Here is a 115,343-nt window from a genome sequence, read left to right on the forward strand (position 1 = left end):
TAACAGGTGACTTTACTATGGTTGCTAACAACGTACTTTCCCGGCATGCAACAAATGCATACAACGGAAATGGTAGTAACCATGATTTTTCGGATAACGTATTTGTAGATATAGATAGTGATCCTACTACATTTAATTCTAGTAGCGCCAATTTATCAAACCCCTCTCCCGGCAGTTCTTGCTTGACCATAGAACGTGTTTTTCTGTATTGGGCAGCAGCCGATAAAGAATATGAAGTAGATGGTTCCGGAACACCAATTGCGGGCAATGGAGGCGTTGAGCCCTCTTGGAATTTTGATGATATTAAATTAATGCTGCCAGGGTCTAGTAACTATGAGGCCACCCTAACCGCAGACGAAGTTATTTACCGCGGTAGGGACGACCATTTTGTTAACGACCCCTATATCTGCGTTAAAGACATTACGAGTTACGTGCAAGGGTTGAGCGACCCTTTTGGCACCTACCAAGTAGCCAATGTTAAGGCCACTGAAGGGCAATTACTATCTCATGGTGGCGGAAGAACAGGTACTTCCGGTGGATGGCAAATAGTCTTTGTTTGGCAGAGTCCGCTTATGCCACAGAAACACATTACCCTTTTTGATGGGTATGCCCATATTACAAGCACACAGAATAATTTTGATGTTACTTTTGATGGTTTCCAAACTGTACCTAACGGCGAGGTAAAAGCAAATATGGTCATTGGTTCTTTTGAAGGAGATAGAGGAATTTCTCGCGATCAGTTATTGATATTGGATACCTCTAACTCATGGGAACCTTTGTCCACTCCAATGAGACCGGCCAATAATTTCTTCAATAGTTCCATTACCACAAATGGCAGTGACTTTTTGGACAGAATGCCCGCAAGTTCAAATACATTAGGGTATGATGCCAGCTTATTTCATTTGGAAAATACGGGCAACTCCCTAATTACCAACAATCAAACATCGGCTACGGTTCGTATGACTTCAGACCAAGAGGTTTATGGACTTTATCTTTTAGGTATGGCCGTAGAAGTTTATGAACCATCGCTAAACTCACTAGACCTTTACGCCACCGCTTCGGATGAAAACCCACGAACTGGAGAAACCATTCAGATATATTTGGATGTGGCCAATACGGGGAACGACAATATTAGAAATTTATCTTTCTCTACTACCATACCCGAAGAAATGGACTTTATAAGTGTGGAACCGTTGCCAAGTGAGATTACCTATAATTTTGACCCGGTTACAAGAGAACTTACTTTTAATGTAGCGGATGGTTATACGGATGTTACCAGTGCGCCCTATACTATTCAATATGCGGTACGTATTAAAGATGATGCTTACTTTTCAAGTATTCCCGCTTGTACGTTTAATTCGGATTCTCAAACCGTGGCTTTGTACACCGGCGAAATCAACACAACCCAACAAACCTCTAACAGTTCGTTTACGTTTGATGAATGTGGCGTTGGAAACGGAGACCCCACTACTATTATCATTAGCATTACCGATGTAGAAGCACCGGTCTTTGCTGAAAATCTTCCTGGAGATATTACGGTACCTTGTAACGGAGTACCGGATGCGGCCATCCTAACTGCTATAGATTATTGCGACCCGGACCCTACCGTAACTTTTACGGAGACCGCAACCAATGACCGAAATTGTGAAACCGGTTACGAGATAACCCGAACTTGGACAGCAACGGATAATGCCAACAATACCTTCACCCATACACAAATTATCACTGTAATATCCGATGAATGTATGATGGACGAGGAAGCACCAACATTTGTGGAAGAACTTCCGCAAGACCTTATTGTAGATTGTGATTCTATTCCCGAGGCAGATGTGCTAACGGCTATAGATAATTGCGATACGGACCCCGTAGTAACTTTCACGGAAACCGCAACAAATAACGAAGACTGTACTACAGGTTACGAAATTACAAGAACATGGATTGCCGTAGATAACAACGGTAACGAAACTACACATACCCAGCTTATTATAGTTGAAGCGGATATGCCTTGTGATATTGAAAATCTAGTAGTTTCTAAAACCCTGACCGCCAATGGCGATGGCATAAATGATGTGTTTGAAATTTCAGGATTAGAAGGTTGTGATTACACCTATCATCTAAAAGTTTTTAACAGATGGGGCAATATTGTCTATGAAAATAGCGATTACACTAATGATTGGAGCGGCTATGCACCTAAAAGTTCATTGGGCAACTCAGCTATGCTTTCATCAGGAACATATTACTATATCATTGGCTTTGGAAACAATGAAATAAAACCTGTTAACGGATATATCTATATCGGTTCTAACTAAAAAAGGCAGTCATGACTACGTTAAAAAAATATCTAGCTGTTCTAGCTATAAGCTGTGCCTTTTTCTCAAATGCGCAACAACTACCGCAATTTACACAATACGTATACAACACCATGTCAATAAACCCGGCATACGCCGGAAGCAGGCAAACGTTAAATGCTACTGCCTTGCACAGAAACCAATGGGCAGGTATAGAAGGTAATCCTACCACAAGCACCCTATCGGTTCATACGCCTATACGGTTCAGTAATGTAGGTGTTGGGTTATCCTATATAAACGACCAATTGGGATATGAAAAAACCAATTACATTTATGCGGATATCTCATATACCGTTCCCTTAAGTAGCACCGTTAATATGGCCTTAGGGTTAAAAGGTGGTGTTACCAACTACAAATTAGATACTCCGGACGAAACGGACCCATTCTTCTTTGATGGTTTTTCTAAATGGAACCCCAACATGGGAGCCGGAATTTATGTAAGCTCCAATAAATGGTATCTGGGTGTTTCAACTCCTCGTATTCTTAATACCGATTTAAACAATGGTGAATTCGTGGCTCTTGAACGTAATAGTTATTACGCCATTGGTGGATATGTTTTTGATATAGGCGAAACCACAAAATTCAAGCCCACGGCAATACTTAAATACACCAACGGGGCACCTGCATCATACGATGTAACGGCCAATTTTCTTTTCTATGAGAAATTTTGGATCGGTGCTTCCTATCGTTTTAATGACTCGGACAGTTTTGGGGTACTAATGGATTATGCTATTTCCGATTCTTTTAGAATTGGGTATGCTTATGATTTACCTACCTCAACTTTTAGACCCTATTCCGGAGGCACACATGAGGTCATTCTTATCTATGAACTTTTTGACCGAGGTATAAAAGCCATGAAATCTCCTCGTTATTTCTAAATAGATTTTCATTTTTATAAAAGTACCTCGTCATCCATTTTACTTTACAGTCTTTGCTTTAAACAAAAGCGGTTATCTTTGGGGAAAATTCTAGTTATGACAAAGTACTTTTCCGCCTGCATACTTTTGACCTTTTTAGTTATAGGTTGTAAAGAGACCAAAAAGTCTGAAGCACCACAACCTGAAAAAGAACTATCCATTCTAGAAAAAATAGCCTATGCCAATGGTTACAAAAATTGGAACAAGGTAGAAGAGCTTAAATTCACTTTTAATGTAGACCGTGATACTTCTCACTTTGAACGTACATGGATTTGGAAACCAAAAACTAACCAAGTTACTGCCATATCTACCAAAGACACTTTAGTCTACAACCGAAAAGACATGGATAGCACCGCCTATAAAACCAATGGTGGATTCATAAATGATAAATATTGGCTCATAGCGCCTATAAACATTTTATGGGACAAAGATGGAAGCACCAATGAGCTTACGCCAAATGTAGAGGCACCTATCAGCAAAAAGCCCATGCAAAAACTAACGGTAGTTTACAAGCAAGAAGGTGGCTATACCCCTGGAGACGCTTATGATTTCTATTTTGGCGATGATTATCTAGTTAAAGAATGGGTGTTTAGAAAAGGTAACCAAGAAGAAGCTTCTATGACCACCACTTGGGAAGATTACACCGAAGCAGGTGGACTCAAAATTGCCAAAATGCATCAAAACGAGGATGGTAGTTTTAAACTCTATTTTACCAACATTGAAGTAAAAACAAACTAAGTATTACGTTTTTTTTCGATTTCTATTCAATTTAAAAGTAGCGGCCAATACCAAAAGAGCGCAAGCGAACAATACCAGAAAACAGGTCTTGAGCGAGGAGCTATCGGCAATAAACCCTAAAATTGGCGGAGCTACCAAAAATCCGGTATAGCCCGTGCCAGCAATAAAAGAAACACCTTGCGCGGAATCCACACCTTTTACTTTGCCTCCAATACGAAAAACTTCGGGTACCATAACGGAAAAACCGAGTCCGCTTAAAGCAAACCCTGCAATGGCCAAATAGGTTTCGGTACTTAAAACCATTAGGTATCCTACCAACACCAAAATAGTAGCAAAAGTTACCATTTTTACTGAGCCCATTTTTTCGCTTATACCATCACCTAAAAATCTCCCCAAGGTCATGGTAACCTGAAAACCTAAAAATCCGGCGCCCCAGAGCAACTCGGGTGCCAGGCTTATTTCCTTTAAATAAAGTCCGCTCCAGTCTACAATGGCGCCTTCACTCCCCATCGCTACAAATGAGATCAACCCAAGAAACAGCATCGGCTTAAATAATTTTAAACTGAATGCTTCCTTTTCTTCAACCGCTGCCACTACATTTTTATATTTTCCGTGGAAAATAAAATTCACGACTAAAACCAGTATCACCGCTAATAACATATGTAAAGGTGGATTATCCAGAGGACCGATAAGAAAACTACCAAGGCCGGCCAAAACCCCTCCCAAACTGAAAAAACCATGAGAAGCACTCATAAAATTTTTCTTATCCTCCTTTTCCAGCTCCGTTACCAAGGTATTCATAGAAATATCCGTAAACCCATTGGAAGCCCCTAATAGAAAAAGTGCTGCCATAAGGGTATAATAACTAGGTGCCAACAAAGGCAAAAGGGCCGCTATACTGCTCAACACTACCCCGTACCATGTTGCTTTTCCTACCCCTATTTTATTAATGATAGATGAAGCCATAGGAAACACCGTAAATACCCCTAGAGAAAGAAAAAATATAGCCAAACCCAATTGGGACTTGTCTATTTGAAGCTGCTCCTTTACAGTTGGTATATAAATTGCCCAAGTACCAAAAAGAATATTTATACTGGCAAATACCCAGGCCGCCCCAAAATAACGGGAATTGGTAAATATAAGGCGTAATGATTTCATGAAACGAATTTAACATCTAAGGTACTTTAAAAACGCCAACCTATAAATCAAAAAAAGACCATCTTCTATAGATGGTCTTTGAGTTCGTTTCTGGCCCATATTTGGTTTTAGCTACATCGTTTAATATAATTCCAGCGTGTATAGTCCCGTTGGTACAAACGACCGTAATAAAGCACATAATCCCCTACCCTATAGCTTTTACTTGAGGCGTAATCAGCAGTAGTATCGCATAGGTCTTCCTCCGGTTGCGGATTACCGCCACCACCGCCCGAAGAAGGGTAAGCAGCATTGGTTCCTTGAATATCCAAAGTAGACAAACGTGCTTGTCTTTGTGGCAGCGTATTTCCGTTCAGGTCCGTTATAGTAGGCTGTCCATTTTTACTGAATGTGTAGCTACCGTACATCATTATTGAGTTTACATCAAAAGAACCGGTAAGGAAGGTTGCGGAAGTACTTTTGTAGAACTGGTCCTGAGCATTGGATTGAATATTTTCCGTACGGATTATAATATGGTCATCCCTATCTGCCCTGTTCTGTTCATGAATATAACCCAAGGTATGCCCCAGTTCATGTATGATGACAACGGCCGTTGCACGAGTCCCTAATCTAATATAACCACGAGAATTGTACATTCCTAAAGTTGCCACCCCTGAATTACTATTGGAACCTGAAGAGGATATGGTAACGTAATTAGATTGATTGGTACGTTCTTTAAACCTAACGTTGGTTTTATTGGACCATTCGTCAAACGACTTTTGCAACTCACTGCGCACGCTAGAACTTAAACCGTTAATTACATAATACACCGTATTCTCCGGCCATTTTCTAATGCCGCCTGCCAACGCCAATCCGGACAATTCTTCTCCAGGAACGGGATTAGGGTTATAGCTGTCAGGCGAATCTGCCAGTTGCTCCTCGAACAAGCGTGTGTCCGTACCTGCCAAGCTATAGGTGCCATCCTCTTCTAGTTGTACCTGTACGGCATCGCCCATAAAGTATTTTGTAATAAATTCAGCATCTTGATCAACCGGAACTTCTGCTTTGGGAGCAACAGAAGTTTCGGCATCAAGCTCAGTGGTATCATCGGAACAGGAGGCTATTACCAATGTACTTACTGCCAATAAAAGCATAAGACGAGTAGGAAACGTTTTGTTTTTCATATTTTTCAATTTAGTGTTCATTTTAAATTTTGGGGCCAAAACTTACTTTATACGTACGAGATGAACCACCATAATAGCCGATGAATGGTCAATATTATCGATGAAATACACTAATTAAAAAGTTTGAAATACCCAAAAATCGCCCCTATCCCATTAATAATGGGATAAAACGCCTATTGAAAGAATATGGAAATTATAACGTCTTGATGCCTTCTTTTAAAATCTGACCAAAGCGGTACATATCTTCATACGAACAGTAAAAAGGAGCTGGTGCCAAGCGAATAACATTAGGCTCCCGCCAATCCGTAATGACTCCGTTATCCATTAAATAATCAAAAAGTGGTTTGCCCTGTCCGTGAAGAAAAACGGATAATTGGGTACCTCTATCCTCTGGAGTTATAATCTCAAAAGTGGTTCCGTCTATTTCGGCATCTATTTCATGAAGAACAAACTCCAAATAGGCCACAATGCAATCTCTTTTCTCTAGTAAGGCATCCATGCCCACTTCCTCGAACATCTCCAAAGAAGCCAAATATGGTGCTACGGATAGTACCGGAGGATTGCTCAACTGCCAAGCATCGGCATTAGCCATGGGTTCAAATTCCGGTTTCATTAAAAATCGGGTTTCCTTTTTGGTTCCCCACCATCCCTCAAACCTGGGTATGTCCTTTTTATTCAAATAACGCTCATGGATAAATACACCGGAAGCATTTCCGGGTCCGCTATTCATATATTTATAGCTACACCACGCGGCAAAATCCGCATCCCAATCATGTAGTTTTAATTCTATATTTCCAGCACCATGGGCCAAATCCCAACCTACATTGGCACCTACGGCCTTACCGGCCTTGGTAATGGTTTCCATATCAAAAACCTGACCGTTGTAATAATTTACGCCCCCAATAAGAACCAATGCCAACTCATCTCCCAACTCTTCTATCTTTTGAAGAACATCTTCGGTACGCCAGAAATGCTCACCATCCCTTTTCTTTACCTCTACCAAAGCATCATTGGGGTCTAACCCATGATTTCTAACCTGACTTTGCAGCATATACTGATCTGACGGAAATGCTTTTTCCTCACAAAGAATCTTATAACGTTTGCTCGTAGGTCTATAGAAAGTAACCATCAAAAGATGAAGGTTTACCGTTAGGGTGTTCATTACGGATACTTCCTCTGTTTTTGCCCCCACTACCTTGGCCAGTGGTGCCGATAACTGCTCGTGATAATCCCACCATGGTTTATCTGAGTGAAAGTGACCTTCTACGGCAAGCTCTTTCCAGTCGGTCATGACCTCATCTACAAACTTTTGGGTACGCTTAGGCTGTAATCCAAGGGAGTTTCCCGTAAAATAGATAACCTGTTTTCCATTTACTTTAGGAAAATAAAATTCATCGCGATAGCTTCGTAATTTATCTTCAGAATCCAACTTTTGGGCAAACGCTAAGGTGTTCTCGAATGTCATAAAGGTCTTTTTTTCAAAAATACAATTTCAGAAGGGATATTAAAGCTATTGCAGGGCTACTTTAAATCAACAATTCGCATCTCAATAATATGCTTTTTAAAACCTGCTTTTTCATAGGCTTTAATAGCTGCATCATTTTCATCATAAACGGTAAGGCGTATTTCTGTAATACCTTTTGAAATGGACCAATCCCGCAAGGCTTTCACCACCTTTTTATTGAGCCCTTTTCCCCTAAAATCCGGATGCGTGTACATAAACCCCAAATAACTATAGATTTCATGATTAAGGTACGGTTTGGCCGGTCTGATTTTAGCATAGCCAGATGCTACCAAACGCCCGTTGAATTCAATAACTACCACCCGGGCTTCATTACTTTTTATCAATTCCCCCAAATCATAATAACTGATCGGGTCCTTCTTTAAGGTTGGGTCATACGGTCTTTCAAAAGCAATGATTCCTTGCTCAAATTCAAGCAATGTTTCCAAATCTTCCAATGAGGCACTTCGTGTTATAAATTCACTCATAGTATTTACGGTTATAGGCTACGGTTATGAAGTTCTAAAATACTATATATTTGCAGAAATTTCAGGCATGCATTTCTTATCTGCGGATTTAGAGAATTATATTCAAAACCATTCAGAAAACGAACCTCAATTACTTCAAGAGCTCACCAGGGAGACACATCTTAAAGTAGTTCGCCCACGTATGCTTACCGGACATTTTCAAGGTAGGGTTCTAAGCGTATTATCCAAAATAATCTACCCAAAAAACATTCTAGAAATTGGCACCTATACGGGATATTCTGCGTTATGTCTGGCGGAGGGCATGCAGAAAGATGGCCATTTACACACCATAGATATTAACGAGGAGCTACAGGAGATACAAGAGCGTTATTTTTCACGGAGTGCCTACAAAGACCAAATTATACAACATATTGGGGATGCCAAAAACATTATACCGCAATTAGATACTACCTTTGACCTTGTTTTTATTGATGCCGAAAAAAAGGATTATCCCGATTATTTTGAGCTGGTCATGAAAAAGACCCGACCCGGCAGCGTTATCCTATCCGACAATGTATTATGGTCCGGAAAAGTAGTTGAAGCTGTGGACAAAAAAGATAAGGTAACCCCTATTCTGTTGGACTTCAACAAAAAGTTAAAAGAAGACCCTCGCATAGAAACCGTTCTACTTCCTATTAGGGATGGCTTAACCCTAAGTAGGGTGCTATAAACCTAACATATAGATTATAAAAGAACAGTGCGGAAAGAACACCAACGGTAGAACCCACTATAATATCCGTAGGAAAGTGTACGCCTACAAAAATACGGCTGAATACAAATAATAACGGCCAAATATAAAACAGCCAACACCATTTAAAGCGGTTCCTTAGAAACAGCACCACGATAGTGGTAGCCGAAAAAGAACTAGACGAATGTCCGGAAAAGAAACTATAACTGGAGGAAGGTTTAAGAATACGGATCAATGTATTCATAGTTTCGTCATTATTAGGCCGTAATCTGGCTACTACTTCTTTGGTTAAATCAGTAAGGGTGGTCACAAAAAAAATCATTGCAACTATAGTGAGCACCACATAAATTGCTTCCTTTTTTGGATATTTTATAAAAATAAGAATGAAGAATAAAGCAAATAAAGGAATCCAAGTACTAAACTGGGTTACAATAAGCCAAAATTGATCGTACTCTTCAATGCCTAAATTGTTCAGGTAGATAAAAGTTTCCCTGTCCCATTCTAGAATACGATCCAGCAAATCTAACTTCTTTTGATAGTTCCCGTAACATCATCAACGCTCTTCTTAACGTCGCTTACTCCTTTTTTGATGTCGGTACCGATTCCTGAAGTAATATTATCCTTAACCTCATCAATATCCTTTTTGATGTCGGTTATAAAACTGGTGTCTATCCCCTGTTTATCGGCGCTTTTCTGAATTTCTTGTTTAATATCTTCCGTAGCGTCCTTTAATTGACGCATGCCCTTGCCCAGCCCTTTGGCTATGCCAGGAATCTTATCGGCGCCAAAAACCATGACAACGATGAACATGATAAAGAATATTTCGCCTCCGCTAATGAATAAAAAGTGCAATGAATACATATCACAAATATAATGAAGTTTACATAGAAAGACCTGCTAGGTTACGAAAACCTAGCAGGTCTTTTTGTGATATTAACAAAAATTTATTTGCCTTTAACAGCGTTTTCCTTCATCTTATCAAAATCAGATTTCTCTTCTCTCTTAGGCCATGCATTGTTAGAGGTATCTATATCTGCCGTTTCTGCCTTTGGATCAACAACAACACCGGTAAGTTCTGACTGCGAAGATATCACTACGCTCACCTCTTTATCGTTCTTGCGCCAGATTTCCGGTGGGTAGGTAATATTCTTAGTAGTTCCGTCCGCATACGTATACTCAACAATTAAAGGCATAGGTATTCCGCCCGGTTTATCATAAGTAACTTCATAAAAATACTTAGGCTCTTTAACAGCCGCTCTTTCTTCGGCAGTTAAATTATCCATCATAAACTCCTTAAGCGATTTTGAGTTTTCCGATGGCATTTTTCCTTTTATGTTAGGGTCAATTTCTTCACTACCTTCCTCTGCCATGTAAACCAAAGGTGGTAAATCTGCCTCAGAGATACCCCTTGCCGCCATGTACTCTTGCATTTTTTTGGTAGGCTTATCCGTAACATAGTACTTCTTAATGCCCTTTACCCCAATATCTACAAAATCAGTTGTATAGAACCATCCTCTCCAGTACCAATCCAAATCTACGGCAGAAGCGTCTTCCATAGTTCTGAAAAAGTCCTCCGGAGTTGGGTGCTTGAACATCCAACGGTGGGAATATGTCTTGAAAGCATGATCAAAAAGCTCTCTGCCCATTACGGTCTCGCGAAGAATATTTAAAGCGGTAGCTGGTTTTCCATAGGCATTTGGACCTAACTGATACACATTTTCCGGGTTGGACATGATAGGTGCAATGGTACTCTGATCACCTGCCATGTACGGAACAATTTTAGAAGGATCTCCCCTTCTTGACGGGTACTTGTCATTAGGCGCTATGGCTTCAGGGTATTTTTCCCCAAATTCTTGCTCGGCCATAAACTGCATGAACGTATCTAGACCTTCATCCATCCAACCCCATTGGCGTTCATCAGAATTTACGATCATAGGAAAAAAGTTGTGTCCCACCTCATGAATAATTACACTGATCATCCCGTACTTCACACGGTCCGAATATGTACCATCTTCATTGGGACGCCCATAGTTCCAGCAAATCATAGGGTATTCCATACCTTGTTGCTTGGCATGTACCGAAATTGCTTTTGGATAAGGGTAATCAAACGTATGTGATGAGTACGATTTTAAGGTATGCGCCACTGCTTTGGTAGAATACTCTTCCCACAATGGATTACCTTCTTTTGGATATAACGAAACCGCCATAACATCTTTGTTGCCCACCTTTACGGCCTGCATGTCCCAAATAAACTTTCTAGAGGTGGCAAAACCATAATCCCTTACGTTCTCCGCTCTAAACTTCCAGGTCTTTTTCTTTTCCGAAAACCCTTTTTCTGCTTCCTCTGCTTCTTCTTGGGTTACGATAAGTACCGGTTTATCATACGATTTTTTGGCCTTTTCAAAACGCCTCATCATTTCCTTTGAAAAAACTTCCTTTCTATTCTGAAGTGTTCCCGTAGCATCCAAAACGTGATCGGCAGGTACTGTAATGTTCACATCATAATCGCCAAAGGTAAGGGCAAACTCGCCACTACCCCAGAACTGATGGTTCTGCCATCCTTCTACATCACTATATACGGCCATTCTAGGAAAGAATTGAGCTATAACATAAGCTCGGTTTCCGTCCTTCTCAAAATATTCGTAACCAGAACGAGCACGGTTTATAGTATGGTTTGGAATATTGTAATCCCATTTGATAGAGAATGAAATTTGTTCTTTACTTTTTAAAGGTTGTGGAATATCTATACGCATCATGGTCTGGTTGATGGTATATTTTAACGGTTTTCCGTTAGCGTCCTTTACATACTCTATGTTAAACCCACCGTCAAAAGTTTCTGTCATATATTTTTGTGCAAAAGCACTGGTTTGTTCGGCTATAGGTACACCTTCACCATTCCGTAAGGGCGACTTTGACGTTTTTGCCCGTACGTTTTGATCCAACTGTAACCAAAGGTATTCTAGATGGTCTGGAGAATTATTGGTGTAGGTGATGGTTTCCGTACCGTAGATTTTGGCATTTTTATCATCTAGCTCAATATCCATTTTGTAATCGGCTTGTTGCTGATAATAATCCGGGCCCGGAGCTCCCGAAGCGGAACGATAGTTGTTGGGAGTCGCAAACTCCTCGTACAACTGTTTAAACTTATTCTGATTGTAATGACCGGGTTCTTTGTCTGCATTAACCCCTTTCTGTGCCATTAAAATGTTGGCAAATACAAAAAGTAACGTAGCTAGACCGTACTTTAATCTATTCATTTGTGTCTGTGGTTTTAAGCGTGGGAAAATATAATATTTTAAGGAATAGTTACCTAAATGTTATAATTTTAACATTCCTTTAGTACGAGATTTGACTAAAACAAAGCTTTTCTTATCTCCATCTATTTTTAAATGAACAACATTCTGCTGTTCTTCGAACAAATCTGTCAAAACTTCATTTTCTATTTGAACGGATTTTAAGGTGGCTAAATCCACATTGGGGACTTCCAGATAAAATATGACCACGTCCGCATCATATTTTTTTCCAATATATGTGTAAGAAGCATGGCTACCATTAACCTGCACCACAAATTTGGACCTCAAATATTTTTCTAAATATTCATCAGCCAGGGCAGACTCTTCATCGGTTGCCAATTGGGCCTTAAAGTCATATCGTTCTAACAACAACTTCTCTAAATCATCAATAAAAACACGGGACGTAATCTGTAGTGCCTTGTCCTTTTCCGAATAATTTACATTGGTTACGCTAACGTAAAACTTATGGGCAGCAGTAAAGGCCAATAGAGGTAGCACCAATACCACTAATAGTTGTTTAAAAGAATTCATAATCTCATTTTCTACTACAAAAATAGGCAAATGTTATGCCAAAACAGTACTAGTCTAGATTGTTGTTTTTTCTATACAATTGGCCTTTGGTTTCTAACAACTCATACAGAGCGGCCATCTCATTTGCGTTTGCCAATTCCTTAAAATCCACATCAACCATACAATAGTTCAAAAAGTCAGGTATTTGGTGTTCCGGAATTTTAAGGGTCTCTATAAAAACGAAGTCCGTAAAAAACAATCGTATCTCTTCTAACTGCTTATTCTCATTTTCCAGAGTTGCGTACCTCTTTAACTCCTTGGTTCTACCAGATATATCTTCCGATAGTCTAACAATTTTTAAATCTAGCCGAAACTTTGGCTTTAAAGTGACGGTATCATAGCCCGTAACTAAATCTAAGTATTTATTTATTCGAAGTTTTTCACCAACACCTTTTGGTCTTAGTCTTCCTTTCTTGTTTTCCAAACCCAACGATTGAGATGTTATGACCGAACCAACAGGAATTCTATTTAAATCCCTACTCATATCTCCCGTTAAATTATAAGGCATTACCACCACCTCCTCTAGTTGATTCAACACCTGTTGCAACGGTACAACCAGCAACTTGCTCTCTAAAATAGATTTGGTTACCACCACTTCTTTTCGTTTGAATTGGATTGCCGAAAAAACCAAAGTGTCATTAAGTTGAACATCTATGTCAAAAAAACCATCGGCGTCTGTAATGGTAGCCTTATTTGAAGACGTATTTAACACATGGGTGGCCATAACTTCTTCGTTCTCGCTAAAAACGCGTCCGTTTAAGGATATAGTTTCTTGGGCACATGATGTGTTTGCCACCACAGTTATGACACTCACAAAAACTAATTTTTGCAATGGTTTCATAGGATATGCTTTTAGCAATCTTCCACACTGAAAATTGCTTTTTATTACCTACATCACTTATTCCTGACCCTCATAATTCTCACGGTACACAACACTTTTCCTTTTCATGAAAGCCCAAATACTCAGCCGGTCATGTGAGTCTACAATTTGCTGAAAAGAAGAGTCTATCTCACAGAAATACATAAATTCATCAATCTTCTCCAGAGGGATTTTCAATTCTGTTGTATAGAGTGAATCTGCATAAAACCCCCTGACTCTTTGCGTTCTCTCATATTTCGCATTTCGTTTAACGCGGGCTTTCAACATTTTTTTTCGGCCTGTAACCATATTGATCAGCGGGTCCAAACTCATATACGGGTTTGCCGTTGCGGCCTGAAATTCACGTTCGGCCTTGCTTATGGGCTTTACATAGGCATTTGGCAATCCTAAAGTTGAAGCCGTAACTACAGGCTCTGTTTTTAAAGTATTTAGATCACTGGCTATATTTCCCGAAAGACTATATGGCATAACTATAACCTCATCCAGCTCCGTTAGAGCTTCTTCTAAAGGAATCATAAGAAGTTTACTCTCCAAGAGACTTATAGTTACCACAATTTCCTTGCGTTTGTACTGTACCGCAGAGAATACAAGCGTATCGTTAAGCTTTGCGGCAATATTAAAAAACCCGTCAATATCCGTAATGGTAGCCTTTTTTGTAGTGAAGTTTAAAACGTGGGTGGCAGCTACATCCCCATCTTTACTATAAACACGACCTTGAATTTCATCAGAAAATAAATCTTGAGCACATAAACGTGTCAAGAGTAAAAAAGAAATTAGAAAAAGAAATTTACTTCTCTTCATTCAATTGTTTTCGATAAGCCTTGCTTTTGTTCACCAGAAAATCGATTAATCCAAACTCGTTCTTCTTTAGCAACAATTGGTATTCTGGCTCATGCGTGTCTACATATTGCAAAAAATCATCAATAGCATCTTGAGACAGTTTAAGATCGGTCACAAAAAACTCATCATCATACACTTGACGAAGCACTTGGCTCATTTTCATACGCGGGCGCACCTCTGCATCCTCTTTTTTGCCGGCTTTGGCCAGGGCTTTAAAAATGTTTACAAAATTGGCACCATCCTTCATACCCCTTTCAGACTGACTTAAAGCTATATTTTCTACTTCTGAAGAACGATCAATATCATACTCTACCTTCTTAAATTCTTCATTTTGCAATTGTATAAACTTCTCCTCGTTCTCAGGGCTTACCACAACCTCATCCAATTCGGTAACCTTTTCGTTTACTTCAACCACCAAACGACCGTTTTCTATAATTTCATCCGTAATTTTAACCACTTCCAGTTGGTAGTTTACTGCCGTAAACGCCAATTCATCGCCCGCTTTTACCCGTATGGCAAACTGTCCCTTTTCATTGGAAATTACCGCACTTTCCGTAGTAATATTTATAATGTTCTCGTTAGGTACACTTATATTCCGGTACAACACCGTACCGCGCAGCAAGGAACGGTCATCATCTTGCGCATTCACTGCTATAAAAGAAAAAAGTACACATATTAGAGTAGGGATAATCTTCATTTGGTTGTTTTATAAATGTCCTCGTTAGGGATATGGTTTTTTATTAAATCAATTTCAGGGCAACTTTATAAGGAGTACTTTCGTACTATACTAGAGTTACCCGTAAGATAAATTATGTGGATAAAGAAAGTACATGTTTTGGTCTTAAAAAAACCATGGCGGCTAAACTTTTGTTAATTCGTATGTACAGAAATTTTCACATCATAACTATCAGGTAACCAGTACGTGCAATCCTTTTAGCCAGATGAACCTGTAGTTTGTCTTGTTAAATTAGTTAAGTACCAAGATAATTTTATTTTTGTTCACCCTAATACCTTAAATTTTAAACTTTATGCAAAAGCGCATCTCGATACCGTTATTTTTTGTCGGTTTTTTCCTCATCAGTTTTGCACAAGCACAAGTAAAAATAGGTGATAACCCTCAAACAATTGATCCCGCTTCCATTCTGGAACTAGAAAGTTCGGACAAGGTTTTGGTCATTACAAGAGTAGACTCTTTGCAAATGACAACTATTGTTCCCAATCGTGGGGCTTTGGTCTACAATACTACTGCAGATTGTGTGTATTATTATGATGGTGCGGCATGGATCAGTATGTGCGAAGGCGCAGATGGTGGTGCCCTCACGGCAACGCCTATTGTAAATTCAGAAAGTACTATTGTTATTACCCAAACAGCGGGTGGCAACAATTTTGAAATAGCTCCAAATAGTATTACCAGCGATCAAATATTGAACGGGGGAATTAACGGGGTAGATATACAAAACGGATCTATTGGACGGGGAAAATTAGCGCCAAATGCCGTAGATAAAGCTAGAATTGCACAAAATGCGGTTGGTCCGTACGCCATAGACCGCGATAGCCTTCCGTTAAGCTTTTTCAATAACGATGCCGGTTTTATTACGGGTGCCAATGTGGTAAGTGGTGATGCGGACAATTCCATTAGTGTAGGTAGTGATAGTGGCGCTTTCTTCGATGCAACCACTTTAGAAGATAATATTGCCGCAAATACGGCTGCTATTGCTGCAGATGGTGATAAAAGCAATACTAACGAAATACAGACCCTTTCCATTTCTGGAAATCTATTGTCCATAACCAACGGCAATGCGGTTACTATTCCTACTGCAGATGGATCGGACACCAATATAAACCAAGGTAATAACATAACTATAACCGGTAACGGTACGGCAGCAACACCTTATGTTATAAATGCTGCAAACGAAGTTGATGGCAGCATAACCAATGAATTGATAACAGGTGCTGTTTTAAATGCCGCTAATGAATTGGTTATTACAGAAGCAGGAACAAACACCACCGTAGACTTAAGTTCTTTGGCCGGTGGAGGTGGCACAGCAGATGGGGTTATCTCAAATGTGGTATATACCCCAGCGGATAACAATCTTACATTTACAGGTACTGGCGGAGGTTTTAACGGCGTAATCAATCTAGACGATTTAGATGGTGGTGGAACCGGTACTACTCAAAATGCCGCACAGGTGCCAGTTGCAGCCATTCCAGTAAACTATACGGCAGCTACAGCAGATGTAGAAGCTCATTTGGCCGGAATAGATGCTGCTTTAACCGGAGGAAGTACGGACGACCAAAATGCGGGCGAAGTACCAGTAGCACTTACAGCTACTAACTATACTGCGGCTACACAAGATGTTGAGGCTCATTTAGCCGGGATTAATACAGCCTTGGGTACAGCAGGAACTGCTCAAAATTTGAGTCAAGTTTTAACAACGGGTGCTAGCGCTGGAAATCTTAAAATTGCAGACCTTTCTGACCCAACTTTAGATCAGGATGCGGCTACAAAAAAATATGTGGATGATGTAGTAGCTGCCGGTGGTAGCCTAGCCGATGGCACTATTCTTATCGGTGATGCCACTGATACTCCGGTAGCGCAAACGATCAGCGGTGATGCTACTATAGATAATTCAGGGGTTTTAATCATAGAAAATGATTCAATTACTTCTCTAAAAATTCAGGATGGCACCATTGCTCTTGAAGATTTGAGCAATATGGGAGCAGATGCAGATGGTCAGATAATGAGATGGAGCGAAACTAATAGTGAATGGGAAATTGCTTCAGCTGCTAGCCATTCCGGTCAGTCAAAATCCATATTTTTCGCCAATGAAGATGGTGATCCAGCTCAAGCGTTTCACCCCACAAATGGGAATCCTAGTTTAATTTGGGATTATGAAAGTCGAGTGGTAGCTGGAAGACCATATGGAGCTTTAGGAATTGGTTTGGACGGCAAGAATATTAACAATAATGTAAAAGTTCATATTATTGATAATGTGGATGGAGATGTTTCCTACCCCTTAGAAATTCATAACGGCCTAGAATCAGCTGGATCGAGCGTTGGTGTTTTGTTCTCCGTTGATCGATTTGAAGACGGAAAGGGCGCTCTTATTTTTGAACGAACAGGAGATTATGGTATAGGGGATTTTCATTTTACTCTTAATCAGAATGATGCCGCAAGAGAAGCACCTCAAAGATTAACAGACAAAGCCTTCACCATAAAAAATAACAAAGACATCGTCCTTTATAATGGTATCGAAATTGCTGGAGACCGTGGAGATGCAAATCAGGTATTGACTTCTAATGGGGCTGGAGCCGTTTCTTGGGAAGATGCAGGTGAACTTTCCATTACTGATGCTGATGCAAATGATGCCTTAGTAGTTCAGACTGATGGTAAGGGTTATAATATTGGTGTTGATGATACTACGATAGAAATAATTTCGGATGCATTGCAAGTTAAAGATGCCAGTATCAACTCGTCAAAAATTACAAATGGCACCATCGCATTAGAAGATTTAAGCAACATGGGTGCAACAACCAACGGAGAGGTGTTAAAGTGGGACCAAGATAATCTAGTATGGAAAATAGGAACGGATGATGCCGCTTCTACAACCTATACTGGTGGAGCTGGTATAACGCTTACAGGAACAACTTTTGCTGTGGACAATTTAGCTGGAGAAGTAACCGGACCAACTACGGCTACAGTTATTGCCAATGATGTAATTGGAACCGATGAGTTAGCTGTCAACGCTGTCTTTGAAGAAAATATTAATGCTAATGCTGTTACATCGGCTAAAATTGCAAATGCAACTATTGCTATAGAAGATTTAAGTCCTATGGGCGCAACGGCCAACGGACAAGTTCTAAAATGGGATAATGATAATACAACATGGACTATTGGAACAGACAATGGCGGATCTACAGCCTATACCGCGGGTACTGGACTTACTTTAAGCGGAACTAATGAATTTAGTGTAAACGCTTTAGCAGGTGATGTTACTGGCTCAACTACGGCAACGGTTATAGCAACTGATGCTATTACTTCTTTAAAAATACTAAATGGTGAAGTAAAAACTGCAGATATTGCAGCAGGAGCTGTGGTTACAAATAGTATTGCCAACGACAATGTTACTCCTGATAAAATTTCACAAGGAACGGACGGTCAAATATTAACAACAAGCGGTACTGATGTTGTTTGGGCCGATGCCAAAAATATTGCAGAATCCAACTTAACTCAAACCACAGGAGAAGACAGAACATATAATTTAAATGGTCAGAAATTAAACTTTACCGGTTCGGGCAGTGTTGGTATCGGAATTTTCGGTGGCACAGAACCTGTTCAGTCTACAGATAAATTAGATGTAAATGGTCAAACGAGATCTAGAGGTGGCTTCGCAGCTAGTCCTGGCTCTGCAAATCAACCTAGCTACGGTTTTTACACAGCTGGCGATACAAATACAGGTATGTTCAGGGCAAGTCCTGATCAAATAGGCTTTTCTACTGGCGGTACAGAAGCACTAAGAATTGATGATGTACAAAACGTAGGTATTGGAACTGATACTCCCGCAGAAAGACTTCATGTGGCCGGAAATATTCTTGCTGATGGAAATTTAATAACCTCGGGAGATGTTATTTATGACGGAGATATCACTGACAATGTACCAGATTACGTTTTCCAAAAATACTTCTTAGGTAACTCAGAATTAAAAGGCACCTACAACTTTACAAATCTTGAAGAAGTGGAAGCTTTCATCAAAGAGAACCATCACCTACCAGGTGTTACCTCTGCTGTAGAAGCTAAGGAAAAAGGACAATGGAACTTGAGTGCTTCTAACTTGCAAAACCTTGAAAAAATAGAGGAACTTTTCCTTCACACCATAGAACAGGAAAAGGAAATCAAAAAACTTAAAGCGGAAAAAGAAGCCATGGCCAAAGAATTAAAGTCCATGAAAAATGATATAGAAGAAATTAAAGCACTTCTAAACAAATAAAACCGGGTCAATAAAGCGCAATCTGCATTGAACATGAAGAAACATCTTTACATAGCGGCACTTATTCTGGCAACGGGCGTACAGGCACAATCGGCTTTGTACAATACCGGCAACCTTCGTATTCACGATGGCGGCGTCATGGGTTTACACACCAACCTGGTCAATGACGGTAGTTTTGACGAGAATTTGGGTTTGGTAGGTTTTTATGGAGACAACCTCCGTACCATTAGCGGAAGCCTGCCCGCAACCTTGTACGATGTTGAGTTCGTAACTGGCGGTGGTACCGTAGTGCAGACCTCCTTAAATGTATTGAACAATGCCAATTTCATTACCGGAGATATTATTACCGATCGCGTACAACCTTCCATAACCCTTAACTTTTTGGCAGATGCCTTTCCCAACGGCCAGAGCGATATTAGTAAGGTAGACGGCTATGTAAGTGTAAATAACCAGCAGAACTTTATTTTTCCCGTTGGTGATTTTCAACAGTTGCGTCCGCTTATCTTAAATTCAGAAGGTATTAATAACGTGGCACGTTGTGCCTACTATATAGAAGACCCTAATAGCCCAAGTGTACTGCCACGCGCATTCAACACGAACAATAAAGCCGTAGAAATAGGTGATATTAGTACGGTTGAATTTTGGCATCTGGAAGGCTCCGTAGCTTCTTCCATTCAACTATCTTGGAACGAACGCAGCAACATGGGCCTTTTGACCAATGACGTGAACGAAATTGTAATTGTAGGTTACAGCAAATCTGCCAACCAATGGGTAAGTCTTGGCGGTCCCGCACCTGCCGGAAACCTAAATGAAGGTGTGGTAGCTTCCGGTTCATTTATTCCGGACGAGTATGAAGTACTTACTTTTGCCGCAATGGGTGAACCAAGAGATTATCTAGACTTGGAAAACTATTTTGTTTCACCCAACGGAGATGGCATTAACGATTTCTTGGAAATTCCGGAATTGGCCCTCTCCCCTAACAACTTTATGCAGATTTTTAACCGTGAGGGACTCAAAGTATTTGAAAAAGCAAACTACACCAATGAGTTTAACGGACTTTCCACACAAAATAATTTTGTGGTAACAAGAGATAAAGGCCTTCCTTCAGGTGTCTATTTTTACATTGTTACCCTAGAAGATTTGGACCTTGAGTTTCAAGGATTTTTATATTTGGCGAACGACTAATTACAAAAAGAGACCTAAAATGGTCTCTTTTTTTTACCGTTCATCGATCTTTTATACTACCCAGTTAGGGTGACAGAATATACCTACAACTTATTCTTCTTTCTTCACTACACTTTCCCTTGGCTTCACAACAAATTCTGTGCAGTTCGTCGATCAGAGTATAATTTTACATAAAAATTGAAATTTCCCTGCCTATAAGAGAAAACGGTTTCATGAATTGGTCTTACCAAATACAAGCCAGATTCCATAGTGCATTCTTTTTTTAATAAAATGATTAAACCCTTATTACCTCTAACATTTAGTTAATACCTAAATAAAGAAATTCCCTTTACAACCTACCAACGGGTTTGATCATAATTGATTTTAGAATTGAATAATTAAAATATATAATATTAACCGCCCAGCATTTTATTCAAAAAAATAAAATGTTAAACAAATCTTAAATAAAGATGAAAAACGTTCCCCTAGTCGTTCTCCTCTTTTTAACGCAGTTAGCCTACTCACAAGTCAAGATTGGAGACAACATCAATCAAATTGATGCCGCCTCTCTTATGGAGCTGGAAAGTGCCTCGCGCGTCCTGGTCGTTACCCGGGTAACGAATTCCCAAATGAGTGCGATTACACCTTTAAACGGTGCACTGGTTTTCAATACGGACGAAAACTGCCTTTTTCAGTATAAAAATAATACGTGGACCAGCCTGTGCGTTAATGTGGCTGCAGGAGAAACGGTCACCGCTTTACTGGACAATAATGATGGCACAGTAACCTACACCAACGAAGCCGGAACGCCCGTTACATTTTCAAAAGCCAATTTAACGGACAATCTAGATGGTAGTTTCACCTTTACCAATGGTAGCGGTGCACTAAACTTTGTAGGTACGGACAATCAAAACCTTGAGAGTGCCACACTAGACCAAACTTCCTCCTCTTTATTAATTGAGATTGAAAGTGGAAGTAGTACCAGTGCCGATCTTTCCGCTTTAGAGGAATCTGCTGATATTGCCGCCGTACAAAATGACGTGGACCAGAACGAAGCGGACGCTGATGCAGCGATACTTGTTGTACAAAACGATGTAAATCAAAATGAAGCGGATGCAGACGCGGCTATTCTTGCCGTTCAAAATGATGTGGACCAGAACGAAGCAGATGCAGATGCGGCCATACTTGCCGTACAAAACGATGTCGACCAGAACGAAGCGGACGCAGATGCAGCCATACTTGCCGTACAAAATGACGTGGACCAAAACGAGGCAGATGCTGACAATGCAATACTCGCAGTTCAAAACGACGTTGACCAAAACGAAACGGACGCCGATGCAGCTATTCTAGCCGTTCAAAACGACGTAGACCAAAACGAAGCCGATGCAGATGCTGCCATCGCCTTGAAAGAGGATACCGCGAACAAATCGGATGACGTAACCTTGGCCGATGCCACCAATACCAAGTTCCCTACGGAACTTGCCGTAAAGACCTATGTGGACGGACAAATAGCCGCAACCGCAGATGACGACATAACAGGAGCTTCGATTGATGCTTCCAGTGTCTTGAAAATCGACGAAGGGACGTCTTCCGTAACCGTAGACCTTTCCGCTTTAGAAGAATCTGCCGATATAACAGCAGTACAGAACGATGTTGACCAAAACGAGGCAGACGCCGATGCGGCTATTCTTGCCGTACAAAACGATGTAGACCAAAACGAAGCCGATGCTGATGCAGCTATTCTTGCTGTACAAAATGACGTTGACCAAAACGAAGCTGATGCTGATGCGGCAATCGCATTAAAAGAAGATTCCGCGAATAAATCCGATGACGTAACACTCGCCGATGACACAAACACCAAGTTCCCTACGGAACTCGCCGTGAAGACCTATGTGGATGGGCAAATCGCAGCCACCGCAGATGACGATATTACAGGAGCTTCGATTGATGCTTCCAGTGTCTTGAAAATCGACGAAGGGACTTCTTCCGTAACCGTAGACCTTTCAGCTTTGGAAGAATCCGCAGATATCACTGCAGTACAAAACGATGTTGACCAAAACGAGGCAGACGCTGATGCGGCCATACTTGCAGTACAAAATGACGTGCACCAGAACGAAGCTGATGCTGACGCTGCAATACTTGCCGTGCAAAACGATGTCAATCAAAATGAAGCAGATGCCGATGCGGCAATCGCCTTAAAGGAAGATTCCGCGAACAAATCGGATGACGTTACCTTGGCCGATGCCACAAACACCAAGTTCCCAACGGAACTCGCCGTAAAGACCTATGTGGACGGACAGATCGCCGCTACCGCAGATGACGATATAACAGGGGCTTCAATCGATGCTTCCAGTGTCTTGAAAATCGACGAAGGGACTTCTTCCGTAACCGTAGACCTTTCAGCTTTGGAAGAATCCGCAGATATCACAGCAGTACAGAACGATGTTGACCAAAACGAAGCGGACGCAGATGCAGCAATACTCGCAGTTCAAAACGATGTAAACCAAAATGAATCGGATGCCGATGCAGCTATTCTTGCCGTGCAAAACGACGTGGACCAGAACGAAACTGACGCAGATGCGGCGATTCTTGCCGTGCAAAACGATGTGGACCAGAACGAAGCGGACGCAGATGCGGCGATTCTTGCCGTGCAAAACGATGTGGACCAGAACGAAGCGGACGCAGATGCAGCAATCGCCCTAAAAGAAGATTCCGCGAACAAATCCGATGACGTTACCCTTGCCGATGCCACAAACACCAAGTTCCCTACAGAACTCGCCGTAAAGACCTATGTGGACGGACAAATTGCCGCTACCGCAGATGACGATATTACAGGAGCTTCGATTGATGCTTCCAGCATACTAAAAATCGATGAAGGCGCTTCTTCCGTAACAGTGGACCTTTCAGCTTTGGAAGAATCCGCAGATATCACCGCAGTGCAGAACGATGTTGACCAAAACGAGGCAGACGCTGATGCTGCCATCGCCTTGAAAGAGGATACCGCGAACAAATCCGATGACGTTACCCTTGCCGATGCCACAAACACCAAGTTCCCTACGGAACTTGCCGTAAAGACCTATGTGGACGGACAAATCGCCGCTACCGCAGATGACGATATTACAGGCGCTTCGATTGATGCTTCCAGTGTCTTGAAAATCGATGAAGGGACTTCTTCCGTAACAGTGGACCTTTCCGCTTTGGAAGAATCCGCAGATATCACTGAAGTACAAAACGATGTTGACCAAAACGAAGCGGATGCCGATGCAGCGATACTCGCAGTACAAAACGATGTCGACCAGAACGAAGCGGACGCAGATGCAGCCATACTTGCCGTACAAAATGACGTGGACCAAAACGAGGCAGATGCTGACAATGCAATACTCGCAGTTCAAAACGACGTTGACCAAAACGAAACGGACGCCGATGCAGCTATTCTAGCCGTTCAAAACGACGTAGACCAAAACGAAGCCGATGCAGATGCTGCCATCGCCTTGAAAGAGGATACCGCGAACAAATCGGATGACGTAACCTTGGCCGATGCCACCAATACCAAGTTCCCTACGGAACTTGCCGTAAAGACCTATGTGGACGGACAAATAGCCGCAACCGCAGATGACGACATAACAGGAGCTTCGATTGATGCTTCCAGTGTCTTGAAAATCGACGAAGGGACGTCTTCCGTAACCGTAGACCTTTCCGCTTTAGAAGAATCTGCCGATATAACAGCAGTACAGAACGATGTTGACCAAAACGAGGCAGACGCCGATGCGGCTATTCTTGCCGTACAAAACGATGTAGACCAAAACGAAGCCGATGCTGATGCAGCTATTCTTGCTGTACAAAATGACGTTGACCAAAACGAAGCTGATGCTGATGCGGCAATCGCATTAAAAGAAGATTCCGCGAATAAATCCGATGACGTAACACTCGCCGATGACACAAACACCAAGTTCCCTACGGAACTCGCCGTGAAGACCTATGTGGATGGGCAAATCGCAGCCACCGCAGATGACGATATTACAGGAGCTTCGATTGATGCTTCCAGTGTCTTGAAAATCGACGAAGGGACTTCTTCCGTAACCGTAGACCTTTCAGCTTTGGAAGAATCCGCAGATATCACTGCAGTACAAAACGATGTTGACCAAAACGAGGCAGACGCTGATGCGGCCATACTTGCAGTACAAAATGACGTGCACCAGAACGAAGCTGATGCTGACGCTGCAATACTTGCCGTGCAAAACGATGTCAATCAAAATGAAGCAGATGCCGATGCGGCAATCGCCTTAAAGGAAGATTCCGCGAACAAATCGGATGACGTTACCTTGGCCGATGCCACAAATACAAAGTTCCCAACGGAACTCGCCGTAAAGACCTATGTGGACGGACAGATCGCCGCTACCGCAGATGACGATATAACAGGGGCTTCAATCGATGCTTCCAGTGTCTTGAAAATCGACGAAGGCACTTCTTCCGTAACCGTAGACCTTTCAGCTTTAGAGGAATCTGCCGATATAACAGCAGTACAGAACGATGTCGACCAAAACGAGGCAGACGCAGACGCAGCAATACTCGCAGTTCAAAACGATGTAAATCAAAATGAGGCAGATGCAGATACCGCAATAGCTGCGAATGCCGCTGCCATAACTGCTCACAATTCTGCCGATAACGATTTGAGCGAAACGAACGAAATTCAAACTTTATCCATTTCAGGAAATGATTTAAATATATCTGGAACAGGCGGAAATACCGTAACCCTACCCTCTATTTCCGGGACAGAAGGTTCTCTATTTTTCGCAGATGCGAGTGGAGCTCCTACCGAAGACAATTCCCAATTATTCTGGAATGATACTAACAACCGATTGGGTATTGGAACAAATGATCCAGACAACAAACTTCAGGTTACCGGTGCCATCCGGTCACAGGGGCTACTTAATTCAGATGGAAATGCCAATGAGCCTTCCTACCGATTTTCGGATGACTCAAATACGGGTATGTACAGTCCCGCAGCAGATGAAATAGGGTTTACCGTAGGGAGCATAGAGGCTATGAATATTGATGAAACATCTAACAGTACAACCGTAACTATAAATGAAACTTTAGAGCTAAATGGTCCTGTGTTAGATGAAAACGATTCTCCTGGAACCGCTGGACAAGTTCTATCCGCAACCGCAACAGGTACGGAATGGGTAGACCCGGCAACTTCAACAGGAAATGCCAGTATTAGCGCCGATGCCGGAAATAGCATAACCGCAGGTTCAGATTCCGGTGTTTTTTACGCCAGTCCTATCAAAGCTTTTGGAAAAGTTTCTGCAGCGGGGGCCATTGTTAAATCCACTCCTAATATTATTGTAACAAAACTTGCAGGGTTAGGCCATTATCTTGTTACGTTACCTATAGGTATCACTTTAGATTCTGATTATATCATTCAATTGAGCCAACCGGGAAGAGATGGTGCTGGAAATGATGACCCAGGTATATCGTACAGCAACCAGACCGTCCGGACGTTTGAAGTAATCATTGGTGATAATGACAATGGAGGAACGGACCGAGCACGATTTGATTCCGAATTTATGTTTACCGTTTTAGATTTATAGTCCTATGAAAATTAATAAAACCTACATAAAGACCGATCTACTAGTTTCTATTGCTTCCTATCTGCAGTGGAACCTAGCTACCCGAAGGCTGCAATTTCAGCCATTGGTTTCTTCCCCCAAGCATTTCCATCATTCAAAAAACAACCGCACATGAACAAAATTATAGTAATGACCGCGGCAATCGTTACTCTTGCTTCGGCAGAAACCATTGCACAGGTAGATGGCAACTATTTATTGGGACTTACCAATGCAACAACATTAGAAATGAATGCTGGAATAAACCCAGTGGTAGGCTCTCTTTTATACAATACCGATGAAGAGAAAATGTATTTGAACACGGCTTCGGGGTTTAAAAAAATACCATCAATAGACACCAATTCTATTGATTTTTGGGGTGCTACCGGAAATACGGGCTCAAATGCCGCAACCCACTTTTTGGGTACTACGGACCTTCAGGATTTTTTAATAAAAACAGATAATTCAGAAAGAATAAGAATAGGAGCAACGGGAAATATTGGTATCAACAACACTACTCCCAGTGCCCAGCTTGATATAGAAAGTACAGCAGTGCCACTTAGAATTCAGCCTAGTGCCTCTACCCCTACCGGGACCGAAAGCGGTCAAATTTTTATGGGTGATGATGGTATCCTTTACACCTATGATGCTACTAGAATGAAATGGCTGAGTATTGACCGAACCATGATCGGATGGGGTATGAACAGTGCTGCAACCACGAATACGTACTTAAGACAGTTTAATGGCGCCGATTCTGACAATACTGGCTGGCGTATGCTTAGAAATGGTACAATAACCGGAATTTCGGCACAAACCAATGCCGCTAACACATGGACTCTGGAAATTAGAAAAAATGATGGGGCCATTCCTATAACGGCGCTTGTAATTACCGCTGCCGATGGCAACCAAGATGCAACTTTAAACGTTGATTTTAACGAAGGTGAGTTTTTACAGGCGTATTGCAACGGAATTGCCGTAGAGTACCCAGAAACATTAATTGAAATAGCTTGGAGAAAGTAACTGAACAACAATGAAAAAGCATCTAATCTTCTTTAGCACCTTTGCCGTTAGTATGTGCAGTCTCCAAGTGATTGCGCAGGACTCATTTCATAATTTCGGAAACATGAAAATGCATGAAAATGCGCAGATTGGTTTCTATCAGGATTTGATAAATGATGGTTCTTTTGACGAAAACAAGGGATTGGCCGGATTTTACAATGAAGACGTAGCTTATATTAGTGGTGCTTTTAGGCCTGTTTTTGAAGATTTAGAAATTGTTGTAGACAATGACCTTATTCTAGAAGTTGGTATTGGTGTTACCAATAATAGCAACTTTATTTCGGGAGATTTGGTTACCCCTAGATATTCGGTAGACACAAATATAGAGTACATTAACAACTCCTTTTACAATGGCGAAACCGACTTTACAAAAGTGGATGGGTATGCTTCCGTAAAAAATAAAAAGGATTTTATTTTTCCAATTGGCCATTTTGACAAATTAAGGCCGCTAAAACTAGCTTCGGACCAAATTAACGAAAATGCCAAGTCGGCTTATTTTTATGAAGACCCTAATAGTCCCTCTACCTTTCGCACGTCTCTTTACACTGAAAATAGGACGGATATACTTATAGCGATTAGCCATCATGAATTTTGGGATTTAGATACGAATACACCATCTAAAGTAACCCTAGGATGGGATACAGCCAGTAATTTACCTAGTTTCCTTGATGCCATAGAAAACCTGAGAGTAGTAGGTTGGCATACCGAAAGAAATATATGGGAGGATTTAGGAAACACGGGGTTGGACGGTGATTTTGACCAAGGTAAAATAACCTCGGATGTGTTTACTCCGGACGATTATACCGTTATTACTTTTGGAGGCAGTCTTAGCATGCAAAGTGTAGATTTGGGCAATTATCTATTGACCCCTAATGGGGATGGTAAGGCCGATTTTTTTGTTCTAAAAGCTGTTTCAATATCGCCTAATAATAAACTTACCATTTTTAACAGGTGGGGACGTGCCGTCTACGAGGCCACCAACTATGACAATACCTTTGAAGGCACCGCTAATGTTAATGGAGTTTATAATACTGCCAAAAAATTACCTGCTGGTGTTTATTTTTATACTATAGATTTAAAGGATATTGGACTTAAGCACCAAGGCTTTATATACATAAACCAAGAATAACTTTTCCTTAGGCATATAAAATCAGAATTCAGCTTAGTATGGGTAATTGGATACCTATATGATATGAGGGATAACTATAACCTGCTTGAAAATTTATACGAACTCTCCCATTCATTGCCCCTACCCTATTAACAGAACCCGAGCTATCCATTCTTCTCGCTTCATATGAGTTCTTCTCATGGAATAGTTGCAGCGCAAGTATATTGTTTAATACCCTTTCCTGTTCTTTAAGAAATACTAATCTAGTTGAAATAACAAACTAAGAGCCTTTATACAATTCCAATTTTCTGCTTCATCCTATAAGCATTCACACTTGCGTTCAGGTAATAAATAACCCCTCAAGCTTAGCCAGAGGGGTTTCTTATTTCAGTGTGGTTTTTCTTATCGATTAATATATAGATATCCGGATAAACTTTGATTATTATCACCGGCTACGTATTCAATTATATAGAAGTACACGCCTACCGGTAGCTCATCATTAGCCCTGATGGTTATCCTGCCTGTAGACCTACCCATAAAGACATTGGCCTCATTGTCGTATCCGTCTATCTCAAACACTTTAATACCCCATCGGTTAAAAATCTTGACCGTATTCTGTGGATAACTCTCTATGTTTTCAATTAGGAACCTACCCTCATTGAGCTCTGGAGTTACCAAGTCATTCTCTACCGAAATACCACAGACTGCAGTCTCTGGCGGAGTACCCCCTTTAGAACTACATGCGTTTAATGGGTCCGTACTATCCGAAACTTCCTGACCATCCAAAATTGTATCTTCATCGGTATCAGCACTATTAGGATCCGTTCCTCTAATTTCTTCCTCGGCATTGGTAAGTCCATCGCTATCACAATCCGAACTATCTAGAGGTGTACCATCAATTGAATCACAATCATCCAACGGATTAGTTGCGTCCAATACTTCTTGACCATCATTAATACCGTCACCATCAGAATCCGGGTTATTAGAATCCGTTCCTAAATCATCTTCCTCATCATTGGTAAGTCCATCATTATCTGGATCATTATCTACAACATCAACCATATAAGACTTGGTTTCGTTTACCGAAGTACTGTTACCTGCGGTATCCAAAGAGGTAAGGCTTACTTCAATTGAAGTATCATTATCTGCTACCAAATCACTTCCAGGAACATCAATACTAAAGTTTCCAAGAGCATCTACCGTGCCTGAATAGCTGTTCCCATTGACAACTATGGTTACCGGATCATTCTCATTAAAATCTCCACTTACCATTCCTGTTATTGGAATATCAGAACCTGCTTCAGCAGCGTTAATACTATTATCGCTTGTAATATCATCAACGATTACCGTTACAACAGGTGCTGTTACATCTACACTGTATGTTTTTGTTTCTGTTGATGTGCCTGTATTTCCATTGATATCAGTTGTAGAAATACTGCCGTCTACAGTGCTATCACCATCCGCAGCCAAGGCACTACCAGGAATGTTGATACTAAAGTCACCTGAAGCATCCACCGTTCCCGTATAGTCCGTACCGTCAACCGTTAAGGTGACCGTATCGCCCGTATTGAAATCTCCAGTAACAGTTCCTGTTACCGCAACATCTGCACCCGCCTCGGTGGCGTTCAGTATGTTGTCCGCTGTAATATCATCTATTGAAAGTACAGGAGCAGGACTCACCGTATCAACCGTATAGGTTTTGTTATCGGTTACCGTTGCACTGTTGCCCGCTACATCCGTTGTTACAAAACTTCCGTCAACCGTAGTATCGCCATCCGCAGCCAAGGCACTACCAGGAATGTTGATACTAAAGTCACCTGAAGCATCCACCGTTCCCGTATAGTCCGTACCGTCAACCGTTAAGGTGACCGTATCGCCCGTATTGAAATCCCCAGTAACAGTTCCTGTTACCGCAACATCTGCACCCGCCTCGGTGGCGTTCAGTATGTTGTCCGCTGTAATATCATCGATAGCTAACATTGGTACCGGAGCGACAGCATCATGTTGAATATCCCTGGTTCCCTGTACTGCGGGATTACCTCCTAAATCACTTATATCTGCAGTGATAGTTTCATTAGTTCCCAATGCTTGGGCATCCAATGCAGATATATCCAAAGTCCATGCATTTCCTGTAACGCTAGCTGTATAATTTTGTCCATTCAAGGTCACCGTTACAATCTGTCCGTCTTCTACATTCGAGGTAGTCCCTGATATAGTTACTGGACTGTCATCTTCCGTATCATTTATAATATCATCCCCGGCCACAACATCTATGGAGATTACAGGCGATGTGGTATCTACCGAGTATACTTGCGTATCCGTTGCTGTTCCTACATTACCATTGATATCGGTGGTTGTGACACTTCCATCGACCGTCGTATCACCATCAGCGGCCAATTCACTGCCTGGAATCGATATACTATAAGCGCCTACGCCATCTACGGTTCCCGTATAATCGGTACCGTTGACCGTTAAGGTTACCGTATCTCCTGAGTTGAAGTCCCCACTTACGGTTCCAGTTACGTTGACGTTTCCTCCTGCTTCCGTAGCATTCAATACATTATCGGCCGTGATATCATCGATCGCCAGTACAGGGACCGGGGCGGTCGTATCTACCGAATATACTTGGGTATCTGTTGCAGTTCCTACATTACCATTGGTATCGGTAGTACTCACACTGCCATCTACCGTCGTATCACCATCGGCAGCCAATTCACTACCTGGAATCGATATACTATATGCGCCTGCGCCATCTACGGTTCCCGTATAATCGGTACCGTTGACCGTTAAGGTTACCGTATCTCCCGAGTTGAAATCGCCACTTACGGTTCCGGTTACATCTATATTGGTAGCAGCCTCTGCTGCATTCAATACATTATCTGCGGTGATATCATCGATCGCCAGTACAGGGACTGGAGCGGTCGTATCTACCGAATATACTTGGGTGTCCGTTGCGGTTCCCACATTACCTGCAGTATCTGTGGTAGTCACACTTCCGTCTACCGTCGTATCACCATCAGCAGCCAATTCACTACCTGGAATTGCTATACTATATGCACCTGCGCCATCTACAGTTCCCGTATAATCGGTACCGTTTACGGTTAAGGTTACCGTATCTCCGGAGTTGAAGTCACCACTTACGGTTCCAGTTACGTTGACGTTCCCTCCTGCTTCCGTAGCATTCAATACATTATCGGCCGTGATATCATCGATCGCCAGTACAGGGACCGGGGCGGTCGTATCTACCGAATATACTTGGGTATCTGTTGCAGTTCCTACATTACCATTGGTATCGGTAGTACTCACACTGCCATCTACCGTCGTATCACCATCGGCAGCCAATTCACTACCTGGAATCGATATACTATATGCGCCTGCGCCATCTACGGTTCCCGTATAATCGGTACCGTTGACCGTTAAGGTTACCGTATCTCCCGAGTTGAAATCGCCACTTACGGTTCCGGTTACATCTATATTGGTAGCAGCCTCTGCTGCATTCAATACATTATCTGCGGTGATATCATCGATCGCCAGTACAGGGACTGGAGCGGTCGTATCTACCGAATATACTTGGGTGTCCGTTGCGGTTCCCACATTACCTGCAGTATCTGTGGTAGTCACACTTCCGTCTACCGTCGTATCACCATCAGCAGCCAATTCACTACCTGGAATTGCTATACTATATGCACCTGCGCCATCTACAGTTCCCGTATAATCGGTACCGTTTACGGTTAAGGTTACCGTATCTCCTGAGTTGAAGTCCCCACTTACGGTTCCAGTTACGTTGACGTTTCCTCCTGCTTCCGTAGCATTCAATACATTATCGGCCGTGATATCATCGATCGCCAGTACAGGGACCGGGGCGGTCGTATCTACCAAGTATACTTGCGTGTCCGTTGCGGTTCCTACATTACCTGCAGTATCCGTTGTCGTTACACTTCCATCTACCGTCGTATCGCCATCGGCAGCCAGTTCACTACCTGGAATTGCTATACTATATGCGCCTGCGCCATCTACGGTTCCCGTGTAATCGGTACCATTTACTGTTAGCGTTACCGTATCTCCTGTGGTGAAGTCGCCACTTACCGTTCCGGTTACATCTATATTGGTAGCAGCCTCTGCTGCATTCAATACATTATCGGCCGTGATATCATCGATCGCCAGTACAGGGACCGGAGCGGTCGTATCTACCGAGTATGTTTGGGTGTCCGTTGCGGTTCCTACATTACCTGCGGTATCCGTAGTACTCACACTTCCATCTACCGTCGTATCACCATCAGCGGCCAATTCACTGCCTGGGATTGCTATACTATATGCACCTGCGCCATCTACGGTTCCCGTGTAATCGGTACCGTTGACCGTTAAGGTTACCGTATCTCCGGAGTTGAAGTCCCCACTTACGGTTCCAGTTACATCAACGTTTCCTCCTGCTTCCGTAGCATTCAATACATTATCGGCCGTGATATCATCGATCGCCAGTACAGGGACCGGGGCCGTGGTATCTACCGAGTATACTTGCGTGTCGGTTGCGGTACCTACATTACCTGCGGTATCCGTAGTACTCACACTTCCATCTACCGTCGTATCGCCATCGGCAGCCAGTTCACTGCCTGGGATTGCTATCGTATAAGCGCCTGCTACATCTACTGTTCCGGTATAATCGGTACCGTTTACGGTTAGCGTTACCGTATCCCCGGAGTTGAAGTCGCCACTTACCGTTCCGGTTACGTCAACGTTTCCTCCTGCTTCCGTAGCATTCAATACATTGTCTGCGGTGATATCATCAATAGCCAGTACAGGGACCGGGGCGGTCGTATCTACCGAGTATACTTGCGTATCCGTTGCTGTTCCTACATTACCATTGATATCGGTGGTTGTGACACTTCCATCGACCGTCGTATCGCCATCGGCAGCCAGTTCACTGCCTGGGATTGCTATCGTGTAAGCTCCTGCGCCATCTACAGTTCCGGTGTAATCAGTGCCGTTTACTGTTAGAGTTACCGTGTCTCCGGAGTTGAAGTCGCCACTTACCGTTCCGGTTACGTCAACGTTTCCTCCTGCTTCGGTAGCGTTCAATACATTGTCCGCGGTGATATCATCGATCGCCAGTACAGGGACCGGGGCGGTCGTATCTACCGAGTATACTTTGCTGTCGGTTGCAGTTCCTACATTACCTGCGGTATCCGTTGTCGTTACACTGCCATCGACAGTCGAATCGCCATCGGCAGCCAATTCACTGCCTGGGATTGCTATCGTGTAAGCTCCTGCGCCATCTACAGTTCCGGTGTAATCAGTGCCGTTTACTGTTAAGGTTACCGTATCCCCGGAGTTGAAGTCGCCACTTACCGTTCCGGTTACGTCAACGTTTCCTCCTGCTTCTGTAGCGTTCAATACATTATCTGCGGTGATATCATCGATCGCCAGTACAGGGACCGGGGCGGTCGTATCTACCGAGTATACTTGCGTGTCGGTTGCAGTTCCTACATTACCTGCGGTATCCGTTGTCGTTACACTGCCATCGACAGTCGTATCGCCATCGGCAGCCAATTCACTGCCTGGGATTGCTATCGTGTAAGCTCCTGCGCCATCTACAGTTCCGGTGTAATCAGTGCCGTTTACTGTTAAGGTTACCGTATCCCCGGAGTTGAAGTCCCCACTTACCGTTCCAGTTACATTGACGTTTCCTCCTGCTTCCGTAGCATTCAATACATTATCGGCCGTGATATCATCGATCGCCAGTACAGGGACCGGGGCGGTCGTATCTACCGAATATACTTGGGTATCTGTTGCAGTACCTACATTACCATTGGTATCGGTAGTACTCACACTGCCATCTACCGTCGTATCACCATCGGCAGCCAATTCACTACCTGGAATCGATATACTATATGCGCCTGCGCCATCTACGGTTCCGGTGTAATCGGTTCCGTTTACTGTTAAGGTTACCGTATCCCCGGAGTTGAAGTCCCCACTTACCGTTCCGGTTACGTCAACGTTTCCTCCTGCTTCGGTAGCGTTCAACACATTATCTGCGGTGATATCATCGATAGCCAGTACAGGGACCGGGGCGGTCGTATCTACCGAGTATACTTGGGTGTCCGTTGCTGTTCCGATGTTTCCATTGATATCCGTAGTGCTTACACTTCCATCAACAGTCGTATCGCCATCGGCAGCCAGTTCACTACCTGGGATTGCTATACTATATGCGCCTGCTCCATCTACAGTTCCGGTATAATCGGTGCCGTTTACTGTTAGAGTTACCGTATCCCCGGAGTTGAAGTCTCCACTTACCGTTCCAGTTACATTGACGTTTCCTCCTGCTTCCGTAGCATTCAATACATTATCGGCCGTGATATCATCGATCGCCAGTACAGGGACCGGGGCGGTCGTATCTACCGAATATACTTGGGTATCTGTTGCAGTACCTACATTACCATTGGTATCGGTAGTACTCACACTGCCATCTACCGTCGTATCACCATCGGCAGCCAATTCACTACCTGGAATCGATATACTATATGCGCCTGCGCCATCTACGGTTCCGGTGTAATCGGTTCCGTTTACTGTTAAGGTTACCGTATCCCCGGAGTTGAAGTCCCCACTTACCGTTCCGGTTACGTCAACGTTTCCTCCTGCTTCGGTAGCGTTCAACACATTATCTGCGGTGATATCATCGATAGCCAGTACAGGGACCGGGGCGGTCGTATCTACCGAGTATACTTGGGTGTCCGTTGCTGTTCCGATGTTTCCATTGATATCCGTAGTGCTTACACTTCCATCAACAGTCGTATCGCCATCGGCAGCCAGTTCACTACCTGGGATTGCTATACTATATGCGCCTGCTCCATCTACAGTTCCGGTATAATCGGTGCCGTTTACTGTTAGAGTTACCGTATCCCCGGAGTTGAAGTCTCCACTTACCGTTCCGGTTACATCTATATTGGTAGCAGCTTCTGCTGCATTCAACACATTGTCTGCGGTGATATCATCGATCGCCAGTACAGGGACCGGGGCTGTGGTATCTACCGAATATACTTGGGTATCCGTTGCGGTACCGATGTTTCCATTGATATCCGTAGTGCTTACACTTCCATCAACAGTCGTATCGCCATCGGCAGCCAGTTCACTGCCTGGGATTGCTATCGTATAAGCGCCTGCGCCATCTACGGTTCCCGTGTAATCGGTACCGTTGACCGTTAAGGTTACCGTATCCCCGGAGTTGAAGTCGCCACTTACCGTTCCCGTTACATTGACGTTTCCTCCAGCTTCCGTAGCGTTCAATACATTATCGGCCGTGATATCATCGATTGCCAGTACAGGGACCGGGGCGGTCGTATCTACCGAGTATACTTGCGTGTCGGTTGCAGTTCCTACATTACCTGCGGTATCCGTTGTCGTTACACTTCCATCTACCGTCGTATCACCATCGGCAGCCAATTCACTGCCTGGGATAGAAATACTATATGCGCCGGCGCCATCTAAGGTTCCCGTGTAATCGGTACTGTTTACTGTTAGGGTTACCGTATCTCCTGTGGTGAAGTCGCCACTTACCGTTCCGGTTACGTTGACGTTCCCTCCTGCTTCCGTAGCATTCAATACATTATCTGCGGTGATATCATCGATTGCCAGTACAGGGACCGGGGCCGTGGTATCTACCGAATATACTTGGGTGTCGGTTGCGGTACCGATGTTTCCATTGGTATCTGTGGTAGTCACACTTCCATCGACAGTCGTATCGCCATCGGCAGCCAGTTCACTGCCTGGGATTGCTATCGTGTAAGCTCCTGCGCCATCTACAGTTCCCGTATAATCGGTACCGTTGACTGTTAGCGTTACCGTATCTCCGGAGTTGAAGTCCCCACTTACCGTTCCGGTTACATTAACGTTCCCTCCTGCTTCCGTAGCGTTCAATACATTGTCCGCGGTGATATCATCGATTGCCAGTACAGGGACCGGGGCGGTCGTATCTACAGCATATACTTGCGTGTCGGTTGCAGTTCCTACATTACCTGCGGTATCCGTTGTCGTTACACTTCCATCTACCGTCGTATCACCATCGGCAGCCAGTTCACTGCCTGGGATAGAAATACTATATGCACCTGCGCCATCTACGGTTCCCGTGTAATCGTTACCGTTGACCGTTAGCGTTACCGTATCTCCTGTGGTGAAGTCACCACTTACGGTTCCGGTTACATTGACGTTTCCTCCTGCTTCGGTAGCATTCAATACATTATCGGCCGTGATATCATCGATCGCCAGTACGGGGACCGGAAGTGTAGCAATATGCTGAATATCTCTAATTGCTTGAACAGCAGCAGTCCCCAGACTGTTGGTAACATCTGCCGTTATAGTTTCCGTAACACCTAATGCTTGTGCATCTATAGCAGGAATATCCAAAGTCCATGTATTACTGGAAACCGTAGTGGTATACGTTTCTCCATTTAAAATAACTGTTACCGTTTGTCCATCTTCAACATTGGTGCTTGTTCCGCTAATAGTTACCGGACTATCATCTTCTGTTGCATTGATGATATCATCTCCAGCCACTACATTAATTGCGATTGTTGGTGTTGGCACTACTGTAACATTTACCGTTGCCGTATCCGAATCATTGTTGGCATCCGTAATCGTATAGGTAAAGGAGTCTGGTCCACTATACCCAGCTGCAGGTGTATACAATACTGTATCATCTGTTGGGTCTAATGGCGTACTATTATTATCAATAGAAACCGTTCCTCCATTTGTTGATGAAGCGCTTGGAAGTGTAATTGCACCAGCATTTGGTCCATCTCCACCAAAATCATCAGGGCCATTACCATTATTTGCCAATACATTTAAACTATTGCTGTTCGAATCTTGTGCCACTGAAATAGCATCATCTTGAGCGGTTGGCAAACTATTTACGCCAACATTTACAGTAACTGTTGCTATATCGCAATTTGAAGGATTTGCGGCATCACAAATTTGATAGTTTACCGTGTATGATCCCGTACCCGTGTTATTCGCTACATCTACAGAACCATCTCCATTTACCGTTAAAGGTCCGTTTGTAACCGGAGTTATGGTAACACTTGCAGGCGTGAGAATTACACCATTAAACTCATCGTTATCTAAAACATTTAAAACGTCGTTTACTCCAGTAAATCCTTCAACTGCAGTTATACCTGCCGAATCGTCAATAGCATCTACATTGTTTATAATTGTTAACGTAGCTTGTGCCTCTTCTGGACAAGAATTGTTTGCACTACTAACCAAAACCTTATAGATATTCCCATCCATGATAAGGGTAACATCTGAAATAGTTAAACTAGAATTAGTTGCTCCTGAAATGTTAGAAAACGTAGATCCAGAATTGGTGCTTACCTGCCATTGGTACGTTGGACTAGCATTTACATCATAGGTTGGTGTTCCCGAAGTATATGCCGAAGCATCTAAAACTGAAGCTGCTACTGTAAATGTAGCATCGTCACCAACTCGTTCTTCTTGGTCTGTTGGTGCTGTATCAATAGTTGTTTCTGATGCCGTTGTCACTCCGTTTGTAGTACCTGTGTATGCCGTTGTAGCACCAGTTACCTGACCATTTGTATCATAACCAGAACCATCTACTTCACCGTCTTTATCCTCGTCTAAATGACCGGCTTCTATAGCATCATTACAACCATCGTTATCGCTGTCTATATCCACATTGTCCGTAAGGTCATCATCATCCGTATCTAAACAACCGACCGGTACAAAAGCAAATCCCTCATTTCTTGTCAAAACACTAGAGACCGTATGATAATCAACATTAAAAGGATAAGTAGCTCCATCAAGATTTAAATCTATATACCATTGTGAATCTCTTACAGCGCTACCTCCTGTGTCATAATCTAAAACAGTGCCTGAAGTAATGATTGCTCCGTGGGCATAATTTAAGATTTCATTTAATGGGTCATTAAGAACGGCTACATTTCCCCCTGGCCATGTAAGTGTAATTTCTTTTGTGGCATTTTGAGCGCCATATGTAGAACTTGGAGCGTTGTTTCCTATTCGCAGAGAGAGTAGTTCTCCATTTTGAGCTTCATTTAAGATGAGTGTCATATCAAAAACACTACCTGGGTTTATTGACCCTTCGTCCCAAATAACTAAAAGACCATCTGTAACTCCACTAGTAAAAACATTAAGTTCTACAGGTTCTGGCGAACCTAATGAAATTTCTACTTGGGAAGGGGATGTTAGGGAAAAATTCGTGTTCATAACTCCTGCTTCATATGAACCGGAAATTGTATTCGTTCCTTCTCCAGATATACCAGTAGCCAACAAAGGAACCCCGCATTCATCAGCATCTAAAATACCATCATTGTCATCATCTAAATCACAAAAATCACCTACTAGATCACCATCACTGTCTATATAAGAAGGGTGAGAAGGGTCACATTCACTACACTCATCTGCTTGTTGCGAGTTGTCTATTGCCGTTCCAATAGCCTGTGAAGTACCTCCTGGAAGACCAGCGCCATCTACAGTAGTCGTTAATCTATACTGAGCATCCAAATCTGCATAATCATAATTTGCCGCACCTTCAAGGGCATCTGGACATCCATCGCCATCACTATCGTTATCTAAATGATTAGGAGTTCCATCAGAATCTGTATCCAAGACTTGAAGCAATAAATCGGGATTGGATGGGCTTGAGTAAATATTGTAGGTACATGGGTCAAAATTAATTGAGAAAAGACGATTTACATTAGAGGTAGGGTTTGCTCCTATTCTCAATTTAAACTGGCTTCTGTCAAAATACCTAGCAGTAACCATAACATTGGTTGCATTTACGTCTATGCCTGTAGCCGCATCTAGAGACCCCTTGAATAATTTACCATAAGAAGTATTATAAATAGTAAGATCACTGGGATTTTCTACAGTTTGAACTGAAGCTCCATCAACATCTAACTCGACAAATTCTCGTCCTCCAACTCCATCTCCATCAACATCTATAGCTGTCAAATAGAATTGGGATATTTTAGTTGGGGTAGATGACCCCGTTAAAACAAATTGAAAATCGAATTCAACCAAGGAACTTTCAGTTTCCAATATGGGCTGAAAATTGGCTGTATTGGTTGCATCATCATCAATAGTAGTTATTCCCGGATTTGGTGTTGAGGATACAATGGTAACTAATGCGTCTACACCCGTAGTAACCGATGCAAATCTATATACTGCCCCTGAGGTCAAATCAGTTCCACTTTCTAATGATGGTGAACTAAATGACAAGGCGGGGTAAGCATTACATACCTGAGATTGCATCTCATCTGTATCCAAAATACCATCATTATCATCATCTTCATCACAGTAATCTCCAATCAAATCTCCATCGCTATCGACATATAAAGGATTAGAACTATCACACTCACTACATGCTGCAGATTGCTGCAATTCATCTTGAGATGTACCTACACCCTGTGAAGACCCTCCTGGAATGCCATTACTATCCGATGTGGCATTTAAAGTAAAATCTTCATTTAAATCATTATAATCATAATTTGAGTTACCTTCAATTGCATCCGGACAGCCGTCATCATCACTATCTAAATCTAAATAGTTAGGTATGCCGTCATTATCATCGTCAATCTGCTTACAGGCAAATACGATCATTTCAATGCCATCTGCGGTACCTGATGTGGTTGATGCGGATGGAAAGGTTAAAGTAAAAGTGCTAACCGTTCCCTGAATTTCCATACTACCTGCAGCCGTACCGTCTATATCATTCTGGGTAGATTCCGGGCTATATCCATTAGCCTGAATACCTGCAGTTGATCCCGCACCACCATCACTTGCTGTTGTAGAAGTCGCCAAAAAATCATCGGTACCTGCCAATTCTACCCAAGTTAATCCGTTTTGCAAAGTAATTCTTGCCGAATTTTGAACATTATCCGCCGAACCACCGATTCTATCAAAATGTATAATTGGGTTAGACACTTGTACAGGATTTCCAGAAGCATCCTCAAAACTTACAGTAACACTTTCCCCGAACAAAAAATCACATTGAATAGAGGAATCCCCTGCTAAATCTTCCGACCAAAACCCAGTTCCTCCAGGGTTAAAATTTCCTAGAGCAAAACCGTTTGTTGCCGCAGTGGTCATTCTAACTATTACCCCATTTCCATAATCATAGGTAACATTGTCAATAAAGCCTCCCCATGTACCTGATTGAATTGGAGTGCAAATACCTTCATCCGTATCTAAAATACCATCATTGTCATTGTCCAAATCATCTGCATTGGCTATACCATCCCCATCCAAATCTTCTGGAGTTCCCCCTGCAATAGTCCACGGTGAGAACTCAGCAACACCAGAAACACTAACTTTATTGCTGGCGAAATCAGAGGAACTAGCGCCTTTAGGTTCCCACTTATTTACTGTAGTATCATATCTATAGGAAGAAAGATTATTCTCTCCGTTACTAGGTACTTCTGCATCTGCATAAGAAAAAGTAAGGTTGGCAACCCCGGTTCCGGTTTTATCTAACTGCCAAAATCTATTAACCGAATTCCCGGATAAACTTTGATCATTAGTATCTACAATACTTGTTACATTTTCGGGTTGCGTAGGATATGGAGTCATATCCAGCCCCGTAGGATAAGTAGATACCGTAATTTCCCCTAAATTACCTGTGGCCCTTTCTACGGTTAAAGGAATACGTTCACCAGCAGCAGTACCAAAAGGAATGGTATAAGCGCCACCGGTACCGGAAGTTTGCCAAAGTACTTTACTTTGGTTCAATACATCTTCACTAATAATGTATCCTTCATCTGAAATAAGTGCCCCTATGAGTGAATTTGTAATCTGTAAAGTATTGGAATTTAAGTCTAGTCCCGAATTGTTAAGATCTATAACCCCTAAGTTCGTACCTGAAACCGAACCTCCTACAATGGTGTTCACCTCTAATGAAGCCTTATTTACTTCTAGAATTAAATTATAAAAAAGGGTTGTGGTTGTTCCGCCAACGGTAGTAACATCTGTAGTTTTGGTAAGGGTTACCGTTCCTTCGGAATCTGTTGTAAAAACTTGACTTGTACTATTGTTATTCAACCAGTTGCCGTCTACACTTATTGCAGATTCATTTTTTATTTCAGCATCTCCTGAAATTTGCAAATCTCCTTTATCTACGCGAATGCTTGCTCCTGAGGTTATTGAAATATTGGCTCCTGAAATAGTTAAGCCGCCCTGCGCAGATAGAGCAAAACAGTTTAAGATTAAAAGCAATCCAAATAAATGGTTGGTTCTCATACTAATGTGGTTATTTGTGAAAAGGGAAAATAATTTAGATAGTAAGCTAAACTGCTATCTAATTTCTAGCATAACTAGACCTAGGCCTGCCTGCGTAATGATTCCTCCGGTTGCCCGACCTACCAATCTAAGCTGTACATCTCCTTTAGCTGCAGTATCAATATCGGTCCATGGAGTTACAATTAAACCATCTACAGAAATTGACAATGCAGGCCCGAAACTACTGCTATTAACATAGGTCCAGTTAGACCCCCCATCAGTAGAGTATTGCAGTGCTATAGACAATTCGCCACCCAAACCAAGTGTTAAACCTGTAACATTAGCAACTATGCGAATTTCACTTGCATCGGATAGATCCATTTGAATGCGATGAACATCTAATCCTAAAAATTCTGTTAGAGATAAATTACCAATACTAGTCCAAAATGTGGGAGCTATTCCACTTAAAATTGTGATAACCGTACCTGCTGTTTTGTTATATAACTCGTATGGAACACCCTGCACGAACATCATGCTATTGTTCAAATCCGTATTATAGACCATAAGGCCATCTGGTGGACTAACCAATGCGTCCATTTCTACTGTAGTCATCCTAGGCATTAAAAGACCACCCGTAGTAGATTGAATATCCAATGCCGCAGCCGGGTCGGGAGTTAAAGTATTTATACCCACGGATTGAGCTTTAGCGGAGTATGAAAAAACTATGAGAAGAATGACTATGAAATAGTTCTTGAATAATTGGAATTCAGGTTTAAATACGGCTACTGATTTCATGTTGATATAAGATTTACAAGTTAGGTTGTTCAACTAATTTTAAAAGGTTTTCTGAATATACTTAATAATCCGACAAAATTGTAAGATTATTACTATTTAATAATTACCAAAACAAAAGTATCATCTTAATTATTTAATGAAATAGAATGTTGTAAAACCTACTTAAAATTGATGTAAACAAACGATTTTTGTTATTTAAAAAAATTACAAATATCATTATATCAATTATTTAAATACCTATTTTAAAATTGACGAAATCGTTGTAGTTATCGGGATTTGTAGCAACTTTAACTGTGTTATTAGTAGGAATTTTTACATAACTATAAAAAACCATTTGTAAGAATTATTTTAACCCGCATAATTTGGGATAACTATGAAATAGCCCCTATTTTTGTCTCTTTGGTCCCAGAGAGGCATACTAATGAAGCACCTATTACTCATTTTAGCGGTATCTATGTTGTTAAAGCCTTTATGGCCTTTAATCAACTATGCCGTTAACTATGATTACATTGTTACCAACCTTTGTGAGAATCGAAATCAACCTATGCTTCGTTGTGATGGTAAATGTTTCTTAGCAAAACAGCTGGCCCAAGAATCTGAAGAAAAAGAGAAAAGCCCGTTTGAAAGCGAGCTTTCAAAACTGAAGTTACCCATTATAGATTGGTTCCAATCCTATCACTCCCAGTCCCTCCCATTAGATTCCGTACAAACCAATTACAAGCGATATCTTGCGTTGGTTCCGTATGAACTTATTTCCGAAACCGGACAACCTCCCCAATTCATTTAGCAACACTCCGCTATTGCTGCAACGTTCACTTTCGTAATTTCCGAAGGTGTTCTTGTTATCCCATGAACACTGTTCACAGGACACTTGCGGCATAGAATTCAAATCATATTTTTATTCAACCTGATTGCAAGAAGAGATTGCCCTGTAATAGTTCTCCATCTCGCTATTGCTTTCAAAATGTAAAACCAATGAAATTTTTTACCGTATCCAGGAGACTTAAACCACCTTTTAGTCTCTATTCCAAAATAGTCCTAGCGCTATTGTTCGCACAGCTTTCCTCTCAAGAAATAAAGGCTAAGACAGCTGTTCACCCATCAAGTTTTGTTCAAACCCACACTATTAACGGCTCCATTACAGATGAAAATGGCACGCCCCTACCTGGAGCCAATATTTTGGAAAAAGGCACTTCTAACGGAACCCTTTCCGATTTTGACGGAAATTTTTCTATCCAAGTTCCTTCTGATGCTGTTTTAGTTGTTTCCTACTTGGGTTATATCACCCAAGAAATAGACGTAAACCAACAATCTTCTATTTCTGTCCAAATGCATGAAGATGCCACGGGCCTGGATGAAGTTGTTGTTACGGCCTACGGAACATCCAACAAAAGGAGCTTTACAGGATCCGCTAAAAAAGTAGCCACCGAAACCTTAACCCGAACCTCAACAGCAAGTTTTGAAACTGCCTTGCAGGGTAATGTTTCAGGCGTTAATATTTTTACTTCCGGCCAACCCGGAGGTGCATCAACGGTGCAAATTAGAGGTGTTGGGTCCATAAACGGACTTACAGAACCTTTATACGTGTTAGATGGTGTGGTCATTAATACGGATAAAACACTGAGAGCTAACGGTTCCGGAGCTACAGCCTACAACCCGTTGTCCACCATTAATTCCCAAGATATAGCCAATATCACCATATTAAAAGATGCAGCAGCGGCTTCCCTTTACGGTTCCAGAGCGGCCAACGGTGTGGTTATTATCACTACTAAAAAAGGAAAAAATGGAGATACGGAAATTACGTTTGGTATGGAACTAGGTACTAGCCGAAACCTTACCCAAGAGAAAAACGTAAATAACGAGCAATTTAAAAGCCTGTGGCAAGAAGGACAGGTAAACCAGTACATTCAGAATAGTGAAAATGGGGAGTTTTTAAGAGTGTATGGCGATGATGCTCTTTATGCTTCGTATCAAAACCAAGCTCAAAGCGATTATGAGAGTATTTATGGCACCTCTGATGCCAACTCTGATTGGTTGGATGCCATTTACCAGCCGGGTACTCTCAGAAAATATAATTTATCCGCTAGAGGTGGAAGTGAGAAAACATCTTTTTATATCTCCGGAGATTACTTTGACCAAGACGGAATTATTATCACAACAGGCTTAAAACGGTATTCGGGAAGGGTTAATTTAGAAAACCAAGCCAAAGATTGGTTGCGCATTGGCATTAATTTATCCGTTGCTAAAACCGAAAGAAATGCCGGGAACTATGACAGCGGTTATGCTGGCGGACTGAACCCCTTATACATGGCGCGCGTATTACCTCCAGCTGCACCAATTTACGACCCTAATGGCTATGAGGGTATTGCAGACCTACCCAACGCCATAGAAAAAAATGCCAACCCCGTGGGTGTTCTTGAAGTAGGGAAATACTCCAATACCGAGTTTCGCACCCGTGGTGATATTTTTGCCGCTATAGACCTGACCAAAGACCTTAAGTTTAAATCAACTTTTGGGGTAGACCATCAATCTAACGCAGAAACCTTCTATGACAACAAAGAATTTGGTGCCGGTGGTGGTGTATGGAACGGTGTTCTCTATGTGGTTAAAAGTGAAGTTTTGCAGTACACAACTTCCAATCTACTCACCTATAACAAGCAACTGAACAGACATGGCTTTGGTGCGCTTCTAGGTCTTGAACTACAAGAGTCGGAAATGAGTTCAATTAACAATTCCGGGTATGATGTTCTAGACAGCAACTTACTTTCTTCCAGTTCTATTGGAACGCTTTGGTCATGGAACGGGTACAGCGAAAACTATTCGCTTTTATCCTACTTTTCCCAGTTCAATTATAATTTTGATCAGAAATATTACTTAGCCGCTAGTTACAGAAGGGACGGCTCTTCACGTTTTGGTGAAGATTCTAGATGGGGCGATTTTTGGTCCGTTTCCGGAGGATGGATTGCCACGGAAGAAAAGTTCATTGACCTTAATGGTCTAGATTATTTTAAATTGAGAGGAAGCTACGGAACCAACGGAAACTTACCTCCGGAATTTTACGCTTCCTTGGCTTTCTTTGATACCAGCGGCAAAGGTTATGGCGGTTCTTCCGGACTTTCATACGGACAATTGGCCAACCCAGACCTTTCATGGGAGTTGAGTTACAATTTTAATATTGGTTTTGATGCGGTGCTTTTCAACAAGTTGAATATGACCGTTGAGTACTTTTCCAAAAACACAAAAGACCTATTATTGAACATTCCTGTTTCCGGTACAACAGGTTTTAGCGACCAATTACAGAATTTTGGGGAAATGACCAATAAAGGCTGGGAATTTGAACTGGGCTACTCCCCTATTGCAACCGATAGGTTCTCATGGAATTCTAGAATAAACCTAACACTTCTGGACAATAAAATTACTAAACTAAAAAGCGATTTAATTCCCAGCTACGGTTCACGATATGGGCAGGACCCGACCATTATAAAAGTAGGCGAAAGCCTGAACTCTTTTTACCTAAGAGACTATGCCGGTGTTGACAAAACCAATGGTAGCGCCCAATACTATGTTCTTGAGAACGGTGAGCGAACAGGCGCAATTACTACCAATGCAGAAGAGGCCGGTTTTGGTATTTTCGGAAAAGCGCTGCAAGATGTTCAAGGCGGTTTCTATAATCAATTTACGTATAAGGACTTTAGTCTTGACTTTCTTTTCACTTTTGGTATAGGTGGCAACGCGTATGATCGTACGGCATTTAAAAGGGACGATGACGGTTTTGCCCCACAGTTTACCAACACCGTAGCACAGTTAAATCCTTGGAATCCGAACAACCCGGACTCCAATGTGCCTATCCGTATAAACGGAAACACAAGTTTCTCCAATGACGTATCTACTAGACATTTGTACAGTGGGGATTATTTAAAATTGAGAAATCTAAAACTGAGTTTCAATTTACCGGAACTGAAGTTTATTAAAAGCGGAACGCTATATGTACAGGGCGATAATTTATTCCTTGCAACCGAGCTGGATGACTACGACCCTGAGGCGGTTTCCAATGGAGTTAACTTTTTTCAAGTACCAACGGCCACAAGTATTTTATTAGGTCTTCAAATAAAATTATAATCAGATGAAAAGTATCCAATATATAAAAATAGGCCTTTTGGCAGTCGTCCTTACAATCCAACAAGGTTGTAATGAAGATGTTTTGATCCAAGAACCAGATCACGTTATTTCGGAATCATTAGTGATTAATTCCGTAGAAAAACTTCAGGATTTATTGAACGGTTCGTACAGTGAAATTTCGGATGGTTCGTATTTAGGAAGAACCCTGTACAAAAGAGCGGCCGTAAAAGGCACGGATTTTAGATTTGTAAAAACTACGTTCAACCCAAGAGATTACGAGCAGACCGAATATCGTTACGAAGAAAGCAGTAACAACAACGGTAGCGCAGAAAGTATGTGGCTACAATGCTTCAAGGCAATTGGCAACCTCAACCTAATTCTCGATAACATTGAAACTGCGGAAGGCAACGATAACGAAAGACAACAAATTAAAGCACAAGCCCTAGCATTAAGAGGGATGATTTATTTTGATCTTACCCGTACCTTTTCTTACCCGTGGATACGTGAAGGTGCCACTGCTCAAGGAATGCCGCTGAATTTATCCTCTACCGAAACTATTACCGAACGGAGTTCACTTGGAGAAACATACGAACAAATCATTGTAGACCTTAACGCGGCCCTAAATGAAATCGAAGACAATACTTGGGAACAGGGTAGTACAAAGTATATGACCAAAAGTGGCGTTCATGCCCTTTTGGCACGTGTACACCTGTACAAACAAGATTGGGAGAACGCACTCACCTATTGTAAAGAGGTGCTTAGCGTAAAAACCGAAGCGGATTTAATGGATATTTCCACCTATATTTTTGATGATTATACTACGGAATCTCTTTTTGAACTGAGCATAACTACAGATAACTCGGTAGGAAGTAACGGCCTTGGAGCACAATTTGATTTAAGGGATGGAGGCCAAGGAGATGTCATTGCCACCCAAACTTTTGTTGACCTTTTACAAGCATATGAAGGCGACCCACGTGCCGCTTTGTTACTTGAGGATAAAGAAGGTACCAATGCCGCATTCGTAAAATACATTAACCGAAGTGGTGGTAGCGGATTAAGTATTCACAACATTCCTATTCTACGCCTATCCGAAATTTATTTGATAGCTGCGGAAGCATGTGCCAACGGGGCAACCGGTGGTGACACCCAAGCTTTGGCTTATTTAAACACCCTGATAGCTAAACGTACCACAGATTTTGACACCTATAAAGCAACAGAAACCGGCGAAGCCTTAAAAGCAAGAATTGCAGAAGAAAGAAGAAGAGAACTTGCGTTGGAGGGCCACGCAGTGTACGATTATATACGAACAGGTAAGAATATCAACAGACCTGAGTCCGACCACATAAACACGGGCGTAAACGTAAACAATCTTAATATTGAAGCTACATCGGCAAAAACCATCTATCCTATTCCTGCAAGCGAGATAGAAGCTTCACAAATGCAACAGACAAAAGGTTACTAAACACTATACCATAATTACCTTTTGAAAATAGCGGAGCAATGCTCCGCTATTTTAATTTTTAAACCCCCATGTACCCGGAACTAAAAATCGTTCAAGAATATGTAAGCAGTTTTTATGGTTGATAGGTCTTCGGTAACATCTGTCCATGCAAAATAAACCTTATCCCCAACTAAAGTCATCTGTGGAAATCCTGTTTTCCTAGAAGCACCAAGCTTACTCACAATAATCGCTTTTGACATTTCACCGGAACGATTCACCTTTGCCGTCTTAATCTGAGCTTCTTGGCCAACAGTCTCCATCCAACTAACAATAGCATTTTCCTTATCAAGTAAAATAAGGTCTACCCTACCCATAGTAGTGTTGTCACTAATTAGAATAGGAGCATCAAAATTTTCACCTCCATCCAAAGAAAAAACCAGTTTAACCTTTGGTTCATTGTTTACCGCAGTAAACCAAGCAACGGCTAGGTTATTATTAATAGCATCGGCCTTGGGGCCATTAACGGGACACCCGTTTATCTCCCATCCGTCATCAAAAATAAATTTAGGCTCCGTCCATTTTCCATTTACCTGTCTAGTAATGGCAATATCCCTTATTTCAGCATCCGTTCTATCCCTATACAAGACAACCGGGCCATTATCCGTAATTGCCGCTGTAGTTTGGCAGCAACTACATGTTTTGGCATCCAAAAGCACCTCATTACTGACCGTGCCATCTACTGCTACTTCCGCAGCGCGGATATTCATGTTACCTTCATGACCATGGCCTCCACCTCCGGTGTTTCTACCATCTAACCACGTAACAAAAAATGCATCTTCGTTATATGGCAACATGGTTACAAAACCGTGTTCCGTTTTAGTACCGTCCGTATGCAAGGGTAGATTCGTACGCCAAGAAACATCCGTATTAGACTTTAGATGTAACTGAATGTCATACGAAAAAGTTTCTTTGGAAGATTTCCTGAGTACATGCGATAATAAGTTTCCGTTGTTTTCCCCAATTGTTGGAAAATCGGCCCAATTAATAAACCAATCGGAACCCTGAACAATGGTTTCCGGTTCCGACCATTCGCCTGCAGATAATCGGGCATATTTAAACTCGGCCAAAGAATCATTTAGTTCATGAACCCATGACAACAAAGCCCCATCATTGGCAGTGAATAAACTAGGTAATGAACTACCGCTCTTTACTGGCGAAACCAGGGGGTTTACAATTTCCTTCTTGCTTTCCGTATTACTAACCTCTTCTTGTTTGGGAACCTCTTTACAAGAAACCAGCAAGACCATAATACCCATTGCGGCATACCCTACACTTTTCATTACTCTATAGTTTTTAATTTTTTGATTATTTCCGGTCTATCCCACGCAGTGGCACCTATAATTTCATGAACCTTTTCCCCAGATTCACTGAAAATAAAAGTAGTAGGAAGTGCGTGCACACTAAATTGGACCAATCCTCCTGCATACCTTAGATATTTAAATTTGTACGGTACGATCTGTTTAAACTTCCGAATTGTTTTCAAAGATTCTTCCGAAGCCAAAAGAATAACATACCCCTCTTTTTCCAAAACGGATTTAGCCTGCATTAAACTGGGCATTTCTTGAATACAGGGTTTACACCATGTAGCCCAAAAATTAAGTAAAATGCGTTTCCCTTTAAAATCGGACAACGAAACGGCATTCCCCTCCAAATCCATGAATACTGCCTCCTTTTGTTCAGTTACAACAGAAATCTCTTGACTTTTTTCGGCTGGATTCTTCTTTTTACCTATCTTCTTACAAGACATCGTCAAGAATAGACAACCTACTAAAAACATCAAACGTATCTTCATTCTTCAGTTACGGAATATATAGATTGTAAAGATACCTAAAGTCTGTAGCCTAGCGGAAGTCATTTTCTTAAAAATGGTACAGGAGAAAATAATTTTTAAATAGTAAATAGGTTCATTACACGATAAATGCACCTATGAACGTTATCAATGTAGCTACAATCTAATCTTGGCACCAAATTTGGGTATCTTTGTTTGGATTGTGAACACGATTAAATTCAAAAATGGTATGATGGAACGACGAGCATTCATAAAAAAAAGTGGAATTGCAGGCATTACTCTAGCAGCATTGCCCAATTTGGCATTCTCCAAAGATTTTGAGTATAGCATCTTAGAATTAATGGGCAAAACAGATATAAAGCTTTACGGAAAAGGCATAAACTTGCGCAAAGAGGCCCATGATGCTTTTATTGAAATGAAAAAAGCCGCGTACAGTGATGGCATTGATTTAAAAGTGGTTTCCAGCTACCGTAATTTTGAGCGTCAACGTTCTATTTGGGAACGTAAATATTTAAAATATACAGACGACAATAATATGGAACCTTTAGAGGCCATTGACAAAATTATAGAATACTCTACTATACCCGGCACCAGCAGACATCATTGGGGAACGGATATTGACATTGTTGATGGGAACAGAAATGTAAAAGGAGACATGCTCGTGCCTTCCAAGTTTGCCGAGGGCGAACCTTATGCCGATTTTAAAAAATGGATGGACGAAAACGCAAAGAGTTTTGACTTTCATTTAGTTTACACCGATGTTCCCGGACGAAGAGGGTTTAAATATGAGCCATGGCATTACAGCTACGCCCCAATTTCCGTACCTATGTTAACCGAATTTCGCAGAAAGAACATTTTGCAGTTGCTAAAAGATGAGGATTTTTACGGCAGCGAACATTTTACCGAAGGCTTCTTAACCAGCTATATTCAAGACAATATCTTGGATATCAATACCGAACTTCTGTAGGTCTTTTGTATATTGAGCTACAAAAGAACACTATACCATGCGAAGAGGAAGTTGGAAAATCAGGATATTCATTGGCTTGGCCATTGTTGCATTCGCCTTTATTAAGCGTTGTAGCAGCAAAGAAGAAAACCCATATACAGGAAGGGTACAGACCATAAACATGAGTGCCGAACAAGAGATTGCTATCGGTCTCCAAAGCACTCCGGAAATCGCACAACAATATGGCGGTCTTTATCCAGACGAAAAACTACAGGCTTATGTAGACCAGGTAGGCAACAAACTTGTACAAAACAGTATAGCGCGGGAAACTCCCTATCAGTATGATTTTCATTTATTGGCCGATGATCAAACCATTAATGCCTTTGCATTGCCCGGCGGCCCTATTTTTATTACCTATGCCCTATTCAAACAACTAAATGAAGCACAATTAGCCGGTGTACTTGGTCATGAAATAGGCCATGTTATTGGTAGGCATTCCGCAGAACGTATTGCAGAAAGTGAACATTGGCAATTACTTGCCACCGGTGCCTCCGTGGGTGCAGATGCAGGCAATCTTATTGGTGGTATTGGGCAGAACATTCTTTTAAAAAATGGTCGCGGCGATGAATTGGAAAGTGATGATCTAGGGGTTCTCCTCATGATGAATTCCGGCTACCAGCCAGAAGAAATGATCAAAGTAATGGAAATTCTAAAAGCGGCCGCAGGCCCAAACCGGGTTCCCGAATTTCAAAGCTCTCACCCTGACCCAGAAAATAGAATAGAAAAGATACAGGAATCCATAGAAAAGTACAAGAACCAATAAGTTTCTTAGAAAGTCTTCTAAAGCCTTTATTTTTATTTTACAAATCCCTTGAACGGTTGTTAAATTCGTTGAAATGCAAGGGCTTGTGTGCTAATTTAACTATCTTTACGGCTCCCAAATACTACCGTTGCTAACGCAGCAATTTAACTCCTTATAGCTTTTAAATTAACCGATGTCCCTAGACAAGACATCTAAAATAAAACTATATGGGAACACTATTGCATCTTAAAAATTTGTATACCGAAGCATTCGAGAACTGCAAGCCTGAATTAGTAGTATTACTTTTAAAGGTTTACTCGGTATTTTGTGGATTAATGTTGTTTATGGCTGTTTACGCGTTTGTACACAGAGCCCTGAACGGATTTGAATTTTAATTCGCACCGCTTTACCGCTCTTTTACGAGATACTATATGAAAAAAACCCGACCATATGTTTATGATCGGGTTTCTTGCTTTAAAGAGCAATTAGCTAATTCAAAATGTTTAGCTCCCTATAGCTGTTTCAATAACCCTTAGGGCATCTGTTGCATTGGAAAGTTCTGCGTATTTTTTAACAGAGTATCCTTTATCACTTTTAATTTTAAGATTAGCCCCGTTGGCAATCAAAAGTTCTAAAATCTCTGCTTTGTTGTAACGTGCGGCAAAAATTGCTGGTGTCATGCCCATAGATTTTTTGTTAACATCCTCTCCGAGCTCTATAAATTTCTTTACAGTATCAAAATCTCCCTGCATAATTGCTTTACAGAAAGAACTTAGTTCTACGGTTCTGAACATTTCATAAGTTGGAGTGTTCATGGTCGTAATAGTGTCATTTGCCATTATGGCGGAAGTTCCGACCAAACAGGCCGTTGTGAAGGTTAAAAACGTTTTTCTCATGATGAATGATTTAAATTGATGAATTGTATTTGATTGTATAAAGTAGACTGGAGAATTCAGATTTTGTTACAGGAAAAAACAGACGATAACTTAACTTTAACATTTAGGACGCCTAAAAAACTAAGTAAAACACTAAAAATTAGAAACTTAAGTTAAACCCTAAAATCATTTTTTATATCTAGTTAAATTACGGGCATATCCTATTTCCATTAAAAATACTCACCAATTTCTCTAAAATGTGGCATCTCTAACAAAGCTAAAATCACTTTAAAAAAGCCCTTTTATAATTGGCATTTCCTCTTAGATCACTGTACTTTTGAAAATCTAATTTATCATAGCCATGAACAAAAAAGTAATACTTATGATTCTTGATGGTTGGGGCAAATCACCCAATCCCGAAGTCTCCGCCGTAGATAATGCAAATACTCCATTTGTTGATTCCCTATATAAAGACTATCCAAACGCAAACCTTCTTACGGATGGTATGAACGTTGGCCTTCCAGAAGGTCAGATGGGAAATAGCGAAGTAGGTCATATGAACCTAGGTGCCGGCCGTATCGTATATCAAGATTTGGCAAAAATTAACCTGGCCGTAAAGGAAAACACTTTAAAAGATGAGAAGGTCCTAAAGGATGCTTTCACCTATGCAAAAGAAAACAACAAGCCCGTACATTTCTTAGGTTTGTTAAGTGATGGCGGTGTTCACAGTCATATAAATCACATAAAAGGTCTTATTGAAGCCGGTAATGAGTCCGGTGTAAAAAACATGTACGTTCATGCCTTTACGGATGGTAGGGATGTTGACCCCAAGAGTGGGAAAAAATTCTTGACCGAACTTAGTTCATTTGGCGCCGATAATAATGCCCAACTAGCCTCTGTAGTGGGAAGATATTTTGCTATGGACCGTGATAAACGTTGGGAACGCGTAAAAAAAGCATACGATGTTATGGTAAATGCCGAAGGCGAAAAGACTACGGACATTGCTGCTAAAATGCAAGAAAACTACGATAACGACATTACCGATGAATTTATAGAGCCTATTGTCATGACCGATAGTAATGGGAACCCTATTGCTAAAATTACGGAAGATGATGTGGTTATTTTCTTTAATTTCAGAACAGATCGTGGCCGAGAACTTACTGAGGTATTGAGCCAAACAGATATGCATGAACAGAACATGCACAAACTAAAACTGTACTACGTTACTTTAACCAACTATGATGCTTCTTACAACGGTGTTCATGTGGTTTACGACAAAGCAAATATTGAAGATACTCTTGGTGAAGTCTTAGAAAGAGCCAATAAGAAGCAAATACGTATTGCAGAGACTGAAAAATACCCACACGTTACTTTTTTCTTTAATGGTGGACGTGAGGAACCTTTTAATGGTGAACAGCGCCTATTATGTCCTTCTCCAAAGGTTGCTACATACGATTTAAAACCGGAAATGAGCGCTTATGAGATTAGGGATGCTATTATTCCCGAACTGAAAAAAGGCGAGGTAGATTTTGTTTGCCTGAACTTTGCCAATCCAGATATGGTAGGGCATACAGGTGTTATGTCTGCCGCTATTAAAGCATGCGAAGTAGTAGACGAATGTGCCAAAGCGGTGGTAACTGCAGGCCTCGAAAATGGTTATACATCCATTGTAATTGCCGATCACGGTAACTGCGAAACTATGGTCAACCCAGATGGTAGCCCTAACACCGCACACACCACTAATCCAGTTCCATTAATCTTGGTAGATAAGGACATAAAAGAAATTAAAGATGGTGTTTTGGGTGATATTGCCCCTACCATTTTGAAATTACTGGGCGTACCACAACCGGAATTAATGACAAGAGAAGCTCTTGTATAAAGAATACATCAATTATTTTTACCTTTGCCGCTATGATTAAATTAAAAACACCCGAGGAAATAGAACTAATGCGCGAAAGCGCCTTAGTCGTATCAAAAACTTTGGGCATGCTGGCATCGGAAATCAAACCAGGTGTCAACGCCCTATATCTTGATAAACTAGCAGAAGACTTTATCAGGGAACAGGGCGCTGAACCAGGTTTCTTAGGTATGTACGATTTTCCGAATACACTAAACATGAGCCCTAACGCTCAAGTGGTTCACGGTATACCAAATGCAGAACCTTTAAAAGAAGGTGATATAATTTCTGTGGATTGTGGTGCACTAAAAAACGGATACTATGGTGATCATGCCTACACCTTCCCGGTTGGTGAAATTGTACCGGAAACCGCAAAACTTTTAAAAGTAACCAAAGAATCCTTATACCTTGGTATTTCGGAATTTAAGGCTGGTAACCGCGTTGGCGATGTTGCTTTTGCCATTCAGAATTACTGTGAGAACCACGGGTACGGTGTTGTTCGTGAGTTGGTAGGACATGGTTTGGGCAAATCATTGCATGAAGGCCCGGAAATGCCCAACTACGGTAAACGAGGCCGCGGCAAGCAATTTAAGGAAGGTCTGGTAGTAGCTATTGAACCTATGATCAATATGGGAACCAGACGTATAAAACAGCTTAAGGACGGTTGGACCATCTTAACTGCAGATGGCAAACCAAGCGCGCACTTTGAGCACAATGTGGCTATTGTTGATGGCAAACCTGAATTGCTCTCTACGTATCAGTACATTTACGATGCTTTAGGCATTGAAACTGATGAAGAAGACAATTTCCGAAAGGAAAAATTGGTTCTTTAAGTTAGGGTGAACAAAGCTAATTTGTGCTAATTGATGTAATAGGTGTCCAAAATTTTCAAGTTTATTCTAAATGCCGTTCCTAGGCCCTTACTTATTAAACTAAGTTACCTGGTGAGGCCTTTATTGGGTTTATGGATGCGCGGAAATCGTTATGAGGACCCTATTGACGGTAAAAAATTCAAGAGTTTTCTACCCTATGGATATGAAAGCCCTAGAGAGAATGTACTGTCTCCTTTTACTTTATCCTTAGAAAGACATCGGCTGTTATGGCTCTATCTAAAAAACGAAACTAATTTCTTTACCAAGAGACTAAAGGTGCTTCACTTTGCACCTGAGCAGGCTTTTTATAAACGTTTCAGAAAACTTAAAAACTTAGAGTACATAACTACAGATCTTTTATCTCCTTTGGCAGATGTAAAAGCGGATATTTGCAACCTTCCTTTTGAGGACAATTCCTTTGATGTAATTCTTTGCAACCACGTACTTGAGCACATTCCAGACGATACAAAAGCTATGCAAGAGCTATACCGTGTATTAAAAAAAGACGGATGGGCTATATTGCAAATCCCTCAGGATCTTGAACGCAAAACCACGTTTGAGGACGATTCCATTACCGATAAAAAAGAGCGCACCAAAATATTTGGACAATATGATCACGTACGCATTTACGGCTGGGATTATTTTGAAAAATTGAGAAGTATTGGTTTTATTGTGGAGGAAGTAGATTACACAGCCACCCTTTCTCCCGAAACCATTGATAGGTATCGTTTGGCCAAAGGCGAAATAATCCCCTTAGTCAAAAAACCACTTTAATTCTTGGTCACCAACTCTTTAAAGCCAGGACTCATAAACTCATCTGTTTCCCCTTTTTCATTTGTAAAAATAAGATAAGCCTCAAGTTCGGGATTAAGGGTCAATACTTTGGACACCTGGTCCAAATCCATAGCCATGAACGAAGTAGCAAAAGCATCTGCCTTAGCACAATTATCCGCAAGAACCGTAGCCGCAAGTGTATTGGCATTTTTGGTGAAACCCGTTATAGGATCAATAGTATGTACATACTTGAATCCGGTGACCGGGTCTTTTCTAAAATGCCTGTAATTCCCAGATGACGCCAAGGCCCTATTCTCTAATCGGATGGTTGCCTTTAACTTTCTTTCATTTTCAACCGTTGGATCATCAATACCAACGATCCAAGGCTTTTGCTTTATTTGATTTTGACCCTTTGCAACCAGCTCCCCTCCTACTTCTAACAGATAATTCTCAATTCCATTTGCGTCCATTAACTTTGCCAATCGATCTATGGAATATCCTTTTGCAATTGCATTAAAATCAAAGTAGATGTTAGGGTCGGATTTTTTTATTCTATTTTCTGCTGTAAGTTCCACTTTATCAAACCCCACATATTGCAACAAACTATCCACACGGGTGCTATCCATCTGAATTTGCTTTTCTGGCCCAAAACCCCAAGCGTTCACCAGTGTGCCTACAGTAGGGTCAAAATACCCGTTTGTAGCACCATACACTTCCTGTGAGAGCTCAAAAACCTCTTTGAACATATGATCAACAACCAAAGTAGAATCGCCTTTATTGATCTTAGAAATGTCCGAAGCCGGAATATATGTAGATAATGAATGATTAATAACGTCAAAAACGGAGTCTACCTGCTTTTGAAGGTCCAGATTTTCCTTGGACAGGTATATTAGGTTATAGGAAGTTCCTAGCGCAGCACCGGAACTTTCATTTCGCACCATGCCGGATGGATTACCTCCACAGGAGCATAACAACAACATGCCAGAAAACAGTAAAAATCTATTCATCCTTTATTTCAATTAAACCGATATAATCCACAGCATAAGGCTCATTCAAGTACACCGGTAATTCTGGATTTTCAGCGTTAGAAAGTCCCACACCAGCGTAATAAGTCCTGGCTTCGTGCTTGTTCGCATGGTTCTTCATTTTTAACATAAGAGCCTCATCATACACATGAGGATTTTGTGGATATGGTACATGACGCACCACAATAAAATGCAATATTTTATCCTTTAGACAAACAAACTGCGGATTCCTTTTAGGTTCGCTATTGACCCCCATAAAATCATACCCTTTTGCCTCAAGCTCCTTGCCTACAATATTCATGGCTAGGTTATGCAGTTCACGCTCAGTTAATGGTTTTCCCATAACGCTAGAAAAATTAGATCAAAAAAAACCGATGCGTAAACATCGGTTTTTCTATTTATTCGTTTTGCTCGGGAGCCAGATTCAACCTGAACTCCTTTGACAATAAAAATCGTATTATCCACCGAAATCATCAAAGCGGATGTGCTCATCGGGAATACCAAAGTCTTCACCCATTTTTTGCACAGCTTTGTTCATCAATGGAGGACCACAGAAATATAATTCAATATCTTCTGGTGACTCATGGTGGCTTAAGTAGTTATCAATAACACAGTTATGAATAAAACCTACAAAACCATCTCCAGGAGCATCTATGTTCTCCTTAACCTTCCAATTATCCTCTTCTAACGGTTCGGACAATGCTAGGTAGAACTTAAAGTTTGGAAATTCTTCTTCAAGCTTATAAAAGTGATCCAAATAGAACAACTCTCTTTTTGAACGACCACCGTACCAATAGGTAACTTTTCTATTGGTCTTTAATGTTTTGAACAAGTGATATAAATGAGAACGCATTGGGGCCATACCTGCACCACCACCTACATATAACATTTCTGAATCAGACTCATTGATAAAGAACTCACCATAAGGTCCAGAAATGGTACATTCGTCACCAGGTTTAAGGTTAAAAATGTATGACGAAGCAATACCTGGGTTTACATCCATCCATCCATTTTTAGCACGATCCCATGGTGGCGTAGCAATACGTACGTTCAACATAATCTCTCTACCCTCTGCAGGAAAAGAAGCCATGGAATAGGCTCTTTCAACCGTTTCCGGGTTTTTCATAACCAATGGCCAAAGGTTAAACTTGTCCCATTCGGCTTGGAATTTATCCGGAGTCTCGTGTTCTTCTGGGTGTGCAGTAATATCTATATCCGCATATTTCACTTCACATTCTGGAATTTCAATCTGGATGTAACCACCAGCTTTGTAACCCATATCCTCTGGAATCTCTACTACAAATTCCTTAATAAAAGAAGCAACGTTATAATTACGCACTACTTTAGCTGGCCATTTCTTAATACCAAATACCTCTTCTGGTATGGTAATTTCCATGTCCTGCTTAACTTTTACCTGACAGGCCAAACGAGCACCAGCGTTCAATTCTCTTTTAGAGAAGTGAGGTGTTTCCGTAGGAAGCGCTTCTCCACCTCCCGAAAGAACATGACACTCACACTGAATACAAGTACCACCACCACCACAGGCAGACGGCAAAAACACTTTTTGGTTACCTAAAGTAGAAAGTAACGAACTTCCCGAACCAACTTCTATTTTCTTTTCTCCGTTTATTGTAATGGTAACCGGTCCTGATGGAGACAGTTTTTCTTTGGTGAACAATAAAAGGGCCACCAATACCATCAATAGTATCATAAAGGCGACAACGGTAATTAAAATCGTTCCTCCAGTGCTTGTAGCTAATAGCATATCTATTTGTTTATGGCGTCGTTATAAGAGACCTCTTTACTATCGATCTCTTCTTTATTTTCTTTCTCTTTATTTTCGGATACCTTATCGTAATCCATACGTTGTTCCTCCACAGGAGCAGCATCGTCACCTCCAGTTAACATACCTCCAAAACTTTGAAAACCGATACCCATTAAACCTGTAATGATAAAAGTAATACCCAAGCCTCTTAACGGAGCGGGTACATTTGAATATCTAATTTTCTCACGAATAGCAGCTATGGCCAAAATAGCCAGGAACCAACCAATACCAGAACTAACACCATAATTAAGTGCCAGACCTAAAGTTTGAATATCCCTTGCCTGCATGAATAGAGAACCACCCAAAATAGCGCAGTTTACCGCAATTAATGGCAAGAAAATACCCAATGAGTTATATAATGATGGAGAGAACTTTTCTACTACAATTTCTACCAATTGAACCATTGTTGCAATGGTTGCGATAAAAAGAATAAACGAAAGAAAGCTCAAATTGTAATCCGCATATTCAGGCCCTAACCAGACTAAAGCACCATCTCTTAATAGATACTGATCTAATAACCAGTTCAACGGTACGGTAACAGCAAGTACAAAGATTACAGCCGCCCCTAAACCTACGGCAGTAGCTACTTTTTTGGAAACCGCTAGGTAAGAACACATCCCCAAGAACACGGCAAATACCATGTTATCTATAAAGATGGATTTAAAAAATAATTCTATATGCTCTAACATAATTCTATCTTTTTACCTTAATTAATTATCTTCTACAAGTGCAGGATTTCTTGAGCGCTGTACCCATATGATAATACCCACAACAATAAGTGCTGCCGGTGGAATAATCATAAATCCGTTGTTCTCATAGCCTGTTGCGTACAATCCGGTTTTGGCAATTGGATCACCTAAAACTTTATACCCTAAAAGAGTTCCTGAACCTAAAAGCTCCCTGAAAAAACCTACGATTATTAAAATAACACCGTATCCCAGTGAATTTCCTATACCATCCAAAAAGGATCTCCATGGACCGTTAGCCAAAGCAAAAGCTTCAAAACGTCCCATAATAATACAATTGGTAATAATTAAACCAACAAATACGGATAAGGTTTTACTAAGCTCGTAAGCAAAAGCCTTAAGCACTTGATCAACCACAATCACCAAAGTAGCAACTACAATTAACTGTACGATAATCCTAATTTTTGAAGGAATAACATTTCTCATTAAAGAGATGACCACGTTACCTAAGCCCAATACGAACATTACAGCAACAGCCATTACAATCGAAGCCTTTAGTTCGGCGGTAATTGCCAAGGCGGAACAGATACCCAATACCTGAATAGTAATCGGGTTATTATCCGCTAACGGATCCGTTATTAAACTTGTATCTTTTTTTGTTAATAGTGCCATATTATTTTGCGCTAACGGTTTTTAAATAGTCTTTATAGAGATTTAGACTCTCTTTGATCATAGCAGAAACACCGTTACCAGTTATTGTGGCTCCAGCTAAAGCATCTACTTCATTATCATCCTTAGTATTGTTCAACGGGTCATTATTACCCTTTGCAACAGCAATACCAGCATATTCGGTTCCTTTAAGAATGCTTTCACCTGTGAAGTCATCCATAAAATAACGTTGCTTGATGTTTGCACCCAAACCTGGAGTTTCCCCCTTGTGATCAAAGTAAACACCTTGTACAACCATTTTATCATCCAAAGCAATAAAGCCCCAAATAGCATCCCAAAGCCCTTTTCCGTACATAGGAATGATGTAGTATTTTTTACCATCCTTCTCTCCTATCATTAAAGGAAGCTTAGGGGTCTCACCTTTTCCAGCGATTGCCATTTGCTTTTTCATATCTATTAAATAGGCTTCATCATTTTCAGTGATCTTATCACCTTCAATAACCAACTGCTCTTTAATATAGTTTTTAAACTCTCCCTCTACCTTATCGGTTGAAACAAAATTTACACTACCCTCATCAACATTATCGTTTACGCCCATGGCATAAAGAATGTTCTGTTGTTTTTCGAACCGTTCGTTCTCGGTAATTCTATCTTTTAAGCTCGAAGACATAAAAGCAAGAATAGACCCTACGATCACTACCATAACGGCAGCAAAAATAACGGTGTATGAATTTTTATCTGTATTGATTGCCATGATTATACGGTTTCTGCGTGAAGTTCATTTGCCTTGCCAGCTGAATCTTTTGGCAAGATGGTTGCATTTTTCAATCGTTTCATTCTACGTTTTACGTTTCCACGAACCACATAATGGTCAATTGTTGGTGCAAATACGTTCATTAAGAGAATCGCTAAGAAAACACCTTCTGGATACGCTGGGTTAAATACACGGATCATTACCGAAAGGAAACCGATAAAGAAACCGTAGAACCACTTACCACGGTTGGTCTGTGCACCCGTAACCGGATCGGTTGCCATATAGACAATACCAAAAGCCAAACCACCAACAATAAGATGCTGCCAAAAATCAAAACTCATTAAACCGTAAAATTTACTGGTTTCTCCAATCCAACCTGCATCAACTACGCCGTTAAATATCAAGCCCATTACCAAAGAACCTATAACGGCACTTAACATAATACGCCAGCTAGCAATTTTACTAAAGATCAAGAACAACCCTCCTAAAAGAATCAAGAATGTTGAAGTTTCACCTACTGAACCAGGAATAAAACCAAAGAACATATCAGAGATAGAATACGACATTTCCGCCCCTTTATTCTGTGCTAAATATCCTAATATAGTTTCACCTGAAATAGCATCTGGGCCACCAGCACGCTCAACAGCTTCATAGACCCAAACTTTATCTCCACTCATCCAAGTAGGATAAGCAAAGAACAAGAAAGCCCTAATCGTCAACGCTGGGTTAAGAATGTTCATTCCCGTACCACCAAATACTTCTTTACCGATTACCACACCAAAGACTACGGCTACAGCCAACATCCAAAGTGGTGTATCAATAGGAACGATCAACGGCACCAACATACCAGTAACCAAGTAACCTTCCTCTACCTCATGGCCTTTAATAACGGCAAAAATAAATTCGATCAACAGACCTACCCCGTAGGATACAACTACTAACGGAAGTACTTTTATAATTCCGATCCAGAAATTGTCCCAAGTAAGAAAATCGTTCATTAACGAAAATTCCGCAGGAAAACCGTTAATAGCCGAATAATGCTGATACCCTGCATTGAACATTGAAAAAAGCAATACCGGAACCAAGGCCATAATAACCGTGTTCATGGTACGCTTTAAATCATCTGCCGCCCTAACATGAGAACCCGAATGTGTGGTTTCATCTGGAGCAAACAAAAATGTGTGCAACGCATTAAATGCAGGAGCCATTTTTTTGCCCCTATAATGGTGCTTTAAAATGTGCAACCTTTTTTTGAAAGTCAGTTTTTTATCACTCATCTTTTATCCTATTTCTTTATGCAATAGATCTAATCCTTCTCTAATAATCTGTTGATGTGGTTGCTTGGAAACACAAACAAACTCAGTCAACGAGAAATCTTCCGGCGCTACTTCATAAAGCCCCAGTTGCTCCATCTCATCTAAATCCTTCACCATACAAGCTTTAAGCAACTGCATAGGAAAAATATCCAACGGAAATACTTTTTCATACATTCCGGTAACCACAAAAGCACGGTGCTCTCCGTTTGTATTTGTAGTAAGGTCGTATTTTTTATTTGGTTGCATCCAAGAGAACGTTAATGCTCTTGTAGCCGATATTTTATTGAAGATTGGCTTATTCCAGCCAAAAAACTCATAATCATCACCTTCAGGAATAGCGGTCACTGTATTGTTATAATACCCCAAATAACCATCAGGAGCTGATTTTGAACCCGTAAGCACATCACCATTTATCACCCTAAAGTTATCACCTTCTACACCGCTACCATATAAAAAGGTAGAAATCTCAGTTCCAATTTTAGTTTTGTAATATTTTGGCGCTTTAACCGAAGAACCAGCCAAGGCAACAATACGCTCTGCATTAAATTTCCCGGTCAAAAGCAACTCTCCTATTATCACCAAATCCTGAGGTGTTACGGTCCAAACCGTTTCCCCTTTATTGATCGGGTCTATTTTATTGATTTGCGTTCCTACCAAACCAGCGGGATGCGGACCCGAAACTTTATGCAGTTCCACACCGTTTAAACCGGCCAATGGCGAGTTTTCAGATTTTCCAACGGAAACATGAACCTTACCGGGCGTTAATTTACCCAAAGCGGTAATGGCCGCCTGAAGTTCCTTTTCTTTTCCTTGCAAAACATAATTCAAGTCGGCTGCCAAAGGAGCGGTAACATAACCCGAAACGAAAATCGCTTTTGGATTCGCATCCGGATCTGCGATAATATCGTACGGACGTTGCTTAATAAAAGGCCAACACCCTCCTTTTAAAAGGTATGCTTTCACTTCTTCTTTAGAAGCACCTTCTACGTTCAACAAATCATGCGCAATACCCGTTTGCTCTTTGTCCGCTAAAATTTTCAATGAAAGAATGCGTCTTCGCGCTCCTCTTACAATCTCAACCAGCTCGCCACTAACAGGCGAAACGAAAAGCATGCTTTCCTTGTTTTTATTGTAAAAAAGTGGTTCTCCCGCTTTGACTTCAGCACCTTGCTTAATTAGCATTTTAGGTGTGACTCCGTGAAAATCGTTTAAGTCTATTGCATAAACGTTACTTAAAACGGCTTTTGAGGTAGTTTGCTCTGCAGCTCCAACAAGTTTTATGTTCAAGCCCTTTTTAATCCTGATGTCTTTAGACATATTGTTCTAGACCTTAGGTTAACAAAATTTCGAGCAAAAATAATACTAAAAGGATTGTTTTCATAATAAATGCCTAGAAATTTGGACAACACACCGATCTAAATTTTTTAGGTACGCTTTTTGCTTACCTTTACAGCAAAAAATAGCAGGTAATGCGCTTGAATATTATATTGGTTTTTCTCCTTACCCTAACTTCATCTTTATACGCTCAGGTTCAAACGGAAGTTAACCCGCCCGAAAATATTAAAACAGTTATTTTTGGCGGACCTACGGAAGACCAATTTCCTGTTGTAGAGCTCGGAGAGACCATAAAACTGGAGTTTGATGACACAACAGCCTCCGAGAGCGACTACTATTACAAAATCATACATTGTAATTACGATTGGCAACCCTCCCAACTTTTAAAATCGCAATATCTGAATGGTGTAGACAACCAACGGATCATTAATTACGAGAACAGCTACTCAACACTACAGTCCTACTCCAACTACAAATTATCCATTCCTAACGAAAATGTAGGCCTAAAAGTTAGCGGAAATTACGTTCTAGAGATATATAATGACAGTTATGAGCTTCAATTTTCCAGACGCTTTGTTGTGTTTAAGGATATCGTTACCGTAGGCGGAAGCATTAAACGTTCCCGTGATTTCAATTTTATAAATGAAAAACAAGTTGTTCAGTTCAACATTAACGCCGGAAACTTTCAACTGGTAAATCCTAAAAAAGAAGTGAAAGTAGCTATTGTGCAGAATCACCAATGGGAAACCGCTCTTTATGACGTGGCCCCGCAGTACACAATAGGTACAGAACTGGTATACAAATATGATCAGGAAACCAGTTTTTATGGAGGCAACGAATTTTTAAATTTTGACACCAGCGACCTGAGGGCACCAACTTCTCAAATTTCAAGAATAGAAATCAACGATCTTTACAATCACTATTTATTTGCGGACAGCTACCGATCGGACCATCCCTACACCTATTATCCGGATATTAACGGAGACTTTGTAATTCGCACGTTACAGGGCGAAGACAATTCTAGAGAAGCCGAATACACCATGGTTCATTTTTCCCTACCTTATGATGAAAGGTTGGAGCTAGACGAAGTTTATATTTACGGAAAATTCAATAACTACGACTTGTCCGATGAAAATAAGATGACCTACAACGAGGACAACGGCATGATGGAGGCCCAAATAAAATTAAAGCAGGGCTTCTACAACTACAAGTATGTTATTAAGCGTGAAGACGGCACCATTGAAACCAATACAATTGGCGGAAACTTTCATTTTACCGAAAACAACTACCTTATATTAGTTTACTATAGAAATTTTGGCGATTTATACGACAGTATTATTGGCGTTGGTTCGGCAAACTCAAGAAATATCAGTAATTAGATTATATTTATCCTTGAATACCCTTTGGATAAATGACCAACAAACCCACCGTCTCCGGAAAAGGAAGATATAATTTAAACTACCGAGGCACAGAATGCCTTAACTGCGGACACCCTCTAGACCTGAGCGATAAATACTGTCCTAATTGTGCGCAGGCGAACAGTACAAAGAAAATTACCATTAAAGATTACCTTGACGAGTTTTTTGGGACGTTAATTTCCTATGACTCCCGATTGCTTCGCACACTGTCTACCTTACTGATAAAACCGGGAAAAATCACCAAAAGTTATATAGACGGCAAACGCATTTCGTACACAAACCCTTTTCGGTTTTTATTAAGTCTAGCCATAATCTATTTCTTAATCATAAACTTTAGCAGTAATTTCTCAAAATACGACAAGTACGGTTCTCAAGACTTTTCAAAAGCGGAAAACTTGGTCTATGAATGGGCCAATGAAATAAACGAAGAAGACACTGCCGAACTTTCCGTAACAATAGACTCTCTTAGAAAGATAGTGCACTATGACAATTATATAAAACAAAAACAGAAGCGAGATTCCATAATACTTTTAGACCCCATAGTGTATTTCAAAAAAATAGACCAAGGTTCTTTAAGTGATCGCAATAACAAGAAACGGGAGTTTTTTACCACGCTCTTAAAAAATGATACTATATATGACTTTCAAGACGTGACGGACACATATCAAATTCCCGACACCTTTGAAAATAAAGCAATATTCAACATCGCAAACGGATTTTTAAAATTCCAGAGGTCTCCCGGGACTTTTCTAAGCACGTTAATATCTAAATTACCATTTGTCATATTTTTCTTTTTACCCGTGTTTACCCTGTTCATTTGGCTGATGTATATCAGAAAAAAATATAGTTATACCGATCATTTGATCTTTAGTTTTCACAACACAGCGTTATTGTTTATCTTGCTCATTATTAGCTATTTGATTGATTCTATTTTCAAAATTCAGAGCAATTGGATTTTCTTAATGATTTTTTCGACATACCTCTTTGCAGCTATGCGAAATTTTTACGGTCAGAGCATATTTAAAACTATTGTTAAATATCTATTTCTGAACACTATTTTTTTTATATTGGCTATATTATCAACGGTACTACTATTTACCGGTAACATTATCACCTTTTAGAAGGAAAACATATGACAACACAAGTAACCAAGGGCATCAAAATTTCGGTAAACACTAGTTTTGAAGGTACATTCTTCAAGAACTATAAAATGCATTTTGCTTTTGGCTACACAATTACCATAGAGAACCAAAGTAAGGACTCGGTTCAACTTACTTCCCGTCATTGGAAAATTTACGATGCGTTAAACGAGCTAGAAGTTCTAGATGGCGAAGGTGTAATTGGTAAGAAGCCGGTTATTAAACCTGGAGAATCGCACACCTATACTTCTGGGTGCCTTTTAACTTCTCCTATAGGAGCCATGAAAGGCCACTACAATATGGTCAACTTTAGCTCTACCGAAAAGTTCAGGGTATACATCCCCACTTTTAAATTCCATGCACCTTTTGCATTAAACTAGGTCTTCTACTTTCAATATTTATAGTGATTTTGATTCTTGCCTAACAATCTGTTAGCAGACTGCTTACGCAACAAGAACAAAAACATTTGCCTTTAATTTAATTAAGTTTTTTTTAGCACTTTTCATGTGATTCATTAGTGCTTCAGCAATTTTTTATTCGCTTTAAGAATCCTACCTTTGGACTCTATTAAAACTTAATTATAGTATTATGAGCAAAGGTTTTTTTCATGTACCGACAGCGATTAACGAACCCATAAAAAGTTATGCGCCGGGCTCTCCAGAAAGAGAAGAAGTCCTAGAACAGTACCGTTCTTATTTTAACGGCAACGAGGATATACCATTATATATAGGTAGCCAAGAAATTAAGACAGGCAATACCAAGCCAATGTCTCCCCCACACGACCATAAACACGTTGTTGGCCACTATCATGTTGCAGAAAAAACACATGTAACCAAAGCTATTGATAACTGTTTAGCATCAAGATCCGCATGGGCAGACCTAACTTGGGAGCAACGTGCCGCTATTTTCTTAAAAGCCGCCGAATTGATTGCCGGACCTTACCGTGCAAAAATCAACGCGGCAACAATGATCGCACAATCAAAGAACATTCACCAAGCAGAAATTGATTCGGCATGTGAGTTGATTGATTTCCTTCGTTTTAACGTAGAATATATGTCACAAATCTACGAGGAACAACCTGATTCCGCAGAAGGTATTTGGAACCGTGTAGAATACAGACCTCTTGAAGGTTTTGTATATGCCATTACCCCTTTTAACTTTACCGCTATTGCCGGAAACCTTCCTGCAAGTGCGGCTATGATGGGTAACGTTGTGGTTTGGAAGCCCAGCGATAGCCAAATTTTCTCTGCAAAGGTTATTGTTGACATCTTTAAGGAAGCCGGTCTTCCTGATGGGGTTATAAACGTAGTTTACGGTGACCCCGTAATGATTACCGAGACTGTTTTGGCCAGCCCAGATTTTGCCGGTATACATTTTACAGGTTCAACCCACGTGTTCAAAGAACTTTGGAAACAGATTGGAAACAATATTCACACCTACAAAACATACCCAAAAATAGTTGGTGAGACCGGCGGAAAAGATTTTATCATAGCACATCCTTCAGCCAAACCTCAACAAGTAGCTACGGCTATTGTTCGTGGAAGTTTTGAGTTCCAAGGTCAAAAATGTAGTGCCGCATCTCGCGTTTACTTGCCAAAATCCCTTTCAGAAGAGATTCTTGAATCAGTAAAGAAAGACATAGCATCTTTCAACAAACCGGGAAGTCCAGAAGACATGTCCAACTTTATAACGGCGGTTATTCATGAAGGTTCTTTTAATAAATTGGCCAAATATATTGACCAAGCCAAGAAGGATGACAATGCAGAGATTATTGCCGGTGGAAACTATGACAAATCCAAAGGTTACTTTATTGAACCAACTGTTATTTTAACTACAGACCCCAAGTATACAACTATGGAAACCGAACTATTCGGCCCTGTTGTTACTATATATGTATATGAAGATAAAGATTGGTCCAAAACTTTAAAACTAGTTGACGAAACCTCTGAATATGCCCTTACTGGTGCCGTATTAGCCACAGATAGGTACGCAATTGACGAAGCTACAAAAGCACTTCAGAACTGTGCGGGTAACTTCTACATAAACGATAAGCCTACAGGCGCCGTAGTCGGCCAACAACCGTTTGGTGGAGCAAGAGCATCCGGAACAAATGACAAAGCCGGTTCTGCACAGAACTTATTAAGATGGGTTTCACCTAGACTTATAAAGGAAACATTTGTAACCCCAACGGACTACAGATATCCTTTTTTAGGATAAAAAACCATTAAATAATTCTGACCATAAGAAAACTATGGTCAATTTTAATTAAATTCCCCAATCCCATTTTTTAAAAAGAAGGATTGGGGAATTTTTATAACCACTAAAACTTAAAAAAATGAAAAAATTGGCAGTGATTGCATTTTTCATGGTAGGCGCCATGACCTATGCACAAGAAAAATTGACACAGAACACCATTCAAGGTGTATTACAAGGTAACCAAGGACAAGTAGTTGCTCTAGCGGAAGCATTTTCCGAAGAACAATACGATTGGAGACCTACCGAAGGAGTTAATTCCGTTGCAGAAGCACTATTACATGTTGCCGGGGCAAACTACTACTTAGCTTCAAAAATGGGATTCGCCCCACCAGAAGATGTTGACATGATGAACCTGTCCAAAATAACAGGAAAAGAAAATATTATTGCGGCACTTAAAAAGTCCAATGAATTTGTTCTTGAAAAAATCGTTCTAGTAGAAGATGATCAATTTGCCAACGAAGTAGATTTTGGCTTTGCTAAAATGAATATGCTTGGCGGACTTCTTGCCATGATGGAACATAATGGAGAACACAAAGGGCAGTTAATAGCCTACGCACGCTCAAACGGAGTTACTCCGCCTTGGAGTAAATAAGAACATGAAAAAGAACTAAAAGCCCCTGCCGTATAATTATACTTCAGGGGCTTTTTTATGTCCTGTTTTTAAATTTTACCGACAAACTGCACAATTTAGCCCTCTAGTTAACGTTATATTTACATTAAAATAACAAACACACTACATATCGCAATTCAAAAATTGCAACAATGAAGAACTTTTAAGTAGTAAAATACTGATTTACAATTTATTAAATCACTATTCTTCTAAGCATAGATTTGGTTTTTAATATCAAACACAACGTGAAAAAGTAGTCTATAAAGCTGATTTTCAGTTCTAAATTGAGTAAAAAATCAGCAAAACATACTTTTAGTGTAAATTTAACGTTAAGTAATTGTAAATTAAACGTAATAATTGCGTACTTTGTAGTAACTGTAAAAAATGAAGATTATGGACATGCAGAAAACATACAGTAGATCACGAATGATAGCAGACTGTCTAATCATACACGTATGGGGACATTTAAAAATTTATGCTAGAAAATACAGAAAGGCGTATTATCACCTATTGAGCTTATAGGCTAACCCTTAAATTTCATAGGTAAATAGACCACTTTTTTAGTTTCAAAAAAAGCTTCATCAAAATAACTCGTAAGGTCATACATCTCTATGGCCTTATATTCTTTAAGTTCTTCGGATAAATCTCCTCCTTTTAAATAAAGAATTCCGTTTCGTCTTTCATGTTGTGACTCCTTCTTTATTTTGCCCTTTACCCAATGTACAAAAGTTGGCATCGCCGCAACCGCCCTGCTCACAATAAAATCGTACTGGCCTTTTACCTCTTCTACTCTAGAGTTCACTGTAGTGACGTTATCAAGCTCTAACCCATCAACAACCTCATTGACCACTTTTATTTTTTTTCCGATAGAATCTACCAAAGTAAATTGTACTTCGGGAAACAAAATAGCCAAAGGAATACCGGGAAAACCACCCCCAGTGCCAACATCCATGATGGAAGAACCTTCCTTAAATTGCTGAACCTTAGCTATTCCGGTGGAATGAAGAACATGCCTTAGATAAAGTTCATCTATATCTTTCCGGGAAACAACATTTATCTTTTGGTTCCAATCTTTGTACAATTCTTCAAGTAAGATGAAACGTTTTTGCTGTAGATCTGATAAATTGGGAAAATATTTAAAAACTAATTCGGCAGTCATGTGTATATTTGTATGGTTGCAAAACTACTATATTCATCGATGAAATAATATTTTATCGATAATTAAAGCTTTACATTTCTACGATATCTATCAATAATATTATTCATATGGACCAAAAAACAGTACGATTCTCCAGAAAAGATTCCGCACAGTTCTTTAGAACCTTGAACAAGCGGGTCAACGATTATTTTAAGGAGAACAAGATAAAAAAGACAGGCAACTGGCGCTTGCACCTTAAAACGGTAATTATGTTCGCCATTTTCCTAACTCCCTATTTCCTGATACTAACCTTAGGTTTGCCTACTTGGGCCAATCTTCTCCTTACTATTGTTATGGGGGTTGGTATGGCCGGTGTTGGCATGAACGTAATGCATGACGGAAACCATGGTGCCTATTCCAATAAAAAATGGGTGAACAAACTTATGGGAAGTAGTATATACATCCTAGCGGGAAATGTCTATAACTGGCAAGTGCAACATAACGTGCTGCACCATACCTATACCAATATTCATGAGCATGATGAAGATATGGAAGCAGGACGTATTCTACGTTTCTCCAAACATGCAGAATGGCAAAAGCATCATAAATTTCAACACTTTTATTCTGTTTTCCTGTATGGGCTTTTAACTTTTAACTGGGCCATAACTACAGATTTTCAACAGATGTACCGCTACATGAAACGAAAGCTTTCATACGGTAAATTACCTAATCCGGTCGTAAATTGGAGTACTTTGGTAATTACAAAAATACTTTACATAACTATATGGATTGTTCTACCCCTTATTTTTGTTGATATGGCTTGGTGGAAAATACTTATTGGCTTCTTTATCATGCACTACGTTGCCGGTGTTATTTTAAGTGTAGTATTTCAATTGGCACATATAGTTGATGATGCAGACACCCCATTACCTGATGAAACGGGTACGATGAAAAACACATGGGCCATACACCAGTTATTCACTACGGTAAATTTTGGCACTAAAAATAGGATTGTAAATTGGTTTACAGGTGGATTGAACCATCAAGTAGAGCATCACATTTTCCCAAATATTAGCCATGTACATTACACAAAAATTGCAGAAATTGTGAAAGAAACGGCAAAGGAGTTTAATTTGCCTTACCACGAGTATGAAACTACCCGAAAAGCTATAATTTCGCACTTTAAACATTTAAAGGAACTGGGTAAAAGACCTGCCTTGAACCTGCAATAAACGTAATTTAAGAAACTTTATTAGCACAAGTAATTTAGAGAGTAACGGTCTATGAGTTATTTAATTTGCTTCGTGTACAAACCTTAGTTTTATTATGACACCATCAACTGCCACAAAAAATCAACTTTCTGACCGTATCAATAGCCTTACACCTTCGGCTACTTTGGAAATGGCCGCTAAAGCGCGCGAATTACGTGCTGCGGGAAAAGATATAATCGGTTTAAGTTTGGGCGAGCCTGATTTTAACACTCCTGATTACATCAAGGAAGCCGCCGTAAACGCCATAAACCAAGACTATAATTCCTATACACCTGTAGACGGATATGTAGACTTAAAAGATGCTATTATCACCAAATTCAAGAGAGATAACGGTATTAGCTACGAACCTTCTCAAATTGTAGTATCTACAGGAGCCAAGCAAGCTTTGTACAACATTGCACAGGTGGTTCTAAATGAAGGTGACGAAGTTATTCTACCTTGTCCTTACTGGGTAAGTTATAGTGATATTGTAAAATTAGCGGACGGTGTTCCTGTTGAAGTTGCTACAAGCATAGAGAGCGACTTTAAAATGACGCCCGAGCAATTAGAAGCTGCTATTACACCTAAGACCAAAATGCTTTGGTACAGCTCTCCTTGTAACCCAAGCGGTTCTATCTATAGCAAAGAAGAGTTACGCGCATTGGCGGATGTTTTACAGAAACACCCACAAATCATAGTCGTTAGTGATGAGATATACGAACACATTAACTACGGAGTAACCAAGCATGCCTCTATGGCCGCTTTTGAAGATATGTTTGACCGTACGGTTACCGTAAACGGAGTTGCAAAAGCATTTGCGATGACCGGATGGCGTATTGGTTACATTGGAGGTCCTACCTACATAGCCCGTGCCTGCAACAAGCTACAAGGCCAAGTTACTAGTGGTGCCAACTGTATTGCACAGCGTGCCGTTATTACCGCATTGGTTGAGTCTCCAGACCGCATAAAATATATGGTAGACGAGTTTAAGGAGCGTAGGGCTATTATCCTAGAGCTATTGAACGGTATAGAAGGATTTAAATGTAACGAACCTGACGGAGCATTTTATGTTTACCCTGATGTTACCGCCTATTTTGGAAAAACCTTAAACGGTGTTACCATTAACAACGCTTCGGATTTTGCCATGTACCTTTTGGAATATGCAAATGTAGCTACTGTTACCGGAGATGCCTTTGGAAACGGCAACTGTATTCGTATTTCTTACGCTGCCGCGGAGAGCGAAATTAGAGAGGCTATTTCTAGAATTAAAAAAGCACTTCAATAGAAGTAACTTAAATAATTTTAAAACCCCGTTAATAGCAACTATTAACGGGGTTTTTTATGTCTTACCCTTTAAGCCGAAAGATATTTAACCTATAGCTTCCGTAACAAAGGACTTATCATTTAACTAAGTACGTTTCCAGAAATAAGGCGTCAGTAGAATAAGAACCGTAAAAAGCTCTAGCCTACCTGCTAACATAAGAAAGCCGCACCACCATTTTGCAGCATCCGGCAGACCGTTAAAATTACTTAGCGGGTATAATCCCCCAAAAGCTGGACCCACATTCCCCAGAGAAGATGCAGAACCACCAATGGCCGTCACAAAATCAATACCCATAGCACCCAACACTAAAGCTCCTATGATGAACAACAACATATAGAGCACGAAAAAAGCAATGATGTTATATACAATTTGCTCCTTTACCGTTTTATTATTGTACCGTACAGGAATTATTCCATTAGGATGCAATGTTCGCTTAAACTCCAACAATCCGTTCTTAATAATAAGAATATGGCGCATTACTTTTATCCCTCCCGAAGTAGAACCGGCAGAACCGCCCAGAAACATCAAACCAAAAAAGAAAACGGTTAAGAAAGGAGTCCAACTTGTAAAATCGGCCGAGACAAAACCTGTAGTAGTTATCACGGAAATTACCTGAAACAAGGTATGTCTAAAAGCACTTTCCCCACTTCCCAGAACCATAGGATGGTACTCGGTTACCGGCACTTCGGCTTTCAAATAAACCACTAGTGCCGCAATTATCGTAAACACAATAACAAAACCACCGTAATACCTAAACTCCTCATCCTGTAACACACGCTGTACCTTACCCTTAAAAGCAAAATAACTAAGTACAAAGTTACTTCCAGCAAGAAACATAAATAAGATTATAATATACTGTATAAGAGGTTGGTCATTCCAATAGGCCACACTTAAGTTCTTAGTAGAGAAACCACCTGTAGACAAAGTAGCTAAAGAATGGTTAATGGCATCAAAAAAGCTCATACCGGCCAATTTCAAAAGCACGGTTTCCGCTAAAGTATACCCTACATAGATTAACCAAAGTCGCTTTGCGGTATCCGTAATTCGGGGATGTAACTTATCGGCACTGGGCCCAGGTGCTTCAGCCGCAAACAACTGCATTCCTCCAATACCCAACAAAGGCAAGATTGCAATAGCCAAAACTATAATCCCCATACCTCCTATCCAATGGGTAAGACTACGCCAGAACAACAAACCTTCCGGTAGAACCTCTATATCATCTAAAATTGAAGCCCCGGTGGTGGTATAGCCGGAAACCGTCTCAAAAAAGGCATTGGTAACGGTAGGTATTTCACCTGAAAACAAATAAGGCAGCATACCGGAAAAAGACATCACCAACCAGCCAAAAGTAACAATAATATACCCTTCTCTTCGCTTTACTTCTTTCTTATGCCCCCTAGTATAGAACATAGCAAAAGTACCTACGAACATGGTTGTAATAGCCGCAAGCGCAATACTTAAAGTTGCACCATCATCATAGATGCCACTTACCAAAGCCGCCAATAACATAAAGCCCCCGTTGCACAACAACAGCAGCCCCATGATATGAAATATTATTTTTGAGTTTAACTGCATTAAAGAAACAATCGTTCTATTTTAGGAATAGCCTCTGGCAAACAACAAACTACAACGCGGTCTCCCGCTTGAATTTCAAATCCCCCTAAGGCAATAATTCCTTCCTCTCCGCGAATGACCCCGCCAATGGTAGCCGCTCTGGGAAACTTAAGTTCACGAATAACACTACCCGTCACCCTTGAATTGGGCTTAACCACAAACTCTAGGATTTCTGCGTTCAGGTTGTTCAAACGCATTAACGCCACTACCTCACCTTTACGGATGTGTCTAAATATATTATTGGCGGCAAGTAGTTTTTTGTTTATTAAGGTATCTATACCAATGGAATGCGATAACTGAAAATAGTCCATATTTTCAACCATAGCAATGGTTTTCTTGATATGCTTGGACTTTGCCACCAAGCAGGACATGATATTAGTTTCTGAATTTCCGGTAACTGCAATAAAGGCATCCATAGATTCCAGACTTTCTTCCTCCAACAATTCAACGTTTCTACCATCGCCATTTATTACAAGGGCATTGGGCAGGTCATCTGCTAGGTCAAAGGCTTTTTCTTTGTCCTTCTCTATCAACTTTACGTTAAACTTGCTTACACAAAGGTCACGAGCCGCTTTAAACCCTACTTTACTCCCACCAAGAATCATTACATTTCTAATGGATTCTTTCTTTTTGCCGGTAAGTTTGTACAACTGCTCAACCCCTTCCTTAGTGGTAATAAAATAGACTTGATCACCATGTTTAAAAACGGTATCACCCCTAGGCACCACCGTATACTGGGTTCCGGTTCGCTGTAAGGCTATTGGCATAAAGTTGAGTTCCGGAAAGACCCTTGCCGCTTCTTTTACCATTTTCCCTACAAAAGGCGCGGAAGCAGGTAAGGAAACACCCACCATAATTAGTTTACCCTCCTCAAATTCATAAGTATCGTTAAAGGCCGATTTATTTAACAAAAGTTGTATTTCCGTTGCAGCCAATTCTTCTGGAGATATCAATTCATCTATACCAAGATTAGCAAAATTAATATCTTCTTGATTTTCTATGAATTCCGTATTTGAAATCCTGGCAATGGTTCTTTTACATCCCAATTGCTTTGCCAACATACACAAAGTAATATTGGTTGTTTCTGAAGACGTAACCCCAATTACCAATCTGGAATTTTGCACATCTGCATCCCTCAAAACTGAAATAGAAGTAGCATCACCACGCAACACGCGAATATCCAAGTGAGTATCGGCATAGGCCAAACTCTCCTTTCTAGTATCAATGAGTGTAATATCCTGGGATTCGTAAGATAGCAGTTTAGCCAAGTGAAAACCAACTTCACCAGCACCTGCGATTATAATTTTCATTTATCAGCAACTTAATTCGGGTCTGCAGTTTATAAACCCTTTATGAATGTAAAAACTACATGGCTGTTTATATTTTGCTGCGCAAAATTACATAATATTTTGGTTGCCTATTTAAAATGGCGATAAAATGCACTTTCATTCATTTGTTGGCTTGAAGGTTTACTTGAAACGATATTGTATCTTTGCCCAAAAAATTGCCCATTATGGCCAAAAAGGTTACACCCTACAAAGATTCTGAACTTGGCAAGAAAGACCAAGTTACCCAAATGTTCGATAATATATCGGAAAACTACGATGGCCTAAACCGTGTAATTTCGTTTGGAATAGATATTAAATGGCGTAAACGGGTGGTTGCCATTTTAACGGCCAAAAAGCCCAACTCCATCTTGGATATAGCCACAGGAACAGGCGATTTAGCCATAAATTTAGTTGAAACAGGGGCCAAAAAGATAGTAGGGCTAGACATTTCTCCGGGAATGCTAGAGGTTGGCAAAAAGAAAGTAGCACAGAAAAGTTTGGACAACACCATTGAAATGGTTGTGGGCGATAGTGAGAACCTACCTTTTGAAACCGGTAGTTTTGATGCCATTACCGTAGCTTTTGGCGTTCGTAATTTTGAGACATTGGAAAAAGGCCTTGCTGAAATACACAGAGTGCTCGCTCCGGGCGGTACTTTTGTTGTTCTGGAGACTTCCGTTCCTACCAAAACACCTTTTAAACAGGGTTACAATCTCTATATAAAATATATGTTACCTGCTATTGGAAAATTGTTTTCAAAGGATAAATCTGCCTACACCTATTTAAGTGAATCTGCTTCTGTTTTCCCCCACGGAAATGCCTTCAACAATATTTTACGGAAAATCGGGTTTATAGAGGTAGAGAACAAGCCCCAAACATTTGGGGTTGCATCTATATATGTTGCTACAAAATAATTTCGCAGCCGAAAGGCCAGTAAAAATAGCGGTTCTACTTTTTTGACCAGAAAAGCGAACGGATAATATTTTTTTGAATGAAAAGATTTTTTTTGCTTTTGGGAGGTATTTTATTCCTATCCCTACCGGCGAATGCCCAATTTAACTCCAACCCCGTTCTTAATATTGAGAACAAGGATAAAAAACTTCTGAACTACGGATATTTTCTGGGCTTTAATAGATATGGGTTTAAATTTGATTACAAACAAGATCGTGGCAACCAAGGCACGGATATCCAAGTTTTGGAGTCAACGGGCTTTAATGTAGGTCTTATTGGCGAGCTGCGTTTAAATGAATTTCTTGATGTACGTTTTGAACCAGGCCTGTATTATAACGCACGTACTTTAGGTTTTCCTGGCTTTACCGCTACGGAAGAAGGAGAACGCGATGCCATTACCGAAGTAAAATCTACCTACATTAATTTTCCTGTTCTGCTAAAAGTAGGAATGCGCCGTTTTGGCAATTTTAAACCATTTTTAGTAGCCGGGCCTTCTGCTTCCCTAAACCTTGGAAGTAATGAAAAGAGCCTTGACGACAACAGTAGCGGCACATTTAGAATGAAAAAGTGGACCTACAATTACGAGCTCGGTTTTGGAATTGACTTTTATCTGGAATATTTTAAATTCACCCCTTCCATACGTGGTGTTTTTGGGCTAACGGATGAAATCATTAGAGACAACGACCCCAATAGCCCATGGACAGGAAACATAGAATCTATGAAAACCAGAGGCTTGTTCATAAACTTTACTTTTGAATAACCATCTCTAACCCCGTCTAATTTCATTCAATAAAATAGCGGTAGCCGTAGCCACGTTCAGGCTTTCGGTAGTACTTCTTCCAAATTGGGGAATACTAATTTTTTTAGTCACCATAGCTTCCACTTCCTTGGAAATGCCGTTGGCCTCATTACCCATTACCAAAATTCCGGAACTAGGCAACTCTTCCCCATATACGTTCTCACCCTCCATAAAGGCACCAAAGACATCTACCGGAGCATCCTTTAAAAAGCTTAAAATATCCGTATACCCAATATTTACACGAGAAATGGAACCCATTGTAGCCTGTAAGGTCTTGGGGTTATAACAATCTACCGTATGGGAAGAACATACTAAATGCTCTATTCCAAACCAATCGCACAACCTAATTATAGTTCCTAAATTTCCAGGATCACGAATATCATCCAAAACCACCACCCAGTCGTCAAAATTAGGTCTTTGAGTCTCGGGTATTTCAAACACGCCCAAAATCTTGTTGGGAGTAGTAAGCGCACTCATTTTTTTTAAATCGGCCTCACTAACTACCTCAATAACATCCTCGGTTCCCAAATCAATATGCACATCCGTACTAAAGAGGGCATTAACCTTAAAACTGGAATGCACTAACTCCTGAACAACCTTTATACCTTCGACAACGAAAAGATTATGACGATTTCGGTACTTTTTTTGATGTAGACTTTTTACAAGTTTGACTTGATTTTTTGAAACCATAGTAATCTATACTTCTATCCGATGATTTTTATTTGTGCAAAAATGTTATTTTACCCCTTATATTCACGCTGTACTAGAAAAATAAGTTCTCAAGACTGCCTAAAATGACTCATCCCTTAGAAAAACTTATATTTTCAGCTTCAAATAAAAAAGTTTAAATGAAATCAATGTATTTTTGATCTCTATGGGCAAAATGTTACGCTTTACTAATACCGCTGCTAAAATAAGCCTATTATTTGTAGTTCTGGTAATCAACTCTTGTAACACGTTAAAACGGGTTGACGAAGATGAATTCTTGCTCAAAAAAAATACAATCTTTGCAGATAGCGTAGAAGTAAAAGATGAGGATATTGAAAGCCTTATCATTCAAGAGCCCAACACCACCCTTCTTGGCTACCCTCTGCGCCTTAACCTTTATAATTTAGCAAAAAAGAACCCTGATTCTTCATATCAGGCCTGGCTGGATAAAAACGAAAAAAGAGAACGACGGCTAAACAACATTCTATCAAAAAAACAAGTTGACCGCCTTGGGGAATCTTTTCTAGTGAGCGGACTTAGCGAATGGCTTAAAAAAGTGGGCGAGTCTCCATCTATACTGGACACCACAAAAACAAAACGCACCTTAGAAAGATTAAGCGCTTATTATGGTAGTAAAGGCTATTTTAACAACAATACGCGCTTTGAAATCGATAGTCTAGTAGAGAAAAGAAGAGCTTCCGTATCCTATAAAATTGATTTAGGAGAACCATTTATTATCGATTCCATATCAAGAAAAATAGAATCAAAAGCCATAGATTCTATCTACCTGCTCAACAAAGACGATGCGTTCGTAAAGGATGGAGACCAATTTGACCTCTCTAAATTTGCCAATGAGAGAGAACGTTTAAGTACAATTTTTAGAAATTCCGGTATCTATAATTTTCAAGAAAGCTCTATTTCCTATGATATAGCCACAGATACCACCAAATTGGCCAATGACCAAAAAATGAACATTGAGCTCAACATTGACAATTTTAAAAGACGAGGAGACAGTGCGGTAACCAGTGCTGAGTATAAGGTTTATAAGTTTGATAAAATCAATATTTATACGGATTTTCTATATGACGAACGCGACAGCGAACAAAAATTTATACGCTACGGAGACTACACTATATTTTACAGGAACAAGCTAAGGTTTAAACCTAAGACCTTGGCCAATGCCGTTTTTTTTGAAAAAGACAGTATTTATAAAGATATAGACCGTACACGTACCTACAGACAGATTACCAACCTAGGTGTTTTTAAGTACCCTACTATAACGTCTACCCCAACAGACAGTTCCGCAACATTAGATGCCAACATCTATCTAGCGGCACGCCCTAAATACTCATTGGGAACATCGTTTGAAGTAACAAGATCCAACATTCAGCAGGTAGGATTAGCCCTAAGCCCCTCGTTACAGGCAAGAAATCTTTTTGGCGGAGCCGAAAACCTAAATTTAGCAGGTAGATTAAGTATTGGCTCCTCAAACGACCCCAGCATTATTGATAGTAGGTTTTTTAACATACAAGAGTTTGGTGCAGACCTAACGCTGGACATCCCTAGAATCTGGCTACCTTTTATCAACACAAATAAAATTATACCCAGTTACACCCTGCCCCGTACACGTATTTCCATAGGTACAAGCTTTCAAAAAAATATAGGTCTGGATAAGCAGGCTTTCAATACCGTATTAGGATACAATTGGGTTCCCTCGGATTTTATAAAACATGATGTTGAACTCCTGAACATACAGTTCGTTAGAAACGTTAACCCAGACCGTTTTTTCAACGTTTACGGCAATTCATATAACCAACTTGATGATGTTGCAGATAGTTTTGACAGCTATAACGATGCGGTAGACTACCCTGAACTAACACGATATTTTGAAACTTCAGAGAACTCGGATAATCCACGCCTACGTATTCCCTCCGGAACTACAGAGTTTACAGAAGCAGTTCTTAATGGAGATGTACCAACTACTACGGATGAATTCCAAACCGTAAGCCGTATTGAAGAAAGAAGACAACGCCTTACTGAAAACAACCTTATTTTTGCCAGTAATTACAGTTTTAACCTAAACAACAGAAAAGGCCTGACGGACAACAACTTCTTCCAGTTTCGTTTTAAACTAGAAAGTGCCGGCAATGTCCTATCCTTACTTTCCAATATAATTCCGTTTAACGAAAATGACAATGAGGATCAACTGGTATTCGGCGTTCCTTATAGTCAATATGTAAAAACGGAATTCGATTATGTAAAATATTGGGCCACTTCTAGGACCAACGTTTTAGCATTCCGTAGCTTTTTTGGTATTGCCATTCCGTATGGCAACTCCAACAACATTCCGTTTGTACGGAGTTACTTTGCTGGTGGCGCTAACGATATTAGAGCATGGTCTCCTTATTCTCTTGGACCGGGGCGAACCAATGCCATTAACGACTTTAATGAAGCTAACCTGAAAATTGGCCTTAATCTAGAATACCGATTTCCTCTTATTGGCAACCTGAAAGGAGCACTTTTTGCGGATGCCGGCAATATTTGGAATGTTTTTGACAACGTAGAAGACCCCGAAGCCACATTTACAAGTCTTAAATCATTAGAAGATATTGCCTTGGGCACAGGTTTTGGCCTTCGTTATGACTTTACCTATTTTGTATTACGTGCAGACTTAGGATTTAAAACCTATAATCCTGCGGAAGTAATCTCAAAAAGATGGTTCAGAGATTACAATATAGCCAATTCCGTACTGCAAATTGGAATTAACTATCCTTTCTAAAGGAGCAGACCAATGCGGTATGTACTTCTATAGAAAAAAGATCACATCTTGGTCAGATTTAACGTAAACAATGGTTATAGCCCCTTCAATTTATAACAATTTTACGCCGTAAAATTGAGAAACTTATAAACACCAATCTTTTTAGACCTATTTATTTTATTACATTTGTCCTATTCATTTTTTACAAATAACATAGACTAGAAACATTATGGCTCACAGTATAAAACCAGGTGTCGCAACAGGTGACGAAGTACAAGCAATCTTTAACTATGCCAAAGAAAAAGGGTTTGCCCTTCCAGCAGTAAACGTTATTGGTTCTGACACGATTAACGGTGTTCTAGAAACAGCAGCAAGCCTAAATGCTCCCGTAATCATTCAATTTTCAAACGGAGGTGCCCAGTTTAACGCAGGTAAAGGCTTATCCAATGACGGCCAAAAAGCAGCTATTCTTGGTGCTGTAGCAGGAGCAAAACACGTTCATCAATTGGCCGAAGCCTATGGTGCTACCGTAATTCTTCACACAGACCACTGTGCAAAGAAATTGTTGCCTTGGATAGACGGACTTTTAGATGCCAGTGAAAAGCACTTTGCCGAAACCGGTAAGTCTCTTTTCAGCTCACACATGATAGACCTTTCAGAAGAACCTCTTGAAGAGAATATTGAAATCTGTAAAGGATACCTAGAGCGCATGAGCAAAATGAACATGACGTTAGAAATAGAACTTGGTATTACAGGTGGAGAAGAAGATGGTGTTGACAATTCAGATGTTGATGATTCTAAATTATATACACAACCAGAAGAAGTAGCTTATGCTTATGAAGAGCTATCAAAAGTAAGCCCAAAGTTTACCATTGCAGCAGCTTTTGGAAACGTTCACGGTGTTTACAAGCCAGGTAACGTAAAACTGACTCCAAAAATTCTTAAAAACTCTCAAGAATACATTTCCGAAAAATATGGAGTAGAGCACAATCATATTGATTTTGTTTTTCACGGAGGTTCAGGTTCTACTGTTGAAGAAATTAGAGAAGGTATTAGCTACGGCGTAATTAAAATGAATATTGATACTGATTTACAGTATGCATTTTTAGCAGGTGTACGTGATTACGTTCAAGACAATAAAGATTATCTTCAATCACAAATTGGTAACCCAAAAGGAGCTGACGAGCCAAATAAAAAGTTTTACGACCCAAGAGTTTGGTTACGTGAAGGTGAAAAATCTTTTATAGAGCGACTAAAAAAGGCTTTTGAAGACCTAAACAATGTAAACACCTTATAGTAAATTGCATCCCCAAAACTAATTATGGAAGATATGACGGCTTGGTTCAGAAGAAAGGAAAAGGGAATACAGACAGCTACCGAAGAGAAAAAAGACACCCCAAAAGGGCTGTGGTACAAATCTCCTACGGGAAAAATTGTTGAATCAGAAGTACTTGCCAAAAATTTTTACGTAAGTCCTGAAGACGATTATCACGTTCGTATAGGCAGTAAAGAGTATTTTGAAATACTTTTTGATGATAACAAGTTCAGGGAACTGGACGCCAAATTAACGTCTAAAGACCCTTTAAAGTTTGAGGATACCAAAAAATATTCTGAACGCTTGAAGGCCGCACAGAAAAAAACCGGACTTAACGATGCCGTTAGAACCGGTTTTGGTAAATCCTTAGGCAAGGACGTTGTAATTTGCTGTATGGACTTTAACTTTATTGGAGGTTCTATGGGTAGTGTGGTAGGTGAGAAAATTGCACGAGGTATAGATTATGCCATAAAAAGAAAGGTACCTTTTGTAATGATCTCAAAATCCGGTGGTGCCCGTATGATGGAAGCGGCCCTGTCTTTAATGCAATTGGCCAAAACATCGGCTAAGTTAGCGCAATTGGCAGAAGCCAAACTTCCTTATATATCACTTTGTACGGACCCAACTACGGGAGGTACAACAGCATCTTATGCCATGCTAGGAGACATAAACATCTCCGAACCTGGCGCTTTAATTGGTTTTGCAGGTCCTAGAGTTGTAAAAGAAGCTACAGGAAAAGATCTTCCTGACGGTTTCCAGACTGCAGAGTTCGTAAAAGAACATGGCTTTCTAGATTTCATCTCACATAGAAGGGACTTGAAAAAGAAAATCAATCTTTATATAGATTTAATTCAGAACAATCCTATTAGAAAGGAAAAAGCCTCCGCATGAAACCTTTAGTTTACGCACTAGTTTCATTTTGGTTTTTATGTTGTTCAACAGATAAGGAAAAAATGCTTGCCGCAGAATCTGACGCGGCAGGCATTTTATCTGAAACAGCAGGAGTAATTGCACTTAAGGTTACCGGAAACGAAAACTCCTATACTTTTAACACCACGGTACAAAGTCCGGATACAGGTTGCGAGCAATACGCAGACTGGTGGGAAGTTGTTGATTTAGAAGGAAACCTAGTTTACCGGAGAATCCTTGCGCATAGCCATGTAGACGAGCAGCCCTTTTCTCGCTCGGGAACCAATATACCCCTAACAAAGAACACTCAGGTTTACGTACGTGTGCATATCAATACCTTGGGTTATGCTTCTGCCGTACAAAAAGGCTCTGTTGAAAATGGCTTTATGCCAGCTCAACTAGACTCGGAATTTGCCAAAGAATTAGAAAAAGTAGAACCGCTTCCTACCGGTTGTGCTTTTTAAAGAACATATTGCACCTTGTCTTAAATATTATCAATAATAATTGTATATTTGCCGCTTGACTGAAAATCAGTCATATACATAAAAATCATTTAAAATAATATTGGAATGTATTTAACAAAAGAAGTAAAAGCCGAAATCTTTAAGAAATACGGCGGTAGCGCAGAGAACACAGGTTCTACTGAAGGTCAGATTGCATTGTTTACACACCGTATCAATCACCTAACTGGTCACTTAAAGAAAAACCACAAAGACTTTAACACAGAGCGTTCATTGGTAAAGCTCGTAGGTAAGAGAAGAAGCCTACTAGATTATATGATAAAGAATGATATTGTAAAGTATCGTGAGCTTATCAAAGAATTAGGTATTAGAAAATAAGTATTTACAAAGGGCTGAAATTTTCAGCCCTTTTTTATATATATTAGTCATCCTAAGTATTAGGATTTTTTACAAAAAGCTGCACCCAGTTTTTCATTGGTCAACACAACACAACAACTTCGGCCATAACACGCCGACAAGACCATTGTTTAACAATTCGCCGGCTGGCGTATTTAATTAAAATTTATGATTCCAAAAGTATTTAAAGAGGTCATAGACCTTGGTGACGGTAGGGAAATTTCTATCGAAACCGGAAAATTGGCAAAACAGGCCCACGGTTCTGTTGTTGTTCAATCAGGAAAATGTATGCTACTGTGTACCGTTGTTTCCAACTACAAACAAAGTGATGTTGACTTCCTTCCGTTAACGGTAGATTACCGCGAAAAATTTGCAGCTGCGGGACGTTACCCAGGTGGTTTCTTCAAAAGAGAAGCAAGACCTAGTGATGGTGAAGTATTGACTATGCGTTTGGTGGATCGTGTTTTACGTCCACTTTTCCCAAAAGATTATCATTCTGAAACTCAGGTGATGATTCAATTAATGTCTCATGATGATGAGGTAATGCCAGATGCAATGGCCGGTTTGGCTGCATCTGCGGCAATCCAATTGTCGGATTTCCCGTTTGAATGTGCTATCTCGGAAGCAAGAGTTGCCCGTGTAAACGGTGAATTCGTTATAAACCCAACCAGAGCTCAGTTAGCTGAATCTGACATTGATATGATGATCGGTGCTTCTGCTGATTCTGTTATGATGGTTGAAGGTGAGATGGACGAAATTTCTGAAGAAGAAATGACCGAAGCCATCAAATTTGCACACGAAGCTATTAAAGTACAATGTGCTGCTCAATTAAGGTTGGCCGAAGCTTTCGGAAAGAAAGACGTACGTGAATATGAGCCAGAAAGAGAAGATGAAGATCTGGCCAAGAAAATTCATGACATGGCATACGACAAGGTGTACGCCGTTGCCAAAGCAGGTTCTGCCAAGCATGAAAGAAGCGCTGCCTTCTCCGAAATAAAAGAAGAAATTGTAGCTTCTTTCTCCGAAGAAGAACAAGCCGATTTTGGTGGTATGATTTCTAAATACTACAACAAAGCTGAAAAAGCTGCCGTTCGTGACCTTACCTTAAACGAAGGGTTGCGTTTAGACGGTCGTAAGACAGATGAAATCAGACCTATCTGGTGTGAGGTAGATTACTTACCATCTACTCACGGTTCTGCCATATTTACACGTGGGGAAACTCAAGCATTAGCTACCGTAACATTAGGTACATCTAGAGATTCGAATAAAATAGATATGCCATCTTACGAAGGTGAGGAGAATTTTTATTTACATTATAACTTCCCTCCTTTTTCAACAGGTGAGGCAAGACCTATACGTGGTACCTCTCGTAGAGAAGTAGGGCACGGTAACTTGGCACAACGTGCATTGAAAGGAATGATTCCTGCAGATTGCCCTTATACGGTTCGTGTAGTATCAGAAGTATTGGAATCTAACGGTTCTTCTTCTATGGCTACCGTTTGTTCCGGTACAATGGCTTTAATGGATGCCGGTGTTCAACTAAAAAAACCAGTTTCAGGTATTGCCATGGGACTGATAACGGATACTGAATCTGGAAAGTACGCTGTATTATCGGATATTTTAGGTGATGAAGATCACTTAGGTGATATGGACTTTAAAGTAACCGGTACTGCCGATGGTATTACCGCTTGCCAAATGGATATTAAAGTAAAAGGTCTTTCTTACGAAATCTTGGTGAATGCCTTGAAACAAGCAAGAGACGGGCGTTTGCATATTCTTGGAAAATTGACGGACACAATAGCTGCGCCAAATGCAGATGTGAAGCCTCATTCTCCAAAAATGGTTACACGTACTATTCCTAACGAATTCATTGGTGCCCTGATCGGACCTGGTGGAAAAGTAATTCAGGAACTTCAGAAAGAGACGGATACTACCATTGTCATCAATGAAGACCCTGTTACCGAAGAAGGTATCGTTGAAATTTTGGGTACGGATCAAAACGGTATCGATGCTGTATTGGCAAAAATCGATTCGTTAATGTTCAAACCGGAAGTAGGTAGTGCTTACGAGGTAAAAGTTATCAAAATGCTAGATTTTGGTGCTGTTGTAGAATATGTTGATGCCCCAGGCAACGAAGTATTGTTACACGTATCCGAGCTGGCATGGGAAAGAACTGAAAATGTTTCCGATGTAGTAAACATGGGCGATGTTTTTGATGTTAAATACTTTGGTATAGACCCTAGAACCCGTAAGGAAAAAGTTTCTAGAAAAGCATTATTACCTAAGCCAGAAGGTTTTGTAGAAAGACCACCACGTAATGATAAAGATCGTGGCCGTGGTAGAGATGATAGACGAGGTGGCGGTAGAGATAACCGTGACCGTAAACCTAGAAGAGACTAATACTTCTAAAGTTTAACACACATTTTAAGCCTCAACTTGTTAAGTTGAGGCTTTTTTATGCGACTCATCTAAAAAATAAAGTTTTTTTAGCCCGTTTGTAACATTTCTGGCTTTTTTACGTATAAGTATATGCAGTCTATGCAAACTGAACCTAATTTATTTACATGAGACAGCTTAAAATTACAAAACAGGTCACCAATAGGGAGACCGCATCTTTGGACAAGTACTTGCAAGAAATAGGCAAAGTAGACTTGATTACAGCAGATGAAGAAGTAGAATTGGCACAACGCATCAAGGCAGGCGATCAGGTCGCTCTTGAAAAACTCACAAAGGCCAATCTTCGATTCGTTGTATCGGTAGCCAAGCAGTACCAAAACCAAGGACTTACTTTACCCGATTTAATTAACGAGGGTAACCTTGGCCTTATTAAGGCCGCACAACGTTTTGACGAAACAAGAGGATTTAAGTTCATTTCTTATGCCGTGTGGTGGATTCGTCAATCTATATTACAAGCTTTGGCAGAACAATCTCGTATTGTACGTTTGCCATTGAACAAAATTGGTTCGATCAATAAAATCAATAAGACTTTTGCCTTTCTTGAGCAAGCACACGAACGTATGCCTTCTCCTGAGGAAATTGCAAAAGAATTGGATATGACGGTTGAGGATGTAAAGCAATCACTTAAGAACTCCGGTCGTCATGTATCTATGGATGCTCCATTGATCGATGGTGAAGATTCTAACCTTTATGATGTACTTCGTAGTGGAGAATCTCCAAACCCGGACAAAGAGTTGTTGCATGAATCTTTGCGTACCGAGATTGAGCGCGCATTGGAGACCTTAACACCTAGAGAAGCAGACGTAATCCGTTTGTACTTTGGTTTGGCAGGACAACACTCCATGACCCTTGAAGAAATTGGTGAGACTTTTGACCTTACAAGAGAAAGAGTTCGCCAGATTAAGGAAAAGGCTATTAGAAGATTAAAACACACTTCTAGAAGTAAAATCCTTAAAACGTATTTGGGCTAAGAGCCCTAAAATTACACGTTAAATAATCCTTAAATTGGAAATTTGGCATATATATTGTAATTTTAATACTGACAACAGTTTATCATGACTGTTCGTTTTTTGATTGATGAATAAACTCCGGCTGATTACCGGAGTTTTTTCATTTATAAAATCATGAAAATATATAATATTGAAGCTGATAGCGGTATTATCTAAATATGAAAATTATGAAAAAACTAATATGGGTTTTTACCTTTCTCCTTCTAAGTTGTTCTAATGATAAAGAAGAAACTAATTCTTGCGACTGCAGAACATTTAACCCCAATGGAACACGAAGTTTTAGCTACAGATTTTGTCCTGACCCGTTACCATCGGAATATGAAAATCTGGAAGACTTCCATCAAACTTTTGAAAACAAAGGAAGTACGGACAAATTTTGGATACAATGGGAAAAAGAAAACCCATGTAATTAGTTCACAATCAGAAGTAAACAATAACAAATCACCTATGGAACCTGACAAAAAAACACCCAACACCCAACCTAACAACCCGTTACACGGTGTAAAATTAGTGGACATTTTGGAACAGTTGACTGAAAGGTATACCTGGGAAGAATTGGCAGACCGTATAAATATTAATTGTTTTAAAAGTAATCCTACCATTAAATCGTCGCTTAAATTTTTAAGGCGTACACCATGGGCAAGAACCAAGGTAGAACAGCTATATTTGAAGTCTTTTTACAAATAGATTAGATTATGCCCTTCAATATTGTTCTTGTAGAACCAGAAATACCCAACAATACCGGAAATATTGGCAGACTTGCGCTGGCAACGGGCTCTACACTTCATCTTGTAAAACCTTTTGGATTTGAATTGGATGACAAACGTGTAAAACGGGCCGGTCTTGACTATTGGCAATATTTAGATTTATGTATTTACGAAAGTCTTGAAGATTTTTTATCCGAACACGGCAACAAAAATTTGGCACTATTTTCAAGTCATGGCGCGGAAAATCATTGGTCCATACCTTTTGAAGACGGGCAGTTTCTTGTTTTTGGCAAAGAGTCGGTAGGTTTGCCCTCCTCCCTACTCTCCTCGTATGAAAATGATATCTATAAAATTCCGCTTTATAGCAACCATGTACGTAGTCTAAATTTGGCCAATGCCGTGGGTATTGCAGTTTATGAAGGGTTGAAACACTTACAGTAAAACCAACATTCATTGGAGAACCGAAACATAATTCCCCAATAGACCTTGTTAAAAGCCTATATTTTTATAAAAAAACGCTTAAATTGGTGGTAACTGCTCATTTCTATATAATAACATAACCGCTCTATGAAAAATTCTGTCCTTTACAACTTTATCTCAGGTCTACCCAAAACAGAATTACACTTACATATTGAGGGTACTTTTGAGCCGGAGCTCATGTTTAAGATTGCAAAGAGAAACAACCTTAAGATCAAATATGCCAACGTAGATCAAGTTAAAAAAGCATATAGTTTCAACAACCTGCAAGAGTTCTTGGATATCTACTATGCAGGAGCATCGGTATTGCTTAAAGAAGAAGATTTTTACGATCTTACTTGGGCCTATTTAACAAAAGTTCATGAGCAAAATGTTAAGCACGTAGAAATATTTTTTGACCCTCAGACCCATACTGATCGTAATGTTCCTTTTGACTACGTTTTGAATGGTATTTACAACGCTTTAGAAGATGGTCAAGAAAAACTGGGCATCAGCTTTAAGTTAATTATGAGTTTTTTAAGGCATCTAAATGAAGCATCGGCCTTTAAAACTCTAGAACAAGCTTTACCCCATAAAGACAAAATTGTAGCGGTTGGGCTAGATTCCTCTGAAGTAGGTAATCCGCCTTCAAAATTCAAAAACGTCTTTCAAAAGGCCCTTGAAGAAGGATTTTTAACCGTTGCCCATGCAGGTGAAGAAGGTCCATCCGAATATATATGGGAAGCACTGGATTTGCTTAAGGTTACACGTATTGACCACGGCAATCGCTGTCTGGACGACCCTAAGCTGTTACAGAGGTTGGCCCAAGAACAAATGCCCCTTACCCTTTGTCCTCTATCAAATTTGGAACTTAAAGTAATTCAAGATTTAAAGGAATATCCGCTGCTTACAATGATGGAGCACAACCTATTGGTTACCATCCACTCAGATGACCCAGCCTATTTTGGTGGATATATGAACGAAAATTTCTGGGGCGTAGCCAATGCCTTAAACCTTTCTAAATCTCAAATCGCGGAATTGGCAAAAAACGGATTTAAAGCTAGTTGGTTGTCCGATCAGAAAAAACAGGAGTTCATTAAAGAAATTGACCTCTACTTACAAAACCATTAGCCGCTATTCTTATAAGTAGACGTCTTTTGCACATATGCGTTACCCCGTACAATCACAATTCATTACTTTTGTATAAATTGTATTTAACTGACACAAAATGAGCAAAACAAAAATTGCACCGTCCCTTTTGGCTGCCGACTTTGGCAACTTGCAGCGTGATATAGAAATGGTTAACAATAGTGATGCAGATTGGCACCATATTGATGTAATGGATGGTGTTTTTGTACCTAATATATCGTACGGTATGCCTGTGGTTAAAACTATTGCCGAGCACGCTACAAAACCATTGGATGTGCATTTAATGATTGTTGACCCTGACCGTTATATCAAAACTTTTGCAGAGTTGGGTGCCACACATCTAACCGTTCATTATGAAGCCTGCACACATTTACACAGAACTATACAGGCCATCAAGGCCGAGGGCATGAAAGCCGGAGTTGCCTTAAACCCACATACCAATGTTAACCTGCTCAAAAATGTTATCAAGGATATAGACATTGCCCTTATCATGAGTGTAAACCCTGGTTTTGGCGGACAAAGCTTTATTGAGAATACTTACGAGAAAGTTTACAACCTTAAAGAATTGATAAAAGAGTCCGATGCTTCTACCTTAATAGAGGTTGATGGCGGGGTAAATTCTAAAAATGCCAAAGCCCTAATCAAGGCCGGTGCCGATATTTTAGTTGCGGGCAGCTTTATTTTTAAGACCGAAGACCCAATAAAAACAATTCAAGAACTTAAAAAATCTACCGATAGATGGAGCATTTTCGAGTTGTAATTATAGGAGGAGGACCTATAGGAATTGCATGCGGACTTGAAGCCAAGAAAAGAGGATTGAGCTATGTTATTTTGGAAAAGGGGCCTATTGTAAATTCCCTTTTTAATTATCCGCAGAACATGCAGTTCTTTTCTTCTTCGGAAAAATTGGAAATAGACAACATTCCTTTTATAAGCACCGAAGCTAAACCCAAACGTAACGAAGCCCTGGAATACTACAGGAGAATCGTTACTTCTAACGATCTTAATATTAGGCTTTTTGAAAAGGTAGATAAGGTTGAAAAGACTAAAAATGGTTTTTCAATAGCATCTAGCAAGAATAGCTATACCGCAGACAAGGTAATCGTGGCCACAGGTTTTTATGATTTACCCAACAAGCTTAATATACCTGGCGAGGACCTTCCTAAAATAGCACATTACTATGACGATCCACATTTTTACGCCAGTCAAAAACTGGCCGTTGTAGGTGCCAGTAATTCTGCTATTGACGCTGCTTTGGAGTGCTGGCGAAAAGGTGCTGAAGTAACTTTGGTGATAAGAGGAGATGAAGTAGGGCCTCGGGTAAAATATTGGGTTAGACCGGATATTATAAACCGCATAGAAGAAGGCAGCATAAAAGCGTATTACAATTCTACGCTAAAAGAAGTGCGCCAGAATGAAATTGTTATTGATACCCCAGAAGGCGCCATAACCCTAGATAATGACTTTGTTCTAGCTTTAACCGGCTATATGCCCAATTTTAATTTCTTGACCCAGATGGGAATTGCACTCTCTGACGATGATAAGAAATTGCCTCAATATGACCCTGAAACTATGGAAACCAATGTATCCGGAATTTATTTGGCCGGTGTAATCTGTGGTGGCATGGAAACTCATAAATGGTTCATAGAAAATTCAAGGATACATGCTAAAATAATTATCACATCCATTCTTAAAGAAATAGAGGTAAGCAAAGTTTAAAATTTACATACCCCCGTTTTCAGGGGGTATTATTTCACTGTTACGGGTATAGTTCTCTGAAGTACAAACCACGAAATTTGTATCAACCAAGAACCTGAACAATGAAATACATTTATCCAAAATTGCTTTTCGTCTGTCTATCCGTAGCTATCTATTGCAACAATAAATCCCAAAAAAGAGACCAGCTTTCCAACTTGGAGCATACCAATCATTATTCTTTGTTGGTCCAAAGGGGTGCGTTTCATTTTGATTCGTTCAAAATCGTAAAAAATAAAATTTCCCACATTCCGGGAATTTCGTCCAATTTTGAAACCGCTACCTATAACAAAAACAGTCAAAGCTTTTTAGACACCTTGCAAACCTTAGGTTTTTTCAAAAAAATAGAGGCAAAAGGCTTTTGGGACCTAAAGACCCATTACGGTTCAGAAACTTCATGTAACAGTCAACTTATTGTTACCCTGACCTCCAACGGAAAATCAAAAACCGTAATTTGCGATGATTACCAAACCAATTGCCCTGACCTCATAAAATATATAGAGAAAAAAGTTGTTGAATTGGAAGGAAACGATTTAAAACGGATCAACCTACCAGGATAAAACCATACTACTGAAAACAAAACGTAAATTTCACACCATAAAAGCCCTAAGCCTTTTAAACCTATTGGGCCTACTACTCTTATGTGGTGCACCAAACCTCTACGCCCAAAAACACAGTGTAGATTCTAGCAATGTCAATACGCAACAGCGCATTACGTTTTCCACCATTCCAAATAACAGGGAGGCATCATTAGAACCCTACTACAAAGCCTTAAAAAATGCCGATTTCGGGAGTCAACGGTTCTCCGTATTTGAACAACTAGCAGAATTACACATCCAAAAAGGAAATACAGATTCTATCCTACATTATGGCAACCTCTATATAAAGGAATTGGGCAACTGGGACAAACCGGAAACCAACAAACAGTTGCATTATGCCAAAGCCCATTACTTTCTGGGCATTGGCAGCCATTTTAACGGTCTATTGGACAAATCTATAGAATGGCATATTAAAGGCCTGCAAGATGCAGAAGCAGGCAATTCAGATGAGCTTCAGTACAAGAACAAAATAGGTCTTGCCCATAATTATATTCTAAAATCAGAAAGTGACAAAGCCCTTGAGGTACTCACCAAAGCCATTTTAGATTTTGGAACTACGTTTCCGGACCTGACCATGCAGGCAATTATCTATATGGGTAACGCACACTTGGTAAAAGGGGAATTTGAATTGGCCAAAACTCAGTTTGATGAAGCCCTGCGCATGGCTACGGATTTTAAAAATTTTGAAAAGGAACTTACCGTAAAGTTAGAACTCGCCAAATTAGCGGAAGCACAAGAAAATTATGAAAAGGCATTTCAGGACTATGAATCCATCCGAAACCAGGCCTTGACAAACGGATTTACTGCCATTTACTTTGAAGGCTCGTTACGCTTGGCAAAGCTCTGCTATAAAGAGGAAAAATATGAAATGGCCAACATTGCCTTAAGTTTTGCCTATATAAACGCTATTGACCGCGAGAACTTACAATTCCAAAAAGAGGCTCTAGTAATACAGGCCAGAAGTTTTGCCAAATTAGAGGACTACAAAAATGCTTATGCCGTAATGACCCAACTGTTTGGTGTCAACGACCAAATCAACAGCAAGCAACAGCGAGAAATTATTAAAGAACTGGAGATACAATACGAAACCCTAGAAAAGGAAAAGGCTATTTCTTCTTTAGAGGAGGAACAAATAGCGAAGAACGCGGAACTGGAACGACAGAAAACCATTAAAAATGCCTTTCTAATTGGCTTCCTGATTATATTAATTCCCATAATAGCTTTGCTGTATGTGTATTACCAAAAAATTCAGACCCAGAGCGAACTTTCCAAAAAACAAGAAGAAATAAACCTTCAGAAAGTAGCGTCCTTAAAACAAAAGCAAGAACTGGACTTGATCAAAGCCTCAATGGAAGGGCAAGATGAAGAACGGAAAAGAATTGCCCAAGAGCTACACGATAGTATTGGCGGAAATCTTGCAGGAATTAAGCTTCAGGTATCTACCATGACATCGGAGTCCGGCAAATGGAAAGAAATAAACGGTCAGTTAGACGAGACCTATCAACTGGTAAGGGATATATCACATACCCTTATTCCCAAAAAATTTAAACAACACGCTTTCACGGATTTAATCAGAAAGTACATTGCATCAATTTCACGTAGTGGAAAATTAAAAATAGGTTTTCATCCACACCCGGAGGTAGATGTAAACGGATTGGATGAAAAAATTCAAATGGAGCTCTATAAGGTCATTCAGGAGTTAATGACCAATACGTTAAAACATGCCCAGGCCAGTACCGTAGATATACATTTAAATCTACTTAACGCAGAGCTATCCTTACTTTTTGAAGACAACGGAAAAGGATTTGACGCTTCCGAAATAAAAGAAGGAATAGGGTTTCAAAATATTCGCAGTAGAATCAAGGAACTGAACGGTTCGCTCCATATAGACGCTTCTAAAAATAGGGGTAGCGTAATCTCTATAGAAATCCCTTTAAAAAACTCATCTCATGAAATATAACCTCATCATTGCCGATGATCATAAAATGTTCATAGACGGACTACTAAGCATATTGAACGACGCTCCGGAATTCTCGGTTTCAACAACGGCCAAAAACGGGGCACAGGTCATCAAATATCTGGATATTAACGGTACAAAAGACCTTCATCTTTTGATTACAGACCTCAGCATGCCCGAAATGGACGGTATTGAACTTAACCGTACCGTTAAAGAAAAGTACCCCACCTTAAAGACATTGATCGTAAGTATGCATATTGATGGTGGTATGATCGAGAAACTCATCCAAAACAATGTAGACGGTTATGTTCCTAAAAACGCCGAAAAAGATGAGCTCCTAACCGCTATGCGAACCATAGTAAAGGGCGAAAAATATTTCTCACAAGAAATTAAACGCGCTTACACGGATGCTATGTTCGAAAACAAAAAACAGGAGGAAGTTCACCTTACGGACCGTGAAAAGGAAGTGTTAAAACTCATTGCCAATGAATATACCACTCAAGAAATTGCGGACGAACTATTCCTGAGCAAACACACCATAGAGAGCTACCGCAAAAATCTCATTTCTAAATTAGAAGTGAAAAATTTAGCCGGGCTCACCAAACACGCCATTAAAATTGGGCTTCTGGATTCTTGATTAAACAAAGAGCAAAATAAGGGTAAGCACCAAACCGCCAAGAGCAAAGTAAATGCCCTTCTTAAATATGGGTGCACTAGGGCGAAACATCCAAAAAGCGGATACCACAAAAAACAGTAACGCAGCCCCAAAGAAGATATTTAGAAAATATAAAGGCTGGCTAGAAGTTGCCTTGTGTATTTTGGTCATCTTGTCTAAAACGAAGGGTAATTTTTTTTCGGTATAATTGGCCACCCCGGTTTTACTATCGTACGTACCTCCTTCAAAATGAACCATATTACCTTCTTCTTTTTGAAGTTTAAAATGCTTTATTTTTAGAGCCTTACCTACTTCATTGGCCTTTATATTTGGCTTTATGGTCTTCTCAACAGCTACTTCTTTCTTAAGAAAATCGGTATTTCTATAAATTAACACAATACCGCTAATTGCATACATGGCCATTATACCCGCTAGGAAAAAGCCTAGGTATCTGTGATAGGTACGCATTTTTTCTTCAGTTTTTCTTCCCATTTTTAAAAGTAGTTAGTTGATTTATCTTCGTCTTCCAGAATATTCCATGGCCTCTCCTTTACCAAAGCCATAGCTAAAGCCAAATGTAATAAACCTACCTCTTTGTCTCCGGTTATAACTTGAAAAAGTTTCCTGAAAAGTTTCGGACTCTTCTATACGTGAAGCAAATAAATCCCTGATGCCTAAATTTACGACTCCCTTACCCTTTAAAATTTTCTTACGTGCTCCAAGGTCTAAGAATACGTTTTCGCTGGTCTTTCCCTGCACTGTTTCATAACTACTTTGATAATTGCCCGTTGTCTCAAAATCAATATCTGCAGGCAGTTTAATTTTGGTCATAAGCTTAGCGGACCACCTATCCGCATCAAAATCGAACACCTGTGTACCCAGACTGCCGTCCCTTACAAACTTGTTATAGTTTAAGTCTGTAGTAACGGTAAACCATTTAGCCGGACTATACTTTCCATTGAACTCAAGACCTGTGGCTTTATTGGTGCCTATGTTCTCCGGTTTACTGATTTTTACGTCATCTTCAAAAGTAAAAATGCTCTCTATCACCTCTGTAGTGTAGCGATGGTAAATACTAAAATTCAACGAGGCTTTTCCTAAAACATATATACTGGTCACTTCATACGAATCTGTAAATTCCGGTTGAAGATCCGGGTTACCTTGCCGGATATTAAAATTGTTCCTGATATTAAAGAAAGGGTTCAAATCCCACAGGCCTGGTCTATACACCCTTCTTGAGTATCCCGCCTGCATAGAAATCTTATCGTTAAACTTGTAAGAAGTATGTGCACTTGGAAAAAGGTTGGTATAATTCTGTTCGTTTCTTTCGTTGGTGTTTTTCAATAACGTATTCAGGTTGGTCTGCTCTGCCCTAACACCAGCTTTAACACCCCATTTTCCACCCTCATATGCGGCAGTACCGTACGCTGCCAACACCTTTTGATCATACTCAAAAACGTTGGTCAAATCAGGATTGGATTGGTAATCTCCGTTCACAAAATCATCTACTTCATAATCATTGCTAACATCGTTCATAACATATTGACCACCCGCTTCCATAGTCCATTCTTCACTGAACGGACGTGTGTAATCTAACTTAAAAGTATACTCGGCCTCTTTAAACTCGGTACGTGTGCGCTGCAAGGCATCATTATCCTCTCCAGAAATAGTAACATCTTCAAAATCCGAAGACTGGTCTTTTCCGAAAAAATTACCCAAAGCACTGAATAAAAGGTCATGGTCTTCATGATCCTTAAAATCGCTTTTATATTGAAGTTCATATTGATACTTAGGGTTGGTAGCTTCGGTGGTTTCTGTACGTTCCCATTCGGAGACCAATTGGTTGCCGGCATCAAATGACTTAAAATTTGTATTGGATGGCTGGTCCTCTATTTCATAGGCAAAATTCCCCGAAAGCGTTACTACATTATTCTCGTTAATGTAATAATCCGTACCAAGGATAACATTATAAAATTCCTCGTTTCTAAACTCCTCACCTACTGAAGAAATAGCTGTACCGTCAACCAAATTCCGGTTAATATTCTCTACATCGTTAGGCAACTCCCTATATCCTGCACCCAACTGACTGAACAAATTAAAACGTTCCGTGCGGCGATTGAGACTTAATCCAAAACTATGATTGTCCGGCGAACCTGTATTTAAGCTAATAGAGCCATTAAGCCCCTCGCGTTCTTCTTTCTTTATGACGATGTTGATAATTCCGGATGTACCCTCTGCATCATATTTTGCGGATGGGTTGGTAATGACCTCTACCCTTTCTATCATATCCGAAGTAATCGTACCCAAGGCATTCCCGCCTTCTCCCGTAAGAATTGAAGGTTTACCGTTAATTAAAACTTGCACACCTTGGCTACCGCGCAAGCTAATTTGGCCTTCTATGTTCACGTTTACAGAAGGCACGTTATTCAGCACTTCTAAAGCGCTTGCCCCGGTACTACTAATATCCTTACCTACGTTGAATACACGTTTATCCAACTTAAACTGTGTTCTAGAAACCTCGCCCTCTACTACCACTTCGGAAAGTTGTTGGGCGTCTTGATTTAATTGAACCACACCTAGCTCAATTTTTCCGTTGGCGGGCACGAGATTATCAAAACGCTTCTTCTCAAAGCCGATAAAACTAATTTCTACGAAAAAGTCCTGAGCATCTGTCTTTATACTAAAACTACCATCATCTAAAGTAGTGGTGCCGGTAATTCCTTTTTGAGTAGCCTTTTCCCCTATAAGTATCGTGGCAAATGCCACCGGTTGTTTGCTTCCTGTTTCCACTACCGTACCGGTAATCTCCGTTTCTCCGTTTTGGGACAAGCCCCATTCCGAAATCATTACGATACAAGCGAACACAAAAAATGTGCGGGTAATTTTCAAATTCATGGTCTAAGTTGTTTGGAACATAAAAATGCGCAAAAAAATCATCCAACGAAACTTAGAAACTGCTATTTAACAATTTTAACAATATCGCATGAGCCTGATAAACACAATGAATATCAAGAATTTGAACCATATCTCTAATCCCATTTCATGTTCTGTAAACGAACTGCATTTAAAATTGCCAATAATGCCACCCCTACATCTGCAAAAACAGCTTCCCACATGGTAGCCATACCACCAGCACCGAGAATCATAACCAAGGCTTTGACCCCAAATGCAAGACCAATATTCTGCCAGACTATTTTTCTGGTAGACTTCCCTATTTTTATGGCCTGTGCTACTTTGGCCGGCTCATCGGTCTGAATGATAATATCTGCGGTCTCAATGGCCACATCACTGCCCAAACCGCCCATAGCAATACCAACATCGCTTGCGGCCAATACCGGAGCATCGTTTATTCCATCACCAATAAAAGCCACTTTTGTTCCGGAGACACGTTTTAGGTTTTCAACTTCGTTGAGTTTATCCTCTGGTAGAAGTCCGCCCTTTGCCCAATCTACGTGCAGTTCGTTTGCCACTTTTTGCGTAATGGCATCCTTATCTCCGGACAACATTACAATTTTTGACACTCCAGTTTTCCGTATACGCTCAACAGCAGCCCTAGCACCCTCTTTAAGTGCATCGGAAATAACAACATAACCCACAAACTTTCTATCAACAGCAACCATTACTACACTTTCTACAACATCCTCCGTCTCTTTTGGAACTGATATTCCATTAGCAACCATTAGTGCCCTATTTCCAGCTAAAACGGATTTACCGGCTACCGTACCTGCTAAGCCTTTACCAGCAATTTCAAATACATCTTTTGCTTTACTGGTTGCTCCTTCCTCCTTATACTCCAGAATGGCCTTTGCTATGGGATGGGTAGATTGTGCTTCAATGGCCATGAGATACTCCATAAAATCTTTTTCGGTTAAGGACGCACCAGATTCCTGAGCATTAGCCTGTAAAACAATTTCCTTAATTTGGAACACGCCCTTAGTTACAGTTCCCGTTTTGTCCATAGCCAAAGTGTTGACTTTGGTAATGGTATCCAGAAAAGAAGCGCCTTTGAACAAAATACCGTTGCGGGAAGCAGCCCCCAGTCCCCCAAAATATCCTAAAGGAATAGAAATTACCAAGGCACAGGGACAAGAAATTACCAAGAAAATTAGAGCACGGTACAGCCAATCCCTAAAGATATATTCCTCCACAAAAAAGTAAGGTAGCAGGGTTACACCAATAGCCAAGAAAACCACAATTGGAGTATAAATTCTAGCAAACTTCCGGATGAAAAGTTCTGTTTTTGATTTGCGGGCAGTGGCATTCTGGACCATATCCAAAATACGGGCAATGGAACTATCCTTAAATTCTTTAGTAACTTCAACTTCAATAACACCATCCAGATTGATGCTTCCTGCAAATACTTTCTCGGTCTCAACTATACTTGATGGTTTACTTTCCCCGGAAATTGCCGCCGTATTCAAACTGGCCCTAGCCGACAACAATTTACCGTCTAACGGAACTTTTTCACCCACGAGAACTTGAATATGCTCGCCAATTTCTACAGCCTCCGGAGCTACTGAAACAAAAATACCATCACGAAGAACCATAGCCGATTTAGGCCTCACATCCAATAACGCCTTAATATTTCCTCTAGCCTTTGTTACCGCGGAATGTTGAAACAGTTCTCCCACCGCATAAAAAAGCATCACCGCCACACCTTCCGGATATTCCTCTATAGCGAAAGCACCAACCGTTGCAATGGTCATCAATAGAAACTCGGTAAAAAAATCTCCGTTCACAATACTCTTCCAGCCCTGTTTCATTACTGGAAGCCCCACGGGCACATAAGCAATACCGTACCAAACTATACGCACCCAATCGGTAAAGAAAGGCACGTTAAAAACATCTAGAGCAATGCCTGACACCAATAAAACAAAGCTAATACCAGCTGGAAGATATGGAGAAAACTTAGTGGGCTTTTCACTTTCACCACTTCCACAACAACTATCACAATCGCCATTAGCAGCTTCATCTGAATGTTGATGAGTATCTATATCCTGAAGGTTGACCTTCTTCTTTTTCATGATTTTTCCAAAATTGTAAATTCTTAAATACACTCCTTCACCCGAGCGGCACGTACCCTAAATAAACACGACTACCCGTAAAATAAGGACCTCGAACACAAAAATTATTGAGCGAAACGAGTTCATTAACAATGTTATTGGCTTAGTGGCTATGTTCCGCTTCTCCTTTTTTCAACTCCGCCATTAAATAGTATGCATTATTGAAAGCAAACTTGGAACTATTGGCTATTGGAGCCAAAAAATTGACTGCCACCCAACCATCATCTTCAGTACCTAAAGTTACTTCATGTGGAACAAAACGAAACGCATCTGCCTCTTTTTCTACAGTAAAAACAAAGGTTTTATCTCCGTCTTTGGCGCTAGCACTTTCGGGAACAGCTTTTACCTCATTAACGGCTATCTGGATTCTCCCTTTTATATACATTCCGGGAATTAGGTTTCCTTCCTTATTTTCTATTTCGGCATGTACGTGTAAGGCCTTGGGACTTTGTTCAAAGGTTTTCCCAATAGAATAAATCTCTGCCGTAAACTCTTTTTCTCCTAATGATTGTACAAAGAACTTCACGCTCTGCCCCTCCTGTATCTTAAAAACATCCTTCTCAAAAACCATGAGATCGGCATGCACATGATGAGTGTCCACTACTTGAAACAGGTCCGTTTGGGGGTCTACATATTGTCCCGTTTTTACCTCCACCTTTTGCACATGGCCTTCAATAGGGCTACGCAATGCCACACGCTGGTAGATAGTCCCTTTTTCTACTCCGCCTGCGTTTATATTCAACTGCCGTAATTGAGCTGCCAAACCTTTAGCCCTACCTTGCGATGCTTGATATTGGGCTTGCGCTTTCTGAAAATTCAACCCACTGCCTACACCGGCATCATACAACTTTTTTTGTCGTTCATATTCCCCTTTCAAAAACTGACTATTACTAAAAGCATCCAAATAATCGGTCTGTTTTTGAATAATATTGGGGTGCGATAAGTAGGCCACCGCTTGACCTTTGGCAACTTTATCGCCCTCAATAACCTCAATGGACACCACATTTGCCCCTACCACCGAGGTTATTGTAGCTTCGTTCTGCGGAGGTACCTCCAATTGCCCGTTTGCCTCGACATAACCGCTCATATTTCGCATATGCAAAGTATCGGTCTGCATTTGCAAAGCTTCAAACTGCTGTTGGCTAAGCATGACTTCCTGCTCTTCCTCTTTGTGACCTTCAGATTCCTCATGCCGGTGATTTTCTTCTGTGTTTTCTTTTGTCTTGCTCTCGCCACATGACGTAACTGCAAGCATCAAAAGGAAGAAGGCTAAAACTTTATATGTATATGGATGTTTCATGTTTTATTGATTGAAGTATTGTAATTCGTATATAGATTCTAGGTAATTGTCCAGCGCGTCCAGCGCGTCCATTTCGGTTTGTATGGCATCCCTAATAATCTGAGTGAAGCCCAAATAATCTACTGCGCCCTCTTTAAAGGCTAAAAGCGCCCCCTTGTGTTGCTGCTCGGCAAGCGGAAGTGCCTCGTTCTTATAGAAGGACCAAGACGTCTTCCATTTTTGATAAGAAACTAACGCTTGTTGATATTCGGACCTTAGCTGTTTCTGCTCAAAATCAGATTTCGTCTTTTCAATTTCGCTATGGATTTTAGCCGATTTTTTCCTGCTACGTGCCGTTCCCGAAAAAAATGGAACTGACACGCCGGCCTGATAACTATAAAAACCATCCGCTCCGTTCACTTTCTGAAGACCACCCTGCAAATTGAATTTAGGCAACAATTCTGCCTTTGCCGCTTTATAATCCGCCTGTGCTTCGTCAATACGTTTTTGCGATAATTGATATTCAGGGTGATTTTTCAAATTAGGTTTAACCTCAAATACCATGTCCATCTCATTACCCAAATCATCAGGAACAGAATAGAAAGTTTCAGAAGCCAACCAAAGGTTAAACCTTTGCAAGGCAATATCATAATCGGCCTGTGCTTGCTGGTATTTGTTCCTAATCTGTAAAGCCTGGTTTATAGCCGAAGTATATTCCAATTGGGAAATAGCCTCAACTTCATAGTTAAGTTTAATTGCCTTTTTGAACTGCACATAGACGGAATCCAACTTTTTATACAAGAAGTATCCTTTCTTCGCCTTATAGGCCTTTGCCCAAGCTTTCTTGACCTCCTGCTCAACCTGAAGTTGGGATAGGTTATATGCCGCTTTTGCCAGAGCAACCCGTTGTTGGTACAATTTTTTCTTCGCCCCAATCCCAAATAGGTCTATCTTTTGTTGGCCCAGACCTACCAAAGTATACACCCCACGGTCATCGGAAATTTCCTCACCTCCGCTAAACACCTGTGTAGTTCCCAAATCATAGATTTCGGCCTTTTGCACAGATTGTCTTTCTATTTCCAATTGTTCTGATTTCAGTAATGGAAAATTTTGTTTGGCGGTCTCTACCGCTTTATCCAAGGAGATAACAGGTAAAGAAGCTTCCGTTTCTTGGGCCAATCCATTGAATGTCATCGCCATAAAACCAATAACAAGAACGGCCGGTTTTAACGATGGATTCAATCTTAACTTTCGCTCTTCCCTATTTTCTACCCATTGATAAAAAACAGGAAGAATAAATAGCGTTAATAAAGTAGACGTCAACAAACCACCAATAACCACTGTTGCCAGAGGGCGCTGCACTTCCGCACCCGCCGAAGCTGAAATGGCCATGGGCAGGAAGCCTAAAATATCTGTAAAGGCCGTTAGCATGATAGGACGAATACGTCTTTTTGTGCCTTGAACAATCCGGTCTTTTAAATTAGTAACTCCTTCTTCCTTCAACTCGTTCAATCCGGATATCATGACCAATCCGTTTAGAACTGCCACTCCAAAAAGCACAATAAAACCCACACCGGCCGAAATACTAAAGGGCATATCCCGTAACCAAAGGGCAAAAACCCCGCCAATAGTCGCCATAGGAATTGCCAAGTAAATCATAATGGTCTGAGGAAGCGATTGCAAAGCAAAATAAATCAGGATAAAAATGAGCAGTAACGCAATAGGGACCACCACTTGCAATTTTGCACTTGCCCTTTCCAAATTTTCAAAAGCGCCCCCGTACCGTATAAAATAACCCGCAGGCAATTTAAATTCCGCATCTAGCTTTGCTTGTATATCCTCAACAACAGATTTCACATCTCTATCCCTAATATTAATTCCCACATACGTTCTGCGGTTGGTGTTGTCCCTACTTATCTGCATTGGGCCCGGTTCATAACTGATGGTCGCCAATTCACGAAGGGGAATCTGAGAGCCATCATCCAAGTTCACGAACAGATTTTGAACATCTTCAATACTGTTCCGGTTTTCTTCATGCATGCGCACTACTAAATCAAACCGCTTTTCGCCTTCAAAAATCACACCTGCCTTGCCGCCTGCAAATGCCGCTTGGATTAAACTATTTAGCTGATTGACGCTAACCCCGTATTGGGCCAATTTGCTTCGGTTATAATGAATTGTAATTTGTGGCAGCCCGTTTGTGGCTTCGACCTTCATATCTGCCACACCGGGAATGTTGGCAATAAGTTTTCCCATTTCATCGGCCTTACTGGCCAACACCTCCATATCCTCACCAAAAATCTTAATGGCCACATCTTCACGAACTCCCGTAATCAGTTCATTAAAACGCATTTCTATGGGTTGGGTAAATTCATAATTCACTCCTGGCAGAATACTAATAGCTTCTTTGATTTCTTGTATTAATTCTGCTTTGCTTCGGCCGGACTCCCATTCAGTTTGCGGTTTCAAAATGGCAAAAATGTCCGCAATGTCCATAGGCATGGGGTCTGTGGGAACATCTGCAACACCGATCCTGCTTATGACACGTTCAACCTCAGGAAACTTAGCCTTTACTATTTGTTCTATTTTTGTAGTGGTTTCAATACTCTCGGACAAGGAACTACCCGGTTTTAAAATGGCATGAAAAGCAATATCACCTTCATCCAGTTGCGGAATAAATTCGCCGCCCATGCGGGTAAAAGTGAATACCGCCAAAAGAAAGAGTACCACCGCACTAGTAATAATCAATCTGGACTTTGTCAACGATTTTAACAACAGAGGCTCGTAAGCCCTTTCTACCCCATGAACAAACCGGTCTCCGTAAGATGGTTTTTGAGATTTAGGAGCTCTTAAGAACCATGCCGAAATCATAGGCACATATGTGAGACACAAAATCATGGCCCCGATCATGGCAAAAATAAAGGTGAATGCCATGGGCCGGAACATTTTTCCTTCTACCCCTTCCAAAGCCAAGATGGGCAGGAATACAATGAGAATTATCAACTGTCCAAAAAATGCGGCATTCATCATCTTTTTTGAAGCATTGGCTGAAATTTCATCGCGCGTTTCCGCAGTAACGGTTTTCTTTTTTACTACGTAGGAATACATTAGAAAGACCGTTCCCTCAACAATAATTACTGCACCATCCACAATAATTCCAAAGTCTATAGCACCCAGACTCATGAGGTTTGCCCAGACATCAAAAAAATTCATTAGAATAAAGGCGAATAAAAGCGATAAAGGAATGGTAGAGGCCACAATAAGACCGCCACGCCAATTGCCCAATAAAAGAACTAACACAAAAATTACGATTAAACCACCTTCTAAAAGGTTGTTCCTTACCGTTCCAGTGGTCTCCGCAATCAGCTCGCTACGGTCAAGAAATGGTTTTATTTTGACACCTTCTGGTAAGGAATGCTGAATCTGTTCCATCCGTTGGATAACATTCTCGATTACCTCATTAGAATTAGCTCCCTTTAACATTAAAATCATGCCTCCTACCGCTTCTCCGGTACCATCTTTGGTTAGTGCCCCATAACGAACGGCACTACCCATATGAACCGTTCCTATATCCTTTATTTTAATGGGCACTCCGTTAACGGATTTAACTACCATATTCTCAATATCCGAAATGCTTCTGGCCAGACCTTCGCCTCTAATGAAATTGGCCTGATGATTACGCTCAATATAAGCACCACCTGTATTCTGGTTATTCCTTTCCAATGCTCTAAATACCTCAGAAATACTTATACCTATGGCCCGAAGCTCATCCGGGTCAACTGTTACCTCATATTGTTTTTGATTACCGCCAAAGGCATTTACCTCTACCACACCGGGTACCATGGCCATTTGTCTGCGGATGATCCAATCTTGAAACGTACGCAGATCCGTTATGGAATACTTGTCTTTATGTGCGGCATCTACTTCCAGTACATATTGATAAATTTCACTAAGCCCTGTGGAAATTGGCCCTATGAAAGGTTTACCAAAACCTGCGGGAATTTGTTCCTGTACTTCGGGTAGTTTTTCTGCTACCAGCTGCCTAGGGAGATAGGTTCCTACTTTATCATTAAAAACTATGGTTACTACGGAAAGTCCAAATCGGGAAACGGAGCGTATTTCCTCTACATTGGGCAAATTACTCATGGCCACCTCTACAGGATAGGTCACGAATTGTTCTATATCTTCCGTACCCAAATTGGGCGACTGCGTAATGACCTGCACCTGATTATTGGTAATATCAGGTACCGCATCTATGGGCACTTGGGTCATGCTCCAAACACCGGCACCTATGAGTGCGAGCGTAAATAGACCCACAATAAATTTATTATGGATTGAAAAATCAATGATTCTATTGATCATATGGATTGCTATAATTCAGTTAGACAATGTCTCTTTCAGCCATGCTATAAACACAACAAAAACTAGGGTAATGAAACCCGAAACGGATTCATTACAACGGGATATAGGTATCCTATAAAAAACTAAATTATGCCCTGGGAGGTTGCAGAAGGTCTAGAACAACATCTTTACCAAGACTATCAAAATGCGCCAATTCCTCTTGGGAAATTAGTGATTGAAAAGGCTCAAATGTTCGTATTTCAAAATTTACCGTATGTGTATGGCAACAATGACACATGCAGAAAGGAGAACACAAATCACCAGATTCATGTCCGTGATCCATACCATTATCAACAGATACCGTAACCTGATCTTCAGTAACGGAACCTTCATCACTACAAGGCACAACGTTAAGTGCCAAGAAGTAAACGGATAATATGATGGCGAATAATCTCACAATACAAAGATAGAAAGATTTTGATCGGTGACTGATACTCAAAACCGTTAATTTGGCAGTAATCTAGTCCGCGCCCAGTAATTTACGACAGACTCTTGGATAGATTTCTATTATCCAATACGTTTTAGAAATCCATGAATCCTTAAAACACCAAAAATTACACTCCCTATTTACCGTTAGGGTTACTTCTCATATTCATTTATCTTTGCGGGCTCAAAACCAATTCATGTCCTATTCACTTCTTTCCTCACCTTTGCAAGGTTTTACAGATGCCACGTTCCGTAATGCACAGCAAAAGTTCTTTGGCGGTATAGATACCTTTTACGCCCCTTACATTAGGTTCAATAGAAAAATGATTATTAAAGGGTCATACCAACGCGATTTAAACCCGGAGGTGAATACCAGCTTAGAATTGATTCCCCAGGTAATGACCGCAGATGTGGAGCACTTCCTATTCGTGATCAAGTACATTGAGTCCTTAGGGTATACCGAGCTTAATTGGAATTTAGGCTGTCCATACCCTATGGTTACGAACAGCGGCATGGGATCAGGACTTATTTGTAATACCGAAAAAATAGATCATATTTTAGATCGTGCACATAGTGAGACCAATGTAACCATATCTATGAAAATGCGTCTAGGGTATGAAAACAGTACCGAAATTCTAGATGCCTTCCCCATTCTTGAAAAATACCCGCTAAAGAACGTAGCGATACATGCACGTCTTGGAAAACAATTGTACAAAGGCGGTGTAGACCTAGAAGCTTTTCAGAAATGCATAGACGTTGCCAAGCACACTTTATACTATAATGGCGATATTACCACGGTAGCACAATTCAAAGCCATGAGAGAGCGCTTTCCTTCAATTGAACATTTTATGATAGGCCGCGGGCTTATAGCCGACCCATTCCTGCCCAGTATGATCAAAGCGGACACCACGGAATACCCTGCCAAACGATGGGACATCTTTAAAGAATTCCATGACACTATTTACCAACAGTATGATGCTATGCTGTCAGGACCTACCCCAATTAAAATGAAAATGCTTGGCTTCTGGGAATTCTTTTCACAATCTACACACAACCCCCAAAAAGTATACAAGGCCATAAAAAAAGCAGGAAACCCTATGAAATACAAACAAGCTGTAGGGGAAATTATAGCTACCCAAAAAAGAATGACAACAGCTTAGGAACTCCGAACAAGAACCGAAATACACCTAATAAAAAAGCTCTTTAAAACTAATGTTTAAAGAGCTTTGAATAAAATTGTGACCCCGGCAGGATTCAAACCTGCAACCCTCAGAGCCGAAATCTGATGCGCTATTCAGTTGCGCCACGAGGCCAATTTTATGCTAATTTCTGTTTTACTATGGCAGATATGGTTTTGCCATCTGCCTGTCCGGCCAGTTCTTTGGACACTATGCCCATAACCTTGCCCATATCTTTCATGCCAGATGCTCCTGTTGCATCTATGGTCTGCACTACTACTTTTTCAATTTCTTCTTCCGTAAGCTGTTCCGGTAAAAACTGTTCGATTACCGCAATCTGTGCCAATTCCGGTTCAGCAAGATCTGCTCTTCCCTGTTCCGTAAAAATAGCCGCACTGTCCTTACGTTGCTTTACAAGTTTTTGAACCAGCTGAATTTCATCTTCCTCTGTCATCTCCTTGTCCGTACCACTGGTCTGTGCCATAAGCAGGGCCGATTTTATAGCGCGAAGTGATTCCAAAGCAACACTATCCTTTGCTTTCATTGCCGCTTTCATCTGCTCCATCACCTTTTGTTGTAAGCCCATCCCTTTTTTATTTAGGACTGCGAAGATAAAAAATAAACCCGAAAAAAAATTAATTTTTTCGGGTTTAAGCTTGAGTTAGTTAGTTTATTTTAAAATATCTAATCTACATTATCGTGTAAAAAAGAATTGTTGGAACGTAACCTAATTTCATCGTTGCTATCCTCTCCCAACGTAGTTCTTGAAACCTTGCTCTCTTCTCTTCTAGCATCGCTTAAATCAATACCCTGACGTTTGTAAGCCGGCTCCTTTTCAATTTCGTCAATGCTGCTTACACTGTTTTGAAACTTATAATTGAAGTCCTTTAACTTTCTTCTTCGCTCATCCGCTCTCTCCCTTAAAAGATCATCAATTGGGCTGTTCATTGGGTCTACCTCTGCCGGTGCTTCACTTTGAGGTGTTTCAACACGCTTTACTTCCATTTTAGGCTCTTCCCTAACCACTGGTTTAGGTTGTTGCGGTCTTGGAGTAGGCTTTGGTGCCGGTTTGGCGTTGGTAAGCTTTTCCTCCATTTCCATATAGTCGTCCAAACTATAACGCTTTTCGCCTTCCTCGTTATATTCAAGAACAGGAATAACTTCTACGTGACTGTTAACGTCTATATCCTTAACATCATCATCCAGACTAAAAGTAATAACATTATCTTGTGCTTCGTCTTCCACTTCATCTTTTTGAGTGAAAGGCATATCAAAACTCATGGTAATCTGCTCTTCCTTAAGTTTATCATAAGATACTGTCATTGGGTCTATGACCTCAATATCATTGATAGCATCTTGGGCATTAACGATTACAAAATCGTCTTCAGAAGTGTTTACCTCTGCCACTTCTTCTAAAACTTCTTCATAAAAAACGTTGAAGTTTTTAATATAACTAGTAGTCTCTATTAAATCCATGCCCGGCTCCTCTGGCGCATCTTCTTCAAGAGTGTGCTTGATCACCGGGGGTTCTTCCTTTACTTTTTCAATTGGCAATTGGTGAACTACGTTCTTTCTTGCCATTAAATCATGCTGGGCACGTTGCTCATCTTCCAACGTGTGAATGATTTTTTTAGTTTCGGTATTTACAATTTCATCTTGCTGATCTACATCAAAACCCGTTGCAATAATGGTTACGGCAATAGCCTCTCCTAAATCTTCATCTTCACCTACACCCATGATGATGTTAGCGCCATGACCTGCTTCTACTTGAATGTAGTCATTAATTTCACCAATTTCATCAATAGTAATTTCTTGAGAACCGGAAACAATAAGCAACAATACGTTCTTGGCCCCACTGATTTTGTTATCGTTCAACAATGGAGAATCCAACGCTTTTGTAATGGCCTCATGCGCCCTTGCAGAACCTGTTGCCTGAGCAGACCCCATAATGGCCGTACCACTATTGGAAAGTACGGTCTTGGCATCCCTAAGGTCAATATTCTGTGTATAGTGATGCGTAATTACTTCTGCAATACCTCTAGCAGCTGTAGATAATACTTCATCCGCTTTAGAGAAACCGGCTTTAAAACCTAGGTTACCATATACTTCACGAAGTTTGTTGTTATTGATTACGATCAATGAATCTACATTGGCACGTAATTTTTCAATACCTATACGCGCTTGTTCGCAACGCATTTTACCTTCAAACTCAAAAGGCATGGTAACGATGCCCACGGTAAGCACGTCCAATTCTTTGGCTTGTTTAGCTATTACAGGAGCAGCACCTGTACCGGTACCACCACCCATACCAGCGGTAATAAATATCATTTTGGTAGTAGTGGCAAGCATCTGCTTGATTTCTTCCATACTTTCCAAAGCGGCCTGTTCACCCACCTCAGGGTTGGCACCAGCACCCAATCCTTCTGTTAGTGAAACACCTAGTTGTATTTTTGTTGGCACAGAACTATTGTTCAAGGCTTGGGAATCCGTATTACAAATTACGAAATCTACGCCATTGATGCCCGACTGAAACATGTGGTTGATCGCATTGCTACCACCGCCCCCTACGCCGATTACTTTAATTACATTGCTTTGATTCTTTGGAAGATCAAAGGATATTCCATCAAATTCCGTGTTGTTGTTCATAGTGTATTTTTATTACTGGTTAATGTGTGTCATACTTTACTCGGCGTTATCCAAAAAGTCTTTCAACTTCTCGGACCATTTGTCAAATACCGATTTGCGTTCTTTTTGAACTTTTGCCACTGCTTGCGGTTGCTGACGTTCTTCTTCTTCATGGCCTGCCATAACAAGTTCTCCCTCGTCTACAGGCTCCTCTTTAACTTCAACAACCTTACCTTTTTTTTCATTCGCTACGGCATTCATTAATAGACCAACTGCTGTAGCGTATAAAGGACTTGCGATTTCGGCATCTGAATCGCCCGCCAAATGTTCATTAGGGTAACCGATACGTGTATCCATACCCGTAATGTATTCCACCAACTGCTTTAAGTGCTTCAACTGGCTTCCACCACCTGTAAGCACAATACCTGCAATCAGTTTCTTTTTTTGTTCATCATGACCGTAGTTTTTGATCTCGGCATAAACTTGCTCAATAATCTCAACTACACGTGCATGAATAATTTTGGATAGGTTTTTAAGGGTAATCTCTTTAGGCTCCCTACCACGTAAACCGGGTATAGAAACAATCTCATTATCCTTATTTTCTCCTGGCCAAGCGGAACCGAACCTTACCTTTAAAAGTTCTGCTTGTTTTTCAATAATGGAACATCCCTCTTTAATGTCTTCGGTTATTACACCACCACCAAAAGGAATTACCGCCGTATGCCGGATAATACCATCTTTAAAAATGGCCAAATCCGTTGTACCGCCTCCTATATCGATCAATGCCACACCGGCCTCTTTTTCTTCCTTGCTCAATACGGCATCGGAAGAAGCCAAAGGCTCCAATGTAATATTACCTAAATCCAGACCGGCGCTTTTAATACACCTGCCTACATTTTTGATTGAGGAAACCTGTCCTACAACCACATGAAAATTAGCTTCCAAACGGCCACCGTACATACCAATAGGCTCCTTAATCTCTGCCTGTCCGTCCACTTTGTATTCTTGTGGAAGCACATGAATGATTTCTTCGCCCGGAAGCATCACCAATTTGTAAACTTGATTACACAGCTTATCCAAATCGTCATCATTGATAACTTCTTCAGAATCTGCCCTTGTGATATAATCGCTATGGTGCAGACTTCTTATATGCTGCCCGGCAATACCCACCACAACAGAACCGATTTTAAGACCTGAGTTAAGCTCAGCTTCTTCTACGGCTTGTTGTATGGACTGTATAGTCTGTGTAATATTGTTTACAACACCGCGATGCACACCTAAACTTTTAGATTTGCCGATGCCTAGAACCTCAATCTTACCATACTCGTTTTTCTTACCGATTATGGCTACGATTTTGGTTGTTCCAATGTCCAATCCTACCGAATAATTACCTACTTCCATAACTTAAATTTTGGTGCACACTACTTGATTGTCAAACTCTAAACTAACAACATCATAGTTCTGCAGAGTTTTGTCTTTATTTGCTTTGGCGTAAAATGCCTTGAAATTGCTAAACTTTTCTTTCAACCTTTCTACATCTCCCAAATTGACAATAAACTCTTCGGTTCGAAAGCGAAGCTGGTATTTCTCCTCGCTTACGATGTGTAACCCAATGATGTTTTTCCTAAGAAACTCGTCCGTATTGATGTAGGTCAAAACCTTATAGACATCCGCTAAGCCTTCATCCGTTATCCGCCCGGTAATTATAGGTACCCGTGCAGAATAGCTATTTGACAATGGCATTTGCTTTCCGTCCTCGTCAAGATAAAATTTTGAATCCCCTTCTATACGTCCGATTGGTGTGCGTTGAATGATTTTCGACGCTAATTCACCGCTTACTGTAAGATAAACTTGGGCACTTTTCACCATTTTGTTGGCCTCAATGGCCTTCTCCAGGTTATTCAAAGCTAATTTTTCTTTGGGCAAGTTTTCAAGGCTACCGAATTTTTGTATTAACAATTTATTAACCGAGCCTTCGGTGATGAATAAATTTTGATTTTCAACGAATTCAATCGTTATTCCTTTTACATTTCGTTTCGCGCTTCTTTGGTTAGAAAATGCGTAAAGCCCCGTTATTACAACGATTAAAGCTAAAAACTTTATGTAGTTATAATTAATACGCATGTTGCAACTCTTTTGTGATCTTACTAACTTCCAAACCTATATCTCCCGCACCCATGGTAATAAGAACCTGTGGATTTTGTTCTTTTATTTCGTTTATTAATTTGGTTTTCTGAATTGTTTTTACTTGGGCTCCCTTCATCTTATCCAACAACCATTCCGAAGTTATTCCTTCAATAGGTTTTTCCCTAGCCGGATAGATATCCAATAACAGAATACTATCAAACTTTGAAAGGCTTTTCGCAAATTCATCTCCAAAATCCCTAGTCCTTGAAAAAAGATGGGGTTGAAAAATAGCCAATGTTCTCTTGTTAGGGTGCATTTCCGCTACCGCATCATAAACGGCATCTATTTCTGTGGGATGATGTGCATAATCATCTATAAAAACAAAATCTTCGTTTTTTATTTTATAGGAAAACCGTCTTTGTACCCCTTTAAAGGTTGCCAATGCACCAGCTAATTTATCTGCGGATACACCAGTGCGCAAGGCCATAGCAAAAGCTACCAGTCCGTTTAACAGATTATGCCTTCCCGGTTTACTGAACTTCACATCTATTAAAGTGGCATCCGGAGTTTTCAAATCAAAAATATAGCTTCCATTCTCGATTTTTAGATTGGTAATACAGTAATCCGCATTATCATCTATCCCATATGTAATTCCGGCCAACGACAACCCTTTTCTCACGAAAAGTGCTCCATCCGGCGCCACTCTGTTGGCAAACTCAACAAACGACTTCTGTAATTCCTCTGGGTTGCCATAAATATCCAAGTGATCTGCATCCATAGAGGTTACACAAGCCACATTAGGAAACAACCTTAAAAAGGACCTATCAAACTCATTCTGCTTCCACAACGGAATAATCCGTGCCTTCAAAAACAAAATTACTATTGAAATCTTCGGAAATTCCACCTAAAAAACCTGTAAAATTAACCCCTGTTTCTTTTAGCAAGTGCGCCAAAATACTTGTCGTGGTAGTTTTACCATGTGTACCCGCAACCGCCAAGCAGAAGCTGCCTTTGGTTATCAACCCTAAAACTTCTGATCGTTTTTTAATTTCAAAACCATTGTTCTGAAAATATTGATATTCCGTATGCTCAACAGAAACCGCAGGTGTATATACTACAAGGGTATTTTCGTTATTTTTAAATAAATCCGCTATATCATTAATATCATCTTGATAATGGATATCCATATCCAGACCGGAAAGTTCTTCCGTAAGCGGAGTTTGGGTTTTATCATAGCCGGCAACATTCTTTCCTATAAACTTAAAATAACGTGCCAATGCAGACATACCAATGCCTCCAATGCCAATAAAATATACGTTATGTATGCGTTTTAAGTCCATTTCTACCAATCTTCATGCCTCTAGTTACGGGTGGCATTCCCAATTAATTTTTCTATTTCGTCTACAATATCCTTAGTTGCATTAGGCAAGGCCAACCTTTTAATATTTTCGGCCAGACTTGCTTGCTTGGCTTTATCTTGAAAAAGCTGCGTAAACTCGTTTTCAAATTTCGCGTCCAGTTCACTTTCTTTCAATAAAATAGCCGCATCTTCATTAGCAAGTGCGCGTGCATTTTTTGTCTGATGATCCTCTGCCACGTTGGGCGAAGGAATAAATATTACCGGCTTGCCCACAATGCACAGTTCCGATACGGAACCGGCACCAGCGCGCGATATAATGATATCTGAAGCAGCGTATGCATAATCCATCCGGTTCATAAAATCCAACACCTTCACCATTTCCGAGTTGTATTTGGCATACTCATCTATGTAAAGTTTACCACACTGCCATATTAATTGAACACCTGTTTTCCCAAAGAAATCAAGGTTAGCCGCTATCAATTGATTGATGCGTCGTGCACCAAGACTTCCGCCTAAAACCAAGAGTGTAGGCACTCCCGTTTTCAATCCAAAGAAATCCAACGCTTCATTTTTATCGGCTGTCATTTCCACTAAATCGCCACGAACCGGATTCCCGGTCTTTACAATTTTATCCATTGGAAAAAACCGATCCATCTCATCATAGGCCACACAAATTTTGGCCACTTTATCCTTTAGTAATTTGTTAGTAATACCGGCATACGAATTCTGTTCCTGCAATACACAAGGCACGCCTTTACCAGAGGCCACGCGCAACATAGGACCACTGGCAAAGCCCCCAGTACCTATTACAGCATGGGGCTTGAACTTTCGGACTATTTTACCTGACTTCAACAAACTACTTATTACTTTAAATGGAAACATTAAATTTTTAAGGGTCAGTTTCCGTTGTAACCCGCTAATCCATAATCCTTCAATTTCGTAACCTGCTTGCGGCACCTTCTCCATCTCCATACGGTCCTTTGCACCCACAAATAAAAATTGTGCGTCAGGATGCCTCCTTTTCAATTCGTTGGCAATGGCAATTGCCGGGTAAATATGCCCGCCTGTACCACCACCGGAGAGTATGAATCTATAATTGCCCACTTAGTACTTCTAAAGGATTAGTTTCATCTATATCTGCGGATGGTTTTTCCGCATTTGAATTTTTATTACTTACACTTAAAATAATACCAATGGCCAAGCAGGTCATCCAACTACTGGTACCACCACTACTGATCAGCGGTAAGGTTTGCCCTGTTACAGGAAAAAGCTCAACCGCAACGGCCATATTTATCAATGCCTGAAAAACGATAGGAAGCCCTACTCCAAGGGCTACGAGTTTTCCAAAAATAGTACCACTACCATTGGCCACTACCACAATTCTAAACAACAGAAACATATAAAAAAACATAAGGGCAAAACCACCTACAAGTCCATATTCCTCAACAATTATCGCATAAATAAAATCCGAGGAACTCTGTGGCAAAAAGTTCTTCTGAATACTTTTCCCAGCACCCTTCCCCACGATACCGCCCGTGGCAATAGCAATCTTGGCCCGTTCAATTTGGTAATCCGCTTCCGTATCTTCTGCATCGGCAAAATTCTCCACCCTACTGATCCAAGTATCTACACGATTGGGAAACAAACCAGGAATTGCCTTGGCCGTTAGTATAAAAAATGCAAGGCTCAACACACTCGCACCTATAATTCCGATAAGATATTTAATAGGATATCCTCCTAAAAAACACAACAAAAGCACCATAGAAAATATAATGGCCGCAGTTGAAAAGTTTGCTGGTAAAATAAGGGCTACCGTTAGAAAAACAGGAATCCACAACGGCAAAATGCTCTCCTTAAATTTCACATCTTTAAGACGGATCTTACTGAGATACCTAGCTACATATATCATTAATACCACGGCAGCCAGATTAGAGGTCTGAAACGAAATACCCACTAGCGGCACACTGATCCATCTACTAGCATTGGCACCTC

83 protein-coding genes, 1 tRNA gene and 1 pseudogene (2 of these 85 only partly in view) are annotated in these 115,343 nt (G+C 40.5%); 43 read left to right on the forward strand and 42 right to left on the reverse strand.

Going from position 1 to position 115,343, the window contains the following annotated elements:
• The 3 genes from SJY45_RS08685 to SJY45_RS08695 all read left to right on the forward strand — a co-directional run.
• Positions 1-2,309 carry the 3' portion of a gliding motility-associated C-terminal domain-containing protein gene (locus tag SJY45_RS08685; protein WP_400074113.1) on the forward strand. Its footprint begins 124 nt before the window's first position, so only the last 2,309 of its 2,433 coding nucleotides appear in the window; its start codon lies off the left edge, out of view; its stop codon occupies positions 2,307-2,309.
• An 11-nt stretch (positions 2,310-2,320) separates the two neighbouring features.
• Positions 2,321-3,226 (forward strand): type IX secretion system membrane protein PorP/SprF, encoded by a 906-nt coding sequence (locus SJY45_RS08690; protein WP_400074115.1) that lies wholly within the window; start codon positions 2,321-2,323, stop codon positions 3,224-3,226.
• A gap of 96 nt (positions 3,227-3,322) precedes the next feature.
• Positions 3,323-4,003, forward strand: a complete 681-nt coding sequence (locus tag SJY45_RS08695) for a hypothetical protein (protein ID WP_400074116.1) — start codon at positions 3,323-3,325, stop codon at positions 4,001-4,003.
• 3 nt (positions 4,004-4,006) lie between these two features.
• On the opposite strand, the gene SJY45_RS08700 is transcribed toward SJY45_RS08695, so the two are convergent.
• The 4 genes from SJY45_RS08700 to SJY45_RS08715 form a co-directional block, all read right to left on the reverse strand.
• The gene (locus SJY45_RS08700; RefSeq protein WP_400074118.1) at positions 4,007-5,161 is read right to left on the reverse strand and encodes an MFS transporter; all 1,155 of its coding nucleotides are present in this window, start codon (positions 5,159-5,161) and stop codon (positions 4,007-4,009) included.
• A 107-nt stretch (positions 5,162-5,268) separates the two neighbouring features.
• Entirely contained in the window at positions 5,269-6,321 is a 1,053-nt protein-coding gene (locus SJY45_RS08705) for a M12 family metallopeptidase (RefSeq protein ID WP_400074120.1), read from the reverse strand.
• Between the two features lie 193 nt (positions 6,322-6,514).
• Positions 6,515-7,786: a kynureninase gene (gene kynU / locus SJY45_RS08710; RefSeq protein WP_400074122.1), complete on the reverse strand. Its 1,272-nt coding sequence runs from the start codon at positions 7,784-7,786 to the stop codon at positions 6,515-6,517.
• A gap of 56 nt (positions 7,787-7,842) precedes the next feature.
• Positions 7,843-8,310 carry a GNAT family N-acetyltransferase gene (locus SJY45_RS08715; RefSeq protein WP_400074124.1) on the reverse strand — a complete coding sequence of 156 codons (468 nt, stop codon included), beginning with the start codon at positions 8,308-8,310 and terminating at the stop codon, positions 7,843-7,845.
• Between the two features lie 67 nt (positions 8,311-8,377).
• Here SJY45_RS08715 and SJY45_RS08720 point away from each other — a divergent pair, with 67 nt between their 5' ends.
• Positions 8,378-9,019: an O-methyltransferase gene (locus SJY45_RS08720; RefSeq protein ID WP_400074125.1), complete on the forward strand. Its 642-nt coding sequence runs from the start codon at positions 8,378-8,380 to the stop codon at positions 9,017-9,019.
• On the opposite strand, the gene SJY45_RS08725 is transcribed toward SJY45_RS08720, so the two are convergent.
• The 7 genes from SJY45_RS08725 to SJY45_RS08755 all read right to left on the reverse strand — a co-directional run bounded on the left by SJY45_RS08725 (position 8,985) and on the right by SJY45_RS08755 (position 15,317).
• The gene (locus SJY45_RS08725; protein ID WP_289061843.1) at positions 8,985-9,557 is read right to left on the reverse strand and encodes a phosphatase PAP2 family protein; all 573 of its coding nucleotides are present in this window, start codon (positions 9,555-9,557) and stop codon (positions 8,985-8,987) included. The two genes, SJY45_RS08720 and SJY45_RS08725, sit on opposite strands and share 35 nt — an antisense overlap.
• A 2-nt stretch (positions 9,558-9,559) precedes the next feature.
• Positions 9,560-9,898, reverse strand: coding sequence for a twin-arginine translocase TatA/TatE family subunit (locus SJY45_RS08730; RefSeq protein ID WP_215441970.1), 339 nt, complete (start codon positions 9,896-9,898; stop codon positions 9,560-9,562).
• 83 nt (positions 9,899-9,981) lie between these two features.
• Positions 9,982-12,294 carry a M1 family metallopeptidase gene (locus tag SJY45_RS08735; RefSeq protein WP_400074128.1) on the reverse strand — a complete coding sequence of 771 codons (2,313 nt, stop codon included), beginning with the start codon at positions 12,292-12,294 and terminating at the stop codon, positions 9,982-9,984.
• Positions 12,295-12,354: 60 nt separating this feature from the next.
• Positions 12,355-12,861 carry a DUF6702 family protein gene (locus SJY45_RS08740; RefSeq protein WP_215441972.1) on the reverse strand — a complete coding sequence of 169 codons (507 nt, stop codon included), beginning with the start codon at positions 12,859-12,861 and terminating at the stop codon, positions 12,355-12,357.
• A gap of 49 nt (positions 12,862-12,910) precedes the next feature.
• Positions 12,911-13,741: a carboxypeptidase-like regulatory domain-containing protein gene (locus tag SJY45_RS08745; RefSeq protein WP_400074130.1), complete on the reverse strand. Its 831-nt coding sequence runs from the start codon at positions 13,739-13,741 to the stop codon at positions 12,911-12,913.
• A 57-nt stretch (positions 13,742-13,798) separates the two neighbouring features.
• Positions 13,799-14,581 (reverse strand): carboxypeptidase-like regulatory domain-containing protein, encoded by a 783-nt coding sequence (locus SJY45_RS08750; protein WP_400074132.1) that lies wholly within the window; start codon positions 14,579-14,581, stop codon positions 13,799-13,801.
• Positions 14,568-15,317, reverse strand: a complete 750-nt coding sequence (locus tag SJY45_RS08755) for a hypothetical protein (protein ID WP_400074133.1) — start codon at positions 15,315-15,317, stop codon at positions 14,568-14,570. The genes SJY45_RS08750 and SJY45_RS08755 overlap by 14 nt, the downstream gene beginning before the upstream one ends.
• 331 nt (positions 15,318-15,648) lie before the next feature.
• Between SJY45_RS08755 and SJY45_RS08760 the strand changes: the two genes are divergently transcribed.
• From SJY45_RS08760 to SJY45_RS08780, 5 genes are all read left to right on the forward strand, one after another.
• The gene (locus SJY45_RS08760; protein WP_400074135.1) at positions 15,649-19,608 is read left to right on the forward strand and encodes a hypothetical protein; all 3,960 of its coding nucleotides are present in this window, start codon (positions 15,649-15,651) and stop codon (positions 19,606-19,608) included.
• 33 nt (positions 19,609-19,641) lie between these two features.
• Complete coding sequence (locus SJY45_RS08765; protein ID WP_400074137.1) at positions 19,642-20,793, forward strand: gliding motility-associated C-terminal domain-containing protein; 1,152 nt, start codon at positions 19,642-19,644, stop codon at positions 20,791-20,793.
• Positions 20,794-21,242: 449 nt separating this feature from the next.
• Positions 21,243-26,366 carry a hypothetical protein gene (locus SJY45_RS08770; RefSeq protein WP_400074138.1) on the forward strand — a complete coding sequence of 1,708 codons (5,124 nt, stop codon included), beginning with the start codon at positions 21,243-21,245 and terminating at the stop codon, positions 26,364-26,366.
• Positions 26,367-26,516: 150 nt separating this feature from the next.
• A complete protein-coding gene (locus SJY45_RS08775) occupies positions 26,517-27,401 on the forward strand; it encodes a hypothetical protein (protein ID WP_400074140.1) in 885 nt (294 codons plus the stop codon).
• 10 nt (positions 27,402-27,411) lie between these two features.
• Complete coding sequence (locus SJY45_RS08780; protein ID WP_400074142.1) at positions 27,412-28,569, forward strand: gliding motility-associated C-terminal domain-containing protein; 1,158 nt, start codon at positions 27,412-27,414, stop codon at positions 28,567-28,569.
• 381 nt (positions 28,570-28,950) lie between these two features.
• On the opposite strand, the gene SJY45_RS08785 is transcribed toward SJY45_RS08780, so the two are convergent.
• Positions 28,951-41,814, reverse strand: coding sequence for an Ig-like domain-containing protein (locus SJY45_RS08785; RefSeq protein WP_400074144.1), 12,864 nt, complete (start codon positions 41,812-41,814; stop codon positions 28,951-28,953).
• A gap of 54 nt (positions 41,815-41,868) precedes the next feature.
• Positions 41,869-42,588, reverse strand: coding sequence for a hypothetical protein (locus SJY45_RS08790; RefSeq protein ID WP_215441328.1), 720 nt, complete (start codon positions 42,586-42,588; stop codon positions 41,869-41,871).
• 421 nt (positions 42,589-43,009) lie between these two features.
• Between SJY45_RS08790 and SJY45_RS08795 the strand changes: the two genes are divergently transcribed.
• From SJY45_RS08795 to SJY45_RS08805, 3 genes are all read left to right on the forward strand, one after another.
• Positions 43,010-43,375 (forward strand): hypothetical protein, encoded by a 366-nt coding sequence (locus SJY45_RS08795; protein WP_215911766.1) that lies wholly within the window; start codon positions 43,010-43,012, stop codon positions 43,373-43,375.
• A gap of 188 nt (positions 43,376-43,563) precedes the next feature.
• Complete coding sequence (locus SJY45_RS08800; RefSeq protein WP_400074146.1) at positions 43,564-46,707, forward strand: SusC/RagA family TonB-linked outer membrane protein; 3,144 nt, start codon at positions 43,564-43,566, stop codon at positions 46,705-46,707.
• A gap of 4 nt (positions 46,708-46,711) precedes the next feature.
• Positions 46,712-48,169 (forward strand): RagB/SusD family nutrient uptake outer membrane protein, encoded by a 1,458-nt coding sequence (locus SJY45_RS08805; protein ID WP_400074148.1) that lies wholly within the window; start codon positions 46,712-46,714, stop codon positions 48,167-48,169.
• Between the two features lie 80 nt (positions 48,170-48,249).
• Here SJY45_RS08805 and SJY45_RS08810 read toward each other — a convergent pair whose 3' ends face one another.
• Both SJY45_RS08810 and SJY45_RS08815 read right to left on the reverse strand, forming a co-directional pair.
• Complete coding sequence (locus SJY45_RS08810; RefSeq protein ID WP_400074150.1) at positions 48,250-49,488, reverse strand: hypothetical protein; 1,239 nt, start codon at positions 49,486-49,488, stop codon at positions 48,250-48,252.
• On the reverse strand, positions 49,488-49,955 hold the full coding sequence (locus tag SJY45_RS08815) for a TlpA family protein disulfide reductase (protein WP_400074151.1): 468 nt from the start codon (positions 49,953-49,955) through the stop codon (positions 49,488-49,490). The genes SJY45_RS08810 and SJY45_RS08815 overlap by 1 nt, the downstream gene beginning before the upstream one ends.
• 274 nt (positions 49,956-50,229) lie before the next feature.
• On the opposite strand from SJY45_RS08815, the gene SJY45_RS08820 reads away from it, so the two are divergent.
• From SJY45_RS08820 to SJY45_RS08830, 3 genes are all read left to right on the forward strand, one after another.
• Positions 50,230-50,964 (forward strand): M15 family metallopeptidase, encoded by a 735-nt coding sequence (locus SJY45_RS08820; RefSeq protein ID WP_400074323.1) that lies wholly within the window; start codon positions 50,230-50,232, stop codon positions 50,962-50,964.
• A gap of 37 nt (positions 50,965-51,001) precedes the next feature.
• Entirely contained in the window at positions 51,002-51,766 is a 765-nt protein-coding gene (locus tag SJY45_RS08825; RefSeq protein WP_215441322.1) for a M48 family metalloprotease, read from the forward strand.
• 206 nt (positions 51,767-51,972) lie between these two features.
• Positions 51,973-52,140, forward strand: a complete 168-nt coding sequence (locus SJY45_RS08830) for a DUF6747 family protein (protein WP_317195445.1) — start codon at positions 51,973-51,975, stop codon at positions 52,138-52,140.
• Positions 52,141-52,248: 108 nt separating this feature from the next.
• Here the strand turns inward: SJY45_RS08830 and SJY45_RS08835 are convergent, their stop codons facing one another.
• Positions 52,249-52,641, reverse strand: a complete 393-nt coding sequence (locus tag SJY45_RS08835) for an ankyrin repeat domain-containing protein (protein WP_400074154.1) — start codon at positions 52,639-52,641, stop codon at positions 52,249-52,251.
• Positions 52,642-52,981: 340 nt separating this feature from the next.
• Between SJY45_RS08835 and gpmI the strand changes: the two genes are divergently transcribed.
• From gpmI to SJY45_RS08850, 3 genes are read left to right on the forward strand one after another with little or no spacing between them, the layout of a single operon-like run.
• The gene (gene gpmI / locus SJY45_RS08840) at positions 52,982-54,499 is read left to right on the forward strand and encodes a 2,3-bisphosphoglycerate-independent phosphoglycerate mutase (protein WP_400074156.1); all 1,518 of its coding nucleotides are present in this window, start codon (positions 52,982-52,984) and stop codon (positions 54,497-54,499) included.
• Between the two features lie 32 nt (positions 54,500-54,531).
• On the forward strand, positions 54,532-55,350 hold the full coding sequence (gene map, locus SJY45_RS08845; protein ID WP_400074157.1) for a type I methionyl aminopeptidase: 819 nt from the start codon (positions 54,532-54,534) through the stop codon (positions 55,348-55,350).
• Between the two features lie 42 nt (positions 55,351-55,392).
• On the forward strand, positions 55,393-56,163 hold the full coding sequence (locus tag SJY45_RS08850; protein ID WP_400074159.1) for a class I SAM-dependent methyltransferase: 771 nt from the start codon (positions 55,393-55,395) through the stop codon (positions 56,161-56,163).
• Here the strand turns inward: SJY45_RS08850 and SJY45_RS08855 are convergent.
• The 8 genes from SJY45_RS08855 to SJY45_RS08890 all read right to left on the reverse strand — a co-directional run bounded on the left by SJY45_RS08855 (position 56,160) and on the right by SJY45_RS08890 (position 63,755).
• On the reverse strand, positions 56,160-57,170 hold the full coding sequence (locus tag SJY45_RS08855) for an FAD:protein FMN transferase (RefSeq protein ID WP_400074161.1): 1,011 nt from the start codon (positions 57,168-57,170) through the stop codon (positions 56,160-56,162). The genes SJY45_RS08850 and SJY45_RS08855 overlap by 4 nt on opposite strands.
• Positions 57,163-57,531 carry a Na(+)-translocating NADH-quinone reductase subunit F gene (locus SJY45_RS08860; protein ID WP_400074163.1) on the reverse strand — a complete coding sequence of 123 codons (369 nt, stop codon included), beginning with the start codon at positions 57,529-57,531 and terminating at the stop codon, positions 57,163-57,165. Before SJY45_RS08860 ends, SJY45_RS08855 begins: the two co-directional genes overlap by 8 nt.
• Before the next feature lie 114 nt (positions 57,532-57,645).
• Entirely contained in the window at positions 57,646-58,953 is a 1,308-nt protein-coding gene (gene nqrF / locus SJY45_RS08865; protein ID WP_215911777.1) for an NADH:ubiquinone reductase (Na(+)-transporting) subunit F, read from the reverse strand.
• 2 nt (positions 58,954-58,955) lie between these two features.
• A complete protein-coding gene (gene nqrE / locus SJY45_RS08870) occupies positions 58,956-59,702 on the reverse strand; it encodes an NADH:ubiquinone reductase (Na(+)-transporting) subunit E (RefSeq protein ID WP_038235043.1) in 747 nt (248 codons plus the stop codon).
• Between the two features lie 21 nt (positions 59,703-59,723).
• The gene (locus SJY45_RS08875) at positions 59,724-60,371 is read right to left on the reverse strand and encodes an NADH:ubiquinone reductase (Na(+)-transporting) subunit D (protein ID WP_289041714.1); all 648 of its coding nucleotides are present in this window, start codon (positions 60,369-60,371) and stop codon (positions 59,724-59,726) included.
• A 1-nt stretch (position 60,372) separates the two neighbouring features.
• Positions 60,373-61,122 (reverse strand): Na(+)-translocating NADH-quinone reductase subunit C, encoded by a 750-nt coding sequence (locus SJY45_RS08880; RefSeq protein ID WP_215441313.1) that lies wholly within the window; start codon positions 61,120-61,122, stop codon positions 60,373-60,375.
• A 2-nt stretch (positions 61,123-61,124) separates the two neighbouring features.
• On the reverse strand, positions 61,125-62,399 hold the full coding sequence (locus tag SJY45_RS08885; protein ID WP_215441312.1) for an NADH:ubiquinone reductase (Na(+)-transporting) subunit B: 1,275 nt from the start codon (positions 62,397-62,399) through the stop codon (positions 61,125-61,127).
• Between the two features lie 3 nt (positions 62,400-62,402).
• The gene (locus SJY45_RS08890; protein WP_400074166.1) at positions 62,403-63,755 is read right to left on the reverse strand and encodes a Na(+)-translocating NADH-quinone reductase subunit A; all 1,353 of its coding nucleotides are present in this window, start codon (positions 63,753-63,755) and stop codon (positions 62,403-62,405) included.
• 152 nt (positions 63,756-63,907) lie between these two features.
• On the opposite strand from SJY45_RS08890, the gene SJY45_RS08895 reads away from it, so the two are divergent.
• The 5 genes from SJY45_RS08895 (at position 63,908) to SJY45_RS08915 (ending at position 69,178) form a co-directional block, all read left to right on the forward strand.
• Entirely contained in the window at positions 63,908-65,152 is a 1,245-nt protein-coding gene (locus SJY45_RS08895) for a DUF5103 domain-containing protein (protein ID WP_215911783.1), read from the forward strand.
• Positions 65,153-65,184: 32 nt separating this feature from the next.
• On the forward strand, positions 65,185-66,312 hold the full coding sequence (locus SJY45_RS08900) for a DUF3667 domain-containing protein (protein ID WP_400074168.1): 1,128 nt from the start codon (positions 65,185-65,187) through the stop codon (positions 66,310-66,312).
• An 11-nt stretch (positions 66,313-66,323) separates the two neighbouring features.
• The gene (apaG, locus tag SJY45_RS08905; protein ID WP_215441304.1) at positions 66,324-66,710 is read left to right on the forward strand and encodes a Co2+/Mg2+ efflux protein ApaG; all 387 of its coding nucleotides are present in this window, start codon (positions 66,324-66,326) and stop codon (positions 66,708-66,710) included.
• Between the two features lie 208 nt (positions 66,711-66,918).
• Positions 66,919-68,547, forward strand: coding sequence for an L-glutamate gamma-semialdehyde dehydrogenase (gene pruA / locus SJY45_RS08910; RefSeq protein ID WP_303406457.1), 1,629 nt, complete (start codon positions 66,919-66,921; stop codon positions 68,545-68,547).
• Positions 68,548-68,665: 118 nt separating this feature from the next.
• On the forward strand, positions 68,666-69,178 hold the full coding sequence (locus tag SJY45_RS08915) for a DinB family protein (protein WP_215441301.1): 513 nt from the start codon (positions 68,666-68,668) through the stop codon (positions 69,176-69,178).
• Between the two features lie 541 nt (positions 69,179-69,719).
• Here the strand turns inward: SJY45_RS08915 and rsmG are convergent.
• Positions 69,720-70,355 carry a 16S rRNA (guanine(527)-N(7))-methyltransferase RsmG gene (rsmG, locus tag SJY45_RS08920; protein ID WP_215441300.1) on the reverse strand — a complete coding sequence of 212 codons (636 nt, stop codon included), beginning with the start codon at positions 70,353-70,355 and terminating at the stop codon, positions 69,720-69,722.
• A 107-nt stretch (positions 70,356-70,462) separates the two neighbouring features.
• Here rsmG and SJY45_RS08925 point away from each other — a divergent pair, with 107 nt between their 5' ends.
• Positions 70,463-71,566, forward strand: coding sequence for an acyl-CoA desaturase (locus SJY45_RS08925; RefSeq protein ID WP_215441299.1), 1,104 nt, complete (start codon positions 70,463-70,465; stop codon positions 71,564-71,566).
• Positions 71,567-71,660: 94 nt separating this feature from the next.
• Positions 71,661-72,869: a pyridoxal phosphate-dependent aminotransferase gene (locus SJY45_RS08930; RefSeq protein ID WP_215441298.1), complete on the forward strand. Its 1,209-nt coding sequence runs from the start codon at positions 71,661-71,663 to the stop codon at positions 72,867-72,869.
• Positions 72,870-72,992: 123 nt separating this feature from the next.
• Here SJY45_RS08930 and SJY45_RS08935 read toward each other — a convergent pair whose 3' ends face one another.
• Both SJY45_RS08935 and trkA read right to left on the reverse strand, forming a co-directional pair.
• Positions 72,993-74,483, reverse strand: coding sequence for a TrkH family potassium uptake protein (locus SJY45_RS08935; protein WP_215441297.1), 1,491 nt, complete (start codon positions 74,481-74,483; stop codon positions 72,993-72,995).
• Positions 74,483-75,832, reverse strand: a complete 1,350-nt coding sequence (gene trkA / locus SJY45_RS08940) for a Trk system potassium transporter TrkA (protein WP_215441296.1) — start codon at positions 75,830-75,832, stop codon at positions 74,483-74,485. The genes SJY45_RS08935 and trkA overlap by 1 nt, the downstream gene beginning before the upstream one ends.
• Before the next feature lie 203 nt (positions 75,833-76,035).
• Here trkA and ubiE point away from each other — a divergent pair, with 203 nt between their 5' ends.
• Together ubiE and SJY45_RS08950 are read left to right on the forward strand one after the other, a co-directional pair.
• Entirely contained in the window at positions 76,036-76,764 is a 729-nt protein-coding gene (gene ubiE, locus SJY45_RS08945) for a bifunctional demethylmenaquinone methyltransferase/2-methoxy-6-polyprenyl-1,4-benzoquinol methylase UbiE (protein ID WP_303406454.1), read from the forward strand.
• 77 nt (positions 76,765-76,841) lie between these two features.
• A complete protein-coding gene (locus tag SJY45_RS08950; protein ID WP_215441293.1) occupies positions 76,842-77,561 on the forward strand; it encodes a porin family protein in 720 nt (239 codons plus the stop codon).
• Between the two features lie 6 nt (positions 77,562-77,567).
• On the opposite strand, the gene SJY45_RS08955 is transcribed toward SJY45_RS08950, so the two are convergent.
• The gene (locus tag SJY45_RS08955; RefSeq protein WP_303406452.1) at positions 77,568-78,290 is read right to left on the reverse strand and encodes an RNA methyltransferase; all 723 of its coding nucleotides are present in this window, start codon (positions 78,288-78,290) and stop codon (positions 77,568-77,570) included.
• A gap of 184 nt (positions 78,291-78,474) precedes the next feature.
• Between SJY45_RS08955 and SJY45_RS08960 the strand changes: the two genes are divergently transcribed.
• The 15 genes from SJY45_RS08960 to SJY45_RS09030 all read left to right on the forward strand — a co-directional run bounded on the left by SJY45_RS08960 (position 78,475) and on the right by SJY45_RS09030 (position 94,874).
• Positions 78,475-81,087, forward strand: a complete 2,613-nt coding sequence (locus SJY45_RS08960) for a BamA/TamA family outer membrane protein (RefSeq protein WP_400074173.1) — start codon at positions 78,475-78,477, stop codon at positions 81,085-81,087.
• A gap of 208 nt (positions 81,088-81,295) precedes the next feature.
• On the forward strand, positions 81,296-82,363 hold the full coding sequence (fbaA, locus tag SJY45_RS08965; RefSeq protein WP_400074175.1) for a class II fructose-bisphosphate aldolase: 1,068 nt from the start codon (positions 81,296-81,298) through the stop codon (positions 82,361-82,363).
• Positions 82,364-82,396: 33 nt separating this feature from the next.
• A complete protein-coding gene (accD, locus tag SJY45_RS08970; RefSeq protein WP_215441341.1) occupies positions 82,397-83,272 on the forward strand; it encodes an acetyl-CoA carboxylase, carboxyltransferase subunit beta in 876 nt (291 codons plus the stop codon).
• The gene (locus SJY45_RS08975) at positions 83,269-83,754 is read left to right on the forward strand and encodes a hypothetical protein (RefSeq protein WP_400074177.1); all 486 of its coding nucleotides are present in this window, start codon (positions 83,269-83,271) and stop codon (positions 83,752-83,754) included. Before accD ends, SJY45_RS08975 begins: the two co-directional genes overlap by 4 nt.
• A gap of 105 nt (positions 83,755-83,859) precedes the next feature.
• Complete coding sequence (rpsO, locus tag SJY45_RS08980) at positions 83,860-84,129, forward strand: 30S ribosomal protein S15 (protein WP_215441286.1); 270 nt, start codon at positions 83,860-83,862, stop codon at positions 84,127-84,129.
• A 186-nt stretch (positions 84,130-84,315) separates the two neighbouring features.
• Positions 84,316-86,547, forward strand: a complete 2,232-nt coding sequence (locus SJY45_RS08985) for a polyribonucleotide nucleotidyltransferase (protein ID WP_215441284.1) — start codon at positions 84,316-84,318, stop codon at positions 86,545-86,547.
• A 164-nt stretch (positions 86,548-86,711) separates the two neighbouring features.
• Positions 86,712-87,575 (forward strand): RNA polymerase sigma factor RpoD/SigA, encoded by an 864-nt coding sequence (locus SJY45_RS08990; RefSeq protein ID WP_215441282.1) that lies wholly within the window; start codon positions 86,712-86,714, stop codon positions 87,573-87,575.
• Between the two features lie 486 nt (positions 87,576-88,061).
• A complete protein-coding gene (locus SJY45_RS08995) occupies positions 88,062-88,301 on the forward strand; it encodes a VF530 family DNA-binding protein (RefSeq protein WP_400074325.1) in 240 nt (79 codons plus the stop codon).
• Between the two features lie 8 nt (positions 88,302-88,309).
• Positions 88,310-88,762, forward strand: a complete 453-nt coding sequence (locus tag SJY45_RS09000; RefSeq protein ID WP_400074179.1) for a tRNA (cytidine(34)-2'-O)-methyltransferase — start codon at positions 88,310-88,312, stop codon at positions 88,760-88,762.
• A gap of 126 nt (positions 88,763-88,888) precedes the next feature.
• Complete coding sequence (locus SJY45_RS09005; RefSeq protein WP_400074181.1) at positions 88,889-89,908, forward strand: adenosine deaminase; 1,020 nt, start codon at positions 88,889-88,891, stop codon at positions 89,906-89,908.
• A gap of 97 nt (positions 89,909-90,005) precedes the next feature.
• A complete protein-coding gene (rpe, locus tag SJY45_RS09010; RefSeq protein WP_215441274.1) occupies positions 90,006-90,686 on the forward strand; it encodes a ribulose-phosphate 3-epimerase in 681 nt (226 codons plus the stop codon).
• Entirely contained in the window at positions 90,665-91,645 is a 981-nt protein-coding gene (locus SJY45_RS09015; RefSeq protein ID WP_400074183.1) for a YpdA family putative bacillithiol disulfide reductase, read from the forward strand. Before rpe ends, SJY45_RS09015 begins: the two co-directional genes overlap by 22 nt.
• 101 nt (positions 91,646-91,746) lie before the next feature.
• A complete protein-coding gene (locus SJY45_RS09020; RefSeq protein ID WP_400074185.1) occupies positions 91,747-92,241 on the forward strand; it encodes a hypothetical protein in 495 nt (164 codons plus the stop codon).
• A 64-nt stretch (positions 92,242-92,305) separates the two neighbouring features.
• Entirely contained in the window at positions 92,306-94,240 is a 1,935-nt protein-coding gene (locus SJY45_RS09025; RefSeq protein ID WP_400074187.1) for an ATP-binding protein, read from the forward strand.
• The gene (locus tag SJY45_RS09030) at positions 94,230-94,874 is read left to right on the forward strand and encodes a response regulator transcription factor (RefSeq protein ID WP_215441268.1); all 645 of its coding nucleotides are present in this window, start codon (positions 94,230-94,232) and stop codon (positions 94,872-94,874) included. Before SJY45_RS09025 ends, SJY45_RS09030 begins: the two co-directional genes overlap by 11 nt.
• Here the strand turns inward: SJY45_RS09030 and SJY45_RS09035 are convergent, their stop codons facing one another.
• The 6 genes from SJY45_RS09035 to SJY45_RS09060 all read right to left on the reverse strand — a co-directional run bounded on the left by SJY45_RS09035 (position 94,875) and on the right by SJY45_RS09060 (position 106,032).
• Complete coding sequence (locus SJY45_RS09035) at positions 94,875-95,384, reverse strand: PepSY domain-containing protein (RefSeq protein WP_215441266.1); 510 nt, start codon at positions 95,382-95,384, stop codon at positions 94,875-94,877.
• Between the two features lie 21 nt (positions 95,385-95,405).
• Positions 95,406-97,787, reverse strand: a complete 2,382-nt coding sequence (locus SJY45_RS09040) for a TonB-dependent receptor domain-containing protein (RefSeq protein ID WP_400074189.1) — start codon at positions 97,785-97,787, stop codon at positions 95,406-95,408.
• Positions 97,788-97,921: 134 nt separating this feature from the next.
• Positions 97,922-99,916 (reverse strand): heavy metal translocating P-type ATPase, encoded by a 1,995-nt coding sequence (locus SJY45_RS09045; protein WP_400074190.1) that lies wholly within the window; start codon positions 99,914-99,916, stop codon positions 97,922-97,924.
• A 142-nt stretch (positions 99,917-100,058) separates the two neighbouring features.
• Positions 100,059-101,255 (reverse strand): efflux RND transporter periplasmic adaptor subunit, encoded by a 1,197-nt coding sequence (locus SJY45_RS09050; protein ID WP_400074192.1) that lies wholly within the window; start codon positions 101,253-101,255, stop codon positions 100,059-100,061.
• Between the two features lie 3 nt (positions 101,256-101,258).
• Positions 101,259-105,596, reverse strand: coding sequence for a CusA/CzcA family heavy metal efflux RND transporter (locus SJY45_RS09055; protein WP_400074194.1), 4,338 nt, complete (start codon positions 105,594-105,596; stop codon positions 101,259-101,261).
• A gap of 127 nt (positions 105,597-105,723) precedes the next feature.
• The gene (locus SJY45_RS09060; protein WP_400074196.1) at positions 105,724-106,032 is read right to left on the reverse strand and encodes a DUF6660 family protein; all 309 of its coding nucleotides are present in this window, start codon (positions 106,030-106,032) and stop codon (positions 105,724-105,726) included.
• Positions 106,033-106,258: 226 nt separating this feature from the next.
• Here SJY45_RS09060 and SJY45_RS09065 point away from each other — a divergent pair, with 226 nt between their 5' ends.
• A complete protein-coding gene (locus SJY45_RS09065; RefSeq protein ID WP_400074198.1) occupies positions 106,259-107,221 on the forward strand; it encodes a tRNA dihydrouridine synthase in 963 nt (320 codons plus the stop codon).
• 79 nt (positions 107,222-107,300) lie between these two features.
• Here SJY45_RS09065 and SJY45_RS09070 read toward each other — a convergent pair.
• The 8 genes and pseudogenes from SJY45_RS09070 to SJY45_RS09105 all read right to left on the reverse strand — a co-directional run.
• Positions 107,301-107,374 (reverse strand) — tRNA-Arg (locus SJY45_RS09070).
• Positions 107,375-107,378: 4 nt separating this feature from the next.
• Positions 107,379-107,825: a GatB/YqeY domain-containing protein gene (locus SJY45_RS09075; RefSeq protein ID WP_215441255.1), complete on the reverse strand. Its 447-nt coding sequence runs from the start codon at positions 107,823-107,825 to the stop codon at positions 107,379-107,381.
• Between the two features lie 98 nt (positions 107,826-107,923).
• Complete coding sequence (gene ftsZ, locus SJY45_RS09080) at positions 107,924-109,885, reverse strand: cell division protein FtsZ (RefSeq protein ID WP_400074200.1); 1,962 nt, start codon at positions 109,883-109,885, stop codon at positions 107,924-107,926.
• 36 nt (positions 109,886-109,921) lie between these two features.
• On the reverse strand, positions 109,922-111,265 hold the full coding sequence (gene ftsA / locus SJY45_RS09085) for a cell division protein FtsA (RefSeq protein ID WP_215911802.1): 1,344 nt from the start codon (positions 111,263-111,265) through the stop codon (positions 109,922-109,924).
• Positions 111,266-111,268: 3 nt separating this feature from the next.
• Positions 111,269-111,988, reverse strand: coding sequence for a cell division protein FtsQ/DivIB (locus SJY45_RS09090; protein ID WP_400074202.1), 720 nt, complete (start codon positions 111,986-111,988; stop codon positions 111,269-111,271).
• Positions 111,978-113,331, reverse strand: a pseudogene (murC, locus tag SJY45_RS09095) (UDP-N-acetylmuramate--L-alanine ligase). The gene SJY45_RS09090 and the pseudogene murC overlap by 11 nt, the downstream one beginning before the upstream one ends.
• A 20-nt stretch (positions 113,332-113,351) precedes the next feature.
• Positions 113,352-114,455, reverse strand: a complete 1,104-nt coding sequence (gene murG, locus SJY45_RS09100) for an undecaprenyldiphospho-muramoylpentapeptide beta-N-acetylglucosaminyltransferase (RefSeq protein ID WP_400074204.1) — start codon at positions 114,453-114,455, stop codon at positions 113,352-113,354.
• A protein-coding gene (locus SJY45_RS09105) for an FtsW/RodA/SpoVE family cell cycle protein (protein WP_400074206.1) crosses the window boundary here: on the reverse strand, positions 114,442-115,343 show its 3' portion. Its footprint extends 298 nt past the window's final position; the window shows 902 of its 1,200 coding nt (coding positions 299-1,200); its start codon lies off the right edge, out of view — the gene reads right to left on this strand; the stop codon is at positions 114,442-114,444. Before SJY45_RS09105 ends, murG begins: the two co-directional genes overlap by 14 nt.

The sequence above is a fragment of the Zobellia russellii genome, assembly GCF_044597075.1.
Lineage (GTDB): Bacteria > Bacteroidota > Bacteroidia > Flavobacteriales > Flavobacteriaceae > Zobellia > Zobellia russellii.

Bases quoted from the DNA above. Each gene is read 5' to 3' on its own strand.
- SJY45_RS08690 (WP_400074115.1), top strand. From the start codon at position 2,321: ATGACTACGTTAAAAAAATATCTAGCTGTTCTAGCTATAAGCTGTGCC.
- SJY45_RS08695 (WP_400074116.1), top strand. From the start codon at position 3,323: ATGACAAAGTACTTTTCCGCCTGCATACTTTTGACCTTTTTAGTTATA.
- SJY45_RS08700 (WP_400074118.1), bottom strand. From the start codon at position 5,161: ATGAAATCATTACGCCTTATATTTACCAATTCCCGTTATTTTGGGGCG.
- SJY45_RS08705 (WP_400074120.1), bottom strand. From the start codon at position 6,321: ATGAAAAACAAAACGTTTCCTACTCGTCTTATGCTTTTATTGGCAGTA.
- kynU (WP_400074122.1), bottom strand. From the start codon at position 7,786: ATGACATTCGAGAACACCTTAGCGTTTGCCCAAAAGTTGGATTCTGAA.
- SJY45_RS08715 (WP_400074124.1), bottom strand. From the start codon at position 8,310: ATGAGTGAATTTATAACACGAAGTGCCTCATTGGAAGATTTGGAAACA.
- SJY45_RS08720 (WP_400074125.1), top strand. From the start codon at position 8,378: ATGCATTTCTTATCTGCGGATTTAGAGAATTATATTCAAAACCATTCA.
- SJY45_RS08730 (WP_215441970.1), bottom strand. From the start codon at position 9,898: ATGTATTCATTGCACTTTTTATTCATTAGCGGAGGCGAAATATTCTTT.
- SJY45_RS08735 (WP_400074128.1), bottom strand. From the start codon at position 12,294: ATGAATAGATTAAAGTACGGTCTAGCTACGTTACTTTTTGTATTTGCC.
- SJY45_RS08740 (WP_215441972.1), bottom strand. From the start codon at position 12,861: ATGAATTCTTTTAAACAACTATTAGTGGTATTGGTGCTACCTCTATTG.
- SJY45_RS08745 (WP_400074130.1), bottom strand. From the start codon at position 13,741: ATGAAACCATTGCAAAAATTAGTTTTTGTGAGTGTCATAACTGTGGTG.
- SJY45_RS08750 (WP_400074132.1), bottom strand. From the start codon at position 14,581: ATGAAGAGAAGTAAATTTCTTTTTCTAATTTCTTTTTTACTCTTGACA.
- SJY45_RS08755 (WP_400074133.1), bottom strand. From the start codon at position 15,317: ATGAAGATTATCCCTACTCTAATATGTGTACTTTTTTCTTTTATAGCA.
- SJY45_RS08760 (WP_400074135.1), top strand. From the start codon at position 15,649: ATGCAAAAGCGCATCTCGATACCGTTATTTTTTGTCGGTTTTTTCCTC.
- SJY45_RS08765 (WP_400074137.1), top strand. From the start codon at position 19,642: ATGAAGAAACATCTTTACATAGCGGCACTTATTCTGGCAACGGGCGTA.
- SJY45_RS08770 (WP_400074138.1), top strand. From the start codon at position 21,243: ATGAAAAACGTTCCCCTAGTCGTTCTCCTCTTTTTAACGCAGTTAGCC.
- SJY45_RS08775 (WP_400074140.1), top strand. From the start codon at position 26,517: ATGAACAAAATTATAGTAATGACCGCGGCAATCGTTACTCTTGCTTCG.
- SJY45_RS08780 (WP_400074142.1), top strand. From the start codon at position 27,412: ATGAAAAAGCATCTAATCTTCTTTAGCACCTTTGCCGTTAGTATGTGC.
- SJY45_RS08785 (WP_400074144.1), bottom strand. From the start codon at position 41,814: ATGAGAACCAACCATTTATTTGGATTGCTTTTAATCTTAAACTGTTTT.
- SJY45_RS08790 (WP_215441328.1), bottom strand. From the start codon at position 42,588: ATGAAATCAGTAGCCGTATTTAAACCTGAATTCCAATTATTCAAGAAC.
- SJY45_RS08795 (WP_215911766.1), top strand. From the start codon at position 43,010: ATGAAGCACCTATTACTCATTTTAGCGGTATCTATGTTGTTAAAGCCT.
- SJY45_RS08800 (WP_400074146.1), top strand. From the start codon at position 43,564: ATGAAATTTTTTACCGTATCCAGGAGACTTAAACCACCTTTTAGTCTC.
- SJY45_RS08805 (WP_400074148.1), top strand. From the start codon at position 46,712: ATGAAAAGTATCCAATATATAAAAATAGGCCTTTTGGCAGTCGTCCTT.
- SJY45_RS08810 (WP_400074150.1), bottom strand. From the start codon at position 49,488: ATGAAAAGTGTAGGGTATGCCGCAATGGGTATTATGGTCTTGCTGGTT.
- SJY45_RS08815 (WP_400074151.1), bottom strand. From the start codon at position 49,955: ATGTCTTGTAAGAAGATAGGTAAAAAGAAGAATCCAGCCGAAAAAAGT.
- SJY45_RS08820 (WP_400074323.1), top strand. From the start codon at position 50,230: ATGGAACGACGAGCATTCATAAAAAAAAGTGGAATTGCAGGCATTACT.
- SJY45_RS08825 (WP_215441322.1), top strand. From the start codon at position 51,002: ATGCGAAGAGGAAGTTGGAAAATCAGGATATTCATTGGCTTGGCCATT.
- SJY45_RS08830 (WP_317195445.1), top strand. From the start codon at position 51,973: ATGGGAACACTATTGCATCTTAAAAATTTGTATACCGAAGCATTCGAG.
- SJY45_RS08835 (WP_400074154.1), bottom strand. From the start codon at position 52,641: ATGAGAAAAACGTTTTTAACCTTCACAACGGCCTGTTTGGTCGGAACT.
- gpmI (WP_400074156.1), top strand. From the start codon at position 52,982: ATGAACAAAAAAGTAATACTTATGATTCTTGATGGTTGGGGCAAATCA.
- map (WP_400074157.1), top strand. From the start codon at position 54,532: ATGATTAAATTAAAAACACCCGAGGAAATAGAACTAATGCGCGAAAGC.
- SJY45_RS08855 (WP_400074161.1), bottom strand. From the start codon at position 57,170: ATGAATAGATTTTTACTGTTTTCTGGCATGTTGTTGTTATGCTCCTGT.
- SJY45_RS08860 (WP_400074163.1), bottom strand. From the start codon at position 57,531: ATGGGAAAACCATTAACTGAGCGTGAACTGCATAACCTAGCCATGAAT.
- nqrF (WP_215911777.1), bottom strand. From the start codon at position 58,953: ATGCTATTAGCTACAAGCACTGGAGGAACGATTTTAATTACCGTTGTC.
- nqrE (WP_038235043.1), bottom strand. From the start codon at position 59,702: ATGTTAGAGCATATAGAATTATTTTTTAAATCCATCTTTATAGATAAC.
- SJY45_RS08875 (WP_289041714.1), bottom strand. From the start codon at position 60,371: ATGGCACTATTAACAAAAAAAGATACAAGTTTAATAACGGATCCGTTA.
- SJY45_RS08880 (WP_215441313.1), bottom strand. From the start codon at position 61,122: ATGGCAATCAATACAGATAAAAATTCATACACCGTTATTTTTGCTGCC.
- SJY45_RS08885 (WP_215441312.1), bottom strand. From the start codon at position 62,399: ATGAGTGATAAAAAACTGACTTTCAAAAAAAGGTTGCACATTTTAAAG.
- SJY45_RS08890 (WP_400074166.1), bottom strand. From the start codon at position 63,755: ATGTCTAAAGACATCAGGATTAAAAAGGGCTTGAACATAAAACTTGTT.
- SJY45_RS08895 (WP_215911783.1), top strand. From the start codon at position 63,908: ATGCGCTTGAATATTATATTGGTTTTTCTCCTTACCCTAACTTCATCT.
- SJY45_RS08900 (WP_400074168.1), top strand. From the start codon at position 65,185: ATGACCAACAAACCCACCGTCTCCGGAAAAGGAAGATATAATTTAAAC.
- apaG (WP_215441304.1), top strand. From the start codon at position 66,324: ATGACAACACAAGTAACCAAGGGCATCAAAATTTCGGTAAACACTAGT.
- pruA (WP_303406457.1), top strand. From the start codon at position 66,919: ATGAGCAAAGGTTTTTTTCATGTACCGACAGCGATTAACGAACCCATA.
- SJY45_RS08915 (WP_215441301.1), top strand. From the start codon at position 68,666: ATGAAAAAATTGGCAGTGATTGCATTTTTCATGGTAGGCGCCATGACC.
- rsmG (WP_215441300.1), bottom strand. From the start codon at position 70,355: ATGACTGCCGAATTAGTTTTTAAATATTTTCCCAATTTATCAGATCTA.
- SJY45_RS08925 (WP_215441299.1), top strand. From the start codon at position 70,463: ATGGACCAAAAAACAGTACGATTCTCCAGAAAAGATTCCGCACAGTTC.
- SJY45_RS08930 (WP_215441298.1), top strand. From the start codon at position 71,661: ATGACACCATCAACTGCCACAAAAAATCAACTTTCTGACCGTATCAAT.
- SJY45_RS08935 (WP_215441297.1), bottom strand. From the start codon at position 74,483: ATGCAGTTAAACTCAAAAATAATATTTCATATCATGGGGCTGCTGTTG.
- trkA (WP_215441296.1), bottom strand. From the start codon at position 75,832: ATGAAAATTATAATCGCAGGTGCTGGTGAAGTTGGTTTTCACTTGGCT.
- ubiE (WP_303406454.1), top strand. From the start codon at position 76,036: ATGGCCAAAAAGGTTACACCCTACAAAGATTCTGAACTTGGCAAGAAA.
- SJY45_RS08950 (WP_215441293.1), top strand. From the start codon at position 76,842: ATGAAAAGATTTTTTTTGCTTTTGGGAGGTATTTTATTCCTATCCCTA.
- SJY45_RS08955 (WP_303406452.1), bottom strand. From the start codon at position 78,290: ATGGTTTCAAAAAATCAAGTCAAACTTGTAAAAAGTCTACATCAAAAA.
- SJY45_RS08960 (WP_400074173.1), top strand. From the start codon at position 78,475: ATGGGCAAAATGTTACGCTTTACTAATACCGCTGCTAAAATAAGCCTA.
- fbaA (WP_400074175.1), top strand. From the start codon at position 81,296: ATGGCTCACAGTATAAAACCAGGTGTCGCAACAGGTGACGAAGTACAA.
- accD (WP_215441341.1), top strand. From the start codon at position 82,397: ATGACGGCTTGGTTCAGAAGAAAGGAAAAGGGAATACAGACAGCTACC.
- SJY45_RS08975 (WP_400074177.1), top strand. From the start codon at position 83,269: ATGAAACCTTTAGTTTACGCACTAGTTTCATTTTGGTTTTTATGTTGT.
- rpsO (WP_215441286.1), top strand. From the start codon at position 83,860: ATGTATTTAACAAAAGAAGTAAAAGCCGAAATCTTTAAGAAATACGGC.
- SJY45_RS08985 (WP_215441284.1), top strand. From the start codon at position 84,316: ATGATTCCAAAAGTATTTAAAGAGGTCATAGACCTTGGTGACGGTAGG.
- SJY45_RS08990 (WP_215441282.1), top strand. From the start codon at position 86,712: ATGAGACAGCTTAAAATTACAAAACAGGTCACCAATAGGGAGACCGCA.
- SJY45_RS08995 (WP_400074325.1), top strand. From the start codon at position 88,062: ATGGAACCTGACAAAAAAACACCCAACACCCAACCTAACAACCCGTTA.
- SJY45_RS09000 (WP_400074179.1), top strand. From the start codon at position 88,310: ATGCCCTTCAATATTGTTCTTGTAGAACCAGAAATACCCAACAATACC.
- SJY45_RS09005 (WP_400074181.1), top strand. From the start codon at position 88,889: ATGAAAAATTCTGTCCTTTACAACTTTATCTCAGGTCTACCCAAAACA.
- rpe (WP_215441274.1), top strand. From the start codon at position 90,006: ATGAGCAAAACAAAAATTGCACCGTCCCTTTTGGCTGCCGACTTTGGC.
- SJY45_RS09015 (WP_400074183.1), top strand. From the start codon at position 90,665: ATGGAGCATTTTCGAGTTGTAATTATAGGAGGAGGACCTATAGGAATT.
- SJY45_RS09020 (WP_400074185.1), top strand. From the start codon at position 91,747: ATGAAATACATTTATCCAAAATTGCTTTTCGTCTGTCTATCCGTAGCT.
- SJY45_RS09030 (WP_215441268.1), top strand. From the start codon at position 94,230: ATGAAATATAACCTCATCATTGCCGATGATCATAAAATGTTCATAGAC.
- SJY45_RS09035 (WP_215441266.1), bottom strand. From the start codon at position 95,384: ATGGGAAGAAAAACTGAAGAAAAAATGCGTACCTATCACAGATACCTA.
- SJY45_RS09040 (WP_400074189.1), bottom strand. From the start codon at position 97,787: ATGAATTTGAAAATTACCCGCACATTTTTTGTGTTCGCTTGTATCGTA.
- SJY45_RS09045 (WP_400074190.1), bottom strand. From the start codon at position 99,916: ATGAAAAAGAAGAAGGTCAACCTTCAGGATATAGATACTCATCAACAT.
- SJY45_RS09050 (WP_400074192.1), bottom strand. From the start codon at position 101,255: ATGAAACATCCATATACATATAAAGTTTTAGCCTTCTTCCTTTTGATG.
- SJY45_RS09055 (WP_400074194.1), bottom strand. From the start codon at position 105,596: ATGATCAATAGAATCATTGATTTTTCAATCCATAATAAATTTATTGTG.
- SJY45_RS09065 (WP_400074198.1), top strand. From the start codon at position 106,259: ATGTCCTATTCACTTCTTTCCTCACCTTTGCAAGGTTTTACAGATGCC.
- SJY45_RS09075 (WP_215441255.1), bottom strand. From the start codon at position 107,825: ATGGGCTTACAACAAAAGGTGATGGAGCAGATGAAAGCGGCAATGAAA.
- ftsZ (WP_400074200.1), bottom strand. From the start codon at position 109,885: ATGAACAACAACACGGAATTTGATGGAATATCCTTTGATCTTCCAAAG.
- ftsA (WP_215911802.1), bottom strand. From the start codon at position 111,265: ATGGAAGTAGGTAATTATTCGGTAGGATTGGACATTGGAACAACCAAA.
- SJY45_RS09090 (WP_400074202.1), bottom strand. From the start codon at position 111,988: ATGCGTATTAATTATAACTACATAAAGTTTTTAGCTTTAATCGTTGTA.